This window comes from Serratia sp. X10 (genome assembly GCF_017811775.1).
Lineage (GTDB): Bacteria > Pseudomonadota > Gammaproteobacteria > Enterobacterales > Enterobacteriaceae > Serratia > Serratia ureilytica.
The window spans coordinates 113808-227029 of record NZ_JAEIOH010000001.1 but is presented as its reverse complement, the minus strand read 5'-3'; the positions used below and the strand labels follow the sequence as shown (position 1 = coordinate 227029).

Below are 113222 nucleotides of genomic sequence, written 5' to 3'. Positions count from 1 at the left end.
CATCATCAGCTTTTGCCTTATGTTCCCTTCTGAAACCTTCCATCTACGGGCTATCTCCGACTTTGATACCCCGTATCGGTAGTGAAGCATGATTACTCCGAGCTCTCTTTCGTCGCGCACCTTCTTCAATCTCCCCACCGCGCCGTCAACAATCAGGCCGTCATTATCGCAGCATGAAGGCTTACTCTTGCTCGTGTTTGGCAGAAGCCCCTTAAACCCAGCAGCGATCGGAGAGTAGTCCAAGCCGCTGTTGTCTTTCGCCCACTGTCCCCAACGCTCTAATACCAACTGGATATCTCTCATATAATTACTCCACACATATCAACTAAACCCGCACGTCAAGTTGATTCACACTTTAGGTATAATTGAATATATTGCATTTACTATATTCAAAGAAACAGCATGACTTCTCTTCAAAAAGTCCAAAACATCAACATTCTTACCGCCTATATCAAATCTAACCCATAAAAACTCTTTTACTATATCTATATCTATATTAAACCTCTTCCTTGCTTCAGCAGCAGTCATCTGCCCATTTATTTTCGCATGACCACCAATACCGATCATTTTCCCACCATACATGGAGTTGGTAAAAGTCACACTACCTCCATCACCTAGACTAACGAAATTACCTATAGCAATATTAGACTCAGGAGAATTAACCCTCACATATTTTGATAAATTATTATGTTTATTAGAGTTTGTAAGCATACACATATCAACTACGATAGAGTCACCTGTCTTATGCGTTTGAAAAGACTCAAGGGCATTATAGATATCAATATTACTATTCTGTAGCCCAGGAAACGACCTACCAATTGAAGATCTGAAGTCCGCATCATTATTACCATATGGGAAATACACCCTACCTCCCCTCCCCGATATTTTAGTATACTCTGATATATCAGAGGCAATAAAATCCAATGCGCTTCTTAAATTCTCAAGAGTATTCTTTACTTTTACATTATAATCAAAATTTTTCGTCTCATCAGTTCTAGCCTCTTCGTACAAGCTCTCAATCTGACCTATGCTGGAGTTTACTTCGACAAACAACTGTTGAACGGATGAATATCTACTCATTAAATCCTCTGCGAAGTTAAAGTAAATAAACATTATACAATTACTCCGATGGATAGAGAATAGTCGATAAACTTAAACCAAACTTCGACCTGAGTGCCGTGCTCTTCTTCCCACCGTGACATGTCACGATGCAATTCATCATGGTGTTTACGGCAAAGTGGAATGGTAAAAAAATCGTGCGCCTTGGTTCCCATGCCTCCTTGTCCGTGGCCAATAATATGATGGGGGTCGTCCGAGGGTGCTCCGCAGCATGCGCACGGCTGAGACTTGACCCAGCGAGTAAACTTCTCACTGGTCCAGCGCTCGCGCTTTGGAATCTTGAATAATGCCTTTGGCGGCGCCGGATCGATAACTAACGTTTTGGCCGCTTTTTTGGCTTTCTCGGCAACAATCTGGCGTGCCGCCGGCGTATGCTCGATATCTGATTCTTTCTTAACCCCAGCAGGTACGCTGTGCGGCGCCACACGCATTGATGCAGCAGCTACCTCTTCAGGGATCAGATCGATAACCTCTTTGACCCATGCCCACCAGCAGAGCTCCGGCAACGTCAGCTGGTGGGATTCGTCAAACATGAAGTGCGCGCGGGCGCGGTAAACGACAAAATCAGCCACGTTCTGTTCTGCCAGCTTATTCAGCATCGGGCTCGTCTGCTCACGGTATTTGTGCTGGTGGTACCAGCACATCCTGATACTGTGGTCGCCGTATTCCATCACGCTTACGTTCTTGTCGTGATACCCATCCGTGCTGGTGCACTGGCATTCAAAACCACGGCCCAACCATTCGCGCATAGCAGAAGATCCGCCAGCGGCGCTTAGCACTCGCTCATGCATGAAGAACGATCGGAAGCGTGGATCAGTTGCCAATTGCTGTTCTACTGTCGGCAGCGCGCCAGATGGCATCTTGCGGAATTCAGGCGGTACTCTTGTCACCATGACCCGATCACCGAACAACGACATCAGATCAGCACCTGGCTTTAATATTACCTGGCCGAGCTCGCTGATGATGATAGGTTTCAACAGGCAGCGCATGGCATCACCTCGACTTTCCCCGGCATCAATGCCACCGACTGTTCACACTGATTCCCCCACGTATGCCACCCACCACCTTGCTGGCGTGCGAAAAGTTCTATGCGTGGAACATCCCCCAGCAATTGCACAAGTTTCTCGCGAAAATCATCAGGCTTAGCGCTGTGCTCCATTCTTGGAGCAGTGACGTGTTGGCAGATCGAAGCATCAAGACGTGGTGGAAGCTTCCCCTTAACAGCAAATAGACAATCTTCACTATTGGCGCGTGTCATATGGCCCATACCGATAGCACTGTTTCCCTTCACGCGGTTTGTTTTATGCCAAGTAAAGCCTTTCATCGTCATCAGTCTGAATCCCCATGACCGCATTACCTGCAGTGCCTCTTCTGGTTGCGTCGGTACCCACCACATAGCCAAAAGACACGAGTCAGCGGCTAGCTCCCAGACAGGCAGACGACAGATATCAGCAACTGTCATCGTTGGGTACTTGAAACCTGCACCACGCTTCCCATCAGCGCACTTGTCGTTGTAGGTCCAAGGTGGATCTGCGTAAATCAGTGAATATTTCATGCAAAACTCCCCTCTGCCTTCCGAACCGGATAGCGCACTACGCAGTAATCAGTGCTGAACCGCTGGCGTTGCCATTCAATCAACCAGGCCTGATGCTGGGCATACTTTCGAAAATCACCGCGTTCTTGCCACGTGCGGTGGGCTTCTCTGAGCATCCACCAGCGCCACAGGCGATGAGCTATAACCAGCAGCGGCATAACCTCAATTCCAAATACGAACCTCATGATGGGTTCCCCTCTCGCTTGGAGCGGATGCGCGCCAGTAGCTCTTCACCTTTACGCTGAAATTTTCCGTCTTTGTCGATTAGCTCTGACGGCGCCGGGATGTGTTGCTTGTGGGCGATTTGTGGCGCAGGGGTTGGCACTCGTTCGCCCTTGGTCAGCCGTTTAGCCCATCGGTTGAGGTGCTGCTGAATTGACTTGCGGATCTCGCTTTCGGTGTAGTTGTGCTGAAGCATCAGATGGCGAACGTCGATCACAATCCAGTACATTACCGGAGCCGTCCAGTTGAAATCTTCAGGCCGCGCATGCTGACCGCGATTCGCGCTGTAGCGCTTGAACTCCGCTTCAACGTCATCAACAGATGGCAGGCCCGCATTCTCGGCAACGCCAGCCTTACACCAGCCAATAAACTTCCCACAGCTCGGCCAGAAGTCGCTTTCTTGCTGACGGGCCATGCGCATGCCGGCCTGCAGTTGCTCAACGGAGATGATCCCATTCTCCGCAAATGCCAGGATCCACTGACGTTTTGCGGCTGCTACTTCTGCAGGCGTGCTCAGCGCAGTTTGCTTAGCGGCGGGAAATACTTGCATGAGGTTGACGAACAGCAGATCAACCAATTTTTCAGCGTTTCCGTTGACTACTCGCGCTTGCGGTTCTGCGGGCATCATCCGCGCCAGCGCGTTACCATCGCGATTTTGGACAGCACTCATGAATTTATTCATAGGGTGTTCTCCCATGCTTCAGCAGTGTTCCAATGACCACCAGCAGCTGAGGCAGGGTTAACGCTAAGTTTCAGCGTCAAGTCGTCCCACTTCTCACGCAGCTTTGACGGGCTCAGGATGTTCTTGCACCAGAATGGATCCCGGTTTGCCTTCGCAAATAGCTCGCAGATCTGCTTGTGTGTGCGGCCGTCCTGCGAGCACATCAAGCGAATTTCGTTTGCCCAGTCCGCCCAGTTAGGCTCCTTAGGTCTTGCCACCTCTCCATCACTTTCTGCAGCTTGCTCGTACAGTTTCACAATGCGAGAGCGGATCCACTCCGCGCACTTCAGGTCTTCGGCACTACCCCAGATTTTTTTCTTGGCACTGAATACCGCCGCTGCAGGGTGCCGAGATAAAAACTTCTCATCGCAAGATTCGTCGGGTTGCGGAGCGACCGGACAAGAAGGTTTTTTGTCTTTAGGTTCTAATGACTGGTTCTGGTGCCACGAGCTGCCACAGGGGGGGCCACCAGATGACACAGGGGCTGTGTTTTCTGACGCCTCACCTGTGCTTTCTCCTGACCCACCTGTGTTTTTTGGCGGCATAGGGACTGTGCTTTTACGTGACATAGGGGCTGTGTTTTCTGGCGACACAGGGTTACCAAGTGTCAGTTGGTAAATGTTTGATGTGTTGCCCTTTCCGTTATTAACGCCCAAGCGGTTCTCTTTCGAGAGCAGCCCCATTTTTATCAGTGCAGTGATATGAGCCTTCACGGCGCTCTTGCTGCACTCGCAATGGTCAGCAATGTGCTGATAGGACGGCCAGCATTCGCCTTCATCATTGGCGTTATCAGCCATCTTAATCAGCACCAGCTTACGCAGGGGATTGCCAACCTTTATGCTCATTGCTTGAGCCATCAGGTTCATGCTCATGCAGCCGCTCCCGGCGCCGGCAGAGCCAAATACTTGAAACGATCCACAACTTCCCGCAAAGCGCTGTGGGTGACAGGCATCCAGCCGCCCGGTATTCTCATCACATAACGCAACGGCATGAGCGGCTTTGAACAGCTTGAAGCCACACACCGAAATTGCCCACGCAGCCGACTATCTGCTAATCTGTTCATGCGTTAATTACTCCACACGTTTAATTGATGCACTCGACGCCCGGGACCGCATATCCTGGGCGTCACCCTCTCCAAACATCATCACTGTCACCGCGTAAATCTCAGCCACCAGCGATTGGATCCGGTAACCCCTCGCTTTCAGTTTTTTGCTCTCGTTGCTGTCCAATACCCCATCAGCTGTAAATTCGTTATGTGCCTTGGCAAACAGTCCCAGCGCCGACATCAGTTCGTTGAACTTCACCAGCAACTCTTCGTTATCCACCTGTTCAATCTCCGGTAGCTTCACGAAAACGCCACCAGCACGTTTGCACATGGCTTCTGTTATATCGCTGCGGCCAGAAATTGACTCCATTTCAGCTGCCATGCCCAATGGCACGACCTGACCAGACACCTGGCGAACGCGGTTACGTAATGCGTTTTCAGTACCAGAAACTGGATCTAACTGCTGAGCCATCGCGCTGTACTTACCTGGGAACAACGTGATCAGCTTGTGTATCGCTTCGCTAATGTCGTCCTGGGTCGGAAAGTCTTTGTTGTCCACAAGGTTTCTCCGCTTCTGTGGTTTTGGTTAAACCGCTGGCGCGGTAGACTTTTTGTAAAACGACGGGTCATATACAAGAGCTCCACCAGTGATGCGGCTTAGCTTTAGAGCAACTCTCTCTGGAATGACTTCCCCCCATTGAGATACGGCCGAATCACTGACTCCAAGAGCAGCGGAAATTGCACGCTGAGAGCCGTAGTGCTTGACCACTTTTTCCTTAAGCATTTTTTCACCCCAATTATTTTAAGATATCTTCAATTATTTGACTAAAGGAATCTTAAGTCAACTAGATTTAAGATTGCTTAACTATGAAAAAAGAAACCGTGGGCGAGCGCATTCATGCGCGGAGAAAGGCAAAGAAGTTGAGCCAAGTAACACTGGCTAAAAAAGTCGGCGTTTCTAACGCTGCGATTTCACAATGGGAGCGATCTGAAACAGAGCCAAAGGGGGATAATCTGATGTCTCTCGCGGCAGCATTAGAATGCTCTCCATCGCATCTCTTGTATGGGGATGCGATCGACGAAAACATCACATATATAGGCAAGGTTCGACCTGGGCTTGTCCCTGTAGTTGGTGATGCCGTTTTAGGAGTTGATGGCATGATCGACATGGTCGAGTACCGTGGTGGATGGCTAAAGATTTATAGTGACGACCCGAATGCTTACGGGCTTCGTGTTCGGGGGGATAGCATGTGGCCACGCATTCAGTCTGGTGAGTTAGTTCTAATCGAACCAGGTACCTCAGTACATTCTGGTGATGAAGTTTTCGTTCGCACAGCTGACGGTCACAACATGATTAAGGTGCTCAACTACACTCGCGAAGGCGGCTACCAGTTTACCAGCATCAATCAAGACCATAGACCGATAACATTACCGCAAAGCGCAGTGCTGAAAGTGGAGTATGTGGCCGGCATCCTAAAGGCTTCTCGCCATGTTGAGGATGAAGAGGTTAATCACTCCATACGCTAGATGTTAGCAATCTCACACTTCATAAGTTCCAGAGTCGATAATAAAATGAAAATCGGATACATGTTTCCCGTTGCCATCATCGTGGCCGCTGTAGTGCTACTGGCTTGGTTCATCATCGGCGGGTATGCAATACCAGAAAACTGACGAGGCGCTTGGGTAGAAACAGAGATAGGACTGTATAGCTAGTGGTCTGATGAGGCGTGCGCAAGCATAAGATTAATCGGATTCATCAAAGTCCGCATAAAAAGTCAACCTATAAATTAACTTATACGCTATGTTGTATTACATAGGGTACGACGTAGAACGGCTGACTAATACTGTTTAAAAAACCATTATCAAAAGTAGTACCAAAGTTGCTTTTTTGTATGTAAAATGCGCGCCACAAAAAAAAGATTAAAACGATAGGTAAAACCTGTTGAAAAACTGCACTGCAGCGCATATATAAGGAGTATACTTAGTGTCCCAAGATCTAGATGCAAACGTTATAGACTTCCAAAAAGAGAGCATTGAAAGTTTGCACAAGAAGGCGGTTCAGCGATTTAATCGCCTTACATATGCGATTATTGGCGAAGTTAGCTCACTGCTAAAAAAAGCAAAAGTGATGCCACTTTCCGATTTGCAAAATCACAACCCGACTTTTGAAGAAGTGGTTAATCAGTTGCGGGTTTTCCGGGCTTTGTCTGAAGCCGCAGCTAAAGCTCTCGGCATTGATAAAGCTGAAGAGCTGAACGAAGTAGACATGTACATTGACTTGGCAGACGAGCTAGCTAAAGCCATAGCCTCGGATGATTTCGACTCGCTATGTGGGGCTATAGCTGCCTTGGACTCTAAGCCATACATATGATTACCAAAGGAGCAACCAATATGAACAAAACTAATGACTTCGCTAAAGCGCTTGACTTACTCAACCAGATGGAAGCTTGCTTGCATCGTGTGCAAGAGCTAAATGCGGCGATTGGAGTTGTTGACTCACAAAAGAAAGCCGCATAAATAACTCTGTTATGCAATAGAAACCCGGCCACCGCGCCGGGTTTTTTGTGCCCTCTTCCTGCCAATCCCCCTACTGCGATTGACCTGCTCCCCCTTGATTCCACCATTCCACCCACTGCCGCGCAACTCATTTAAGTTATCTTTACATTGATATTGACTTTAAATTTAAGATATCTTAATGTCATTCCATCAGCAGCGAACAGGCAGGACGCCCACGAAGTAGCCGCCCGAGGCATACGAATATCGGGATGATTCGCTAAACCAGGCTTGCAGTAGAGGGTTACACGATGGCCACCAAGATTTCTATGCAGCAACTGAAGTCGATTTATGAGCAGCACGGCGCTGATGTATCTGAACGCCAGCTGCAGGAATCGCTGGAACAATGCAATGAGCAAGCAGACGTTGTTTACAACGACTACAACGGAAACCCGTTGCCGCCACGGACTGCCACGGAATGGGCGCATTGGTTTGCACGCGGCGCGGCGGAGGAACAACTCTGCGACGGATTGGCGGCAGATGATTTCCAGCGCAACGCCTACGGCATCGACTAGCACTCACCGCGCCCTACGGGGCGCCACCGAGGCAATCATGAGCAAAAGAGGTTGGCGGTCTTTGGTTTATTGCGTTGTTGGTTGTGCTGTTTTCTGGTTTTTACTTTGGATTTTTGTTCACGTCGCCTGGTGAACGGCGCACATCGGGCTGATCACTCCCGACTCCTTAATTCTGGAAGCGGTGACGGATCCTAACCATGAGTGGTCGGCCCAATGTGAAGCGTCTTTTCTCCCCTGCTGCTATCAGCTTCGGCTATGACGGCTTCAGAGGGAACATGAGAACCGGGAGCCTGCCCCATGACGAGAACAGGCGCGCAGATGGAGGATTTCATCATGTGACAGGTCACAGCAATCGTAGAGCAGTAGCCAGAAATTTGAATCGGTCATTCGGAGTTATGCGGCGGCATCCGAAATGGCGAATCCGCCGAGTGGGTACGTTCAGCGGTTCGCTTGCTATCCCCACCGAGCTGGCTGGAAGGTCAGTACCACTATCAAAGAGCGCGGGCGTGCAAAACTGCATCTACCCCGGCGAACGTTAGTACCGAATCCCGGAGAGGGTTCGCCAATAGCGGGAGAGGATCGCTCTTTTTGATAGTGGTTCAAGGCTGGAAACTTCAGGGGCGTTGTTTACCAGCCACCACACCAAATGCGCCGGGCCGGCGGCACTGCAGCGAAAGCGAGCGCAGATATCCGGCAAAAATGCAATTGCTGTGTGTAGTCTTTGGCGGACACGCCGAACTTCAACCAACAAGGGGTGAAGATAATGTTCATAGGCTGGCCGCTATTTTTTCACATATCTGGTGGCGTACTGTGTCGGCCCCTAATTTATATCTACACAGTATAAATACCCGGTGCGGTGTGCCACCTGATGTGTGAGTAATTAACCGGGAGCCAGCGCTATGCGGGCGTCTGGCCCTCCCTTCTTAAAAACCGATTTTCTATCTGCGGAAAATTGCCAGTTTCTGGCAGGGATTCCCTTTGCCGAAAATCAGTGTGGAGTAATTAAATGGCCAAGAACTCTACTGAAGCCTACGGCGCCAGCGGAAAAACCAACGTGCTCAATTTTGAGCCCGAAAGGCTGCATCTGGTAACTGATAGATCGCACCCTCTCTACGATGAGCGCATTCACTTGCCACTGGATGAGTCGATGGTTTTAAACATCATGGACCAAGGCGTTCTGGAACCTATCATCGTTTGGAAAGATCCTGAAACAGGCCTGTCCTGTGTGGTTGATGGCCGTCAGCGCGTTCGACATACCGTAGAGGGCAACAAACGATTGGCAGCTGCAGGAAAGGATCTGTTATTCGTCCCTGCCGTAACAAAACGCGGGTCTGCTGTTCGCATGGCCCAAGCAATGATCAGCGCCAACGAAATTCGGCGTTCCGATACCCCGCTGGGCCGAGCCAAGAAGATGGCCGATGCGTTGGAACGCGGCCACGATGAAGAAGATTTGTCACTGATGTTTGGCGTCGGCGTGCAGACGATCCGCGCCACACTCGCCCTACTCGATGCCACTCAGGCAGTTAAAGATGCGGTTGAATCTGGCGAGATTACCGTTACCCAGGCGCGCCATCTGGCGTACCTCTCACCCGACGAACAGCGCGAAAAAGTGAAAGAGGTTGAAGCGGCAACTGCTGGCACCAAAGGCCACGAAAAGGCGCGCCGGCAGCGCCAGGTGATTGGCGATGCCAAACCCCGCATGAAGTCCCGAAAAGAAATCACGAAAGCCCTTGAGGGTGCGAGCGGTGATTACGCTCAGGCGCTCCGTTGGGTGCTGGGAGACGACGAATGACATCCATCAAACGGTTTACCCCTGATTACGCTATGCACGCGGCTCGCTTTGAGCCGTTCGCCAGAGAGGCGGAGCATGGTGAATACGTTCGGTTTGATGCCCACCAGCAAAAGGTGAGCGCGCTTGAGGCTGAGCGCGATGCGCTAGCAGATCGAGTTAATGCGCTTACTGTAGAGCGCGATGCCGCAAGAAATGCGCTGGCCTCAATATACAAAACCGTTACTGGAGAGCGTCCAGAGTGGAGCAACTGGCAAGCCTACCTTGACGACATTGTTGAAGAGATAGGCGCTGCTATTGCAGCTATCCAGGCGCAGGGAGTGGAGAAGTTTGCAGATGACCTTCACAAAACCGCCATGGCTATGTGCTCAGTCAAGCCGGACAACACCACTCCAGGCGCTTACGCGGGAATGGCTCGCTCATTCGCTAAGAAGCTGCGGGAGGCCAAATGAAAGGTATCGACTTATTTGCTGGCCTCGGTGGCTCATCTACTGGTGCGACAAAAGCAGGTGTTGAAATTGTCTGGGCGGCCAATCACTGGCAGGAAGCTGTTGATGCTCACACGCTAAATCACCCAAATACTGTTCATGCGTGCCAAGACTTACATCAGGCTAACTTTGCGTCTGTTTTGGCATTGGTTCCGAAATTAGATCTGCTACTGGCCTCACCATGTTGCCAGGGCCATAGCAAGGCGCGTGGTAAAGCAAATGGCAACCCGCAACATGATGCAAGCCGATCAACAGCCTGGTCCGTTCCTGCAGCAGCTGAGGTTCTGAAGCCAGATCACATCATCGTTGAGAATGTGCCGGAGTTCCTGCAGTGGGCGCTTTTCCCTGCGTGGGAGCATGCCATGCAGAGCCTAGGTTATTCTCTTGCGTCACACATCGTTGACTGTGCCGATCTTGGTGTGCCTCAGAACCGTGTTCGTATGTTCATCGTTTGCACCAAGAGCAAGAACCCACTGACGTTGAAATTGCCGAAACTGCCTCACGCATCTGCGGAATCGTTCATTGATTTCGAAGACGGTCGTTGGTCGCCGGTTAACAAGCCAGGACGTGCAGTGGCAACACTCGACAGGGTTAAAAACGGGCGCGATCAATTCGGTGACCGGTTCCTGATTTCGTACTACGGAAATACCAAAACAGGCCGCTCTCTGCAGCGTCCGATCGGCACTATCACTACTCGTGACCGATGGGCGATCGTTGACGGTGACCACATGCGCATTCTAACGAAAGAAGAGAATATGCTGGCCATGTCATTCCCTGCCGACTACATCAAGCCATCATCGCACAAGCTTACCGTTCACATGGCCGGTAACGCAGTGCCACCTGAGGCGATGTATCAGATGCTGAAAGCACTGAAGGAGCAAGCGTGATGGCCAAGACAGATGCTGAACGTAAAGCAGCGCAACGGGCTAGGCAACGGAAAGGCGGGATCGTTATTCGTGAGCTGCAGTTGGAGCCAGAAGAAGAACAGATGGCGCAGGAACTTTTAGCTGGCCTGCGCCCTGGCCGCATACCTTATGACTTCAACGAGGTTGTGGGCCTGCTTATCAGGCGATGCCATGCTGAGTATCAGCAGACATTGAACCACCAGCAGCAGCGATCTTGTAAAAAATGTGGCGATAAACTGCCGGTAAAAGAATGTCCGTGCGTAGGTGATGGAGCATGCTGGCTTACCCTGGGATGGCACGAAACGAAATTAACAGTGTGACATGTCACGATTAAGTTGATGCCCGTATGCGGCGGGCTTGCCGTGTGGAGGATTTATGCAGGATAACAACGAGAACGACATCATTTCTGATTCTGATATTGAACGGATTACGGGTTACAAAAGTGCATCGAAGCAGTGTGAAGCACTGAGAACTGCCGGCATTTTCTTTATCACTCGCAGAGATGGACGCCCCAGCACTACATGGGGCCACTTTAATTACCCAGTATCGCTGAGAAATCAACCTCAGGTTGACGCTGGTATTCAACCTAATTTTGGGGCTTTAGATTAATGGGACGAAAACGCAGTAATCCTGCTGACAACTGGATGCCACCACGCACATGCCGGGGGAGATCCGCATATGAATTCAAACCTAAACTTGGCGGAACCATTCGTTTATGTAGCTTCGACTCAACGCCGGCACAGGTATGGGCAGCGTATGAGGAACTGATCAACGATCAGCAGAAGAAAAATGATTTTTCATATCTTGTTCAACAATTCTTCCAATCAGCTGACTTCATGGAGTTGGCTTTGGAAACGCAGAAAGACTACCGAAAATACTCTATGAAGGTCTTAGCTGTGTTCGGTGCGCTTGCCCCTGATGCAATCAAGCCTGAGCACATTAGGAAATACATGGACAAACGAGGCTTGAAGAGTCGTACTCAAGCAAATAGAGAGAAGGCTTTTACTTCCAGGGTGTTCAGATGGGGATATGAGCGTGGGCTTGTGAAGGGGAACCCATGTAAGGGTGTTAAGCAATTTAAGGAAAAGACGCGAACCAGATATGTCACGGACACTGAATATAATGCCCTTTTCTCTGTGGCGCCGGCGGTAGTTCAGATTGCTATGGAAATCGCCTTCCTTTGTTGCTCTAGACAGGCTGATATTTTGACCATGAGGAAGAGCCAACTTGGTGAAGAAGGGATCCTCATTCAGCAAAGCAAGACTGGAGTTGCTCAGATTAAGGCTTGGGGAAAGCGCCTGGAGGCGGCTATCTCTGCGGCCAAAGCATTGCCATTAAAACCGGGTATGAGCAGCATCTATGTCATCCACCAACCATCAGGGGCAAAATACACCCGCGATGGATTTAACAGCCGATGGATGAAAGCAAAACAGGAGGCTAAAGAACGTTTCCCTGAACTGGAGTTCGATTTTACCTTCCATGACCTGAAGGCTAAAGGTGTTTCAGATCTTGAAGGCAATCTATATGACCGCCAGGCGATCACCGGCCACAAGAATGTTGAACAGACCGCAAAGTATGTGAGGAAGATTGCCATAGTCCCTACTGTTGGCGAGCAGTAGAAGGCCTGCAAATATTATGAAGTGATATTCTGAATCGTGGGGCGGAAACAAAAAAACCGCCTCTCGGCGGTCTACGACATTACTACTTATTGCTTTGATTATTCGGTATTTTCGTTCCCTGGTACCCGGGGCGGGACTTGAACCCGCACAGCCATAAGCCGAGGGATTTTAAATCCCTTGTGTCTACCGATTTCACCACCCGGGCTCGGGAAAGTTGGAGGCGCGTTCCGGAGTCGAACCGGACTGGACGGATTTGCAATCCGCTACATAACCGCTTTGTTAACGCGCCTTTATTCTGTTTTGCCTTTTCAGGCCAAAGCCGGTGAATCACCCACTTCGTTTTGTTCTTCGGGATTGCGATGATAAAATCGCTCATCCTAATTATCTGATTCTTAAGTAATTTATTTCGTTACTGCCGAATCGATGGACTGCATTATGGACTAAACCCCCCACCTTGGCAACCCCCCGAAATAGCAAAAAGTTCTCTAACGCTTTCAACTGCTTATTTTGTGGGCGCACTGTTCACAATGCCAACGAAAAGGCAAGCGGAATGTTGATATTATATGCATCGACTCAGGAATTCACGGGCAAAACGGTTCTTTTTCTCGACAGGAATAGCCCTCCCCGGCTTTTCGCTTGCTTATGGCGAAGGGCTATCGTGCAAAACCTCATCAGTCGGGGCATCACGCAATCTCCGGCGCCACCATAAAAACCCGGCGAACATTCCCGGTAAGAGAGCGATCGCGCCAAAAATACGCTGATCGGCATTCAGCAAACCGGGAGCAATGGCGGACAGCACCGCACATAACAGCAGAAACCACCGCAACCGGCGAATGCGGGAATGGACGATACCGGCGATAGCCCCCACCAGACATGCCGGCAAAAAACCGAGTGCATAAGAAAAAGTCCCAATTAGCACCAACACTCCCAACGCATCACCGACGTTGAAATATCTGGGATCCACATACCCACTGATGCCAAACGTCATCAGCAGCAACATCAACATCCCCCCCAACGGCGGGGCAACCAGGCCGAAGAACATCATACATCCTGCCCCTCTTCTTACCAGATGCCGTATAGCGCCAGACTTCATCCCTCCTCCTATACCTCCGTTCCTTATGATACCGGCAGTGGATATTTGACCTATGGATAGCAGTGCAAAGGTGCCCCCATCCGACGAGCAGCCATGACTCATGGGGTTCAAGTGGACTTCTTCGATGCTTTTTTCTTGGGCACAGGCAACTGAGCGTAAGTTATAGAGACTAATTGGGAAAGCCAGGCGCTATCTTCCCAACGCTCTGCCGGAATCACAAAACAGGGCTTTGCACCAGGATAAGGCGCAGCCTCCAAGCCTTCCTTCAGGAACGCTTTACCGCCCGGCGTCGGTTTGATAAACAATCGATCGTCGCAGACCAGCGCGACCAGTTTCTCACCGCAATAAATGCCATACTCACCGAACATCTTCTTTGCCGAAACCGTATCCGAAACAAAAATATTGCTGATGATAAATTCTACCGTACTCTGTTTTGAGGCCATCAGGTTCCCCTATTCCTTATTCCGGAGACAGGACAGCGAACAACTCCCGCCAATTCCCGGGCGCGCAGCGGAGCAGTTCTTTCAGTCGCGCTTGCACGTCTTGCGCAACCTTAGAAACGCTCTCGCCTTCTTTCAAAGGCCTATCGCCAGCAATGATGCGAATCTCTGTCTGGATATCGCCCATATCCGCCTCCCACCCACCAGCTGATTCAAGCAGATAAAGCAAGTGATACGAAATTGAAAAACCAGGCACCGTCGAATTATTCTGACAAGCGCGCTGCAAGTTCAGGCGCGTCAACCCAAGCGCCTGACTAGAAAAGGTCTGACTTTCAAGGCCAGGCGATAACTCCGACGCATCTACAGCCTCGTTAGCCAACGTTCGCCAATAGGCCACATCGTGCTTTCCGTCAGATTGCAGCATATTCAAGCTGGCGTAGAATGCCATCGCGTCGATATCATCGAACAACCGTGAAAGCACCAGATCGCTCCTGTAGTCGAATCCAAAAAAATAAGTTGTCCCGTCTAACACCAGCGACTCAATCCCCCCTACGGCAGGGAGCCGTTCACCGAACATGAGTATGCCCTTAGCATCGTTGTCGCTTTGTTCACCGGCGCGGCGTAACCATTCGACGGCTTCGGTGCTATCACCCCGCTGGAGAACATGCAAGGCATCCAGATTGAATTTGGCCAGCTCATTGCCCAGCTCTGCAGCTTGACACCACCAGGCAACGGCCTGTTCTTCATCTTGGGCAACGCCACGACCATCCATGTAGAGGGAGCCAAGGTTCGCTTGAGAAACAGCATGCCCTTGCTCCGCCGCCTTACGCCACCACGTTATCGCTTGGACGTCGTCCTGAGCCACCCCCTCACCCTGAGCGTAGCAAGCAGCAAGGCTTGCCTGGGCGATTACGTCGCCTTGCTCGGCCGCACGACACCACCAGAACACAGCTTGACCGCTATCCCATTCAACGCCCTCACCTGTCGCGTACATATTGGCGAGATTCCGTTGCGCTTCTGCACTGCCTTGTTCTGCCGCCTTGCGCCACCAATATATGGCTTGAGCATCGTCCTGCTTCACCCCCCTGCCAAGCCGGTACATTCCGGCAATATTGACTTGAGCTATAACGTGCCCTTGTTCTGCGGCTTTATACCACCAGTCGACCGCCTGTGTATCGTCCTGGGCGACGCCTCTCCCCGCTTCATACATACCGCCAAGCCAGTTCTGAGCAATCTTATACCCCTGATCCGCCGCTTTCTGCCACCACGCAGCGGCTTGGATATCGCTTTGTGCTACGCCTCGGCCTGTGGAGTACATAAACGCAAGATCAGATTGGGCGGCAGCATCCCCTTGCTCAGCAGCCTTATGCCACCATGCCACGGCAAGAGCATCGTCCTGATCTATGCCCAGACCGTGCATATACATTGAGCCCAGAGCATGCTGAGCCATAGCATGGCCGTTCATGGACGCCTTGCGATACCACATCACGGCCAGGGCGTAGTCCTGTGCCTCTCCATCCCCATCCTCATATCTCCGGCCCAGTTGATACTGCGCCTCAGCCTTGCTTTTTCTAAAAACTCTCAGAAGACGATGCATCATATTGACAAATTCCAAAGTATTTTTTTTAAGTTCGTCAACAAAGCGGGCTGTTTCAAATCCATATTGTGCTGAGCCAGCCTTGCGAGGCAGCCAGGCGGCAAGCCGGAATGACTCGGCACTCGCCTTTCAGCAAAAAGTCCCCTTCCCGATCCATTATGTTTGGATATAGCTGGCACAGGATGTCCCGTTAACAAAGCCGCAATTGCCTAACCAGAGCATTGCATCGAAGAAACGCAGACAACTTCCGCACTGCAATCTCATAAGGCCAAAACCTGACGTAAACGAATATTATGCCGACAAATCAAAGCAGAATAAGCGTTAACATATCTTTCCTCATGAAATACAATTAATTACAAAATGAAATGCTGTCCATCTCACTCAATCCTTTGGGAGTCGGTTTAAAACGCCCCCGCTTCTCGAGACCGGTGTAGGGAATAGACTTTCAACGCTTCGGAACCAATAAGCAGTGAAAAATTGAGAACCAGATTACGGCTTTCTGTAACACTCAATAGCCAAGGAAGAAAGGATAGCGATGGTTCAGCCAGTATGATACGCAGCGGAGTCTGCATATAAGCCCAGCGACGCGCGAAGCAATTTTCACTCAGGAATAACCTGGCGGAAATCGCAATCGATATGACCAATACCGTAGACAACATCCACCAAAAGCCAGAAAACCAGAGCGGTTGCTCCATTTCATCCAGCACGACAAAATCTGTGTAAAAGGGAATCTGCCGATGACTTAAATTGAGCCAAAGAAAATGGATAGTGAAAAATAAATCCATGCCACCCCAGAATAAGAAAACCTTTCGATTCACGCCCCCTCCCCGACATACTTTCCTATAGACACTTTAGAACCCGCTCTTTTCTTTATACCCAAAACCGTTCGGAACGGATAAGCGATAAACCGCAAGAGGAAGCGTCGCCACCTAAGCTTAATGAATATCATTAATTTCATTTCTCACCCCCATAAAGTTCAGCTCTCCTCTCTCTGGCTAAATAAATAAAAAATACGCATACCAAAAAACAAAAACATAATGAAAAAAAATAATTAACTTCGAAGCATAAAATCTCATCATGGTAAACTGACAATCAAATTTAAAATATCGCCAGTCGTCCACTTTCCCGTCATGAATAATCGCTCAACAGACTCAGCGAATGGTCGCCGTTTAACAACCGACGGCAGATGAATGTATCCAGCCAATAAGATACATAACTCTCATGTGTTAGCCCTCCGTATCAGGTTCAATCACAGTGCATTCCTTCAGATTGAAGTCTTCTTGATTATCGGAAAATCCCCGTGCATACATGACCGATATAGGCCCCCAATAGACCACCCTCAACGCCTCACAGCTGTAATCGCGAATAGAAACATTGTCCATTTCATCAAGCGTCGCTCCTCTGACTCTCGCAAACTCAAACTTCGTGCCTGAAAACGCACTGCTACCTGGACTTAACCCGTTGGGATAAATGTTGCGCCATTGCCAGCGCGTTATCGGCTCGTAGTCGATCCGATACGGCAATCCATACACAGAATCGGGGTTTTTCTCAAATAAGTGGACCTTCATTCTCGCAGGCCATAACGTCCAAAGCAGCAGTAATGAAATTACTATCGCACCGCGACAAAGCCACCTTTTCTGACGGAGCAACTGAGTCATCCATCCCACTACCGCAATTTGAATGCCAAACCAAATAAACCAAGGTGGCAACTCGTTATCAGACCATGGCCGATATTCTACGTTATAAAATGCCGCCAGACTGGCGACCATACTGATCACGCTCCCGACGAGGGGAACCCGAATGGCTGTTTTCACGATAGACTCTACCTTCAGGTTTATACAAACGTTCCTTATCTACTATTTTGGATGGAAAGGAAATAGACCAACCTGAAAAGAGAATATTCCATAGGAACAACGCTGAAATTAGCGAGCAATATGCTCACCTGCATAGCGAAAAATTACTTAGACGGTCGGCAAGACGCGCCTAGCCGAATTGCTGATCACCCAGGACATTCGACGCAAGGTCCATGGACAGCACGAGGTGGTGATCGTGTTCGATCCGAAAGGCGACGTCAACCTGCTCAAGCGGATGTACGTCGAAGCCAAGCGTGCCGGTCGCGAGAGTGAGTTCTATGTCTTCCATTTGGGCTGGCCAGACCTCAGCGCGCGCTACAACGCGGTGGGCCGTTTCGGCCGCATCTCAGAGGTGGCCACGCGCATCGCCGGCCAGCTCTCCAGCGAAGGCAACAGTGCCGCGTTCAGGGAATTCGCCTGGCGCTTCGTCAACATCATCGCCCGCGCATTGGTCGAGCTCGGCCAGCGGCCGGACTACCTGCTGATCCAGCGGCATGTGGTCAACATCGATGCGCTGTTCATCGAATACGCCGCGCAGTACTTTGCCAAGAGCGCCCCGAAGGCATGGGAAGTCATCGTCCAGCTCGAAGCCAGAATCAACGACAAGAACATCCCGCGGCACATGGTCGGGCGCGAGAAACACGTCGTCGCCCTCGAACAGTACCGGTCTCAGGTTCGGGTCTACGATCCGGTGCTGGACGGATTGCGCAGTGCCGTACGCTATGACCGCACCTATTTCGACAAGATCGTTGCGTCGCTTTTACCGCTCCTGGAAAAGCTCACCACAGGCAAGACCGCGCAACTTCTTGCGCCAAATTATTCGGACCTGGACGATCCCCGTCCCATCTTCGACTGGATGCAGATCATCCGAAAGCGGGCTGTCGTCTACGTCGGGCTGGATGCACTCTCTGACGCGGAAGTTGCCGCGGCGGTGGGGAACTCGATGTTCTCCGACCTGGTTTCGGTCGCCGGCCATATCTACAAATTCGGTATCGACGATGGCCTTCCCGGTGGCGAGGCAGGAACCAAGGTGGCGATCAACCTGCACGCTGAGCCGTTTCGCTTCTTCGGCGTGATGGTGGGTGCGCTGGTGCTGAGCATCGTGGTCGAGTGTGTATGCATGGCGCTGTTCCGGCCGGAACACGGATGGCGCCACGCTAGGGATATGCTGAATTTCGAGCTGGCACAGCTATCGAGCGAGTTCACCCGGAGTACTCTCGTGCAAGAGCAGGGACGCACCGCCCGGGCGCTGATCGAACAGGCGTACGAGTGGGTTTTCGTCAAGACTGGTCTGGCGACCGACATCCGGGATGCCTCGCAGCGAGCCAACGCCGCCGCCTCGCGAACAGCCCATGACTTCCGCTACTACCTGGGTCTGGTCTACGTCCATCTGGAGCAGTACCTGATCGCCGCGGCCTATATGGCGCTGGTATTCCTGCTGCGGCTGCTGGTGCTCTGCATGAGCTTGCCGCTGTTTCTGCTGGCCGCCTTTGTCGGCCCGGTGGACGGACTGGTGAGGCGGGATCTGCGCCGCTTCAGCGCCGGCAGGGAATCGGGATTCGTCTACCACCGCGCCCGCGCGAGCCTGATGCCGCTAGCCGTGCTGCCTTGGGTGATCTACCTGGCGTTGCCCATCAGCGTGCATCCATTGCTGGTACTCGTTCCCTGCGCGCTCTTGCTGGGACTGGCCATGAGCATTGCCGCAGGGAGCTTCAAGAAGTATCTCTAGGCGATATCGACGCATGACGTCGTTTCGAGTGCCAAGACGGCATCCGGAACCCAGGCTCGTTCGCCACTACTACTCTCGGAGAAGACAAAACCGCTTTCGCTGAAGAGAAGGAGCAAGCGATCGCCCTTTCGGACAGTCAGCTCAAGCGCTGAGAAGTCCCGTTTCAATCGCCATCCTTCGTCAGTGACGTCGCACCAACTGTCAGGCGTCCATCCCGCGCGCCCGTCGGATCCAATGCACCACGTCCATCCCATGAAGTCGGTACTCATAGAGCCGTCTACACACGGGCGAACGACATCCCCCTTTGCCACGGAGATCGGGTTTTCATAGGGGCGCGCATAGTCGTCAATCGCAACACCGAATGTATCCGCAGGAAAAACATAGAGCATAGAAACCTCGCAACCTGGCATCCCTCCAGTAAGGAAAGATGCCATGACATCGTCTCAATCCATACCCGGAACAATCAGCACGCCTAATCGCGCGGCCAGGTTCAACACTTCGTCATAGGCTCCGCCGTCGTCCACCAGACTGCGTGAGCTCCCCTGCTGCTGTAGCGCTCCCTGAGGAATCCTGTCTCCAAAGAGCACCACGGCACGCGCCGAGTCGTCCTGCCTGGATATCCAGGAGAGCCCTTGGGCCTGTGGGGCCTTCTCGTGGAGTTTCTGGGCCCATTGGCGGGTGGCCGGGTACTGGTCCTTTTCCGTGTCGATGAGCTGCTTGCGGGTAACGCCCAGCTTGCGCAATGGCACGCTGGCCAGGTCGATCAGTTGCAGATCATGGGTCACTTCGACCTTGGAATGTACCTGCCCGCTCAGTTTGCTCTTGTCGAGCGTCTTGAAACCTGGCGCGTACGGAACATCGTGGAATACCGTTTCCATGATGGCGCAGTCCATGGTCGAGCCGCCGTACAAGGTGGGAATGGCATCGCCTTGGGCGTTCTGGATAGGGCTGAAGCGCGCATTGCCCTGCGTGCCTGGATTGAACTGGTCGGCGTTGTACCGACCAGGGTGCACGCGGTGCAATACGGCTCCAGCCTCCACGGTCGTCATGGTGAAGTCCGGAGCGTCAGGAGGTACCGGTGTGACAGTACCGGCATCAGGAACCGCCGAGGCCGGCGCCGGGCCGGAAGATGGGCGCCGGCGATCAGCCATGCGCTATCTCCTGCACTTCATCCCTTGCGGCGTCGATCACTCTATCCGGTGCCGTCGCCAGCAGGTCCTGCGGCCGCTTGCCTCCCAGGAAGCTGTTGACCGAAAGAAACCAGTAGGCCATGCCCCAGGCATCCTTATGCTCGGCAAAAACCTCGATGACCCTGGCCATGGCCTTCAACGGCCGGAAGTTCGTACTCCGGTCCAGGCCATAGTCAGGGAAGTAGTCGACGCCATTGTGGTGAATGGCGAATATCTGCCCCTGTTTTTTCCACTTGTTGGGTTGGGTGCTGGGGTTCGTCGCACTCAGCCCGGCCAACTGGGCAATCTCGGCAGCCGTCAGCCAATCGCCACTGTCGAGCACGGCCTTGCGCGCCCTGGCAAGCATCATCGCTTCCTTGAGCAGCCGTGGCGAAGCTGGCTTTCGCGGAACGAGCGCGTCAGCCAAACGCTCCACGACTTCGCGATCCTGCCGTGTCAGCAGCGCTTCGAACATCGACGAGGCAACGTTTGACATGTTCTCAGTCAAGGTCTTCAGCACATGGGCATTCATGTGCTCGAAAGTGAGCACCATCACCTTATCGGCATGCGACTTCCGGAGCTTGTCCTGAATTTCTTTTGGGGTTCCAACAAGAGTAGAGACCCTTTGATGGTCGTGAACGACGTTCATAGATTGACTCCTTGTTGATTATCACGATTATTAGACAATATCATATCCTGGATAATCCTCAAGCGTCCTCCCTCATAGGTGTACTGATACAGGACTTCTCAAGCCCAAGCAGTCCCTCTCCTCTCGGGTGAGATCCTGGGCTACGCGCAGGATCGGTACGAGGCGCTGACGGGCTGGAAGGCTCCGGCCGCTAGCGGGCCTTCGGCACGGTCACTGACACTGCGCAGCGCGCCGTGGATGCACAGGCGCGGCAGGCGATCAGCCGCGAGCTTGGGCATGAGCGCACGCAGATTACGGCGGTGTATCTGGGACGATAATCACTGTTCTTTCAAACCGATCTCGCGTTTGAACTTGCGCAGTTCACTACGCTCTTCCTCATCTTTTGGCTGAGAAAGGGATAGAACGTCTGCGCCGAATTGAGCAATGAATCGGGAGTTTTTCTCACCCGAGGCCCACATCCGGCGGAAAGCGTCCAGTGCAACTTGGACGGAGTACTTTCGAGCGATCATATCCCCAACAGAGAAGCACAAATTCTCATCGCCATACCCTTTTGAGTTGTTAACCAAGGCTTCCAATAGGAAGCCTTTTTGATCGATGGTGAGCTTCTCAAAGTCGTTGTAAATTCCAGAAATGAAGCCCTCTATACCTTGCCTAGAGAAAATTAGAGGATCCGACAACACCTCCAGATATAGTGAAAATATATCCCTGGGCAAGGGAGAAACTGTTAGCGACAGGTACTCTAATGCGAACGCAATCTCTGCGACCTCTTTTCGTTTAGAGCTAGTTCGTAAAGCGTTAATACGAAACCGTAGTTCGTCAATAGTTGTCGTCGTGGCGTTATCGCGTTAGCGGGGATAGTCCACCATAGGATAGCCCGCCATAGAGGTGACGCCAAGCCTTCGGTACTGTCACCGATGCCTGCACAGCGCACTCTGCGCGCACAGGTGCGGCAGGCCTTCGGCTCGCTCGTCTTGCGCATCGCCTCGGCGGCAAAAATCGAGTATCTACGCAGGAACCCGAATTGTTAACAGGGGTACCGCCCCGCCTGTTGCGTGTAAACGTCAGTCAGACCGCCGCGTGACGGTCGGATTGACGCAACAACACCTGAGAAATGCGAGAAATGAGGCGCGTCCACAGGGCAAACCTCTCCGAATGGGTGGGGCTTCGCTTCGGTATCCGGCCATTCCGCGCCGGCAATCGCACGACAACCTCGTGCGATTGCCTATTAATCAGTGATTCTATAAATTTCATCGGCCCCCAAATTCAAAATCATCCATGATTCGCCGAAGGGCAACAGAGTCTTCGAGGACATCTGAGATGAATAGATTGCATTTGTTTTTCCCCTCACCAAACCCGTACCCAGATTCATAGCTATAGCGATTTTGATTATTTAGCCTATGCACGGCATCGAGAATTCGCTGTGCACATGGCTTTGGTTCAGGCTCAAGTCCGCGAGGATCGATTCGATTGTTTGGATTTAATGGGTAGATGTGAAAATTCCAACCACCAAATAGCCCGATCGGGTTCTTGGTGACGAACCGCCCCACCTCTGGATCGTAGTACCGATAGCGGTTGTCGTGCAGCCCCGTCTCGTGGTCATGGTACTGCCCCTGGAACCGGATCGGGTTGCGCAGCTCGACACGGCCATCCGATGCCTTGCGCAGTGCTTCTTTCACCACACCCCACGCGCGATACTCGGCGGCTCACGCAATCTCGCTCTGCTCGTCCGTCAGCTCCTGCGGCGTGCTCAGGTTGCCCGCGCATCGTACTGGTAGTGGGTGCCGGCATATTGCTTGAGCAGGTTGTCCAGCGATTTGGCGAGGCGACAGCGCAGCATGGCTGTGCCTGAGTGCTCGGATGGTGTCATACGCCGCGTTATTTTCTTCTTGCATGGCGAACCACCCGACGTATCAAATTATTGTTTCACCGTTTAACGGCTGCATCCAGCAAACGAGTGTTCCGGGAGTCCGCGGTCGCGTTTCTGCATCATCTGAACAGCTTAATCCTCAAAAAGAGAACGAAAGTCCAACGGCGCCTTGCTACTCGTTATGCCATAGGTAGCTGTTCTCTACCTCAGGCCGCCAGGTTGCACAGCTCTCTTCCGTTCCAAAATTAGCCGAAGTCCAGGGGCTTTCGATAAACGGCCATGGCCTATTTGCGTGTGATGCCTGCTGAACGAGGATCCTCATCGAAAGCACCCCTGAGTGGCTCCAGCTCAACGGGTTCGGTATCCCCGCACAATAATTCAGCGTCGGTCCAAATTCCCCCAGCGTTTTCGGCAGCGCGAGATTAACAGACACCGATGCCCCCATCTCCAAAGCGTGTCGGGTCTTTGCATACTCCGGTAAGGCAACCTCTGCACGCTGCAAAGCCTGTTGCACGCTGGGCTGGCGCCACACAGGTTTCAGAGGCAACATCAAAGTGACCCCGTCCAGCTGCGCACCACGGTGGCTAACGGGGAGGTTGAAAGTGAAGCGCGTCGGCGTGCCCGATATGATATGCGGCCGCACAGTCACCGTGTGGTCTATCAAATCATCTGCAAAATGCGGTGAGGGATAGCACGTCACGCCGGTCATGCAGCGAGTAAGCTTTAGCACTCTGCTCGATTTCCAATAGTGGCCGGTCACTTTTGCGCTCTTTAGCATCCCGGCCAAAGCGGCCTGATTATCTGTAGGGCTCGCATACGGGTAACGCAGCGCGTAATTTTCAACAGTGAACGCGACGGTATCGTCGACTGTCGATCTCGCAGGCCAAGGCCACAATATCGTTACCATGACGATCCACAAAATACAGTGCATACCCATAACCTACCTCCTTGTTATCAGATTCACGGAAATATCCTTTCCTGCAGTCGTTTGTTCACCATCGCCGGACGGTAATAACGGCTGAAAAACCACCTGGATGTTCAGACTATTTGCGACGGGAGAAAAAGTACATCATGCAAGAAAAAGAATGCGTGATTCTGTTGCTTCGAGGTATTGAATCGACGGCCAGAGACATAGCCACTGATTAAAGATTGATGGAGGACAGAGGAAGGAAATAGAAAACGAAGAAGGGGCCGAAGCCCCTTTTCCTTACCAGCCGAATCACGGGGATTCAACAGGCTAATGTTTGGAGCGGGAAACGAGGCTCGAACTCGCGACCTCAACCTTGGCAAGGTTGCGCTCTACCAACTGAGCTATTCCCGCATTACCAGAACTGACTGATTTCTTTGCTATCTTTCAGCAATTCATCGTTGTCGTCTGATGCGATGCATTCTACTTACCTGACGTGATGAGTCAATAAAATTGTTGGCCCATCACGGTCGTTTGCCGCTTTTTGCAGCGTATCGATCACGGTTCCAGCAAATCGTTACGCGCCGCGTTCAAATATTGGAACATCGACCAGAAAGTCAGCACCGCCGCAATATACAGCAAGCCGATCGCCACATATTCCACAGAGCGATCCGGGCGCCACAGCAAGCCCACCAGCGACATCATCTGCGCCATGGTTTTCACTTTACCGATCCAGGACACCGCCACGCTGCTGCGTTTGCCAATTTCCGCCATCCACTCGCGCAGCGACGAAATGATGATTTCGCGGGCGATCATGGTGGCCGCCGGCAGCGTGATCCACCAGCTGTGGTAGTGCTCCGCCACCAGCACCAGCGCTACCGCCACCATCACTTTGTCCGCGACCGGATCCAAAAACGCCCCGAAGCGCGTCGTTTGTTTCCAGCGGCGCGCCAGGAAACCGTCAAACCAGTCGGTGACAGCGGCAAACACAAAGATAACGGCGCAAACCATCGGAGCCCAGCTGAACGGCAGGTAAAACGCCAGCACAAAGAATGGGATCAGAACTACGCGAAACAGGGTAAGCCAAGTCGGTATATTCAATTGCATAATGCTACGGTAACTATCTGGCTAAAGTGGAAATTAAGAGTATGTTGCTACATTGCCCTCAGTGTTTCAATGCATTGTAGATCTTTTCTGCCAATGCTTGTGAAATACCCGGCACTTTTGCAATTTCCTCCACGCTGGCGTTCAACAAAGGTTGCAGTCCGCCCATATACTTCAACAGCACCTGGCGCCGTTTCGGCCCTACGCCCTCAATCAGTTCCAGTGCGCTGGTATTTCTGACTTTCGCCCTTCTTTGCCGGTGACCGGTAATCGCATGATTATGTGAATCATCGCGGATGTGTTGGATCACATGCAGCGCCGGCGAATCCGGCGGCAACGAAATCCCTTCGCCTTCCGGCACGAAGAACAACGTTTCTAACCCGGCCTTGCGATCGGCGCCTTTGGCGATGCCGATCAGCAACGGTTTATTCTTGTCCCAGGTGACGTTCAGCGAGTTGAACACGTCGATCGCCATGCCGAGCTGCCCTTTACCGCCGTCGATGAAAATGACATCCGGGATTTTTTTCTCTTCCAGCGCTTTGCCGTAACGGCGTTTCAGCACCTGCGTCATCGCCGCGTAGTCATCGCCGGGGGTGATGCCGCTAATATTGTAGCGCCGATACTCCGAACGCACCGGGCCGTTTCCGTCGAACACCACGCACGAAGCCACGGTCTGTTCGCCCATGGTATGGCTGATGTCGAAGCACTCCATACGGTTGATTTCCGCCAGATTCAGCACCTTGGCCAATTCCGCCAGCCGCTGATGGATCGTCGACTGTTGCGAAAGTTTGGTGGTCAACGCCGTTGCCGCGTTGGTGCGAGCCAGCTTCAGATAACGGGCGCGATCGCCGCGCGGCTTGCTCTGAATTTGGATCTTGCGCCCCGCCAACTCGGAGAGCGATTCTGCGAGCAGGTCCTTTTCCGGCAAGCTGAAATCCAACAGGATCTCGCCGGGCAGCGTGCGCGCCTGGCTGCCCTGCAGGTAAAACTGGCCGACGAAAGTCTGCACCACTTCGCTCATATCCGTACCGCCCGGCACCTTAGGGAAATAGCTGCGGCTGCCCAACACCTTGCCCTGACGGATGAACAGCACGTGCAGGCATGCCATACCGGCGTCGAACGCCACGCCGATGACGTCCAGATCGTCACTGTCGCCCGACACGAACTGCCGCTCGGTAACGCGGCGCACGGCCTGAATTTGATCGCGTATGCGCGCAGCCTCTTCGAAATTGAGCAGCTTGCTGGCTTCTTCCATGCGGGCAATCAGCTGGTGCAACACCTGTTGATCTTTACCCGAAAGAAACAGCCGCACGTAGTCCACCTGTTGCCGGTACTCTTCTTCACTCACCAGGCCGGCGACGCAGGGGCCCAGGCAGCGGCCGATCTGATACTGCAGACACGGGCGCGAGCGGTTGCGATACACGCTGTTTTCGCACTGGCGGATCGGGAACAGCTTCTGCAGCAGCGCCAGCGTTTCGCGCACGGCATAAGAGTTGGGAAAAGGACCGAAATATTCGCCCTTGGCGTGTTTGGCGCCGCGATGCACCGCTAAACGGGGATGGGTATCGGCGCTGAGAAAAATCAGCGGATAAGATTTATCGTCTCGCAAAAGAACATTATATCGCGGTTGGTACAATTTAATGTAGTTATGTTCCAACAACAGCGCTTCTGTTTCGGTATGGGTAACCGTTACGTCTATTTGCGCGATATTTTTAACCAGCGTTTCGGTTTTACGGCTGCTGACCTGCTGCCGAAAATAGCTGGCGAGACGTTTTTTCAGGTCTTTGGCTTTACCAACGTAGATCACCGTGCCAGTGGCGTCATACATACGATAGACGCCAGGTTGGCTGGTGACGGTACTCAGGAAAGCTTTGGCATCAAAACGGTCATTCACTGCTTAACAACGTCTCCGCATTGAACAATCCATGTCGGATGGCCAGGTGGGTCAGTTCGACGTCGCCGCTGATATTCAATTTGCTGAACATACGGTAACGGTAACTGTTCACCGTTTTCGGGCTGAGGCTCAGTTGCTCCGAGATCTCATTCACTTTTTTGCCTTTGGTGATCATCAACATGATCTGCAGCTCGCGCTCAGACAGGCAGCTGAACGGCGTTTCGGCCTGCGGCTCCAGCTGGCTCAGAGCCATTTGCTGGGCGATATCAGACGCGATATAGCGCTGCCCAGCATGCACGGAACGCAAGGCGTTAATCACTTCCTGCGGCGCGGCGCCCTTGCTCAGGTAGCCGGCGGCACCCGCCTGCATCACCTTCGCGGGCAAGGGATTTTCGGTATGGATAGTCAGCATGATGACTTTGACGTCGGGTGCATAACGCACAATCTTGCGCGTGGCTTCCAGCCCGCCAATGCCCGGCATATTCATGTCCATCAGCACGATATCGACAGCGTTGCCACGGCACCATTTTACGGCGTCTTCACCGCACTGGGCCTCACCGACAACTTTTATACCTTTGATATCTTCAAGAATGCGTCGTATCCCTGCGCGCACCAGTTCGTGGTCATCAACAAGAAGAACGCTAATCAAGGAAAATTCTCCAAAAAAAGGGAGTAACGCAATCAGCCTCTGTTTTCGCCAGAGATATTACTTGTTTTTCAGACAAGAATGAACACAGATTAATACATACTTCCGAATAACTTTGCGGAGCATAGCTGATTTTTCAATTTTAGCCGTCTATGCCGCCGATAAATCGTCCCGTCGGAAAAGATCGAGCGACGAAAATAATTTCGTCGCGCTGCGTCAGACACAGGATAGCGCGACAATCATGCCGCGAGGGAGAAATCTGTGTAAGCAATCACGACATGAATAATATTAACACGGCTGTTGGCTGTTTGTAATCATTTGATATTTAAAGACGTACCAAAAGCCGCAGCCAACGCGAGCCTGACCGCCGGCGTACAAAACTATTATTACCGACCAACACCGGCAAAATCAGTGCTACCGCCCCCAATAATTATAATAACCCCGATTGTTCAACAATAACGTGCCGGGCAAATACTTGTTAACCGCCTCGAAATAACTGGCCGACAATGGATGACCCGGGCGTGCAACGAGCAAACTTCACCCACCAGCGCCGCCAGAGCAAGCCCGGTGCAGATGGTTGACGCATGCTATGCTATACTCCGCGCCCAGTTAAATTCGCCGCCGTGCGTGGGCAACTTGCCTGTAGTCCGCGCGCGGTGCGCTAAAGCAGCTTGTATCAGGCTACGGCCTCAAAAATCAGGAGAGAAAATGAGCAACGTTGATTTCACTACGTCTGCAAACCCGGAGATCTTGGCGACCGAGGTTGCCTGCCTCAAAGCCACGCTGACGCTGATCCTGAAGTCGATCGGCCAGGCCGATGCCGGGAAAGTCATCATCAACATGGAACGTTTCATCGCCCAGATTGAAGATCCGACTCAGGCGGAAATCTTCAAGAACAGCATTCAGCAAATCAAGCACGCTTACCGCCAGTAAACGCTGCCGCTCAGACCCGCAATTCATGCGGGTCTGTTTTTCCCCGCACTACACAATACACCATTGATTCTGCTCAGGCTTTCGGGCAGTGTGTTGGCTTTCCCCCGACACCCGAGACCGTTATGGGCATCCTTGTCAAAGCGCTGATAGGCGCGCTGGTCGTGGTTCTGATCGGCCTGCTGGCCAAAACGCGCAACTATTATATCGCCGGTTTAGTCCCGCTCTTCCCCACTTTCGCTTTGATTGCGCATTATGTTGTCGGCAGCGAACGTTCAATAGCGGCGCTGAAAACGACGCTGATTTTCGGCATGTGGGCGGTGTTGCCCTATCTGGTGTATTTGATTTCGCTGTATTTCCTGATTAGCAGTCTGCGGCTGTCGTTAGCGCTGGGTGCGGCGGTACTGTGCTGGATTGCGGCGGCGTGGCTATTAATTACGCTGTGGGGATGGTGGCAAGGGCGTTAACGCCCTTGCCTGGGCGGTTACGGCCGCCCTGCCTGCAAAACGAAGCCTCGCTGCCGATCGCCGGCGATACGCAGATAGCGGCTTTCACCGGCGCGCAGCGTCATCGGCACGCTGCCGCTGGTATCACGCCAAATACACAGGGAGTTCTCTATCATATCTTGCCCGATGCTCACCGAAGTATTGCCCGGCGGCACGCGAAACTCCGCTTTTTCTTTCGCGCCCAGCGAAGCGGCGAACTCCCCATTCACATAAACGCCGGTGCGGCAGCTACCCGCCAGCATTCCACTGTCGCGCACCACCACCACCGTGGCGTATGGCGTATCCGGGATATTCTGATAAAGCATCAGACGGCTTGGGGGTGGTAATTCAGCCTGTTGCGGCGGTACGGCCTGGGTCGCACATCCCGTCAACAGTACAGAGGCGAACAACAACGCGGCGTAATGCTTCATCCTTGGCTCCTGAAAAAAATAATGCTTATCGTAACAAGAGAATAGCTGCTGTCAGTAGCCTTCATGTCGCAGAGACGAAAAAATCGGATAACTTCCCACTCATCGCCCAGCGCGTCTTTCCGGATAAGAAGATTCTGTATTAAACACCTTGAAATAAAGGCGATTTTTACAAATTTAAAACTTTACCATGCCGCGTTGGATATCTGCCGCAAACGCGTCACTGACGTAGCTGAAGCCATCCGGCGTGACGTAAACCCGGGTATGACCGGTCTCTGACAGCACTGCCACCATATATCCCAGACTGAGCATTTCATGCGAAGGAACATTCATCGGCGTTAGAAATCCGCGTCCGCGGCACCACTGATAAAAGCGAGTTCGCCCATATCCCAACACGGTGCCAACATCGGAAAGGTGCTTAAAATTATCATAATCCCCTGATGGTGAAGGCAAACCGTCATGGCTTTCAGGCGTTTTCTTTATCCCAGACAAAATAAACTCCTTTTTTGTACCTGTCGCTAACGGTTATCCCTCATCTGAGCTGAATTTAAAAAATCCAAATTTAAAATGCAAATGAATTCCCTGTAACTAAAAAGTATTTAATGGAAGAATTCTGAAAATACAGGCACAATAAAAAAACAGAAATAAAAAAATAGAGCATTAATACCGTACATTAAAACTTGGTCATGGGTAAATATCCTAATTCAAAATTCCATTTAAACAGGATAAGAAAATACTTAGCTTGCATACCGTTCTTCCCTCTCATAACGCTGAGATAATGACCAGTCCATGCAGCAAAAGGAGAATAGATATAAAATCGCTCTGCCCAAGCACTCTCATCGTCAGATCTGCCCCTTGTAAGCCTCTCCCCTATCGCCGACGGCGCATTTCAGGGTGCCGTTGCCTCAACCACCCATAAACAATAACCATTATCATTTCCAATTGTGCCGTCAGTTGATTACACTTTTTCGCATCGCTGGTTGGGAAGATTCCTAGTCAGTGATCACCAGGATAGAGGAAGAGTTAGGGACACCATGAAGAATTACCGTTGTTTGATTGTTTTGCCGTTATTGATGATGACTGCCTGTACCCAATGGGAAAGACCCGGCGCAGTTGAGAGCACCCGAAATGCCGAATATGCCGAATGCCGCAGTCGGGGCTACGATCGCTTCCCGCCAGACGTCGTGCGAGATGTAGAGTTCAGCTACGAAAACAAATACATCCCTTGCGAGAAGAATAAGAAAGATTGTCCATCGGGATATCGCTATGACAAAGAGCCGTCGATCAAAACGGTACAAACCGATCGCAATCAGTCAGCGCGAAACGCCACCATCGAGGCTTGCATGTACGGCAAGGGCTGGCGAGAGAAAACCTACTATTGGCCGCAGTGGTGATGCAGCGAAATCGATTTGGACTGAAACGCCACCGCCGCGATGCCCCATCAATTGTCGTCGTCGCTGCAATGCCTTCCCAGAGCAACCAGCGTTTCCGTCCGCACCGGCGTTAAAGGGACCCGTGGCGGCGGCAAAGGCCACCCCAACAGGTGCCGCGCCGCCGTCGCGCAAACCTTGCCCTGACAGGCTCCCATACCACAGCGGCTGCTCAGCTTGGCCGTGTTCCAGTCAGGTTGATGGCATACCTGTTCCAGCGTGACGTCTTCGCAGCGGCACAGCAGGGTCTGCGGTTTGGCCAGATAAGTCATGCGTTCATCAAGCGCAAAAGCGGCCGCTGTCGACGTGGCGAAACGCCGCCATCGCCGCCGCTGCGCCGTCAGGGATTCGGCTTTTGCCTTTTGCCCCGTGGCGGCATAACCGGCGATGGAGCCGGTGATAAGCGCCAATTCACTGCCGCCGATACCGGTACACTCCCCGGCGGCATAAATTTGCGCCTGGCTGGTTTGCTGCCAATGATCCACCGCGACGGCGTCGTGTGCGATACGGCATCCCAGCAGCATCGCCAGTTCAATATTCGCCACCAAACCGAAGCCGCAGGCCAGCCTGTCGCAGGCCACCGTACTTTCCCGCCCGCCGTTGCCGACGCGCACTGACGTCAAGTGCTCTTGCCCCAATGCCGCCAATACTCGGCTATCGGCACAGTAATGAGGCTGAATCAGAGAAAACGACTGACGCAGCTTGGACGGCCAACGCCACAGGCCGCCGGCGAATGCCGCCAATCGCCGCAGCGCCGCCTGTTCCGCTACCAGCACGACCTCGCCACCGGCCTGTTTCACACTTTTCGCCACCGCCAACAGCAACGGACCGCTGCCAGCTATCACCACCCGCTCGCCGCGGATCGCCAGCCCCTGCTTGATTTGCGCCTGTAGACCACCGGCGCCGCTCACTCCCGGCAACGTCCAGCCAGGAAACGGCAGCAGCAGTTCACGGGCGCCATTGCATAGAATCAGCTTTTGATAACGAATCACTCCGCAGCCTTCGGCGTCTTCATACGCCAATCGGTTAGCGCCACACTGCGCCACCAGCTTGCAGCCGGCGTGCAGCACAATATTTTTCCGCACTGCCATCGCCTGCCGATATCGTCTCGCCGCTTCAGGCAAAGCCACCTGCGGCCCATCACGCCAGATTTGCCCACCGGGGTGCGGATTATCATCGAGCACCCGTATCTGCCCCCCATTTTCCGCCGCCGCCAGCGCTGCCGCCATGCCGGCCGGCCCGGCGCCGATGATCAGCACCTCGCAATCGAAGTCACTCATCATCGCTCCTCTCAATCCGCATGTCGGATTGGCACAACGTCTGGCACGCCAGGCGGCGCAGACCGTTAATGGTTACCCGGCACTCCTGACAAACGCCCATGCCGCAAAATGGTGCGCGCGGCTGGCGTGAAATCGACAACCGGCAATGATCCCCGCCGCACAAACTGAGCGCCGCGGCAACGCTGATGCCAACCGGGACCTGGTAGGATTTGCCGTCGATGCTCAACGCGAGCGTGTTTTGCCTCTCTTTCATACGGGCTGCTCCTCGGCGGCAAACGCCCGCGCCGCCAAATACGGGGAATCGTCAATCTCCGGCACCAGCCGGCCGATCTGCGCAACAAGCAGCGCGGCGCTGCCGAGGGCGGTCGTGACGCCCAACCCCTCATGCCCCAACGCCAACCACAACCAGGTATGCCGCGGATGCGCGCCCAACAGCGGCAATCCATCGGCAGAGGCGGCGCGCAGCCCGGTCCAACAGCGAATGATGTTCAGCTGCGTCAGTGTGGGCAAGAAATGCTGCGCGCGCATGAGCATCGCCGCCAGTAGCGGCATATCCAATGACGAATCGACGGAATCGAACTGGCGGGAAGAACCGATCAGCCATTGCCCGGTGGGCCGAGCCTGCACATTGAACGCCACGGAGGCGCCGTCGCTGGCATGCGCGCTGGCGCCATACCCCAGCTCCACCAACTGATGCCGCATCCGCGGCGGATAACGATCGGTGATCGCCAGGTGGCCCTTCTTGGCACGCAGCAACGGTTGCGACAACAAATCATTGGCCCGCAGGCCGCAGGCCAAGACGACCACCGGCGCCGCCAGCTCTCTGCCGTCCGCCAACCGCACCGCCGCCTCGTCCAGCGCGATCGCTTCACCCTGCACCACATCGATCGCCGCGCCAGCGTCGGCCAACAGCCAACGCGCCGCGTGCGGCGCATACAAAATGCCGTCGCCCGGCACCCGCAGCCCACCGGCAAGCCCCTGCCGCAGCATCGGCTCCATGGCGGCAACCTGCTCCGCAGTCAGCAGTTCCGCCGCCACGCCCTGCTCCGCCAGCCGCGCCAGCTTTTGTTCGGCGATGGCCATTTCATTCGCTTGCTCCGCCAACCACAGCGTTCCGCAGCCGCGCCAGGCGCAGGCTTGCGGCATCCGGCCCGTCACTTCACGCCATAACCGCAGCGAATAAGCGCTCAACGCCAGCTCAGCCGAGTTGTCGTCCATGCATACCAGGTGCCCCATGCCGGCGGCGGTGGCGCCGGCGCGACAGTCGTCCACCACCGAGACGCGGTACCCCTCCCTCGCCAACCGCCAGGCGCAGGCGGCGCCGATGATGCCGGCACCCACCACGATGGCATCAACTCCTCGTCCGCCGACCATCAGCGTATGCCCCAGACAAAAGGATCGCGTTCGTCGAGCAGCAGTTGGCTATCGGCGCATACATAAGCCTGCCCACGAATAAAGGGGGTGATGCGCTCGCCGTTCCAGCGGTAATAAGCCTGGAATTCGCTGCCGATGACGCTGGCCTGGCGCCAGTGCATATCGGGCGCCAGTTTGCCGTCCGCCGCCAGACACGCCAGCTTGGCGCTGGTGCCAGTGCCGCACGGCGATCGATCGTAGGCTTTGCCGGGGCACAGCACGAAGCTGCGGCTGTCGGCCTGCGGATCGTCACCGAACAGCTCGATATGGTCGATCGTCCCGCCGTCTTCGCCACGAATGCCCGCCTGTTCAAGCGCCTGCCGGACCGCCCAGGTGAACGCGGTCAGCGCCTCCAGATTGTGTTTATCGATGGTCAACGGCGACTCGCCGATGAGGAAAAACCAGTTTCCCCCCCAGGCAATGTCCCCCGTCACCGGGCCATAACCGGCCACCTCAACTCGCACCTGGTGGCGATAACGATAAGCCGCCACGTTCTCTACGGTAACGCTGCCGTCATCATGCAGCGTGGCGTTCACCGGGCCGACCGGGGTCTCGATCAGATGACGCCCGGCGCGGATGCGCCCGAGATGCGCCAACGAAGCAATCAGCCCGATAGTGCCGTGGCCGCACATGCCCAGATAGCCGGTGTTGTTGAAAAAGATCACCCCGGCGGTAGCCTGCGGCGAACAAGGCCGACACAGCAACGCCCCCACCAACACGTCATTGCCGCGGGGTTCGAGCATCACCGCGCAGCGCCAATCGTCATAATGTTGCGCGAAATGCGCCCGCCGTTCCGCCATGCTGCCTTCGCCAAGGTCGGGGAAGCCTTCGACGATCAGCCGGGTCGGCTCCCCGCCGGTATGAGAATCGATCGCCCGCAAAGCGGTGATATGCGCAGAAAGTGCCATCGGCGTCTCCAGGGTTAATGAGATGTTACCAATGGCGTTAGCCTGAACGAATGCGCGCATGACGGCTTGATGCGTTTCGGCGTGGCGAATGAAGAAATCAGCACAATGACGACAGGCTAGTCTGGCCCATCACGGGCATACGTTTAACGCAACCATAACAATATCTTATTTATCATGACGTTATTTTCATGCTAAACCACCGCGTAGCGAGAAATACCGCAGTTTTCAAGCAACCGGCGCGCGCCGTCCGGCAAAAGTTTGCGGCGATCCGCATATTTGGTAGCCAGCCGGAAATAGCGCTTGATTCGTTACAAAAAAGTTAATATTGATGCGAAAGCGCCAACCTGGCCGCCTGTTTTTCCGGCTAACGACCGAAAAGGGACTGCTATGCGATCCATTTCAGACCATCAACATCAGATTTCTCCCTCACCGCCTGCCCTGGTGGAGCTGTCGGATCAGGAGGACGTTTTCGCCGTCGAACATTTGTCGCGCCTGTGCGACGGGCTGGCACAGCAGCGTCCGAACAACCTGCGCGATCTGCTCAATACGCTGGCGCTGATCGCGCCGTTGCTGAACGCGATTCCCAATGTGGTGTTCTTTATCAAAGACGCCCAGGCGCGCTACCTGTTGGCCAACCTGACGCTGGCCAGGCGCTGCGGTTTCAAGACCGTCGCGCCGCTGCTGGGCAAGACGTCCGCCGACGTTTTCCCCGCGCAGCTCGGATCCGGCTACACCGAGCAAGATCTGCGGGTATTGCGCCACGGCGTGCTGATCCAGGATCAGCTGGAAATGCACCTGTACAACGGCCGTGAAACTGGCTGGTGCCTGACGCAAAAGCTGGCGCTGTACGACGCGCAGGGAAAAATCATCGGCATGGCGGGCATTTCACACGATCTGCAAGAGGCCAAAGCCAATCATCCGGCTTACCAACGGCTGGCCGCGATCGACGTCTACATCCGCCGCCACTACGCCCGGCCGATCGCGCTCGAGGAGCTGACGGCGTTGACCGGGTTGTCGGTGGCGCAGATAGAACGCTACTGCAAACGTATCTTCCACCTCACTCCGCGCCAGATGATCCACAAAGTGCGGCTGGAAAAGGCCACGGAACTGCTGGCGGGTGAGCTGCCGATCACCGACATCGCGCTGCAGTGCGGCTATACCGATCACAGCGCCTTCAGCCGTCAGTTCAAAGCGATGACCGGTTCCACGCCGCGCGATTTCCGCCTGACGCTTTCCGCTTAATACGCTGATTTACCGCATTAAAGTCATTTTTTATGGCGCACCGGCGCCCGGTTTCTGCATGCCCGTTTTCCGGCGCCATTGTGCCAATTTCGTCGCAGCAATCGGCGAAAAGCGTCAAGCCTCCCTGTGCAATACCGGTCAATCTGTCGGTGAGCCTCACCAAAGATTCACTTTTTATTAACACTTTCGGACGACAGGACAAACACGATGAGCCATAAAACCCTAAGCTGGAGCGGCGTATTCCCGGCGGTGACGACCCAGTTCCGCAACGATTTTTCTCTGGACCTCGACGCCACGCATACGGTGATCAAAAACCTGGTGCGCGACGGCGTCTCCGGCCTGGTCGTCTGCGGCACCGTCGGTGAAAACACCTCGATGACGGTACAGGAAAAGCTGGCGGTGATCGAAGTGGCGAGGGACGCCGCCGACGGCCAAGTGCCGGTGATCGCCGGCATCGCCGAATTCACCACCGCCTTCGCGCAAAACATGGCGCGTGAAGCGCAAAAGGCCGGCGTCGACGGAATTATGGTGATGCCCGCGCTGGTCTACTCCGCCAAGCCGCACGAAACCGCCGCGCACTTTCGCAGCGTCGCCGGCGCTACCGATCTGCCGATCATGGTCTACAACAACCCTCCCATTTACAAAAATGACGTCACGCCCGACATCCTGACCTCACTGATCGACTGCGAGAACATCGTGTGTTTCAAAGACTCGTCGGGCGACACCCGCCGCTTTATCGATCTGCGCAACGAAGTCGGCGATCGCTTCGTGCTGTTCGCCGGGTTGGATGATGTGGTGCTGGAGAGCATCGCCGTCGGCGCGCAAGGCTGGATCTCCGGCATGTCCAACGCTTTCCCGCGCGAAGGGGAAACCCTGTTCCGTCTGGCGAAGGAAAAACGCTATGAGGAAGCGCTGGCGCTGTACAGCTGGTTCATGCCGCTGCTGCATCTCGATGCCCGCCCCGATCTGGTGCAATGCATCAAGCTGTGCGAACAGCGGGTCGGCCGCGGCAGCGCCGTCACTCGCCCGCCGCGTCTGGCGCTGCAGGGGGAAACGCTCTCCGAAATCAACGCCGTGATCGATAAAGCGCTGGCCACTCGTCCCGCACTGCCGAACGTCGGCCTGTAACGCCTTCACCGCCCGGCCACGCCGGGCGTCGCACTTTCTCTACCAGGGGGACCCATGCCCAACGCTCGCGATGCCGCCATCAGCGGCCAACAATTTATCGGCGGCCAGCGCCGTGCTACGGGAGAAGCGGCGCTGCTCAGCCTGCGCGCCGACGACGGTCAGCCGACCGGCTACCGCTTCCACCAGGCTACGGCGGCAGAAACCGCCGCCGCCGCCGAAGCCGCCGCGGCGGCCTTTGATCCCTATTCGCAATGCAGCGCCGAACAACGCGCAAGTTTTCTCGACGCCATCGCCGAGGAGCTGGACGCGTTGGATGAGACCTTCTTCGCCTTCGTCATGCAGGAAACCGCCCTGCCACCGGCGCGGTTAAGCGGCGAACGCGCCAGAACCAGCGGCCAAATGCGGCTGTTCGCCACGCTGCTGCGACGCGGCGACGTCGAGGGCGTGCGCATCGACTGCGCGTTACCGCAGCGCTCTCCTCTGCCGCGTCCCGATCTGCGTCAATATCGCACGGCGCTTGGTCCGGTGGCGGTGTTCGGTGCCAGCAACTTTCCGCTGGCGTTTTCCACCGCGGGCGGTGATACCGCCGCCGCGCTCGCCGCCGGCTGCCCGGTCGTATTCAAGGCACACAGCGGCCATATGATCACCGCCGAGCTGACCGCTCAGGCGATCGAGCGCGCAAGGGAACGTATGGGCATGCCCGCCGGCGTCTTCAACATGATCTTCGGCAACCGTGTCGGAGCCGAGCTGGTGCAGCATCCAGCGATTCAGGCCGTGGGGTTTACCGGCTCACTGCAAGGCGGTCGGGCGCTGTTCGATCTGGCCGCGCAGCGTCCCCAGCCGATCCCGGTCTTCGCCGAGATGTCGAGCATTAACCCGGTCGTGATCCTGCCGCAGGCGTTGGCTCGACGCGGGCAGCACATCGCGCAGGAACTGGTCTCCTCCTTCACGCTCGGCTGTGGCCAGTTTTGCACCAAGCCCGGCGTGATCGTCGCGCTGCGCGGCGTCGCCTTCGAACGGTTGACCGCGACGATGAGCGCATTGGTCGACGCCGCCGCCCCACAGCCGATGCTGAATGCCGGCACGCTGGAACACTACCGGCGCGGGCTGGCCGCGCTCGATGCCCATCCGCACATACGGCATCTGGCGGGGGGGCGCGAAATTCTGCCTCATCGGGCAGCGGCGCAGCTTTATCAGGCGGAGGAAACATTGCTGCTGCAGGCCGATCCGCTGCTGCAAGCTGAGGTCTTCGGTCCGGCCAGCGTGCTGGTGGCGGTAGATAACGAAGCGCAGCTGCATGCGGTGCTGGCGGCGTTGCAAGGCCAGCTGACCGTCACGCTGCTGGCGGAAGACGGCGATCTCGATATGGCCGCCGGGCTGACGGCATTGCTGACGCGCAAAGCCGGCCGGGTGCTGTTCAACGGGTATCCAACCGGAGTAGAGGTGTGCGACGCCATGGTGCACGGAGGTCCTTACCCGGCGACCAGCGACGCACGCGGCACCTCGGTAGGCACGCTGGCCATCGAGCGTTTCCTGCGGCCGGTCTGCCTGCAAAACACCCCAGCGGCGCTGCTGCCGCCGCCGCTGCAGGACGCCAACCCGCTCAACCTGCTGCGGCTGGTGAACGGCGTTTACACCCGAGCTCCCATAGTTTCACCTGCCCAACATTAGCCCGGCCGCATCTGCCTGCCACTCAATAACAAAAGGGTAATACCATGACAACCCAAGGCAAATTCAAGAAGCAGCTTACGCTCACCGATCTGACGTTCATCGGTCTTGGCGCCATATTCGGCTCAGGCTGGCTGTTCGCCGCCAGCCATGTCTCCTCCATCGCCGGCCCCGCCGGCATCTATTCCTGGCTCATCGGCGGCCTGGCGGTGCTGCTGCTGGGCATCGTCTACTGCGAGCTGGGCGCCGCCCTGCCTCGCGCCGGCGGCATCATTCGCTATCCGGTGTTCTCGCACGGCGAATTGATGGGCTATCTGCTGGGGTTTATCACGCTGATCGCCTTCTCCAGTCTGATCGCTATCGAGGTCGTCGCCGCCCGTCAGTACGCCGCCGCCTGGTTCCCGCTCCTCAGCCAGCCGGGTTCCGGCGATCCGACAGCGCTCGGCTGGCTGGTGCAGTTGGCGCTGCTGTGCTTTTTCTTCGCGCTCAACTACTACAGCGTCAAAACCTTCGCCAAATCCAATAATCTCATCAGCGTGCTGAAGTTTCTGGTGCCGCTGTTGGTGATCGTGGTGCTGTTCAGCTTTTTCAAACCGGAAAACCTGCACAGCCAGGGCTTTGCCCCCTTCGGCTCCGCCGGGGTCGAGGCAGCCATTTCCGCCGGCGGCATCATCTTCGCCTACCTCGGCCTGACGCCGATCATTTCGGTCGCCAGCGAGGTGCAAAAACCGCAGCGCACCATTCCCATCGCGCTGATCCTGTCAGTCGTGCTGTCCACCATCATCTATGTGCTGCTGCAGATAGCGTTTCTCGGCAGTATCCCCAGCGAGATGCTGAGCGGCGGTTGGGCCGGCATCAGCCAACATTTTTCCCTGCCGTTCCGCGATATCGCCATCACGCTCGGCATGGGATGGCTGGCGTTTCTGGTGGTCAGCGACGCGATCGTTTCGCCCAGCGGCACCGGCAACATCTACATGAACGCCACGCCTCGCGTGATCTACGGGTGGGCGCGCGCCGGCACCTTCTTCAAACTGTTCACCCGGGTGGATGGTGAATCCGGTATCCCGCGCCCGGCGTTGTGGCTGACCTTCGCCCTCTCGGTCTTCTGGACGCTGCCGTTCCCGTCGTGGGAAAAGCTGATCGGCGTGGTGTCCGCCGCGCTGGTGCTGAGTTACGCCATCGCCCCGGTCACCGCCGCCGGGCTGCGGCGCAATGCGCCCGATATGCCGCGTCCGTTCCGGGTGCGCGGTTTCTGCGTGCTCGGCCCGCTGTCGTTTATCATTTCGGCGCTGATCGTCTTCTGGTCCGGCTGGGACACCGTCTCCTGGCTGCTCGGCTTGCAGATACTGATGTTCTTCATTTACATCCTGTTCAAGAATCAGGTGCCGACCCACGCCGTTAGCCTCAGGCAGCAAATTGGGTCCTCGCTGTGGCTAATCGTCTTCTATGCGCTGACGATCGCGCTTTCCTACCTCAGCAGTTTCGGCGGCATCGGCGCTATTGCTCATCCGTGGGACACGCTGACCATGGCGGTGGTTGCGCTGGCGATTTACTACTGGGGCGCCTATACCTGTTTACCCCAGGCCAATTTTATCGGCGATGAAGAAGAATGACCCAGGGAGGACATCGAAATGACAACCATGCACGTTTTGTCGCTGGAACACGCTTATCAACTGGCGCTACGCGCACTGCGCTGCAACGGCTTCAATCAGGCGCATGCCGAGACAGTGGCGCAAAATGTCACCCAGGGCGAGCGCGACGGCTGTGCTTCGCACGGGTTGTACCGGCTATTGGGCTGCGTCCGCTCATTACGGGCGGGCAAAGTCTCTGCCGATGCGAAACCCAGGCTCTTCGACCAAGCGCCGGCCATCTTGCGCGCCGATGCCGGCGGCGCCTTTTCCCTGCTCGCCTACCGCACCGCTCTGCCGGCCTTTATCGATAAGGTGCGCGCCAACGGCATCGCCGCCCTGGCGATCAACCGCTGCGTGCATTTCTCCGCGCTGTGGGCCGACATCGAACCGCTGACCGAACAGGGTTTCGTGGCCTTAGCCTGCACGCCCAGCCACGCCTGGGTGACGCCGGCCGGCGGTTCACGCCCGCTATTCGGCACCAACCCCATCGCCTTCGGCTGGCCGCGCCCGGCTCGGCCGCCGTTTTTGTTCGATATGGCCACCAGCGCGGCGGCGCGCGGCGAAATCGAATTGCATCGCCGCGCCGGCACCCCGCTGCCGGAAGGCTGGGGCATTGATAAGGCAGGCAACCCCTCCACCGACGCCGCCAGCGTGTTGGAGGGCGCGATGCTGACTTTCGGCGGCCATAAAGGCTCGGCGCTGGCGGCCATGGTTGAATTGTTGGCTGGGCCGCTGATCGGCGACATGACCAGCAAAGAATCGCTGGCCTATGACGACGGCACCGGTTCATCGCCCTACGGCGGTGAACTGATCATCGCGTTGGATCCCGAGCGTTTTCTCGGCGCGGATAAGGAGCGGTATTTCGCCAGCGCGGAGGCGATGTTTGCCGACATGCAAGCGCAAGGCGCACGCATTCCCGGCGAGCGTCGCTATCGGCAACGACGCCACAGCGAACAATACGGCGTGGAAATCCCGAGGGCGCTGTACGACGAGATAGCGGCGCTGTGCGATTAGCGCCGAATTGATGCCCCCGCGCCGCCAATCCGGCGCGGGGCGAAGTTTAGCCTGCCTGAGCCAAGTCGCTGTGCAGGCGCTTGCGCCACACGGGTTTGCTGTCCCATTGGGCGAAATGTTTCGCCTGTTTACCTGGTTGCACTTTGTGCCACATGTCCTCTTGCCACCGGATCGGTTCCTTTCCGCGCAACGTTGGGCGGGTCTGTTTAATCGTTCGTTGCAAGACGCTCGCTTCTTCCGCAGTAATGTTCGGCGCCTGTCTGGCGGCGTCCAGCGCGCGGCTTCCCAGCGGTGCCATCACCTGATACAACACTTTGACCTGCTGCAGCGTCGCTTGCTGATTCGTGCTCATGCCTTTGCCGGACCAGTCGTCGAAATTTTCACCGGGATCGTCACCCTGCGCGCGATATTCGTTACCCGGCCCCTCGACGATATTCCAGCCTTGCCAGGTCACCAGGGTATGTAACCCATCGCGATCCTGCAGATTTTCATTCTTTATCTGTTTGAGCACCTCGGCGCGGTTAGGCACACCGATCAGATTCATAAACTCGTCGAGCGCGCTCCAGTGCTCGCCAGCCACCAGACCATTCCAGACATTACGTAAACAGTTCCAGGGGATGGTGTGATGCCAGGTCAGCGTGACAAGCGGTTTGGTTGGCGTATGTTGCCAATGGCTCGGTTCACTGCCTCGATCGCCTCTGATGATCCCATCGACTTCTAATGGCATGGCTGCCCCTCTTCTGGCTGAAATAAAGAATATGCGCAAGGCCGCTGGCCCGGTCGTCATAAAAAACGTCAGCTAAAATCGTAGCAGCTCAGGCTGAGATGGCAATAAAGCAGCCTGCGTTCTGCGGCCGACCGGCGACCGCAGAACGCGCATGAAAACGGCGGACTTAAAGGAGGATTATCGAACCACCATCACCGATATATTGGCATGGCGAACGATGGCGGCGGCATTGGAGCCCAACAGATAAGTTTTCACGCTCGGGCGACGCGAACCGATAATGATCAGATCGGCGTCGATCTCTTCCGCCAGTTCCAGCGCCTGATCGCGCGCAGAGCCAAAGCTGACGGTGTAATTGAGGCGATCTAACGGCAGATCGATTTCCGACATGATTTTCTTCAGCTTCTCCACCGCCTTCACTTCCGCCTGATTCTCAAACTCCTTGAGACCGAACGAATAGGCAGTAACAAAAGCCGAGGCATCCGGCAGCGCATGGAAAAAATGCACTTTAGCGCCGGACATCTTCGCCAAATATTCCACATGCTTCAGCGCATGCTCGGTCAACAGATCCTCTTCAATATCTATCGGCACTAAAATAGTCTTGTACATATCACATCCTTTCTATGTAAACCGGGTGCCTACAGAGTACTGCCGCGCACGGGCGCGGTGAACCGCTTTATCACGCTTTTGTGATCGGAGGTAAATACTGATAAAGACAATGCTTAATTTAACAAAATATAAACATCGCGCCGCTAACTGATAGGCGATTAATTATTTATTTATTTCTCGCCATTAAATCAGCTGTAAATAAACGGCTTTGGCGGTGGCTGCGGTCTTATTGGCGACCGAAAGTTTTTTAATCGAGTTACCGATATGGAAATTGATCGTACGTTCGCTCACCCCCATCAGCAGCGCGATCTCTTCCGCCGTTTTACCTTCGCTGCACCAGCGCAAGATATCTTTCTCGCGCAGCGTCAGCACATCTTTTATCGCTTCGTCGTTCACCGATATCAACGCTTCACGCAGCGTTTTGTGGGCGGTTTGCGCCAGCCAAAGGAAAAAGAGTTCATTCACCGCGCCGGCCTGCGGCGTTTGCTGCGGCAGCGTCTTGCCGGCAAAAGTCAGGATCCCCAGGCGGCCATAGCAATCCTTGACCGACTGCGACCACCCGGTGTGCAGACCAAACTGCGACATGCGCTGCCAAAGCGCCGGCCGCTCGTGATAAAAACTTTCGTCCCACTGGAATTGCAGCGTGGAATGGTGGGCTCGCTCGATGACAGGATCCTGCAAATACGCCCGCTGCCGCCGATAATCCTCGAGATAGCGCGTCGGAAACGTTCCTTCAACCCGCATTTTTGGCCGGCTCGCCGGATAACAGGAAAAAACGATGTAGGAGAAATAATCAAAACCCAGCGCCTCGACGCAGCGCCCCAGTTGAGTCAGAAAACGTTCGCGATCGGTCAAACTGCCAATCACCTCCGCCATGAGCCGTTGAGTGCGGGTATCCATAACGCAGGTTCTCCAAATAGCGATGTCGATTTATCGATAGGTCAGACTCACTATAGGATATCGCCGCCCGGCGCCAATAGCCGTTTCATATAATAAAAAATACGAACGCTATAACGAAAAAAGCTATTCCCCGGTTTATTTTCCTCAGAATAAGCCTTTTTATTGGGCTGAACCGCAAAACTACGCGAATAGCATAACCCCGCCTGCAGGTAAACCTGTCATTTCTACCGTTAGACAGCCAACACACCGCCAATTACTTTCCTCACTGGCACCCGGTGCCGCCGTAAATCCAAAGAGATAATAAGCATTTGCGAATTTCGCATGGCATACAGTGACGGGGATTTTCTATGGCAGAAAGTAATGCGGCAATTCAATCGGCTGCAATTATCGGCGCGGGAACGATGGGCAGAGGCATCGCTTATCTTTTCGCGCAAAAAGGCATTCGTACGGTGCTTTATAATCGCAACGGCAATACCCTCATTCAGGCTCGTGAATATATCGTGCAAGACCTGGACAAAAAGATCGAACAGGGCAGGGTCGCGCCGCAGGATAAAGACGCGGTGCTGGCTAATCTGACGTTCTCCGCGGAATTTGGGGCCATCGTCGACAGCGATCTGGTGATCGAAACCATTGCAGAGCATGAGCAAGCCAAACTCGAGGTGCTGGCGGCCATCGCCGCGACGGTCAAGCCCGACACGCTGATCGCCACCAATACCTCCTCACTGTCGCTGAATAAGCTGGCGACGGCGGTGACGCACAGCGAACGCTTTATCGGTTTGCACTTTTTCAACCCCGCGCCGCTGATGAAGCTGATTGAAATCATTCCGGCCTATTTTACCGCACAGGTCACCACCGAACGTTGCCGTCAACTGGTGGCGGCATTGGGGAAACGCGATGTCGTCTGTCAGGCCACGCCGGGGTTTATCGTCAACCGTATGGCTCGCCCCTACTATCTGGAAGGGTTCCGCCTGTTGGAAGAACACGTGGCACGTGCGCCGCAGATCGACCGCGCCCTCAAAGCCGGCGGACACTTTCGCATGGGGCCGCTCGAGCTGACCGATTTTATCGGTCAGGACATCAACTATCAGGTCAGCCGGCAAATTTGGCAGGACATGCAGTACGATCCGCGCTATACCCCGGGCCATCTGCAGCGCTCGCTGGTCGATGCCGGTCTGTTGGGCAAAAAGAACGGCCGCTCCTATTTTTCCGCCGAAGAATCTCCCCCGCCGCTTGCAGCCGCCGTCGATGCGGAGGTCGAGACGCTACGCATTTACGGTGAACATCCTCTCTTTACCCTGCTACAGCAGCGGGCCGCCCTGCAATGGCCGCGGCTGCGCGTGGAACACCGGCCGACATTACCGGGCCTGGGCGCCGCCATTCAGGTCAATGATGCTTTCACCGTCAGCGTTACCGATGGCCGCACGGCAAACCAGCTTGCCGAACAGACCGCGGCGGACGCCTTTGTCGTCGATGTCGCCCTGAACTACGGCGATACGGCGTACCTGGTGGCGGCGCATAGCCGCCACGCCTCTGCGGCCAATAAGGCGCTGTTTTTACGCCTGCTGCACACCGCGATCCCCCAGGTGGAATTTATCAAGGATTCCCCGGCCTTGATCGTCGCCCGCGTGCTCAGCAGCCTGATCAACGAGTCGGTGATCATGGTGGAAAGCGGCGTCTGCAGCCGGGAAGACATTGATGTCGCCGCCGTCGCCGGCGTGAACTACGCCGACGGTATTTTCGTCTGGCTCACTCGCCTCGGGGAGGAAAATGTCAGGACGACGCTGAGCAACCTGGCGCAATTGCTGCACGCGGCGCGCTATGCACCGCATTACACCCTTCTGCACGCCGCCCAACCGGCGCTGACCTCCACGCCTTAAGGAGCCATGATGAACATTAAAGATGACGGTGTTTATCTGATCGACGGCACGCGCACGGCGATCGGCGCCTATGGCGGCAGCCTGGCGCATACCCGCCCCGATGATATGGCGGCGACGATTATTCGCAGCCTGCTTCAGCGCCATCCGGCGGCGCAGCAGGATCTGGATGAAGTGGTGCTGGGCTGCGCCAACCAGTCCGGCGAAGACAACCGCAACGTCGCCCGCATGGCGACGCTGCTTTCCGGCTTGGATCAGTCGGTGCCGGCCATCACCCTCAACCGCCTTTGCGCCTCCGGGTTGGATGCGGTGATCTACGCCGCGGCGAAAATCCGCAGCGGCCTCAGCGAACTGATTCTGGCCGGCGGCGTGGAAAGCATGAGCCGCGCGCCCTATGTGCTGAGCAAGGGCGAAACGCCGTTCGATAAGGGGGTAAAGCTGTACGACACCACGCTGGGATGGCGCTTTGTCAACCCGCGCCTGGCGGAACGCTACGGCAGCGATCCGCTGGGCATCACGGCGGAAAACGTGGCCCAACAACAGCATATCTCACGCGAGGAACAGGATCTGTTCGCATTGGGCTCACAGCAAAAGGCCCGCCGGGCGATCGACAGTGGTCGATTGGCGCGGGAAATCACGCCGGTGGAGGTGCCGGCGGATCGTAAAACCACCCGCATATTCGCACAGGACGAATTCCCCCGGCTCAGCACGTTGCAGCAGTTGCAGACGCTGAAACCGGCCTTCGCCGCCGGTGGTTCGGTCACCGCCGGCAACGCTTCCGGCATCAATGACGGTGCCGCCGCGCTGCTGCTGGCCTCCGGCCGCTACGTGAAACGCCAGGGCTGGCAACCGCTGGTGGAGATCGGCGACAGCGCGGCCGCCGGCGTCGCGCCGGCGCTGATGGGGCTGGGGCCGATCGCCTCCACCGAGCGCTTACTGCAGCGCGGCGGATTCACGCTGAATGATTTTGACATCATCGAGATTAACGAAGCCTTCGCCGCGCAGGTTCTGGCGGCGCTGAAACACTGGCGCATCGACGCCGGCGACGCGCGCGTCAACCCAAACGGCGGCGCCATCGCGCTCGGCCATCCGCTGGGAATGTCCGGCGCGCGCCTGGTGCTGTCGGCGGCGCTGGAATTACGCGATCGGCAGGCCGGCAACGCATTGGTGACAATGTGCGTCGGCGTCGGTCAGGGTCTGTCATTAAGCCTTAAAGCCGTTTAACACAAGGAACATACGATGAGCGTACTGAACATTCTTGAAGAAAAGCTGGCGGAAACCAAAAAACAGGGGCGTTTTCGCGAGTTCCTCAACCTTGAACGCGGCGTGCAGGACAAACCCTGGGCCACCAGCCGCGGGCAGCAAGGCGAGCGCCGTCTCAACGTCTGGTGCTCAAACGACTATCTGGCCATGAGCCACCACCCCAAAGTGCTGCTGGCCACCACCGACGCGGTTAACCGAGTCGGGTTAGGCACCTGCGGCGCCCGCAGCATTTCCGGCACCTCGGTCTATCACACTGAACTGGAAACGCTGCTGGCCAGCGCCTACAGCAAAGAGTCGGCGCTGCTGTTCACCACCGGCTTCGGCGCCAACGACGCTACCTTATCCACCCTGTGCGACGCCATCCCCGATCTGATCGTGTTCTCTGACGAACTGAATCACGCCTCGATGATTTACGGGATTCGCTACAGCAAGGCGGAGAAAAAAATCTTCCGCCATAACGACGTGGCGCACCTCGCCGAGCTGCTGCAGGCCGCCGATCCGGCGCGGCCAAAGCTGATCGCCTTTGAGTCGCTGTATTCCATGGACGGTGACTTTGCTCCCCTGGCGCAGATCGTGGCGCTGGCGGAACAGTATCAGGCGCTGACCTATCTCGACGAAATTCATTCGGCTGGCGTGTATGGCGAACGGGGGCTGGGCTATGCCGAACAGCTGGGCCTGTTGGATAAAATCACCATTATCCAGGGCGGGTTCGGCAAGTCTTACGGTGCGGCGGGCGGCTATATCGCCGCGCCCCGTTCGGTGGTGGAAGCCGTGCGCAGCTGGGCGCCGGCATTCGTCTTCAGCACCTCGTCGCCAGCGCCGGTGGTGGCCGCCGCGTTGGCCAGCTTTAAATACAACCTCGAGCACGACACCCAACGCAAGCACCTGCTGGCGATCGTCGATCACCTGAAGACCGGTCTGCGCGCCGCCGGCATCCCGCTGGTGTCGGCAGACAGCCATATCCTGCCGCTGCTGGTCGGCGATCCGCACCGCAACAAACACATCAGTAAAGTGCTGCTCGATGAGCATGATATTTACGTGCAACCGGTCAATGCCCCGACGGTGCCCGCAGGCAGCGAGCGGCTGCGGGTAACGCCAACCTCGGCACATTCCCATGCCGACGTGGAGACCTTCCTGGCAGCTCTGGGCCGGGTCTGGGCAGCGAACGATCTGCGGAGGGCAGGATGAAGTTAGCGGATTATAACGGCCATCTGGTCACGCTGTGTCTGATGGCGACCGGCACCTTCGCCATCGGCACCGACGCCTTTATCGTCGCCGGCGTGCTCAGCGATATTTCCGCGACATTTGCCGTCAGCCCCGCGCAAGCGGGGCAGTTGATATCGGTATTCGCGCTGGCCTACATGCTGTTTGCGCCTCTGACCGCCTGGCTGCTGGGCAACGTCAACCGCAAGCACATCCTGCAGTTGGCGCTGGTGCTGTTCATCGCCGGCAACCTGGCCTGCGCCTGGGCCACCAGCTACCTGCAGATATCGTTAGGCCGAGTGCTGGCGGCATTGGGCGCGGCCTGTTACACCCCGCAGGCCGCAGCCGCCGCGGTGGGGCTGGTGGCGGAAAAACGCCGCGGCCTGGCTATTTCCATCGTCTATGGCGGCATGACGCTGGCCATCGCGCTCGGCATTCCGTTCGGCACCTTTCTGGCCAAACTGATCGGCTGGCGCGACATTTTTCTGTTCATCGCCCTGCTGGGGGCGGTGGCGCTGCTCGGCCTGTCGCTGGCGCTGCGCGCTATTGCGGCGCCGGGCAAACATTCGTTGAAAGAACGGCTCGCCCCGCTGCGGCAAAAGGCGGTGCTGACCACGCTGCTGATCACCTTTTTCGCCGTGTGCTCGGAGCACATTGTTTACAGCTACGTCAGCGTGCTGTTGAAAGACACCCAGTTCGGCCCGGAAGCCATTCTGCCTTTGGCGCTGCTGGTGTTCGGCATTGGCGCGGTGATCGGCAATTTTGCCTCCGGCGCGCTGACCGACGCCCTGGGCAGCAAATGCGTGCTGCTGTTTTCGGTGGCGATCCAGACGCTGTCCCTGTTCCTGCTGGCCTTTTACGTCACCTCGCCGTGGTGGGTATTGGCCATCTTTCTTATCTGGGGCATCACCGGCTGGATGTATCTGGTGCCGATCCAACATCACCTGTTGTCGCTGTCGAAGCGTTTTGGCGCGCTGACCGTGTCGCTCAACAGCTCGGTGCTGTACGCCGGCATCGCGGCGGGCGGCATGCTGGGCGGTCTGACGCTCTATGCGTTGCCGGCCCACTATTTGCCGCTGTTCTCGCTGCCGCTCGGCGCCATCGCCCTGCTGCTGACGCTGATCTTTTTCCGCGGGGAGGCCAGCGATGAGTGAATTACCGCCGGTGCTTTACGAACGTTATGGCGCGCAGATTGCAGTCATCACCCTCAATCGGCCGGAGAAAAAGAACGCCATCAACCTGCAGATGGCCGAGTTGATCCGCAGTTACCTGCGGCAGGCGGATAATGACGATACGATACGCGCAATCGTCCTGGCCGGTCAGCCGGCGGTATTTTCCGCCGGCATGGATGTCAACGCGTTCCGACAGGGCGAACTGCCCATCGTCACGCCGGAGGGATTCGGGGGGCTGATCCATGCGCAGATCGCCAAGGTGATCATCGCCGCCGTTGACGGCATCGCTTACGGGGGCGGCTTTGAGCTCGCCCTGGCTTGCGATCTGATCGTCGCCGGCCAGAACGCGCGTTTCAGCTTCCCCGAAACCGGGCTCGGATTGGTCGCCGCGCAAGGCGGATGCGCGCGCTTGCCGGCGCGAGTTTCTCCCTATGTCGCCCTCGACTGGCTGCTGACCGGCAGAACCGTCGGTGCGCGTGAGGCCCTGTCACACGGCGCCATTTCCCGCATCAGCGAGGGCTCGGCCCGGGAGGAAGCGCTGCGCATCGCCGAGCAGATCGCCGGGAAGGATCTCGCCGCCAGCCTGGCCGTGAAGGCCATCGTGCGCCAGGGGCTGACGCAGCGCGAGGCGCCATCGTTCGATTTTCAGCAGGCGCCGGTCGAACGCCTGCGTCAGGCGGCCGCTCGTCGTTAATCCCCTTATTGCTTGCCGGCTTGCCTGAGCCGGCATTTCCCGCTGCGCCTCCCCGCCACAGCTCATTTTACGCAGCCCGCCTCTCGGCGCTGGGCTACACTGCCGGTAGCCCTCACGCGCTGATAAGGAAAAATAATGCGCCACTTGCCTCTGCTGACCCCCAGACTGATCTTGCGCCCGTTCACCGCCGACGATCTGCCCCACTTTACCGCCTACCGCAACCATCCTGACGTGGCGCGCTACCAAAGCTGGAGCGACTACAGCGCCGCGCAGGCGCAGGCCTTTTTCGCACAGCAACAGCGGCTCGCGTTCAACCGTGATGACAGCTGGTTTCAACTTGCGGTCGAGCGCCGCGAGGACGGCGCGTTGCTGGGCGATGTCGCGGTGCATTTTTTCGATGAAGGGCGTCAGGCTGAACTGGGCGTGACCTTCGATCCGGTTCATCAGCGGCAAGGACAGGCGCGCGAGGCGCTAAGCGCCGTCATCGCCCTGCTGTTCGGGCCGCTGGCGAAACACCGCATTACCGCCGTGGTGGACGCGCGTAATCTTCGCGCCGCCGCGTTGTTCGGTAAGCTGGGCTTTCGCCGTGAGGCCTGTTGGCGGCAAAACGTGTTTTTCAAAGGCGCATGGGGCGATGAATTCGGTTTCGCCCTGCTGCAAAGCGAATGGCGGGAGCATGAACGACATGACGCTGTTGAATAAATACCTTGGGCAATACCAGTTCTCTGAGCAGCATGCGATCGTCATCACCGCGTCGCAATCGCGGGTGTTGGACGCCGTGGCCGCTTACGATCCCAAGCGCGATCGTTTTTTCCGCAGCATGATAGCGCTGCGCGAATTGCCCGCGCGCCTGATGCCACGCGATAAGCCTCGTCCTCCGCCGTTTGGCCTGCAAAACTTTTGCCTGCTTGAGCAGGATGAAACCGCGTTGGTCTATGGCCTGATCGGCCGGTTTTGGCAGGCTGAATACGGTTTGGTGACGGTCGCTGACGGGGCAGACTTTCAGGCCTTCGCTCAGCCCGGCGTCGCTAAACTGGCGCTGGGGTATGCCGCGAGCCCGCTGGAGGGCGGGCGCTGCCGCCTGGTAACGGAAACGCGCATCTTCTGCCCCGACAGCGCCAGCCGGCGGCGGTTTACCCCCTACTGGTATGCGATTCGCCTGGTGAGTGGATTGATAAGACGCCGCATGCTGCGCGCCATTAAAACCGCCAGCGAAAAGCAGACGGCGAATCATTCACCAGATTGATTAATTTAAGAGCATTCTTAGAGAATGAAAATCATTATCAGCCTATTTTTTAATCACAACAAGATAGTGTTGAGAAGCCATTAACCCCGCCCCCTGCGGGGATTTTTTCGCCTATTTATCGCCTGTTTCAGGGAACGCCTGCATAAACAGGAAGGCGCAAGGCTTGCGCTGATACTGATTGATCTGCGGCACCAGCCGGGTGAAATGCTCGGTCTGGCAATGCACTTCGAGAGCCGCGCGATCCGGCCAGCTTTCGATAAAAATAAAGTGCCCGGGATCCTGCTGGTCTATGCACAGTTCATAACTGATGCACAGCGGCTCCTGCCGGGTTTTCTCCACCAACTCGCGATACCAAGGCATAACGGTGTCAATGTGTTCCGGGTGAATGAAATCTTCAGCAATGACCTTCAGCATGTTGCGCTCCTGCGTTCTGTTGTGCCGCGCTTCACCTTATCGCCCTCCCTCCCGAGATGAAAGCGCCACTCTCCAGTGTCTGTCATCGGGTTCCCAATTCGGTGATAGCGCACACAGATCTCGATCAAAGCGCTTGAACGCCTCCTGGCCCTGTGTGAACTTTAAATTAACAAAAAAGCAACACACTATTCACCATGGTGATATCTGTACCGATATGCCGACGCACTGCGCGGCGTTTTTTTCGCCTCTAAAGGCCTGACCATTAGTCCTTTAGGCCTTTACGGCTCACGCATAAAAGCCATGTCATCGCCGCATGATGGGCCACGGCGCCAGGACGGTCCTTATGACCGACGCTTATCATTCTCAGAAGAGAGGTTACCGCCAGTGAATCACGCCACCTATGCCGCTCCAGCGCTCAACGCCGCCATCCGCAAAACCTGGCGCAGACTGGTGCCATTGATGTTCGCCATGTACTTCATCGCGTTTATCGACAGGGTCAACGTCGGCTTTGCCAAAGACGCGATGGCCATCGATATCGCGCTGTCGCAATCCGCCTTTGCGCTGGGCGCGGGGATATTCTTTGCCGCCTATGCGCTGTTCGGCATTCCTGCCAACCTGTTGATGAATCGCTGGGGCGCCAAACGCTGGCTCAGCGCCACCACCGCGCTGTGGGGGGCGTTATCGGCCTGCACCGGGCTGGTGACCAACGAACAGCAATTTATCGTCCTGCGTTTTCTGCTGGGGATCGCCGAAGCCGGCTTTTATCCCGGCATCCTGCTGCTGGCGTCGATCTATTTTCCCAATAAGGTGCGCGCCTCGGTCATTGGCATTTTCGTGCTCGGCGTGCCGGCGGCCCTGACGCTCGGCTCACCGCTGTCGGGGGCATTGCTGGAGATGCACGGCGTGTTGGGCAAGCCCGGCTGGTTCTGGATGTTCGTGCTGGAAGGGTTGCCGGCCGTCGTCCTCGGCGTCTTCGCCTTTTTCTATCTCGACGATAATCCAAGGCAAGCCCGCTTTCTCACCGAGGAAGAACGCAACGCGCTGGTCGCACAGCTGGCCGCTGAACAGCAGCGCACCGAAACCAGCAGCGTTAAAGCGGCGATGAGAAGCGGCAAAGTTTGGCATCTGGCGTTGATCTACGGCACCCTGCAAATCGGCGTATACGGCCTGATGTTTTTTCTGCCGTCGCAGATCGCTTCGCTGATGGGCACCCATCTCGGCTTCAAGGCCTCGTTGGTGGCTGCCATTCCCTGGGCATGCTCCGCGCTGGGCGTCTATTTCCTGCCGCGCTATGCCGACAGAAAAACCGCCAGAAGATTGCCGATCGCCGTTGGCTGCATGGTCGCGGCAGCGCTGGGGTTGGTTGTCTCTTCCTATGCCGGCCCATTGCTCGCTATCGTCGCCCTGAGCTGTTGCGCAGTCAGTTTTCTGGCGGTACAACCCATTTTCTGGACGTTTCCCGCTCAGCTGCTGACCGGCCCGGCGCTGGCGGCCGGCATCGGTTTTTGCACCACGCTCGGCGCCGCATTCAGCTTTTTAGCCCCGCTTATCCGCACCGAGGCGGAACAGCGCTTCAACAGCCCGCATGCCGGGCCGCTGGTGCTGGCCGCCTTTTCACTGCTGTGCGCCGCGCTGTTAGGGGCGCTCAGACATCGGCGTGCCGACGTGAGCAAACCAGACGCAGAGATTGCCGGATAGCGGCGCGTTATTTAGCCATTATTGAACCTGCAGATGGGACACTGACAGTCCCCCCTCTCGCCCGCAGGTGTTAAATGGATGAATTGACGCACATTATCGCCAAATACAGCCCGGAACCGGAGATGTTGCTGCTGCTGATTTTCCTGTTTGCGCTGGGTAAATCCGTGATCGTAGTGTCTTCCGTCTTGCCGCCCGCCTCGGTCACGCTGCTGATGGGCATCCTTGCAGGCAAGCATGCGCTGCCCATCGGCGCGGTTTGGGCAGCCATCGCCCTCGGCGCGGCGTTGGGCTCAATCCTGTCGTTCCACTGCGGCGCACTGTTCTGCCGTCGCGATCTTGGCCGCCGGCTGCCGGCACGCTTTCACGCCCCGCTGCGCAAAGCGCAACGTTCCTTGCAAAAGCGCGGGCTGCCGCTACTGTTCGCCTCGCGTTTTTTGGCTGTGATGCGTTACACCGTGCCGCTGATGGCCGGCATGCTGCAACTGCCGGCGCGGCGCGTCTATGCCACCGCCGCGCTCTCGGCCGCCGTCTGGGCGCTGCTTTTGATGTCGGCTGCGCATTTATTCCCCGTTTCCTGACCTGAAAGATTCTTGGGCAAATGGCCCATCCCTGCGCCGACGTTGCGCCAGCGCACAGCCCTCCTTGCCGTATAAAGTCCGGTGCAACATTGCAGTTTGCGCCAGATCACCTTTCTGAACATCAGTCGAAAAATGCGAATTTTTTTGCAGAATGCGCGCTTAAAACGGCGCAATGCGGGAAGAAACGAAGAAAAGTCTGAGCGTAACACGCTGATTTGGTTGGTGGGTCGTACAGGGTTCGAACCTGTGACCAATTGATTAAGAGTCAACTGCTCTACCGACTGAGCTAACGACCCAACGAGGTAAATTGTCCTCCTCGTCGGAGGCGCTGTCAAACGCTTACACCCATTACTTTTTCTCATGCGAAATTTACAACCCTTTGTTTAATCAACGAGATAAGCCGCATAAGGTCTGTTAATCCCACCGTTTGAAGAGTAATCTTCCGCTCCCTGAACGTCCGATTTGCCTCCTCTCGTGTAAAGCTTGGTCGACTTTTATCCCACGTATAAATGTTGTAAACATGTTGCACAAAGGTGGCGTTATTGCACTACCTTACTAAAGCCGGACCAACCGGATAAATGTATAAAAAAGAGCCACTTCAGAGCTCACGACTTCACTAATGACAGGTAAAACAGGACATCATCAGATGGTAGATCACTCTAAAATAGCGACTGATGCGACGCCCGCTTCAGAAGATCATCTACGGCGAAACCTCACTAACCGACATATTCAACTGATCGCCATCGGCGGCGCCATCGGCACCGGTCTGTTTATGGGCTCCGGTAAAACCATCAGCCTAGCAGGCCCTTCGATCATCTTCGTGTACATGATCATCGGCTTTATGCTGTTCTTCGTGATGCGCGCCATGGGCGAGCTGCTGCTGTCCAACCTGGAATACAAATCGTTCAGCGATTTCGCCGCGGATCTGCTCGGCCCGTGGGCCGGCTTCTTCACCGGCTGGACCTACTGGTTCTGCTGGGTGGTCACCGGCATCGCCGACGTCGTGGCGATCACCGCCTACGCCCAGTTCTGGTTCCCTGAACTGTCGCAGTGGATCGCTTCGCTGCTGTGCGTGCTGTTGCTGCTCGGCCTTAATCTGGCGACGGTGAAGATGTTCGGCGAAATGGAGTTTTGGTTTGCGATGATCAAAATCGTCGCCATCGTCGGGCTGATCGTCGCCGGGTTGGTGATGATCGCCATGCAGTTCCAGTCGCCGACCGGTACCGTGGCCTCATTCACCCATCTGTGGAATGACGGCGGCATGTTCCCGAAAGGCATCAGCGGTTTCTTCGCCGGCTTCCAGATCGCGGTATTCGCCTTCGTCGGCATTGAACTGGTGGGCACCACCGCCGCGGAAACCAAGGATCCGGAGAAGTCACTGCCGCGCGCCATCAACTCGATTCCGATCCGCATCATCATGTTCTACGTGTTCGCCCTGATCGTCATCATGTCGGTGACGCCGTGGAGCTCCGTGGTGCCGGACAAGAGCCCGTTCGTTGAATTGTTCGTGCTGATTGGCCTGCCGGCCGCGGCCAGCGTGATCAACTTCGTGGTGCTGACCTCCGCCGCCTCCTCCGCCAACAGTGGGGTGTTCTCCACCAGCCGCATGCTGTTCGGGCTGGCGCAGGAAGGCGACGCGCCGAAATCGTTCGCCAACCTGTCCAAGCGCGCGGTGCCGGCCAACGGCCTCACCTTCTCCTGCATCTGCCTGCTGGGCGGCGTGGTGCTGATTTACCTGATCCCGAACGTGATGACGGTCTTCACCCTGGTAACCACCGTGTCGGCGATTCTGTTCATGTTCGTCTGGACCATCATCCTGTGTTCGTATCTGGTCTACCGCAAACGGCGCCCGGCGCTGCACCAGAAATCGATCTACAAAATGCCGGCCGGCAAACTGATGTGCTGGGTGTGCATGGCGTTCTTCGTGTTCGTGTTGGTGCTGTTGTCGCTGCGCGAAGACACCCGCCAGGCGCTGATCGTCACCCCGCTGTGGTTCATCCTGCTCGGCCTGTCTTACGTGTTCCTGCGCAAGAAGAAAACCGCGTGATGCAAAAAGGGGCGGATATCTCCGCCCCTTTGTTCTCTCTTGCCTTTGCGCTAATCCGCTTCCGTCGCCACCGCCGCTTTCTCCTTGCGCCGTACGCGCAACTCGCTGACCACCACCCCGATCACAATCAACGCGCCCCCCAACAACGCCACGCCCGGCAAACGCTCACCGGCAAGCCGCCCGACGATGCCCGCCCAGACCGGTTCGCCGGCGTAAATCACCGTCGCGCGCGTGGGTGAAACGCTGCGCTGCGCCCAGTTCATGGTCAGCTGAATCAACGCGCTGGCCAGCCCCAGCCCTATGGCGCTGTACAGCAGGTAATCCGAATACGGCGGCGGCGACTCGCCGGTCGGCGCCATCATCAAAAATGAGGCCAGTGAGGCGGTCGCCAGCTGCACAATGGTCACCCGGCGAATATTCACCTTGCCGGCGAAGGCGCCGATCAGAATGATCTCTGCCGCCATACCCAGCGTGCCGGCCAGCGTCAGAATTTCGCCGAGGCTCAGCGACATGTCCGTACTGCTCGGCGCCGCCAGCAGCATCAGGCCGGTAAAGGCCAGCAGAATACCGATCCACGACATGATGCCGGGGAACCGCCCCAGCACCAGCCATTGCAACAGCGGCACGATCGGCACGTACATGGCGGTGATGAACGCCGATTGGCTGCTAGTGATGGTCTGCAGGCCAACGGTTTGCATGCTGTAGCCGAACATGATCGCCAGCCCGATCAGCACGCCCGCCTTCAGTTCATACAGGGTCAGGCCGCGCAGCACGCGCAGCGAAAACAGCGTCAACGCCAGCGTGGCGGTGGCGAAACGCAGACCGACGAAAAAGAACGGCCCGCTGACTTGCATCGCGTGATGCACAGCCAAAAAGGTGCCGCCCCAGATCATGGTGATGAAAATCAACACCGCTTCCGGCAACCTGATTTGCGGAACCACGGCGGAAATAAAGGATTTTTTTTGCTGCTGACACCGGCTTGCCCTTCCTGCTGAGTGCAATATAATGCACAGATCCTGCCAGTATGAGATAAAGTCCGGCGATGAGCAATACGGCGCATAACGCGAAAACCGATCCCCCCAAAGTGCTGCAGTACCTGAGCAGCAATCTGCGCGGCTACCGCCAACAGGCGGGCCTGAGCCAGATGGCGCTGGCCGAACTTTCCGGCGTCAGCCGCCGCATGCTGGCGGGCATCGAGGCCGGCGATCGCAACGTCAGTCTGGCGGTACTCGACAAGATCGCCGCCGCCCTGACGATTTCGTTCACCGATCTGATCCAGGCGCCGGAAGCGCGCGGCAGCCACCTGGTGGGGGAACTGGCCTGGCAAGGCGCGCAACCGGGCAGCCAGGCGCTGTTCGCCGCCAGCGTGCCGGCGCGCCAACGGGCCGAGCTGTGGGAATGGACGCTGATGCCGGGCGAGCGCTATGACTCCGCGCCGGACGCCGAAGGCTGGAGCGAAATCATCTACGTGATTGCCGGCACTCTGACGCTGGAACTGGAACAAGGCACGCTGACGCTCAGCGCCGGCGCCACGCAAACCTTCAACAGCGATCAGCGCTACGCTTACGCCAACCACGGCGATCTCCCGCTGTGCTTTATCCGCAACGTCGCCTTCTGACTGCCCGCCGGCCCGCGCCGACGGCGGATGTCGTGTCGCTGTCGTGCCGCTGTCGTGGCGCCGCTACCCCGCGCCTCCTACACTGGATGACAGTGACAGCGAACTCGGGAGTGCACCATGCAAAAGTACCGTATCAGACCATTACGCCTGGAAAAAGGCTGGTCGCAGGAACAGTTGGCGACCATCGCCGGCCTCAGCACCCGCACCGTACAGCGGATTGAAAACGGCGAACAGGCCAGCCTGGAAACCTTGACCGCGATCGCCGCCGCGCTGGGCGTGCAGGTCAGCGATCTCAACGCGCCGCCGCAAACACCGCAGGAGGAGACGCCTGAGGCGCAGCGCCTTCGTCGCCAGGTTGCGGCAGAGGGCAAGCTGCTGAGCATGGCGGTGCGTTTCGCCTTCATCGGCGCGATATTGCTCGCTGTCAACGTCTTTACCCACCCGCACTATCTCTGGGCGCTATGGGCGATCGGCGGCATGAGCCTCGCGCTGATCATGCGGGCGGTGCGCACCCTGCTGCTGCGCAACGTCTTCAGCCGCTGGCAGGAACAGCGGCTGGCGCAAAAACTCAGGCGCCTGCCGTGAGCGTTAGCCACTCGGCCAGCCGGGCCAACGCGCTGCCCGGCACGATAGGCTGCGGCGACAACAGGTAATAGCCGCTGCCGTCGGGCGTAAAACCGAACGGTGCGCTCAACAAGCCGGCGGCCAGATCGTCTCGCACCTGCAGCCATGGGCCGATTGCGATGCCAAGGCCAGCGACCGCGGCCTGCAGGCTGAAATAGAAATGGTCAAAGCGCTGTTCCGGATGCCCCGCCAATGTCACCCCCTGCTGATGCGCCCAGTGCCGCCAGGCATCCAGCCGGGTAGCAGCATGCAGCAGTTTGGCGCCCGGCCGCAAAAGCCGCCGCCCGTCCACAGAGGCCGTCAGCCTCGTCAGCGCCTCGGGTTGGCACACCGGCCCGACCTTTTCATTGAACAGCGCCAGGCTATGCGTCTGCTTTCCCCAATCGAAGTCATTGCGCCGGATCGCCGCCGTGATGCCGTCATGGAATGAAAACGGACCGCCGCCCGCCACCAGCTGTAAGTTGATGTCCGGGTGCGCCCGCTGAAAAGCCGGCAAACGCGGGATCAACCAACGCATCAATAAGGTCGGTTCACAGGACAAGACCAGCGGCGCATTGAGCGCCTGCTGGCGCAGCTCCAGCGCAGTATGGTCCAGAATGCCGAAGGCCTGCTGTGTCGCCTGAAACAGCTTGCGCCCCGCCGCCGTGAGCAGTACCCGCCGATGGCGGCGCTCAAACAACGCCACGCCCAGTTCCTCTTCCAGCGCCCGCACCGCCCGGCTGACGGCGCCGTGCGTCAAATTCAGCCCCTGCGCCGCCTGTGTAAAACTTTCCAGCCGCGCGGCGGCCTCGAAGCAGCGCAGCCCGCCCAATGGCAACGGCCTGCCGGTTTTGCGTGAGTTTTTCTCACCGATACTGTCACTATTCATCGTTTGTCACCGAGAAAAATTACTCTTATAAATCAGCCACTCTATTGATAAACACCGCAAGGATAACTATGACTGAACTCATCGCTGTCGTCACCATTACTTTACTCGCTGTAATCAGCCCCGGGCCGGATTTCGCCATGGTCTCGCGCAACAGCCTGCTGCTCTCCCGCCGCGCCGGCATCTTCACCGCCTGCGGCATCGGCGCGGGCGTGCTGATCCATGTCAGCTATACGCTGATTGGCGTCGGCGTGTTGATCCAACAGTCGCCCTGGTTGTTTAACCTGCTCAAAGGCATCGGCGCCGCCTACCTGATCTACCTCGGCTTTACGCTGCTGCGCAACGCAACCCATCACGACGCCGTGCCCACTATGACGCCGGCCGCCATCAGCGATCTCGCCGCCCTGAAAACCGGCTTTCTCACCAACGCGTTAAACCCGAAAACCACCATCTTCATCGTCAGCCTGTTCATGCAGGTGGTCTCTCCCCACACGGCGCTCAGCGTACAGATCGGCTATGGCCTCTTTATCGCCGCCGTCCATGTATTCTGGTTCGCCGCCGTCGCGCTGCTGTTTTCCGCGCCGGGCGTCAATGCGCGCTTTTTGCGTTTGCGCCGCGGCATCGATCGCACCTTTGGCGGGCTGCTGATTGTCTTTGGCGCCCTGTTGGCGATCGCCGGCATCAGGTAACGCCGCGACGCCAAGTTCGTCATTCGCTTCTATGCTTATCAGGGGTTTTTGTTAATCATCTGAGCGGGAGTACGAAACATGACGAAACTGTTGGTGCTTTATTACTCAATGTACGGCCACATCGAACGCCTGGCGCAGGCGGTGGCCGAAGGGGCGAATCGGGTCAATAACGTGGACGTGACGGTCAAACGCGTGCCGGAAACCATGACGCCGGAAGCCTTCGCCAAGGCCGGAGGCAAGCAACACCAGCAGGCGCCGGTCGCCACCCCGCAAGAGCTGGCGGACTATGACGGCATTATTTTCGGCACGCCGACCCGCTTCGGCAACATGGCCGGACAAATGCGCACCTTCCTCGATCAGACCGGCGGCCTGTGGGCCTCCGGCGCGCTGTACGGCAAGGTGGGCAGCGTCTTCTCCTCCACCGGCACCGGCGGCGGCCAGGAACAAACCATCAGTTCGACCTGGACCACGCTGGCGCACCACGGTTTCATCATCGTGCCGATCGGCTATGCGACGCAGGAGCTGTTTGACGTTTCACAGGTACGCGGCGGCACCCCGTACGGCGCCACCACCATCGCCGGCGCCGACGGCTCGCGGCAGCCGAGCAACGAAGAGCTGACCATCGCCCGCTATCAGGGCGAGCACGTGGCGAAAATCACCGCCAAGCTGAAAAGTTAAGCGCCCTCCCATCCCCGTGATTCAAAGGGCCGCGCATTCGCACGGCCCCATCTTGTTGCCGACCCGCCGCAAGGTTAGAATGCCCTTCCCCCGGCCATTCAGCGTCTGAAGGCCAGGCCCGAATTCGTTCTGCCCGTCGCTCATCGGCTTTCAGCCCGAGGACGGGCGTTCTGTTTTTTGCGCACAGCGAAGGGAATAAGTCAGTGTCTAAAGATTTTGATGAACTAATAAGAGACATGGATCTTATTATTGAAAATGTAGACAGCTTCAAAGCTCTGGCTCCGCGCGCGCCCGAGCCGGCCCCGGCCCCGCCGCCGCCGGTTCATCACTACGACTCGTTCTGCGAAAACATCGCGTTGAAAGTGGTATTGAAGGTGCTGCTGTCTTCGGTGGACAAGATAGTCAAAGTGCAGATCGCCAACAAGGTCGAGCAAGAGATCGCCCAGATTGAGCAGCAGGTGGTGCGCGCCGGCGGCGGGCCGGTGTCACCGGACGATCTGGCGCAGATGACGCACTACGTTCGCCGCACGGTCAACGACCTGCTGGAATAGCGTTCTCCCCCTCCACGCCATGCGTATTCGGCGATATGAATTTTTACGTTATTTTTATATCGCCTGCTTTATGCTTGATACACTTCAATAAATTGACGCATCGTCGGCGGGTACTCCGAGCAACAGCATGGTCAAAACCAAACAAATCCTGGTCGTTATTCATCTTTGCAGCTTTTTAGTCCTTCTTTACAGCCTTTCAATGATCCCGCCTCTGTTGATGGGCCTGCTGTATAAAGAAAAAAGCGCCTTCTCGTTTTTCTATACCCTGGTGCTCGCCGCCACACTCGGCGGATTGGGCTGGTTCAGCACCCGGCAGTCGAAAGTGCAGTTGCGCACCCAGGACGGTTTCCTGATCATCGTCATGTTCTGGCTGTTGTTTTCCGCCATCAGCGCCCTGCCGCTGTGGTTGGATGACACGCTGAACGTCCGTCTGGTGGACGCGATGTTTGAGGGCGTCTCCGGCATCACCACGACCGGCGCCTCGGTGCTGAACGACGTCTCCAACGTGCCCAAATCATTCCTCTACTATCGCTCGCAGCTCAATTTTATCGGCGGTCTGGGGGTTATCGTGTTGGCGGTGGCCGTGTTGCCGCTGCTGGGCATCGGCGGCGCCAAACTTTATCAATCGGAAATGCCCGGCCCATTCAAAGAGGAACGCCTGACACCGCGGCTGGCCGACACCTCGAAAAATCTGTGGCTGATATATCTTGGACTGGGGCTGGCCTGCACCGTCGCCTTCCGCCTGGCGGGCATGCCGTGGTTCGATGCGTTGTGCCACGGCATCTCTACCGTCTCGCTCGGTGGATTCTCCACCCGCAATGAAAGCCTGGGATACTACGACAGCTCGGCGGTGGAAATGGTCGGCGGCATTTTCTCTGTTCTGGCGGCGGTGAACTTCACGCTCTATTTCGTCGCCGTCGGCCGCCGCAGCCTGAAACCGCTGTATCGGAACCCCGAGTTGCGCTTTTTCCTGTTGGTGCTGGCCATCGTCGTGGCGATCGTGTGCGTTGAGCTGTATCGCTCGGGCATGTACGGCGTCAAGGACGCCTTCGTGCACGGTTTTTTCCTCACCAGTTCGATGATGACTGACAACGGTCTGGCCATCGCCGATTACACCCAAATTCCGTCCCATACCATCATGCTGCTGCTGGCGGCGAGTTTCTTCGGCGGCTGCGTCGGCTCTACCTGCGGCGGCATTAAAGCGCTGCGTTTTCTGATCATGTACAAGCAAAGCCGGCTCGAGATCAACCAGCTGGTGCATCCTAACGCCATGTACACCATCAAGGTCGGTAATGCGCCGATCCAGGATCGGATGCTGCGCTCCGTTTGGAGCTTTTTCTTCCTCTACGTGCTGTTCACCTGCCTGTTTATCTGGCTGCTGAATCTAATGGGCTATGATCTGGTCACCGCCTTCGCCACCGTCGCCGCCTGCATCAATAATATGGGGCTAGGATACGGAGAAACCGCCGCTGGCTTCGGCACGTTGAACGACGCGGCGAAATGGCTGATGTGCGCCGCCATGCTGCTCGGGCGCCTCGAGATCTACCCGATGCTGATCCTTTGTTCACGCGCGTTTTGGCGTTTTTAAGCGGACAAGCCCGGCATGAAGCCACCGTTTCGCTCGGTTATCGCTGACACATTCACAACATAAATGTGTTGCATTGTTGTATTCGTTTCACTGCGATAAGTTTAATTTACTGTAAATAAATACAGTACTTTTTAACTTATTGAGGATATGAATATGCGCTTTAACAACAAGATGTTGGCCCTGGCCGCCCTGCTGTTCGCCGCACAGGCATCAGCCGAGACGCTCGAATCCATCGACAACTGCGCGGTTGGCTGCCCGACCGGCGGCAGCAGCAATGTCTCGATCGTGCGTCATGCTTATACGTTGAACAATAACAGCACCACCAAATTCGCCAACTGGGTGGCCTATCACATCACCAAAGACACGCCGGCCAGCGGCAAGACGCGCAACTGGAAAACCGACCCGGCGCTCAATCCGGCAGATACCCTGGCCCCTGCCGATTACACCGGCGCCAACGCGGCGCTGAAGGTCGATCGCGGTCATCAGGCGCCGCTGGCCTCGTTGGCCGGCGTTTCCGACTGGGAATCGCTGAACTACCTGTCCAACATCACGCCGCAAAAGTCCGACCTGAACCAGGGCGCCTGGGCGCGGCTGGAAGATCAGGAGCGCAAGCTTATCGATCGCGCGGACATCTCTTCGGTCTATACCGTGACCGGGCCGCTGTATGAACGCGATATGGGCAAACTGCCGGGCACCCAGAAAGCGCACACCATCCCCAGCGCCTACTGGAAGGTGATTTTCATCAACAACAGCCCGGCGGTGAACCACTATGCCGCTTTCCTGTTCGACCAAAACACGCCGAAGGGCGCCGATTTTTGCCAATTCCGCGTGACGGTGGACGAGATCGAGAAACGCACCGGCCTGATCATCTGGGCTGGTCTGCCGGACGACGTACAGGCTTCACTGAAGAACAAGCCCGGCGTTCTGCCGGAGTTGATGGGCTGCAAAAACTGACGCAAAAACCCGCTTCGGCGGGTTTATTTTTACTCGGGCATCAAACGGCGCTCACTCCGCCAACGCCATCACGATTACACTCGCTCATCCGCCGCTACAATAAATTGGTGAAAACGTTCGATTTCCAATTTACGCATGGCGTTCATTTTATGCTGGCTGACGGTTTTCTCGGAAATGCCCAACGCCTTAGCGACGCCGGTATTCGGTTTTCCCGCCAGCAGCATGGCCAACACCGAAAGCTCGCGCGGCGACAGGCTCTGCCCTTTGCAGCTCGCGGTGAACATTTTTATCGCCTCAACAAACGTCGTAAGACCGATGTTTTTTTTCAGACAGTTAAAATTCGCCAGTCGCGGCGTTTCCACGCCGGTTAAGACGATCGTATTGTCAGGCCTGTCGATAATATGCGATAAGAAATTCATAACCCGACAGATAGACGAGAAAGAGACGATAACCACTTCTGCATGACAATACATGGCATGTAATCCACGGCGTGCAGATGAATGCAGCCCCATAACTTCAACGCCTTCCAACGACATTAAGATCTGCGATATGCCATAGAATAAATAGTAATCATCAGAAAATATAGCCACTCGCACAGGCTCACCCCATTGCTATTTGTCATGGGCGCGTTTTTAACAACGCCCCCATGGCAGTCATGTCAATTAACTTTATTGGTTCGACTTATTTAAGTGAAGAACATAATGAGATCAGTAATGCGGACAGCGATGAAAGATATTTTTCATCCAAATTCATAATACCATCTTCACTGTATTTCACGTTATTATCTAGAATTTCATGAATACTCTCGACGGCGCATACGGCATCCTTCCAAACTACGCGCCGACCGAAAGGCGAAGCGCCGAGATATTGCGCGCTTTGGCGAAAACCAACGATAAAGTCGCGCAATATATCGAGCACAATCAATACTTCCTCCCTGCTGACACACCGCTTCATTTGCACTTTATCCAGGAAAACGCTGAGCGTGCTTTGTAAGGAAAACAGGTTCTTGAACAACCCGCCGGCGATATCCTTCGGTGTTTTCACGCTGGTTGATATGACAAAAGGGAGCTCTCCATGCTGCGAGATATATTGATAAAGCCCATTTATCGCCGTCGTCGGCTTAATATCCAAACCGCGAAGAATGACGTCAACCTCATCTTTTAGCGATTTTTCCACTTTGACACCGATCTGGATTTGTTCCGTCATACAATTCATCCTCAACATAGAGATCCGGATTAAACACCAATATTATTCAAGCAAATAATATTCGCCACCAATTACCATGTTAAGATTTTTCTTATATGTGGCAACCTGTTTTTTATTATTAAAAATAACAAAAGAATTATTTATATATAATGTTAAGCGTAGCCGATGTGTTAATTCCCCCGCTGCTCATTGCGGTGGGGTTGTAAGGATAATAATAGGCCGCCATGCCGATGGAAAATTGCGCATCCAAGGCATTGCCGGTTCCCACGTGAAATAATGAAGTCGCCGCGCCTGGCGTCACGCTGGAAAGCGACAGCGTGATGGGATTATTCGGCGAAGCCATCTTGACCAGCCGGATACCAATGCCTTTTGCCGCCTCAGCGCTTTTATCAATCAAAACCGTATTATCCGAAGACAACAGATTATTGCTGGATAAAAACATATTGATATCCCGATCGGCCGTACCGCCGCTTTGCCGATTCTGGCAGCTGAAATTCAGCGTAAAGGGCGTCAGGCCATTTTGCGCCCCCTGAGTAATCTGTGATATCCCCAGCGTCGGCAACTTCACCGCCAGGCCGGCATTGTCGAAAGTGCAAGTCGTCATCTTGGGCGCATACTTGATGGTCATCGGCTGTCCGTACATGTCTCGCTGATCGTAAGGCCAATTGAAGCCGTTGAGCAGCCAGGTCAAGATCTTCACCAACTGCTTGGCGGGCCACAAAATGATCTCCAGCAAAGACATCCCGCTCAGATCGGTCACGAACATCACGTCCTTAAGGCTAATCGTGTCGCCGGGTATCGATGTGCCCGTCTTGCTGACCAGACTGAAACGAATATTCATCGACTGATTCAATTCCGAAGCGGAATGCGATCCCCAACCGCTAAGTTTTTTGTTGGCGATGTCGTTGGTTATTTCCGCGCGTACCCAATATTTACCGTTGTTGAATCCCAGAATGGTCGCCTTTGTGCTGTCGGTTGACAGGATGCGCGTATAGCCGAATTCGCTGCTCGAGGTTGAACAACTGAATGAACCGCTGTATTGCGTATAAAAACTGCCTTCCCAAACCGGTGTCTTATCGCTGAGCTTATCCGACAAATCGACGTAGATAGGCGGCGCATATTGGATGCCGTTGCCGTAGCATGAAGCGTAGCTGTAACCGCTGAACAATAGGGACAGGGTCAGTGCGAGTATCCTGAGCATGGTGTAATTATCCTTTTATCGACATGTGTTGGCTGCGCTGTCCATCGAGATTTTCGGGCGTTCAATCTTGCAGACACCGTCATTCAGCCTGACTTCCAGCGACGTTGGCTGCTGCTCCACCCGCAGATACAGGACGCTGGCCTGCCCGACGAAGCCAATGGCATGCCCGCTTTGATCCGCCACCTCCGCACCAAATGGCAAGGGCTTATTGCCGCGCTTAAAGGCGCGCAGCGTATAGGGCCGACGCTGGTCGGTTTCGAATCTCAAATAGTTGACGGCGCCGGCGTAGGGCACGCTGTTGGCGATATTGCCGACGATCTCGGCGCCGGAGCTGTTGCCGGTATCCGACAATGTCACGGAGTTTTGTCGGTAAGGCGTGGCGTAAGGCACCAAAGCCAGCCCTTCGTCGTTAGTGACGATGCTCTCGTCGCCGTTCACCATCAGCCCTTTGGCCTTGGGCGCGTCCACCACCATCATGGTGTTGCTCATTTCGTTGGACGCCAGCAAATGCCAAGGGATCGCCACCAGGCTGCCGCGGGCGCTCATGCCCAACTGTCGATAGTCTGATGATTCACTGTAGGAGCCGCCGACGGTCGTCGCGTTGGCGCGATAGGCGGCATTCACGCTCGCCATGCTGTTGCCGCCGCTTTGATTGCTGCCGGCCAGCGCATAACTCAGACGGTTTGATTCCAGCGCATTGCCGCTCAGGCTCAGCGAGCTTTGCTGATAGTGCGAATCGGTGGCGGATAAGCTGGTGCTGAGATAGGCATTGTTGTCGAACATCGACAACGGCACGCTCAAAGAGAGATAAAACCGCGTCTCTTCTTTGCGATCGGAATTTCTCACGCGACTCGCGGAAATGTTGTAACTGACGCGCGCGAAGGCGTTTGAATACCCGAGCTGGTATTCCCGGCTTTTATTCGTATCCGACCAATAGTCGCGCTGGGTGCCGGAGAAATAGAGCGTGCCCCACCCGTCTGCAAGCCTCTGATTCAGGTTCAAATTGAAGGTATTGCGCGGACGAGCGGAGCGAACGGCGTCCCAGGTATTCAAATCCAGCGGGGCAAGCTCATCGTCATCCCGATCGTTCCAATAATCGTGAAAGCGCTTGTCACGCTCGCGGTAGCCTTGATGGGTGTAGATGGCATCGTTGAAACTGTAATAACCTTTGGTCGAATAACGGTATGCCGCCAGCGTGAAGTTGGTTGCGGTAGCGTCCAAAAACTTGCTGTAGGCGATCCGAAAACTTTGCCCATTCTCATTGCGATCCTGCAAATGCGTCGAGGCTTGAGTTACATCGATGGATACCGCGCCGAACGGCAGATTCCAGCCACTGCCCAGCAGCCAGGCGCGATAATCGTCGCTGAGGATCGTACCGGCGTAACCGGTGACCAGATTATTGAAGCCGTACTGCAGCGTGCCCTGCACGAAAGCGGGCGCATAGTCGGTATCCGCCTGATTGACCTTACCGGCCACCAGGCCGTATTTGCTGACGCCCTGCTTCAACATGTTGGGAACGGCGGAAAACGGCACGGTAAAGGATTGTTCCCGCCCGTCGGCTTCCCTGACCACGACCAACAGATCCCCCGCGGAACCGGTCGGCAATAGGTTGTCCAGCGTAAAGGCGCCCGGCGGCACGTTCTCCTGATAGATGAGGTTACCGTTTTGCAATACTTTCACCAGGGCATTGCTCTGCGCCACGCCCCGCACTATCGGCGAAAAGCCCTGCTGCGAATTGGGCCGCATGTTGATATCCGAGGCTAAAGCGCCGCCCCGCACCCGAATCGAGTCGAACAGATCACCCGGCGAATAGAAATCGCCCATCGTCAGGTTCGATTTGATGGCGGCGAAGCCACGCTGCACATAGCGAGTATTATTTTGCCAATCGCTGCCTTGCCGCGAACTGCTGCGGAAATTGCTGCTGTCTCTGAATTGCCAACCCGCCAGATTGACCCCCGATTCCAAACCGGTATAGAAATCGTCGTTTGACGCCTTATCGCCCTGCAACGACTGCACGTGGTAATAGGTGGCGTTATAGGCCAGCAGCAGCGCAGGCACGCCGCGATCCCAAAATTTGGCGTCAACATAGCCGGCCTCTGCGCGAATCACTCGCGACTGAGGCACCGTCAGCTTAAGGCTCAACGTCCCCACATCGAAGTCCGCCCTTCCTCCTTGCACCAACGTTTGGACGGGGATCGGCCCCTTGTCCACCCCGGTGGACAAACGACTCATATCGATGCCCAACAGGGCGGCGTCACGATAGGCGATGCGAATATCGCCTTTATGTTCACCGAACTGCAACGAGAACCGCCCTTTCCAACTTTGGTTGACATACACGTCGACCGTTTGCGTGCCTGCCGGCATGTCATTATTGAGGTAAAAACGCGACAGATCGGATTCGCTGGACGCGCCGGCCAATAGAGAAGTGTCGAATTTCATCGCCGATGCTTTATTTAACGGTATGAATACAGATGCGGTCAGTATCGAAAGCAATTTTAGTTTAAGCTTCATGGCCGTTCTTCACGTTAGCGGGCTGTAATGGCTTTAGATTTATAAGCCCCCAGGTCGTCGATATAGAGCAGGGTGTAGAGAATATTCCGGCTCACGCCAACTTTGGTGGGGGCAAAGAGGCTGGAATATGGCCCGACCATCACTGAATCGACCAACAAATTCTTTTTGCCTTTCTGATCAACATTGGCCAACGTAAAATAGTAAGGGCCTTTGTTGATAACCTTAAATCCCTTTCCCGCCGCCTGGAGTTCAATGAAGTCGGTGATGTTATTGGCACTGCCGGTTAACCCTGCCGGGCGATAAAATAGCTTGATGCGCGACTTGATGGCTAATTGCAGCGTATTGACGCCCTGCAAATTCTCCGGCGTAGGCGGGATATCCAGCACATTCAAATAAAATACCGATTCACGGTCGCCGGGAAGCGTCGCGCTCATTTTTTGTATGCGTAATTGCTGGCCATTATTTCCGGCAACTTTCACAACCGGCGGGGATAACAAGAACGGCACGTTTGCCGTTTCAGGCGTCGAGTTTATATCACCGTCATCAATCCATGCCTGCACCAGTGCCGGATCGTCACCATTGTTGACTAACTGAACGATAACATCCTTGTTTTTTTCCGGATAAATAACGCGCGTTCCATTAATTACAATATTGGCATCGGCGCAAAAGCTGCTGAGAAACAATCCAGCAAAGATTAAGCACTGTTTCATAGTCACCCCAGAAGCCAGGCCTTTGCCTTGGGCGCAGGCCTGGCTTAATTGCAATTACAGGTAAGAAATGGTGTAAGTCACGTTGGAACTCAATTCCCCCACTTTTGCCGCCAACGCATTGGTCTTGTAGTAATAGGCGTCCAGCGTCAGCGTTTCGGCATCCGGCGCCGTTTTATCGCCTTTGATCTTGGTGACATAAGGCACGTTCAACGGAATCGGCGTGGATGAACCCGGCTCAGCCAGAGAAAAACCGACGTTTTTCGCTACGGCGGCGTCGCTTTCATTCACGGAGCTGTTCAACAGATATTTCCCGTCGGTAGAAATATTATTCGCCGAAGAGAAGTAGATCTTCAGCGGCGTACCGGCCGTTCCCGCCGCCGGCGTGCAGCCGGAGAACGTCAGCGAGAAAGATTTCTTGTTTTTGGTGATGGGGCCGACAACGGTACCCGCATCAGTCACGGAAATCGGGCTGAGCGCAACGGTAAAATCGGCGCTTTTCCCGCCATTGATGGTACAAGTGGTATCCGTAACGGCACCGCTAAACGAAATAACGCCACCGGCGGAATTATCTGCCGCCGTTGCGCCCACAGATGTTAACGCGGTAGCCAATACCGCCAAAGAGATGCCTTGCTTAATCATAATAAACCCCATTACTTTCTTCGCTGAGAGAGCATATATAAAATGACCTACACCATTAAACCGTTTAGAGGCTAACGAAGCTTAGGCAATAGCAGAGTATTGACAGCATCCTGCCATCTAAAAGTTTATATGCGACGGTATATATTTATATATATCCAAGTGTATTCTAAAAGATATCCGGCATGGGAAAAATCTCATTCACCGCCAGATGCAGGACATATTAATTCCAAAGACAAAAAAATTGCAACATCGAATCAAATAATTTTCATGACAATAAAAAAAATGAATCGAGCAATGGCCGGAAGGATGCGCGCCTTAAAAGAGTGAGTACGGCTGGCTGCTTACTGCGCGGGTTAAATGAGCGTCGCCATTTCCTCATAAAAGCGCTTACGGCATAAAAAACAAAAAGCCATTGATATAAAAAGAAAAAACACACAAAGAAAAATCTTAGATTCCTTAACTCCTCCGCCTTCTCCCACGTAAGGTTTACTTTGCCCCTGCCTTAAAAATTATCCAACCTACCGCTATAGGAGTAGCCCGGAAATGCGATACTCTCTGCACATGAATATTCAGACACACAAAAAACAGAGTCAGAATTTTTCTTCGCCCAGTCGATAAGGACGAATTTTTAGAGAAAAATATATCTTTCCCTATCAATATAAAACCCACCTTTAAAGTATATTAAAAAATATACTGAAAGATAATTCATTTAAATAAGTCGCTACAGGGGTCAAACAAGATAGGGGAAAAGGGATGCATCGCGAGTAACGGCGGGAATAAAAAACCCGAGCACCACAGGCTCGGGTTGATAGCAACACAGACATTCGACGATCAGAGCGGCTTTTCAGTCCGTACGATGCCGTGATTCTTCATCACCTCTTCCATCGTAAGGCTATCGTCATACGGCGTCTCGTCGACCACAACGTCTTTCGGACGCTCATAGGGTTTGGTCGCACGTTTGAACATCCACCACCATACGAACACCAGGAAAGCGCCGGACTTGAGAAAAATCATGGTCCATAGGGCGACTTGATACCAGTTCATCTCTGTCTCCTAAGAGTATTAAGCAAAATCGATAAGGCGGCGTTAATTATCGTGCCGGTCACGCCTGACAGCAGCAGGCATCCAAGCGGCCTGCCTTGATGACCGCATAATCTCACCGATACGTAGCCCTTATCAATAGCCGTTCACGTTTCCTGCGGGCGACCGTCAAATTCTCAGCACGCAAAAGCAAAAAACCCCGCGCTCTAAGAGCGCGGGGTCAAAATGTATGGCGGAGGAGCAGAGATTCGAACTCTGGAACGGTTTCCCGTCGACGGTTTTCAAGACCGTTGCCTTCAGCCACTCGGCCACCCCTCCGCAACGACGCGCACTATAAACAGAGCTTATTCGCTTGTAAAGCCCAGGCGCGTTCAACCGCGCGAAAAATCGACGGAACGATGCAAGTCGGCGAACAAACGCGCGGCCGCTCCTCCCGCTGTTGCAACAATGATAACTAAGGGTAAAGATTGGTAAACAAACTTTAATCAAGCGCTTGCGCTGCCTATCATCGGGATTATTTTGTGATGGCCTGATAAGAGAGATCATTATGGACCGCATTGTCGTCTCGTCTTCCTCGCGCGACTCCCTGCTCAGCACGCATAAAGTCCTGCGCAACACCTATTTTCTGTTATCCCTGACGCTGGCTTTCTCGGCGCTGACCGCAACCGCCAGTACCCTGCTGGGCCTGCCTGCGCCGGGCTTGCTGCTGATGCTGGTTGGCTTCTACGGGCTGATGTTCCTGACGCATAAACTGGCCAACAGCCCGGCAGGCATTCTGGCGGCGTTCGCGCTGACCGGTTTCATGGGGTATGCCCTCGGCCCGATCCTCAGCTCGTTCCTGAACGCCGGCGCGGGCGATCTGATCATGCTGGCGCTGGGCGGCACCGCCGCGGTGTTCTTCTGCTGCTCGGCCTACGTGCTGACCACGCGTAAAGACATGTCGTTCCTGTCCGGCATGATGATGGCCGGTTTCGTGGTATTGCTGGTAGCGGTGATCGCCAACCTGTTCCTGCAGATCCCTGCCCTGCACCTGGCGATCAGCGCGCTGTTCATTCTGTTCTCCGCCGGCGCGATCCTGTGGGAAACCAGCAACATCATTCACGGCGGCGAGACCAACTACATTCGCGCCACCGTCAGCCTGTACGTATCGCTGTACAACATGTTCATCAGCCTGTTGAGCATTCTGGGCTTCGCCCGCAGCAACTGATTGCGTGTTACCCCGCCTTCCAGGCCCCGCTCCGGCGGGGCTTTATTTTTTGCGGCTGAAAAAATTTGCTAAACTGGCGGCCGTTCCGAATTATCCGTTATCGAGGCAGTATGTTGGAGTTTGAAGGTCGGGTTATCGACACTGACGCGCAGGGCTATCTGAAAAACAGCGCCGACTGGCATGAAGGCCTGGCGCCGCTGCTGGCGGCGCAGGAAGAGATCGTGCTCACCGAAGCACACTGGGAAGTGGTGCGCTTTGTACGCGACTTCTATCAGGAATTCAATACCTCACCGGCTATTCGCATGCTGGTCAAAGCGATGGCGCAGAAATACGGCGAAGAAAAAGGCAACAGTCGCTATCTGTACCGCCTGTTTCCGAAAGGGCCGGCCAAACAGGCCACCAAGATCGCCGGGTTGCCCAAACCGGTAAAATGCATCTGACCGCTCCGCCCGCAGCGCCGCTGCAGGCGAGCGTTTAATAGCGAATGCCGAACCCGTCGTAGTCGGCCACGCCCTGCGGCTCCACCAGCACGCGTTCGACGCGCGCGCTGCGCGGGCCGCCCTGCTTCAGCCATGCGACCAGCGAGTCCACCTGCGCCTGTGTGCCGCAGGCCACCACCTGAACGCTGCCGTCATCAAGGTTGCGCGCATAGCCCGTCACCCCCAGCGCCTCGGCCTGCCGCTGAGTGGAATAGCGAAACCCTACCCCCTGCACTACGCCATACACATACGCAGCAATGCAAACTTGTGTCATAATCGCCCCCTTATTCAGTTTTCGTTATGGCATTGCCGTGCCTTTGCACCGCCGTGTCACTCTTTCTATCCTAGCTGGCAGCATTATTAATTATGACCGTACGCCTGTTTCTCGCCAAAGGACGTGAAAAGTCCTTACTCCGTCGCCACCCTTGGGTGTTCTCCGGCGCCGTTCAACGCGTTGAGGGTAAAGCCCTCTCCGGTGAAACCATCGATATTCTCGACAGCCAGGGCAAATGGCTGGCTCGTGGTGCCTATTCGCCCGAGTCGCAGATCCGCGCACGCGTCTGGACTTTCCAGCAGGATGAAGAGATTAACATCGATTTCTTCATTCGCCGCCTGCAGCAAGCGCAAAGCTGGCGTGATTGGGTCGCGCAGCGCGACGGCCTGGACGGATACCGCCTGATCGCCGGCGAATCCGACGGCCTGCCGGGCATCACTATCGATCGCTTCCAGAATTTCCTGGTGCTGCAGCTGCTGTCCGCCGGCGCCGAATATCAGCGCCCGGCCCTGCTTTCCGCCCTGCAGCATTGCTACCCGGAATGTTCGATTTACGATCGCTCCGACGTGGCGGTACGTAAAAAAGAAGGCCTGCCGCTGGCGCAGGGCCCGGTGCTGGGCGATCTGCCGCCGGAGCTGCTGCCGATCACCGAACACGGCATGAAACTGCTGGTGGACATTCAGCAAGGGCACAAGACCGGTTTCTATCTCGATCAGCGCGACAGCCGCCTGGCGGCGCGTAACTACTCTGCCGGCCGCCGGGTGCTGAACTGCTTCTCCTACACCGGCGCCTTCGCCGTTTCCGCTCTGATGGGCGGCTGCGCGCAGGTGATCAGTGTGGATACCTCGCAGGCGGCGCTGGATATCGCCAGACAGAACGTCGAGCTCAACAAGTTGGATCTGAACAAGGCAGAGTTCGTTCGCGATGACGTGTTCCAACTGCTGCGCAACTACCGCGCCCAGGGCGAGAAATTCGATCTGATCATCATGGATCCGCCGAAGTTCGTCGAGAACAAAAACCAGCTGGCCAGCGCCTGCCGTGGCTACAAAGACATCAACATGCTGGCGCTGCAGCTGCTGAACCCGGGCGGCATTTTGCTCAGCTTCTCCTGCTCCGGGCTGATGCCGACCGATCTGTTCCAGAAAATTTTGGCCGACGCCGCTGTAGATGCCGGACGTGATGTACAATTTATAGAACAGTTCCGCCAGGCTGCCGATCACCCGGTGATCGCCACGTACCCAGAGGGGCTGTATCTGAAAGGCTTCGCTTGTCGGGTGATGTAACTTGAAATGCGCTGCCTTGCCCCCATATATGAGCAAGGCATTGTTTCTCAGGAGGTCATCATGATTGCCAGCAAATTCGGTATCGGACAACAGGTTAGGCATAAACTGCTGGGGTATTTGGGCGTCGTTATCGATATCGACCCTGAATACTCTTTGGAACAACCCAAAGCTGACGAGATAGCGGCGAACGATGAACTGCGTTCCGCTCCTTGGTACCACGTGGTGATGGAAGACGAGGAAGGCCAACCGGTGCATACCTATCTGGCGGAAGCGCAGCTGGATGGCGAGCCCCAGGAAGCGCATCCCGAGCAACCATCGCTGGATGAACTGGCGGAATCCATCCGTCACCAGTTACAGGCACCACGCTTGCGCAATTGACCGCGCCAAGACCTGAGAAACCCTGAAAGGGCTCGGCATCGGCCGGGCCCTTTTTATTTAGCTTATTTAGCGCTCCAGCCCCAAACGCGGGATTTCGATTTTCGGACAGCGATCCATCACCACCTGCAGCCCGGCCTGTTGCGCCAGCACTGCCGCCTGGTCATTAATCACGCCGATCTGCAACCACAGCGCCTTGGCGCCGATCGCTATCGCCTCTTGCGCCACGCCGTAGGCTGCCTCCGAATTGCGAAAAACGTCGACCATATCGACCGGCTGCGGGATGGCGGCCAGCGTGGCATAAACCGGCTGCCCCAACAGCGTCTGCCCCGCCAGTTTTGGGCTCACCGGGATCACCTGATATCCCTGCGACAACAGATAAGCCATCACCCCATAGCTGGGCCGCGACGGGTTATCGCTGGCGCCCACCAGCGCGATGGTTTTCACCTGCTGCAATAACTCAACAATCTCTTGATCTTGCATCTTCAACTCCCGTTTATCACTGCGTCACTCTTCCGTTTCGAGTGTAACCGATCGGCATTCGCACGGCTAAACGCTACGCGCAGGAAACTTCAGCGTAATCTTATGGTCTGAGGCTGTCGCGGTTCAGCCACGCACGGACGTGTCTAATTACAAATAAATATGTAAAAATGTAAACAAAATACCCGATTGAAAAATTTTGACACAACCTATGCCATGTTCAACACTTAGAGCTACGTCACTTTATAAGGAGATAATGATGAAATTTGGTCTGGTGGTTGCGGCGTTGCTCAGCATCAGCATGCCTGCCGCGGCTACGACCCTGAAACTCTCCCCGGACATCGATCTGCTGGTGGTCGACGGCAAGAAAATGACAGGTTCGTTGTTAAAAGGCGCCGACAGCCTTGAACTGGATGGCGGACAGCACCAGCTGCTGTTTAAAGTGACTAAAACTGTACGTTCCGGCCAGCATACGCAGGCCTATGCGTCCCTGCCGCTGGTTGCCACCTTCAATACGCAAAAGATCAGTCAGGTGGCGATCGAACTGCCGCGCATCGAGAACGATCGTGACACGCAACGCTTTGATAAAACGCTGAACTATCGGGTGGTGGATAAAGAGGGTAATGCCCTGCCGTTCCAGCATGATGTGCTGCATCCCGACAGCGTTACCTTCAATGCCGATTTGGAAAAGGTGATGACGGATTACAACCGCCAAAACCGCCCGGCTTCCGTCCCGCTTTTCGTCCAGCCGAACGCAGGCAACACAACAGCCTCCCTGCCGGCCGGCGCACCGGTGAATGCCCCGACGGTGACACTGAAAGGTGAAAACGTGTCGGAACAGATGCTGCAATACTGGTTCCAACAGGCGGACAAGGAAACCCAGAAGCGCTTCCTGCACTGGGCCAACAAACAACCGGCTCGCTGATCCCTCCCGGCGCCTTAGCCGCAAAGGCGCCTTTTCTTCGCATTTTCAGGTGCAAACGCTAGGCAGTGAAAAACAGTTTCAGTAATCTGTCGCACATCACCGATTAGCGAAGGACACTGAGATGGAATTGACCACCCGCACTATCGCCGAGCGCAAGCACATTGCGCTGGTGGCGCATGATCACCGCAAACAGGCCCTGCTGGAATGGGTTGAAAGCCACAAGACCATTCTGGCGCAGCACCAGTTGTACGCCACCGGAACCACCGGTAACCTGATCCAGCGTGCCAGCGGCATTCCCGTCACCAGCATGCTGAGCGGCCCAATGGGTGGCGATCAGCAAGTCGGCGCACTGATTGCGGAAGGCAAGATAGACATGCTGATCTTCTTCTGGGATCCGCTGAACGCGGTTCCGCACGATCCGGACGTGAAGGCGCTGCTGCGGCTGGCGACCGTCTGGAATATTCCGGTGGCGACCAACCGTTCGACCGCTGATTTCCTGATTGACTCTCCGCTGTTCAAAAGCGAGGTGGAGATAGCCATCCCCGACTATCAGCGTTACCTGCAAGACCGCCTGAAATAGTCCTTTCGGCCTGGCTGCCGCCAGGCCTGCTGCTTACGGTTTTTTCTGCACCGGAACGCCAAGCTCACGCAGGTGGTCGACGAACACCGAAGGACGTTCACGATCCTGCAACAGCCATACCTGATGTTTGGCGCGAGTCAACGCGACATACAGCAGACGGCGCTCTTCAGCATCCGGAAAGTCCTCCGGCTGCGGTAGCAACACCTCTTCCAAGACCGACTCGCGCGCCACGGCGGGGAAGCCGTCGCGCCCCTCATGCAAACCGGCGATGATGACGTATTCCGCCTGCTGCCCCTTGCTGGCGTGGATGGTCATAAACTCCAGATCCAGCTTTGGCCAGCGGGTGGCCGCTTTCGCCAGCGCTTCCGGTTTCAGGTGGTGGTAACGCGCCAGCACCAGGATGCGCTCATCCGGCTTGGCGTAGCCGCTCAGCTTGTCCAGTAGCGGCTCCAATTGCTCGTGCGGCAGGATCGTCACCGACTTTTTATTGCCCTTGCTCAGGCTATTGAGCGGTTTTTTCAGCTGATGCGGGTTCTGCTGCACGAACCGGTTGGCCACCTCGCCGATGCGTTCATTGAAACGATAGGTGGTATCCAGCGCGCACTGTGCGCCTTCGCCGAAGTTCGTGGCGAAGGCCGTGGTTAACGTCAGTTCTGCGCCGCTGAAGCGATAAATCGCCTGCCAGTCATCCCCTACAGCAAACAGGCAGGTCTGCTTGTTCTGTCGGCGCAATGCCGCCAGCAATAGCGCACGCTGCGGTGAGATATCCTGAAACTCGTCGACCAGAATATGTTTCCACGGGCTGACGAAGCGCCCCTTGTCGAGAATGTTGACCGCCTGATGGATAAGGCCGGAGAAGTCCACCGCCCCTTCCTCTTTCAAGGCGCTTTTCCAGGCTTTCAGCAGCGGCGCCATCAGCCTGATGCGTTTTGAAAACAGATCGCGGATTTCTTCATCCGCCTGCTCGATCATTTCCGCCTGGCTGCCACCGTGCATGCGCATCAGCCCTAACCAGCGTTCCAACCGGCTTGCCAGGCGATCCGCCAGGCGCTTATCCTGCCAGAAGTCGCCTTCCGGCACTTCCCATTCCAGCTCTTCGGTCAACCATTGACGCCACCCCTTGGCCTGCGCTTTCTTCTCCGCGCACTGTTGGCGCCAATGGGTAATCAGCAGCTCTTTGCGCGCTTTGGCATCGGTTTCCAACCGGCTGATGGCCGGCGCTTTGCGGCTGCCTTGTTGAATGATTTGCAGCGCCAAGGCATGGAAAGTCTTGGCCTGAATACCGACATCACCCAAACGTTCTTTGATGCGGTCGTTCATCTCGCCGGCGGCCTGACGGCCGAATGCCAACAGCAAGATTTGACCCGGCTCAGCCTCCTGACGGCGCAGCAGCCAGCCGGCGCGCGCCACCAGCACCGACGTTTTGCCACTGCCGGCGCCGGCTAACACCAGCACGGAATCCTCGCCATTGACCACCGCCCGGCTCTGGGCGTCGTTGAGCGGCGAACTCTCGACGGTCTGGAAGAAATCATGGTGTTGCTCCAGCATGCGCTCGGTCCACTGCCGGTTGCGTTGCTCGATGCTGCGCTCCCCCTGCTGCAACCATTGCAAACACAGATGGTAATCAGCCCGGCAGTTATCGAATTCCTCCAGGCGCGCCACCGGCATCGGCAGCGCGGAGAAAGCCTCGCGAATTTGCTGCTGCAACTTGCCCAGCTCAGACTTTTTGAACCATTTATCTTGTTGCTCAATGCGCTTAATCTGCGCCACCTGCTGTTGCAACACGCCGGCGCTGACGTCGCTCATTTCGGCGCTCCACTGCTGCCACGCCTGCTGCAGAAAGTGATAAAAACGCTGCGTTTCCTGCCATTCGGTGCCGTGCAGCCGCACCACTTTTTCGTCCGGTAATTCAAATTCCAGCTCGCCCCAGACGATGCCACGCTTGCACCTGACCTGAATCAGTTGATTGAAGGGGATCAGGTATTCATGTTTTTCCCCGCTCACCTCAACGCCGGCGTGCAGCAACCGCACGCGGTTATAAGGGTGCTGAGCCAGGTGTTTCCCCAGCGATGTCGCTTTAAGTTCCATATCGTCGCGCCATGACTATGTTGAGATTAAATAAGGATATCTGCCAGTTTACCTGCGATAAGCAGTGGCACTCTAGCGCTAAAAAAAGGGTAGAATAGATTTTGCGTTTTTATCGTGAATACGCCCGCATCGCGGTTTGGCTATCATTAGAGCAGAATGACGTCTATGCGTACTGTACTGAATATTCTTAATTTTGTGTTGGGCGGTTTCTTCACCACGCTAGGCTGGCTTATTGCTACCGTGTTCAGCGTGCTGCTTGTCATCACACTGCCGCTTACCCGCTCCTGTTGGGAAATCACCAAGCTGTCGCTGGTGCCGTTCGGCAACGAAGCGATACACGTCGATGAACTGTATCCGGAAAAAAGCAATGCGCTGCTCTCCGCCGGCGGCTCGCTGCTCAACATTATCTGGCTGGTGCTGTTCGGCTGGTGGCTGTGTCTGTCACACATCGCCGCCGGTATCGTGCAATGCGTTTCAATCATCGGCATTCCGGTCGGCATCGCCAATTTCAAAATAGCCGCCATCGCGCTGTGGCCGGTGGGACGCCGCGTCGTCTCGGTAGAAATGGCTCAGCAAGCCCGTATTGAGAATGCTCGCCGCCACTATCAACAGCGTTAATTTTTTCTCCGTTTGAGGAGTTTTTCGTGCTCTCTTTTGCACCCGCAGTTCGTCGCTATACTTACAACAGCAACCTGCTGTATCACTTGCGCATCCTCATTGCGCTGATCGGCACCACCGCCGTTCCCTGGTGGCTCGGCATTCCCAAGCTGACTATCCCGTTAACGCTGGGCGTGGTGGCAGCCGCCCTGACTGATTTGGACGACCGCCTGGCCGGCAGATTACGCAATCTGCTGATCACGTTAGTATGCTTCTTTATTGCTTCCGCCTCGATTGAGCTGCTGTTTCCCTACCCTTGGTTGTTCGCGCTTGGCTTAACCACCTCGACCTGCGGTTTTATCCTGCTGGGCGCCTTGGGGCAACGTTACGCCACCATCGCCTTCGGTGCACTGCTGATCGCGGTTTACACCATGCTCGGCACTTCCATGTACGATGCCTGGTATCAGCAACCGCTGCTGCTGGTGATCGGTGCATTGTGGTACAACCTGCTGACGCTGGCGGGCCACCTGCTGTTCCCGATCCGACCGCTGCAAGAAAACCTGGCGCGCTGTTACGATCAACTGGCCAATTATCTGGACGCCAAAGCCAACCTGTTCGATCCCGACGCCGAACGCGACGCCGACCTGCCATGGATGGACGTCGCAATGGCCAACAGCGCGTTGGTCGCGTTACTCAACCAGACCAAAGCCTCGTTATTGACACGCCTGAAAGGCGATCGCGGCCAGCGCGGCACCCGTCGCACCTTGCACTACTATTTTGTCGCGCAGGATATCCACGAACGCGCCAGTTCTTCTCACGTTCAATACCCTGCGCTCAGCCGGCAATTCCGTCACAGCGACATTTTGTTCCGCTTCCAGCGTTTGCTGAGTATGCAGGCGCGCGCCTGCCGCCAGCTGGCGCAATCTATCCTGCTGCGGCAAAAGTACCAGCACAACCCGCGTTTTGAGCCGGCTTTCAGCCGCATTCAGGAGGCGTTGGCGCGCATCGCCGAAACCCAGGGTAATAGCGAACAGACCAAGGCGCTGGCGCATCTGCTGAAAAACCTGCATGCGATAGATGCGCAGTTGGCCAATATCGAGTCCGAGCAAACGCTGGCGAGCGGACAAACGGAAGAGAACAGCCTGGCCGACGATCGCTTAACCGGTTGGAGCGACATCCGGCTGCGCATCAGCCGCCATTTAACGCCGCAGTCGGCCCTGTTCCGCCATGCGATCCGCATGTCGGCGGTGCTGTGCGTCGGTTACGCCTTTATCCAGTTCACCGGTATGCAGCACGGTTACTGGATCCTGCTGACCAGCCTGTTCGTCTGCCAACCGAACTACAACGCCACCCGCCGGCGCCTGGCACTGCGCATCATCGGCACTCTGGCAGGTATCCTGATCGGCTTGCCAATCCTCTATTTCGTGCCTTCCGTAGAAGGGCAACTGGTGTTGATCGTCATCACCGGCGTCCTGTTCTTCGCTTTCCGCACCGTACAGTATGCCCACGCGACGATGTTCATCACGCTGCTGGTGTTGCTGTGCTTCAACCTGTTGGGTGAAGGATTCGAAGTGGCCGCTCCGCGCGTTTACGATACTTTGCTGGGCTGCGCCATCGCCTGGGCGGCCGTCAGCTTCATCTGGCCAGACTGGAAGTTCCGCCAACTGCCGGCGGTGGTGGATAAAACGCTGAATGCCAACTGCCGCTATCTGGACGCCATTTTGGTGCAATATCATCAAGGTAAGGATAACGGCCTCGCTTACCGCATTGCACGACGAGATGCCCATAACAGCGATGCGGAACTGGCTTCGGTCATCTCCAACATGTCAGCCGATCCCAAGGCCGACAAAGCGCTGCAGGAAGCCGCCTTCCGCTTGCTCTGTCTGAACCACACGCTCCTGAGCTATATCTCCGCATTGGGGGCGCACCGCGAGCGGCTTAACACCCCGGCCACGCTCGATCTGCTCAATGACGCCGTGTGTTACGTGGACGGCGCCCTGCATCAGGAAGAACGGAACAGCCAGCGCATTGCGCAGGCGTTGGAACAGCTGGCGGAGCGCATCAGCAAAGCCGTTCCGGAACCTGAAAGCAAAGAACAATTGGTCTTGCAGCAGGTGGGATTGGTGCTCGAACTGCTGCCGGAGCTCACCGCGCTGCATGCCCAAATCAATAAGGCAGCCTAACTATTCAGGGCCCGTTCGATGGGCCCTGAATAACCGGCTCATGCCCATGGCGGCGCATCGCCATCGTATGATCGAACCAACGCACTAGCTCGCTGCGTAATTCGGCCGGCAACGCCGCCTGATGATAACCGGCTATCGCCCCGCCCAGCGACAGCAGCACTCGTAGCCCCAAATTAGTCTGCTGTTTCAATAAACGGAGATAGCTGCGTTTGGCGCCATGCAGCCGCAGGTCATAAGCGTTGCGAATGCCCGCTCGCCACAGCAGACGTTCCATATTGACGTCAATATTCGGCAATGCCTTCAGTCGGCCGTGATCGCCAGCCTTAAGCCGCTGCTCCCGGCGCGCCTCCCTGACAGCCTGCCAAGCCAGCCCCACCAGCTCGTTGCGTTCCCGCCACAGCGACTCGTCAACCCAGTAATAGCGCAAGGTAATGGGCACACCGCGTTTGGAATAGACCATATTGACCATTCCGCGGGCGCGAAAGGCGGGTTCCATGCTTGCCGTAGCCCGCAAATACAGCTCACCCTCCGCTATCACCGCAAACATGACTCCCTCAGCCAGCAGACCGTAACCGCCGAACTGCGACCGAGTCGTGATGGCCCCCAATGCCGCAAAGCAATTTTTAGCCTGCGCGATTCTTCTCGTCGACATCCTTTTCATAGCGTTCCTCCTTTTTAGGTTCTGGCCTTTAGGTTCTGGCCGTATTATTTCTCTCATCAATGAAAAAAGTAACGTGAACAACTAATTAGAAAAATACGCACTATCCGCCCGCCTGCCAATCACAAAAACCATCGGTACAAAAAATGATCGCAATTATGCGAGCCGCTACGAAAATTTGGGTTGATCTTATCCTAAATCAGGGATACTGTATAAACATACAGTAACACGACGGGCGGGAACTTTATGCGTACTCAATCACTCTACCAACCTCATTTCGGCCATGGCTCTTATACAACGCGCAATGTTGCGAAGAACACGGATGTCGGCAAAGAGAATGGCTTGATCAGTGAACTTGTTTACAACGAGCGCCAGCCCGCAGTGGCTCAATTGCTGTTGCCCCTGCTGCAGCAACTGGGCAAGCAGTCTCGCTGGCTTCTGTGGCTCACGCCGCAGCAAAAATTAAGCAAACAGTGGCTGCAGCAATCCGGCCTGCCGGTGGATAAAGTGGTGCAATTGAGCCAGATCAGCCCGGTGAATACGGTTGAGGCAATGGAAAAAGCGCTGCAAACGGGGAATTACAGCGTGGTTCTCGGCTGGTTGCCCGAGCTAACGGAGGAGGATCGTCTAAAATTAAGACGTGCGGCAGAATTGGGTAACGCATACGGGTTTATCATGCGTCCACAACGTGACATTAGCCCGACTCACGGACAGTGTTCTACCCTAAAAATTCACTCTTCTTTGTATCATTAAGTAAATTTAGGATTTTTCCCATCATTTTCGCACCCCGTAAAGGGAACCTTTGCGGGATAAGGCAAAAAGCTAGTCCAGCCGCGGTTTGGCAAGGGAAAACGCCCTGCTGATCGCCGTTTTTTTGAGCTGAGAATGTTAGCAAATATGTACGATTCTGCGTTTTTTTTTAGAGCCTTATCACATCACACTTGTAACTTTCGCGCCACGTTGTAGACTTTACATCGCCAAGGTTGCTCTATAACGTCAGAAAAACTGGCGAGTAACAAACGAGGGCTTAAACCTTGGCGAAGGAATTTAACCAAGGGCTTAAAACAGCTTTAAAGCTCATTGCCTATTTGGATGATAACGAGGCGCAAAATGAAAAAGACAGCTATCGCATTAGCAGTGGCACTGGCAGGTTTCGCTACCGTAGCGCAAGCCGCTCCAAAAGATAACACCTGGTACACCGGTGCTAAACTGGGCTGGTCCCAGTACCATGACGTTGGCTTCTACGGCAACGGTTACCAGAACGGTATCGGCAACGGCCCAACCCACAAAGATCAGCTGGGTGCAGGCGCGTTCCTGGGCTACCAGGCAAACCAATACCTGGGCTTCGAACTGGGCTATGACTGGCTTGGCCGTATGCCTTACAAAGGCAGCGTGAACAACGGTGCTTTCAAAGCGCAAGGCGTTCAACTGGCCGCTAAACTGAGCTACCCAATTGCTGACGATCTGGACATCTACACTCGTCTGGGTGGTATGGTATGGCGCGCAGACTCCAAAGCTAACTACGGCAATGGCACTCGCCTGAGCGACCACGACACCGGCGTTTCTCCGCTGGCTGCTGTTGGTGTTGAATACGCACTGACCAAAAACTGGGCTACCCGCCTGGACTACCAGTTCGTAAGCAACATCGGTGACGCTGGTACCGTTGGCGCGCGTCCAGACAACACCATGCTGAGCCTGGGCGTTTCTTACCGCTTCGGTCAGGATGACGTAGTTGCTCCAGTTGCTCCAGCTCCAGCTCCGGCTCCAGTTGTTGAAACCAAGCGTTTCACTCTGAAGTCTGACGTGCTGTTCAACTTCAACAAAGCAACTCTGAAGCCACAAGGTCAGCAGGCTCTGGATCAGCTGTACACCCAGCTGAGCTCCATGGATCCTAAAGACGGTTCCGTAGTTGTTCTGGGTTACACCGATGCAGTAGGTTCCGCTCAGTACAACCAGAAACTGTCTGAAAAACGCGCACAAAGCGTTGTTGACTACCTGGTCTCCAAAGGCATCCCGTCAGACAAAATCTCTGCACGTGGCATGGGCAAAGCTGATCCAGTTACTGGCAACACCTGTGGCTACAAAGCTGGTCGCGCTACCAAAGCTCAGATCGAATGCCTGGCACCAGATCGTCGCGTAGAGATCGAAGTTAAAGGTATCAAAGACGTTGTAACTCAGCCTCAGGGCTAAGTTTACTCGCCTAATAAAAAACCCCGCAATGCGGGGTTTTTTTTCGTCCTGTTTTTGTCAGAGCATTCAAGGACAGGCTCAACGAGGCACACTGCCCCGTTTACTTAGGTTCTTTGCCGAGAATCGCCTTCAGGTCTTCTTTCAACGACGACATCTGATTCGCATACTTCTCTTTGCGCTCAGCATCTTCGATAAGCTGCACGACGGTTTCCGACAGCGTCACACCGCGACGACGCGCCAGGGCAGCCAAGCGTTGCCAAACCAAAAACTCCAGATCGATAGATTTTTTACGCGTATGCTGGTGTTCTGCGTTAAAATGACGTTTGCGGCGGGCGCGGATCGTTTGTTTCATCCGGTTATCCAGATCCGGATTCATATGAGCGGCAATCCATGCAAGTACCTTTACCGGCTCATTTTCCAGCTTCAGCAGCTCGTTAACCGCTTCCTGAGCAGCGCTGTTTTCAATGTAGCGGGTAATGAGTTCCCCTTCCCGGTGCTTCTTCACCAGGTACTTCCATTTCCAACCGCTCTCCAGATTTTCCAGTTGCTGATATTTCATCTTGAGCTCTTCAGTGACCGCGTAACTTCAAATAAGCATAACAGCTTTACGCCGAATTTCCCCGGCAATTAAGCCGTCTTTTAGACTGTTTTTTGCACAGTCATCGCACGATGTCAAACTCCCTGATGCCAACTGGCACTCCACATGTATCAAGCTGCCGTTATTCTTGTATAATCGCCCTTTCCCTTTTTAACGATTGCATCTAACACTTTGACCAATAACCGACTTGAATGGCAATCTTTATTGCCGGACGTAACGCCTTATCAGGCGATATTTGATACCGCCGCTCAGTTGGCACCCGTGCCCTTTTCCGCCATTCAGCCTCGGCTGGAAAATGCCCTGACGCTATTTTGTCACCCCCAATCGCCACCGCGATTCATGCTGTTGAAAGCGCAAGAAACGCGAGAATACCTGGAACTGATCGCTAACGCCGTCAAACCACTGCTGCCGCAAAACACGGCATGCCGCGGCAGCCACTATGTCATTCAGGATGGCAAGGTCAGCGTAGAGCCTGCCAGCCATGGCGATGAACCTTTCGCTGCCGGCGGTGCTTGCGTGTTCCAAGAGTGGATTGAACCAGAGCAGCTGTTTGGTTGCGTGCGGATCCACAATGGCGACATCACTCTGCAGCCCGGCCTGGTGCACCAGGCCAACGGCGGTATTCTGATCCTGTCAGCCCGGGCGCTGCTGGCCCAGCCGTTGCTATGGCTGCGGTTGAAGCAAATGATCGGCCAGCGTCTGTTCCATTGGGTTTCGCCTGACGAAACCCGCCCGCTGCCGGTCGCCATTCCGCCGATGCCGCTGGATCTGCGGCTGATTGTGGTCGGCGACCGCCACGGCCTGGCCGATTTCCACGATATCGAGCCAGAACTGAGCGAACAAGCGGTCTATGGCGAATATGAAGACGATCTGCAACTGACTGAAGTTGATGATATGGCGCAGTGGTGCGGCTACGTCAACGGTGTGATCGCCGAGCGACAGTTACCGATGTTAGCGGCCGATGCCTGGCTACCGCTGATCGTTCAGGCGGTGCGTTATAGTGGCGATCAGGGCATCCTGCCACTCTCGCCGGTTTGGCTTGGGCAGCAGTTGTCCGAAGCTGCACTGTACGCCGAAGAAGACCGCATTACGGCCAAAGCGTTTGAAGCGGCATTGAATGCCCGCGAATGGCGTGAAAGCTATCTCGCCGAGCGTATGCAGGATGAGATCGAACTGGGTCAGATCCTGATCGAGACCGAGGGTGAAGTGGTTGGGCAAATCAACGGCCTGTCAGTCCTGGATTATCCCGGCCACCCACGCAGCTTCGGTGAACCGTCGCGCATCAGTTGCGTTGTGCATCTCGGCGACGGCGAATTTACCGACGTCGAACGCAAGGCCGAACTGGGCGGCAACCTGCACGCTAAAGGCATGATGATCATGCAAGCGTTCGTGATCGCCGAACTGGACCTGGATCAGCAGCTGCCCTTCTCCGCCTCGATCGTTTTTGAACAATCTTACGGTGAAGTGGACGGCGACAGTGCCTCGCTGGCTGAACTGTGCGCCCTGATCAGCGCCCTGTCACAGCAGCCGATTACACAACAGATCGCCGTCACCGGCTCCGTTGACCAATTCGGCAACGTACAGCCGATAGGGGGCGTTAACGAAAAGGTCGAAGGTTTCTTCGAGGTTTGTTTACGCCGCGGCCTGACGGGCAAACAGGGCGTCATACTGCCCGTGACCAACGTGCGCCACCTGTGCCTGCGTCAGGATGTCGTTGACGCGGTGCGCGAGGGGCAATTCCACCTGTGGGCGGTAGAGAGCGCGGCGGAAGCCTTGCCTTTGCTCACCGGTTGCCTCTACTCTGACGAACAACAGCCGAATTTGTTGGCGGCCATTCAGGAACGGATTGCGCAGGTGAGCCTGCAGGAACGCCGTCGCCCATGGCCGCTACGCTGGCTCAACTGGTTCAACCACGGCTGATCGGACTTGTTCAGCGTACACGTGTTAGCTAACCTGCGTCCTTCATTAAAATAAGGCTTACTGAGAACATGGTAGATAAACGCGATTCCTATACGAAAGAAGACCTCGAAGCATCCGGCCGCGGCGAGCTGTTCGGCGCCGGTGGCCCACCGTTGCCGGCGGGTAACATGTTGATGATGGACCGCGTGGTCAAAATGACCGAAGACGGCGGGACTCACAACAAAGGTTATGTGGAAGCGGAGCTGGATATTAATCCGGACCTATGGTTCTTCGGTTGCCACTTTATCGGCGATCCGGTCATGCCGGGCTGCCTGGGCCTGGATGCAATGTGGCAGCTGGTCGGTTTCTACCTCGGTTGGCTGGGTGGCGAAGGCAAAGGCCGCGCGCTGGGCGTCGGTGAAGTCAAGTTCACCGGCCAGGTGCTGCCGACCGCGAAAAAGGTAACCTATCGTATTAACTTCAAACGCGTCATCACCCGCAAGCTGATCATGGGCGTCGCCGATGGCGAAGTGCTGGTTGACGGTGAAGTGATCTATACCGCCACCGATCTGAAAGTGGGCCTGTTCAAAGATACCACCGCGTTCTAATCACGCTTACGAGAAGGCGGCCACTGCCTTCTCTCTAACGTTTTTCGCATGCCATCACGTTCGACGTGATGGCATTTCTTTCTTTTATCCTTTCCCGGCCTTCCAAAGATTCCCGCCTCTTTTTAGCCGCCATTAGCATCATCTTATTATTCAGTTCTCATCAAAGAGGATTAAGGCCGATAGCAAAGATGCGCTATCGGGCGATATGAAATATCTCATCACGCTGGCATTGACGCTGGGTGCACCTTATTTCATCGCCCGACACCGAAATGCCTTCCCCCACCGGTCTCTGCCCTATGCTTATCCGAAGCGGCCAAAGCAACAGGCAGCCTGAAAGGCGGCCTCCCTTAATACCCACATCAGTGCGATAGCAGTTTTTTTGCATCCGGTTATTCTCTTGCCCCTCAAGATCCTCTAACATGACTCGCATAGTAACTACAATTATTGTACTTAGTGAGGAAGGTATGCAAAAAACCCGCTTTAGCGACGCGCCTTGCCCCGTAGCGCGTGCATTGGATCGCGTGGGGGAATGGTGGAGCATCCTGATCCTTCGCGATGCTTTTCAGGGGCTGTCCCGGTTCGACGAATTCCAACAAAGTCTGGGGATGTCACCCACGCTACTGGCGCGTCGCCTGAAGGATTTGGTGGCCCACGGCATTCTGTATAAAGAACGTTATCAAACGCGGCCGGTGCGCTATCACTACCTGCTTACTGAGCGCGGCAACGATTTTCTCCCGGTGTTGGCGGCGCTCTCACAATGGGGCAACAATCATCTGACCGACGGGGACGTCAGCGCCCTGTTGGTCGACGGACGCAACGATCGGCCGATCCAAGTCCAGTTGGTCAATCGTGATACCCAACAGCCGGTGCCGCCGCAGTTCATTACGCTAGCGCCAGGGCCGGCGGCAAGCGACGGCATACATCAACGCGCCGAACTGATGCGGCAGCGGCGCCTCGCCGATTTACCCGAATTTACCAAGGAGCCATCATGAGCAATCGTCGTATCGTCATTACCGGCATGGGCGCCGTTTCACCGCTAGGGTGCGGTGTTGAAGCCATCTGGCAACGTTTGTTAAAAGGAGAATCCGGCATTCGAGCGTTGCCTGACGAGATCGTTGCAGATTTACCGGTCAAGGTCGGAGGACAAGTCCCGGCGCTGGCGCAAGATGCTGAAGCGGGCTTCAACCCCGACGCCTCCGTCGCCCCCAAGGACCAAAAGAAAATGGACCGCTTTATCCTGTTTGCTATGGCGGCGGCGGACGAAGCCATTCGTCAGGCCGGCTGGATAGCCGATACGGACGAAAAACAAGAGCGCACAGCCACCGTCATTGCCTCGGGTATTGGCGGTTTCCCGGCGATTGCCCAGGCGGTGCGCACAACCGACAGCCGCGGCGCCAAGCGGCTGTCGCCGTTCACCATCCCCTCATTCCTGGTCAATCTGGCGGCCGGCCACGTTTCAATCAAACACCACTTCAAGGGGCCGATTGGCGCGCCGGTCACCGCCTGTGCCGCCGGCGTGCAAGCCATTGGCGACGCAGTGCGTATGATCCGCAATGATGAAGCCGATATCGCCGTGTGCGGCGGTACCGAAGCCGCTATAGATACCGTCAGCCTGGGCGGGTTCGCCGCCGCGCGCGCCATGTCCACCGCTCCGGCCGAATTGGCGCAACAGGCCTCACGGCCCTTCGACAGCGCCCGGGACGGATTTGTCATGGGGGAAGGCGCCGGCATGCTGGTCATTGAAACGCTGGAGCACGCGCTGGCGCGCGGCGCCACCCCGCTCGCGGAAATCGTCGGCTATGGCACCAGCGCCGACGCCTACCATATGACATCGGGCGCTGAAGACGGCAACGGCGCCTATCGGGCGATGAAAATCGCGTTGAAGCAGGCCAACGTCGTTCCCGAAGAGGTACAGCATTTAAATGCGCACGCGACGTCGACACCCGTAGGGGATTTGGGCGAAATCAACGCCATCAAGCACCTGTTTGGCACGGCCGGGACTGTCGCCGTGACCTCGACAAAATCAGCGACCGGGCACCTGCTGGGCGCCGCTGGCGGGCTGGAAACCATCTTTACCGCCTTGGCTCTGCGCGATCAGATAGCCCCTGCCACGCTAAATCTGGATAACCCTGACCCGGTGGCGGCAGGTTTGCATCTGGTCGCGAAACAGGCGGAATCGATGAACATGACCTACGCCTTATCAAACGGCTTCGGCTTTGGCGGCGTGAATGCGAGTATTTTGTTGAAACGCTGGCGGGATGAATAAGCACCTGAAACAAAAACCTCCGCCAAGGGGCGGAGGTTATTCCTTTTATTTGACAGGGAGCCGCTTAAGCGGTCACAGCCCTGTCTTCCATGGCTTCTCGCCAACCTCCCAGCCATTGAGACCGGGCGTCCACTGATGATTGGTAGGGACAATGTTCCCTGGAACGCCCTAAAATACCTGCCTGATACCCTCTCGAATGCGCCCTTTCCAGACGATCGCGTTTCTGTCTCTTCATGCCTCGTTTCCCTCATTTTGGTCTGGTGGAAAGAAAACAATGGCTGCTTTTTGCGCAGCCACGAGTAATCAATAGCGCTAAAAGAAGAGAAGATCAATGCGCAAAATTCACGCCAATGTCATATTTGTGAGCTACGCCCGAGGAAAATGCTAAGTGGCTGATCTGCAGGGGAAGGAGTTAACCAATTGAAATGAAATAGAAATCCCTGCCAGCGAGAAAAAACGACTTTTCACGCCGACAGGGATTAGACGATTTTAGACCAAATTATGACTAAATGCCGCCCATCTGTGCTGCGATAGCCTGGGCTTCCTGCTGCCACCCCTGCGCCAGAGTGCGCACCAGGGCATCATAGCCGTCTTCACCCTGTTTCAGCTCCAGGTTGAAAGGCCTTTTGATTAAACGCCCTTGGCGGTTCAGCACCCACTCGCCGCGAATGATCGCTTTCCCGTCAAAGCGGCCGTGGAAGCCGCTGATGGTCACGTTCAGCACATCCTGATCGCTGCTCATCGGCTGCGAAGAGACCACCCACCCCGGCAGCGCGCTGCTCAGGTTGGTGACCAGCGTTTGCTGCAGCTGCTGATCGAGCGGGCTGGCCCACAGGTTGTTCTGGGCTATCACATACTGCACGTCGTTGGTCTGATACACCACGCCGCTCTGCGCCAGATAATCCGCCACGCTCACGTGCTCCAGCCACAGCTGGCGCGTGGAGGCGCCGCTGCTGCCGGCCGCGGCCGGCGCGCCCAGCGCCGGCAACTGATAGTAAGTCTTCTGTGGCGAACTGCTGCAGGCGCTGAGCAACAGCGCCAGGGCTACCGGGATCCATTTCATCATTTCGTGGCCTTCTTCGGCTGAGGGTCATTGCTGCCGGCGGCTTCAAACACCAGCGCGTTGCTCTTCTCATTCAGGGTGCGCAACACCGGTTGCAGCTCACGCAAGACCTGATCGAGGCGCTGCATGTCGCCCACCATCTTGTTGTAAGCCGGTGAACCAGGCTGGAACCCTTTCATGCTGCGGTTCAGCTCCAGCAGCGTTTTCTGCATGTCCTGCGGCAGCGCCTGCATCTCTTTGCTGGCGATGATGTCGTTCAACGACTTCATGGTCTGCTGCGTCGACTTCATGGTTTTCTGGCTTTCCGCCAGCGTCTTGGTCGCTTCGCTGATCATCGGATTGATCGGCATCGAATTAATCTTATCCAACGTCTGCATCAGTTTCTGCTGGATCTGCGCCAGACCACCGCTAGTGGTCGGCATCAGCGGATAACCGAACAGCTCGCGCGGCCCTTTCCACGGTTTTTCCTGCGGATAGAAGTCGAGATCGATGTACAGCGAACCGGTCAGCAGGTTGGCGGACTTCATCGAGGCGCGCATGCCGCGGGATTCCGCATCTTTCAAGTGCCCTTCAATATCGAAGTTGCCGCCCAGCTGTTTCTGGAAGCGATCCGGCTCGATGCGGATCAACACCGGAATGCGGTAATCGTTATCCAGACGCTGCGCCATGCCGTCTTTATAGAACGGCACCTGCGCCACCGTTCCCAGACGGATGCCGCGGAACTCGACCGGCGCGCCCGGCTGCAGGCCGCGTACCGAGTCGGAGAAGAACAGCAGGTAGTCTTTATGCACGGTATACAGCGAATCCTGTGTGCTGCGCTGGTTGTCGAACAGCCGGTACTCCGCTTTCTCTTTCGCCTGTTCGCCGCGATCCCAGCCGTCCGGCACATCGAAGCTGACGCCGCCGCTAAACAGCGTGGTCAACGAGCCCATCTCCACCCGCATGCCCTGTGCCGACATATCGAACGCCACGCCGCTGTCTTTCCAGAAGCGCACGTTGGTGGTAACCAACTGATCGTAAGGCGCAGTGATGAACAGCTGATAGCGCATGGCGCGCTCTTTAGGATCGAAGTAGCTGGTTTCCACCGACCCGACGCGATAGCCGCGGAACAGCACCGGATCGCCGGCGTTGAGCTGGCCTGATTTCTCGCTGTCCAGCACGATGCGCAACCCTTTAGCGTCCGGGGAAGCCAGCGGCGGCGCATCGAGCAGCTGATAGTTGTCTTTGCCGTCTTTGCCTTTGTTGCCCGGCTGCAGTTCGATATAGGCGCCGGAGAGCAGCGTGCCCAGTCCGGAGACCCCTTCACGGCCGATCTGCGGCTTCACCACCCAGAAGGCGGAATCCTGGCGCAGCAATTTCTCCATGCCGGAATTGAGACGCGCCTGCACCATCACCTTGCTCAGGTCATCGCTCAACGTGACGGTTTCCACCACGCCGACGTCAACGCTGCGGCTTTTGATTTTGGTTTTACCCGCTTCCAGCCCTTCCGCCGTCGTGGTCACCAACGTCACCACCGGCCCCTGATGGCTGAAGTGGTAAAACAGGATCCAGGCGCCGATCAGCGCGGTCACGATGGGAATGATCCACACCGGCGACCAGCGTTTGATCTTCTCGACGTCCGCGACGCTATGATTATTTTCCGTCACCTTGCGGCTCCTTGTTTATTGTTTCACTTGCGCGATCCCAGGTCAGCCGGGGATCAAATGTCATGGCGGCGAACATGGTGAGGATCACCACCAGCGCGAACAGCACGGCGCCCGTCGCGGGATAAATGCTCATCAACTGCCCCATTCGCACCAACGCCGACAACACGGCGATCACAAACACGTCGATCATTGACCAACGACCCACGAATTCGACCACTTCATAAATCAGATGCATACGCTCGCTGTCGGCGCGCGGTTTCTTCCTACCGTTCGCATCCCAGCACAGCCAACCGATCGCCAACATTTTCAGCGACGGCACCATGATACTGGCGATGAAAATCACCATCGCTACCGGATAAGAGCCGTCCCCCCACAGCAGGATCACCCCCGCCATGATGGTGGAATTCATCTTGTTGCCCAGCGCCTCGGTCACCATGATGGGCATCAGGTTGGCCGGAATATACAGCATGACAGAGGTCACCAGCAGCGCCAGCGTCCACTGCAGGCTGTGGCGGCGACGCACGTAGCCCTTGGTGTGGCAGCGCGGGCAGCGCACCTGATCGGCCGGCAGGATCGCCGTGCAGCACGCGCAGGAGCGCACGCCCTGGCGCATGCCGGTGCGCCCCACCGTCAGCGGGCGATTAAGTCGCGGCGCCGGTTCGATATCCTGCCACAGCCAGCGCCGATCCACGCACTGGAAAGCGCGCACCTGCAGCAGGCAAAACAGGCAGTAAGGCACGAAGCTGCTGCCGATGCCGATGTCGCCGTAGGCCATCAGCTTGACGAAGCTGACCAGCACCCCGGCGAGGAAAATTTCCACCATGCACCAGGTCTTGAACTGGAACAGCACCCGGGCCATCCACTCTTTGAGGCCCAGCGGCAAGCGCACCCTGGCGCACAGCAGGATGATCGCCACCATGCAAAACGCCGGGATCAGCTGCACGAACACCATAAACAAGGTGGCCATGCTGGCGTAGTCTTCCGCCACCATGACTTCCGGGATTTGGATCAGCCGGATTTCGTTGCCGAGGCCGGCGACGCGCATGTTGATAAACGGGAAAATGTTGGCCAGCACCAGCATGAACAAGGCGCTGAGCGCGTAACCGATCGGCCGCTTGCGCGGCTCGTCCCAGCGGGCGCTGAGCGTGGTTTTGCAGCGTGGGCATACCGCTTTGCTGCCATAGGCCAGCGGCGGCAGCGCCACCAGCATGTCGCACTGCGGGCACAGCATCAGGTTATCCTGCTGCGCCGCCGAAGGTGCGGAATGACTATGCTGCTGATGATTGTTGTGGGAACACACCATATTCCTCCTAAATAACGTTGTTCACCGGCACGTCGATACCGCCCGCAGCAGCGCGCGGGCGGTATCGCAACGGTCAGCCGTTTTTCATCGCTTCCAGCTCTTCCCAGCGGGCGAAGGCCTGCTCGAGCGCCTGCTCGGCGTTAGCCAACGCCGTCAGCACTTCTTGCGTTTCGCTGTGCGGCCGCGTGAAGAAGTCGGCGTCGCTCATCTGCGCCTGCAGCGCTTCGATTTCCGCTTCCAGCTGTTCGAGCCGCTGCGGCAGCTGTTCCAGTTCGCGCAGCAGGTTGTAACTCAGCTTGGCCGCCGCTTTCTTCGGCTGTTCGACCTTTTTCTCCGCCGCCGGTTTGCTCGCGCTCGGCGCCGCCTGACGAATCGGTTTCGCTGTCGCGCGCTGGTGATGCGCATCGTAGTAACCGCCGACGAAGGCGTTGATCACGCCATTGCCTTCGAAGATCCAGCACTCGGTCACCGAGTTGTCGACGAACTGACGATCGTGGCTGACCAGCAACACGGTGCCCTGATAGCCGTCGATCAGCTCTTCCAGCAGCTCCAGCGTTTCGACGTCGAGATCGTTGGTTGGTTCATCGAGGATCAACAGATTGCTCGGTTTCAGAAACAGCTTAGCCAACAGCAAGCGGTTACGCTCACCGCCCGACAGCGCCTTCACCGGCGTCATTGCGCGTTTCGGGTGGAACAGGAAGTCCTGCAGGTAGCCCAGCACGTGGCGAGGACGGCCATTGACCATCACTTCCTGCTTGCCTTCCGCCAGGTTGTCCATCACCGTGCGCTCAGGATCGAGATCGGCGCGGTGCTGGTCGAAATAGGCCACTTCCAGCTTGGTGCCGCAGTGCACGCGGCCGCTGTCGGCTTTCAGCTGACCGAGCATCAGTTTCAGCAGCGTGGTTTTGCCGCAGCCGTTCGGCCCCACCAGCGCAATCTTGTCGCCGCGCTGCACCTGGGCGGAGAAACCGCGCACCAGCACCTTTTCGCCAACCTGATAATTGACGTCTTCCAGCTCGAATACGATTTTGCCGGAGCGGGTCGCCTCTTCCACCTGCATCTTGGCGGTGCCCATCACTTCACGGCGCTGCGAGCGCTCGACGCGCAGCGCCTTCAGCGCGCGCACGCGGCCCTCGTTGCGAGTGCGGCGCGCCTTGATGCCCTGACGGATCCAGACCTCTTCCTGCGCCAGCTTGCGGTCGAACTCGGCGTTTTGCAGCTCTTCCACCCGCAGCGCTTCTTCTTTGCTCTGCAGGTACAGATCGTAGTTACCCGGCCAGGAAACCAGCTTGCCGCGATCCAGATCGACGATGCGCGTCGCCATGTTGCGGATAAACGAACGGTCGTGCGAGATGAAGACGATGCTGCCGTCGAACTCTTTCAGGAAACCTTCCAGCCAGTCGATGGTTTCGATATCCAGGTGGTTGGTCGGTTCGTCGAGCAACAACACGCGCGGCGAGCTCACCAGCGCGCGGCCCAGCGCCGCTTTGCGCAGCCAGCCGCCGGACAGCGAGGAAAGCTCGGCGTCGCCGTTCAGCCCCAGCTGCAGCAGCACTTCGCTGATGCGGCTGTCGAGCTGCCACAGCCCCTGGTGATCGAGGATCTCCATGATTTGCGCCATGCGCGCCAGGTTTTTCTCGCTCGGATCGCTTTCCACCAGGTGAGAGATCGCGTGATACGCCTTCAGGTGTTCCGCCTGCTCCGCGACGCCTTCCGCCACGAAATCGAACACGCTGCCGCCGATATTGCGCGGCGGATCCTGTTGCAGACGCGCCACGATCAGATCCTGTTCGTAGATCACCCGGCCGTCATCCAGCGGGATCTCTTTGCCGAGGATCTTCAGCAGCGTGGATTTGCCGGCGCCGTTGCGCCCGACCAGACACACGCGCTCGTTGTCTTCGATATGAATTTCGGTGTTGTCTAACAATGGCGCATCGCTGAAAGAGAGCCAGGCGCCGGACATGCTGATTAACGACATAGTAATTATTTTCCTTCGCCGGCGTGAGTCACCAGCCAGCAGTTGTGGATCTGACGGTTACGGGCAAAATCCTGCGACAGCGTCTTGGCGGTGATCTCTTTCGCCTCCAGACCCAACGCGCTCAGCCCTGCCATATCCATTTGGAAACCGCGCTTGTTGTTCGAGAACATAATGGTCCCGTTGCGGCGCAGCAACCGTTTCAAATCTTTCATCAGCGCCAGGTGATCGCGCTGCACGTCAAAGGTGTTCTCCATCCGCTTGGAGTTGGAGAACGTCGGCGGATCGATGAAGATCACGTCGAACTGTTCATTGGCATTGCTCAGCCACGACAAGCAGTCGGCCTGGATCAGCCGATGCTGGCGGCCGGTCAGGCCGTTGGCGCGCAGGTTCTTCTCCGCCCATTCCAGATAAGTGCGCGACATGTCCACCGTGGTGGTGCTGCGCGCGCCGCCCAGCCCGGCATGCACGCTGGCGGTGCCGGTATAGGCGAACAGGTTGAGGAAGTCCTTGCCGCCGCTCATCTCGCCCAGCATACGGCGCGCGATGCGGTGATCGAGGAATAGGCCGGTATCGAGATAGTCGGTCAGGTTGACCCACAGCTTGGCGTTATACTCTTCCACCAGCAGGAACTCGCCCTTCTGCGCCAGTTTCTCGTACTGATTTTTGCCCTTCTGCCGCTCGCGGGTTTTCAGGATCAGCTGATTCGACGGCAATTCCAGCACCGCCAGCGTCGCGTTGATCACATCGAACAGGCGCTGACGCGCCTTCTGCGCATCGACGGTTTTCGGCGGCGCATACTCCTGCACCACCACCTTGCTGCCGTAACGATCCACCGCGACGTTGTATTCTGGCAGATCGGCATCGTACAGGCGGTAGCATTCGATGCCTTGTTGCTTCGCCCACTTGTCGAGCTTCTTCAAATTCTTGCGCAGACGGTTGGCGAAATCTTCCGCCACCTGCACGCCGCCGGCAGCGGCGCCGGCCGGGCTTGCCGCCAGCTGATAATTTTTCTGCACGCACTCCAGCGGGCCGTTCTTCGCCTTGAACTGGCGCTCGGCGCGCAGCTGCAGGCAGCTCAACAGCTCCGGCGAGGCGCTGAACAGCGAAAGCTGCCAACCGCCGAAGGCGCTTTTCATCACGCGCCCCAGCATGTTGTGCAGCGCGATCAGCGCCGGTTCGCTTTCCAGACGCTCGCCGTACGGCGGGTTGCTGATCACCGTGCCGTGCGGGCCTTCCGGCAGCGGATTGGTCAAGCGCGCGACGTCGCCGACGTTGAAGGTGATCAGCTCGGCGACGCCGGCGCGGCGGGCGTTGCCGCGCGCCATCTCAATCACCCGGCGATCGATATCGGAACCGAAGAAGCGAGAGGCGGTTTCCTGCAGGCCGCGACGCGCGCGCACCTGCGCTTCGGTGGTGACTTCACGCCACAGTTCGGCGTTGTGGCCATTCCAGGCGCTGAAGCCCCAGTGTTGACGGTGCAGGCCCGGCGCGCGATCGGCGGCGATCATCGCCGCTTCGATCAACAACGTACCGGAGCCGCACATCGGATCGAGCATCGGCGTGCCCGGCTGCCAGCCGGAACGCAACACGATGGCGGCCGCCAAGTTTTCCTTCAACGGCGCCTGACCGGTGAGATCGCGGTAGCCGCGCTGGTGCAGGCCTTCGCCGCTCAGATCGAGCGCCACGCTGGCCATATCGCGTTGCAGGAAGACGTTAACGCGAATGTCCGGCTGCTGTTTGGCAACCGTCGGGCGTTGGTCGAGCTTACGGGTGAAGCTGTCAACGATGGCGTCTTTCACCTTCAGCGCGCCATACTGGCTGTTGCGGATCTCTTCGTTCACGCCGCTGAAATGCACGGCGAAGGTTTTATCCACGCCAAAAATGCTCGGCCAGTCAATCGCCTGCACGCCGAGGTACAGATCCAGGTCGCTGTGCACGCGGAATTCGTTCAGCGGCAACAAAATGCGCGAAGCCAGGCGGCTCCACAGCAGGCTTTGGTACAGAAGACGATCGTCACCCTGAAAATGTACTCCGCCCTGCACCACTTTGCAGTCGTGAGCGCCAAGCGTTTCCAGCTCGCTTTTTAACAGTTCTTCCAATCCACGCGCCGTGCTGGCAAACAGAGAGTTCATATCGTACTTATCACCAAAAAGAAAATTGTTGCGCATTATAGCTAATCCGCACCGCTTGTCATAAAGTTGCTCCCTTCTATTTAATCATCGCACGGAGATAAGGGTGATCACGCTTTCCAGACTCTACGTCCATCCGGTTAAATCACTGCGCGGCTTGCAGCTTTCCTACGCCCAGGTCGGCAGCAGCGGTCTGGCCTTCGACCGCAACTTTATGATCACCGAACCGGACGGCACCTTTATTACCGCGCGCCAATATCCGCAGATGGTGTTGTTCACGCCGGCGCTGTTGCCGGATGGGCTGTTTCTGACCGCGCCGGACGGTGAAAGCGCCGCCATTCGCTTCAGCGACTTCGCGGCCGCGCCGCAGCCGACCGAGGTGTGGGGCAACCATTTCACCGCGCTGATCGCGCCGGATGAGATCAACCGCTGGCTGAGCGGCTATTTCCAGCGCGACGTGCAGCTGCGCTGGCTGGGGCCGGAGCTGACCCGCCGGGTCAAGAAACACCCTGAAATCCCGCTGACGTTTGCCGACGGCTACCCTTATCTGCTGATTAACCAAGCCTCGTTCAACGACCTGCAGCAGCGTTGTCCCGGCAGCATCAAGCTGGAACAGTTCCGCCCAAATCTGGTGGTGAGCGGCGCTACCGCCTGGGCTGAAGACGGCTGGCAGGTGATCCGCGTCGGCGACGTGATGTTCGATCTGGTGAAACCCTGCAGCCGCTGCGTGCTCACCACCGTCAGCACCGAGCGTGGCCGCAAGCACCCGAGCGGCGAACCGCTCAGCACGCTGCAAAAATTCCGCTCCGCCGACAACGGCGACATCGATTTCGGCCAGAATATGATCGCGCGCAACAGCGGCATCATTCGCGTGGGCGATACGGTGGAAGTCTTGTCAACCAAGCCGCCGCGCCCTTATGGCGCAGGTAAAGTGGTGGAGAGCGTGCAGGCGCCGCAGGACAGCGCGCACAGCGTCACGATCGAATATGAAGGAAAGGTATTTACCGGCAATAACCAGCAGATCCTGCTCGAACAACTGGAACAGCAAGGCATTCGCGTGCCTTACTCGTGCCGCGCCGGGATTTGCGGCAGCTGCCGCATTACATTGCTGAGCGGTGAAGTCGCGCCCCTGAAGAAAAGCGCGCTGGGCGACAACGGCACCATCCTGTGCTGCAGCTGCATCCCGAAAACTGATTTGACGTTGGCGTAATCCGCCTTATACCGCCCTGTCGTAAGCCGGGGCGGCGCTTTCATCCTGCGCGCAAGGTTTCAGCCGATCGTGCATCACCTTGATGGCGTCGCCCAAGACCATGGTGCGGCCGGCGACCGTCAGCTGATTTTGCGCCAGCAGGCACAGGCTGGCGTTATCCCCGGCCTCCACCACCAGCAGGCGCGCTTCCGCGCCGCTTTCCATCACTTTCACCGCCGCCAGCTCGCCGTTTTTCGGCTGCAACGGGTAGTGCTGCTGCGAGAAATGCCAGCTCTTCGGCATCAGCGGTTTCAGGAAGCGGTAGGCGACCAGCGCATTCAACACCAGCTCGGCGCGCTGTTCATGGCTCAGCTTGACCTGCTTGCACTGTTCTTCATAGGTGAAATAAAGGGCGGCGTCATCCACGCAAAAAGCGCATTCATCGAAGGCGTCCGGCGTTAACATTTTAGCCGGGAAACGTGAACGAAAGATCATACCATTAGCTAAATCCAGCATTAGCCGATCGTGTTCGGCATCAAAATACCAACGCCAATTATCGTCAGGTTTTATCTTCATTTCGTATCCTTCTCGCTGCCCACGCCAACGCCGCACTCACCCTAAAAGGCGATTTTATCACCGATGAAATAGCTTAAACATCGGATAATTCCGCGAACGATATTTAAGCTAACGAACAAAATATAGACGAGCCGGGGGCAGAAATAAACCCCCGGAATAAAATGAGAGGAAAAATATTAGATATGGGTAACGATATCTTTAATCAAACGCGGGCCGTGATAGATAAATCCGGAATAAATTTGCAGCAGGCTCGCACCGGCCTCCATTTTTTCGCGCGCCGCCGTCAGCGAATCGATGCCGCCTACGCCGATAATCGGCAGACGCCCTTGCAGTTCGGTGGAGAGGCGACGGATCACTTCGGTGCTGCGTGATTGCAACGGACGCCCGCTTAACCCGCCCGCTTGTTCGCAGTAATTCAGCCCTTGGATCAATTTTCGATCCAACGTGGTATTGGTGGCGATCACGCCATCGATATTATGCCGCACCAGGCTATCGGCAATTTGGATCAATTCTTCTTCAGAAAGATCCGGCGCGATCTTTACCGCCACCGGCACATATTTGTGATGCCGCGCATGTAATTCCTGCTGCTTATTTTTAATCGCAGCCAAAAGATCGTCCAACGCTTCGCCATACTGTAAGGATCGTAACCCCGGCGTATTCGGTGAAGAGATGTTAATCGCGATATATCCGGCATACGGATAAACTTTATCCATGCAGATCAAATAATCGTCTTTGCCCTGCTCGACCGGCGTGTCTTTATTCTTGCCGATATTGATCCCAAGAATGCCGCCGAAATGGGATTTCTTAACGTTTTCAACCAGATTGTCCACGCCATGGTTATTGAACCCCATGCGGTTAATCAGGCCTTCCGCCTCAACCACGCGGAACAAGCGCGGCTTGTCGTTGCCCGGTTGCGGACGCGGCGTCACGGTGCCGACTTCCACATGGCCGAAGCCCATCGCGCCGAACGCATCGATGCATTCGCCGTTTTTATCCAGACCGGCGGCCAATCCCAGCGGGTTTTTAAACGACAGCCCCATGCAGCTGACCGGTTTGGTCGGCACGGACTGACGGACAAGAAACGCTAATGGGGTGCCGGTAATACGGCTGAGCTGACGAAAGGTCACTTCGTGCGCGCGCTCCGGATCGAGCTGGAACAACGCTTTCCTGATGAGGGGGTAGTACATGGACTCTCCTGATTTCCCGGTTGCAAACCGGGGGCGTATTATCCGGTATCCCCCGCCTAATTGGAATTGATTAAAGGCAAAAAAAGCCGTTTTTACGCAATCGTTTTCCCTCTTCACCGCCAAATCGGCGCCAATCCGCTTTTACGCATATCCAAATCAAAAAATGAGATTTAAGAAACGCGCCCGGTTGCTGGTAGTTTTAAAACACTTCCTATTAATTTTCTAATTAAACCTAACTTTTAGTTATAAGGAGTGGCAATGCGCGTTATATCACTGGCCGGTAGCCCACGCATCCCATCACGTTCCGCCGCGCTGCTCTCGCTAAGTCAGAACTGGCTGCGGCAACAAGGGGTGGAGGTGACGGCCTATACCCTGCACGACTTCGATGCCGAAGATCTGCTGTACGCCAACTTCAACAGTCCGGCGATCAAGGCGTTTGCCGAGCAGCTGGCGCAGGCCGACGGCCTGCTGATTTCCACGCCGGTTTATAAAGCGTCGTTCTCCGGCGCGCTGAAAACCCTGCTGGATCTGCTGCCGGAACGCGCGCTGGACCATAAAGTGGTGCTGCCGCTGGCGACCGGCGGTTCTGTCGGTCACATGCTGGCGGTGGACTATGCGCTGAAACCGGTGCTGGCGGCGCTGAAAGCGCAAGAGGTGCTGCACGGCGTGTTCGCCGACGACAGTCAGATCCAGCTGACCGGCGAAAGTGCCACACTCACCGACGCCGTGGCCGCCCGGTTGGAAGAAGCGCTCGCCAGTTTCTATTTGGCGCTTGGGCGCCGCAAACCGCCCGCGCTACGCGTCGCCTCGCCGCTGACGGCGCGTCAAACCGCCTGAAATGCCTGGAAAAGGAGAGCCTGAATGAAACAACGCAACGCTTTGCGACGTTGGCTGAACGCAGCGGCCTTCACCGGCCTGCTGTCGCTGGTCTGGGCCAACGCCGCCGTCGCGCAGGACCCGGCGCAATTTCGCATCGGTTACCAGAAAGGATCGGTGAGTCTGGTGCTGGCGAAAAGCCACCGGCTGCTGGAAGAACGCTTCCCCGCCACCCGCATCAGTTGGATTGAATTTCCCGCCGGCCCGCAGATGCTGGAAGCCTTGAACGTCGGCAGCATCGATCTGGGCAGCACCGGTGATATTCCGCCGATCTTCGCGCAGGCCGCCGGGGCGGATCTGCTGTATGTCGGCGTTGAGCCTCCCAAACCGAAGGCGGAAGTGATCCTGGTGCCGGAAAACAGCCCGATCAAAACCGTCGCCGATCTGAAAGGCCATAAGGTCGCATTTCAGAAAGGATCCAGCTCACACAACCTGCTGCTGCGATCGCTGCAAAAGGCCGGCCTGAAATTTACGGATATCCAACCCGCCTACCTGACCCCCGCCGATGCGCGCGCCGCATTCCAGCAAGGCAACGTCGATGCCTGGGCTATCTGGGATCCTTATTATTCCGCCGCGCTGCTGCAGGGCGGTGTTCGGGTGCTCGGCGACGGCACCGATCTGAACCAGACCGGTTCCTTCTATCTGGCGGCGCGCCCTTATGTCGAAGCCAATGGCGCCTTTATCAGCCAGGTCCTGACGGTGCTGACCCAGGCCGATGCGCTCACCCGCAGCGACCGGGCGCAAAGCGTGACCTTGCTGGCCAACGCCATGGGGCTGCCGGAACCGGTGATCGCCAGCTATCTGGATCACCGTCCCCCGACCGCCATCACACCGCTCGATGCGCATACGATCGCCGCGCAGCAGCAAACCGCCGACCTGTTTTACGCCAACCGGCTGGTGCCGGTGAAGGTCGACATCTCGCAACGCATCTGGCGCCCAAGCGCGCCATAAATACGGGAGAGCATTGACGATGAGCCTGAACGTTTTCTGGTTTTTACCCACCCACGGCGACGGCCACTATCTTGGCAGCGCACAGGGCGCTCGCAGCGTCGATCACGGTTACTTGCAACAAATCGCCCAAGCGGCGGACCGGCTGGGATTCGGCGGCGTGCTGATCCCCACCGGTCGCTCTTGCGAAGACTCCTGGCTGGTGGCCGCCTCACTGATCCCGGTCACCCAGCGGCTGAAATTTTTGGTCGCGCTGCGGCCGGGTATCATCTCCCCTACGCTGGCGGCGCGTCAGGCGGCGACGCTGGATCGCCTGTCCAACGGGCGCGCCCTGTTCAATCTGGTCACCGGCGGCGATCCGGAAGAGCTGGCGGCGGAGGGGTTGCATCTCAGTCATGAAGAGCGTTACGAAGCCTCGACCGAGTTCACTCATATCTGGCGCCGGGTGCTGGAAGGTGAAACCGTCGATTTCCACGGCAAGCATATTCAGGTGAAAGGCGCCAAACTGCTGTTCCCGCCGGTGCAGCAACCGCGCCCGCCGCTCTATTTCGGCGGATCCTCCGCCGCCGCGCAGGATCTGGCCGCCGAGCAGGTAGAAATGTACCTCACCTGGGGAGAGCCGCCGGCGCAGGTCAAAGAAAAGATCGAAGAGGTGCGCGCCAAAGCGGCGGCGAAGGGCCGGCAGGTACGCTTCGGCATCCGTCTGCACGTCATCGTGCGGGAAACGACCGAAGAGGCCTGGCGCGCCGCCGATCGGCTGATCGCCCACCTCGATGAGGAAACCATCGCCAACGCGCAGCAGGCCTTTGCGCGCTTCGACTCCGTCGGCCAACGGCGCATGGCGGCGCTGCACGGCGGCAAGAAGGATAATCTGGAGATCAGCCCGAACCTGTGGGCCGGCATCGGCCTGGTGCGCGGCGGCGCCGGCACCGCGCTGGTGGGCGATGGCCCGACGGTCGCGGCGCGCATGCAGGAATACGCCGATCTGGGCATCGACACCTTTATTCTCTCCGGCTATCCGCATCTGGAAGAGGCCTACCGCGTCGGCGAACTGCTGTTTCCGCACCTCGATCTGGCGCAGGAGGAAACGCCCGCGCGCCTTCAACCGGTGCGCCCGCAGGGCGAAGTGGAGGCCAACATTTATGTTCCGCAAAAAGTGTCGCAGAGCTGAGGAGCGCCCCGATGGCAAAGAACGCGCAACGCATCCTGTACCGGCTGGCCCCTTGGGCGCTGCCGCTGGCGCTGGTGATCATCTGGCAAGTCGCCGTCGAAACCGGCTGGCTGTCCAACCGCATTTTGCCGGCGCCGAGTGCGGTGCTGGCCGCCTTCTGGCGCCTGAGCCAAAGCGGCGAACTGTGGCAGCACCTGAGCATCAGCAGCCAGCGCGCGTTGTTAGGCTTTGCCATCGGCGGCGGCATCGGGCTTACCCTCGGTTTTATTACCGGCCTGTCGCGCTGGGGTGAACGCCTGCTGGACAGCTCGGTGCAAATGATCCGCAACGTGCCGCATCTGGCGCTGATCCCGCTGGTGATCCTGTGGTTCGGCATCGATGAATCCGCCAAGATCTTTCTGGTGGCGCTCGGCACGTTGTTCCCGATTTATCTCAATACCTATCACGGCATCAAAAACATCGATCGCGGCCTGCTGGAGATGGCGCGCAGCTATGGCCTGAGCGGTTTTCGCCTGTTCACGCAGGTGGTGCTGCCGGGCGCGTTGCCGTCGATTATGGTCGGCGTGCGTTTCGCCCTCGGGTTCATGTGGTTGACGCTGATCGTCGCCGAAACCATTTCGGCCAACTCCGGCATCGGTTATCTGGCGATGAACGCGCGTGAATTTCTGCAAACCGACGTGGTGGTGGTGGCGATCGTGCTGTACGCCCTGCTCGGCAAGCTGGCGGACGTGGGCGCGCAACTGCTGGAACGCGTCTGGCTACGCTGGCACCCGGCCTATCAACTGAAACAGGGAGAAGCGCTATGACCCTTCCCGCTCGCCTTGCGCAAGGCACGCCGGTGACGCTGGAGTCCATCGGCAAACGTTACGGCAACCGCACCGTGCTGGATAACATTCAGCTGCGCATCTCCGCCGGGCAGTTCGTGGCGGTGGTCGGCCGCAGCGGCTGCGGCAAGAGCACCCTGCTGCGCCTGTTGGCCGGCCTGGAACAGGCCAGCAGCGGCGCGCTGCTCAGCGGCAATGCGCCGCTTGCCGCCGCCAAAGAAGATACCCGGCTGATGTTTCAGGATGCGCGCCTGCTGCCGTGGAAAACGGTGATCGACAACGTGGGGTTGGGGCTGCGCGGCCAGTGGCGCGACGCGGCGCTGCAGGCGCTGGCCGCGGTCGGTTTGGCGGATCGCGCCCGCGACTGGCCGGCGGCGCTGTCCGGCGGACAAAAGCAGCGGGTCGCCCTGGCGCGCGCGTTGATCCACCGCCCCCGCCTGCTGCTGCTGGACGAACCGCTCGGGGCGCTGGATGCCCTGACGCGCATCGAGATGCAGGGGCTGATAGAATCGCTGTGGCAACAGCACGGTTTTACCGTACTGCTGGTGACGCACGACGTCAGCGAAGCCATCGCGCTGGCGGATCGGGTGATCCTGATTGAAGAGGGCCAAATCGGACTGGATCTGAGCATCGATCTGCCGCGGCCACGCCGCAAGGGTTCTGCCAGGCTGGCGGAACTGGAGGCTGAAGTGCTGGAGCGGGTGTTATCGCCGCCGGTCACCGCGGCCAGCCCACGCCAGGCGGCGAATTGAACGAAAAAGGGACGGCGCAGGCCGTCCCTTTGGGTATTCACGGTGAAAAGATTAGGCGTCGAGCGCCTTGCTGATCTTCTCGTACAGATCGCCGGACAGGTTTTCCAACCCTTTCAGCTGTTCCAACGCTTTGCGCATCAGCGCCTGGCGACCGGCGTCGTAACGCTTCAGGCGAATCAGCGGTTCGATCAGGCGCGCGGCGATCTGCGGGTTGCGCTGGTTGAGATCGCTGAGGATCTCCACCAGGAATTGATAACCGCTGCCATCCGCCGCATGGAACGCCGCCGGGTTGCCGGAAGCGAAGCCGCCGATCAGCGAGCGGGTGCGGTTCGGGTTGCTCAGGCTGAACGAGCGGTGTTGCAGCAGCGCACGCACCTTGCTCAACACATCCGCCGCCGGGCTGCTGCCCTGCAGCACGAACCATTTGTCCATCACCAGGCCATCCTGATGCCAGCGCTCGTCGAACGCCGCCAACAACGCATCGCGACACGGCAACTGGGCCGCGACCGCGGCGGACAGCGCCGCCAGCGAGTCGGTCATGTTATCCGCCAGGCGATACTGTTCGCTCACCAGTTGGTCCGCCAGCGCCGCATCTTCGCCGAACGCCAGATAACCCAGGCACACATTGCGCAAGGCGCGCTTGGCGATGTCGGCGTGCTCCACGCGGTAGCCGTCGGTCTTGTTGGCGTGATACACCGCCAGCCACTCATCGGCCAACTCCCGCGCCAGGCAGCGAACGATCGCTTCGTGCACCGCGGCGATCGCTTCCGGATCGATGGTGGCGAACAGTTCAGCGATTTCGTTCTCCGACGGCAGCGTCAGGATCTGCGCCGCCAGCGCCGGATCCAGCGTCTCGTTCAGCAACACCGCACGGAACGCGTCGGCCACGTGCAGCGGCAGCGACAACGGCTGCTTCTGCTGGTGCCGCGCCACGTTCAGTTTGATGTAGGTCGCGAGCAGGCTCTGCGCCGCATCCCAACGCGCAAACTCATTGCGCGCGTGCTGCATCAGGAAGGTCAGTTGCTGATCGCTGTACGGATAATCCAGTTTCACCGGCGCAGAGAATTCACGCAGCAGCGACGGCACCGGCTTGTGCGCCACGCCGTCGAACACGAAGGTCTGCTCCGCTTCGGTGACGTTCAGCACGTTGTTGACCGGCAGGCCACCCTTCTGCAGCGCGATGACGTTGCCTTCGCTGTCGTACAGCTCGATATCCAGCGGGATATGCAGCGGCAACTTCTCAGGCTGATCGGCGGTCGGCGCGGTTTTCTGGCTGACATGCAGGCGATATTGCTGGGTTTGCGCATCATACTCGTCGCGCACCGTCAACAGCGGCGTGCCGGACTGGCTATACCAACGGCGGAAGCGCGACAGATCCACGTTGGACGCGTCCTCCATCGCCTGTACGAAGTCATCGCAGGTGGCGGCGCTGCCGTCGTGGCGTTCGAAATAGAGCTGCATCCCTTTCTGGAAGTTCTCTTCCCCCAGCAGGGTGTGCATCATGCGGATCACTTCAGAACCTTTCTCATACACAGTCAGGGTGTAAAAGTTGTTCATCTCGATGACTTTATCCGGACGAATGGCGTGCGCCATCGGGCTGGCGTCTTCGGCGAACTGCGCGCCGCGCATCACGCGCACGTTATCGATGCGGTTGACCGAACGCGATCCCAGATCGGAACTGAACTCTTGATCGCGGAACACCGTCAGCCCCTCTTTCAGGCTGAGCTGGAACCAGTCGCGGCAGGTGACGCGGTTGCCGGTCCAGTTGTGGAAGTATTCGTGGCCAATCACCGCTTCGATGTTCAGGTAATCTTTGTCGGTGGCGGTTTCCGCCTTCGCCAACACGTATTTGGAGTTAAAGATATTTAACCCTTTGTTCTCCATCGCGCCCATATTGAAGAAATCGACCGCCACGATCATATAAATGTCGAGATCGTATTCCAGACCGAAGCGGGTCTCGTCCCACTTCATCGAGTTTTTCAACGAGGTCATCGCCCAGTCTGCGCGATCCAGGTTGCCGCGATCGACAAACAGCTCCAGCGCGACCTTACGGCCGGAACGGGTGGTGAAGCTGTCGCGCAGCACGTCGAAGTCCCCCGCCACCAATGCGAACAGGTAGCAAGGTTTCGGGAACGGATCCTGCCATTGCACCCAGTGGCGACCATCGGCCAATTCACCCTGGCCAATACGGTTGCCGTTCGACAGCAGGAACGGATAGCGCGCCTTGTCGGCCACGATGCGGGTGGTAAAGCGCGCCAGCACGTCCGGGCGATCCTGGTAATAGGTAATATGATGGAAGCCTTCGGCTTCGCATTGCGTGCACAGCGCATCGCCGGACAGATACAGCCCTTCCAGCGCGGTGTTTTTCGCCGGGTGAATATCGTTGACGATGGTCAGAGTGAATTGTGCTGGCAACTCTTCGACGATCAGCTGGTTATCCTGCTGACGATAGGCGCTCCACGGTTGACCGTCGACCTGAATGCTCACCAGCGTCAGATCCTCGCCATCCAGCACCAGCGGTGCACCGGCCGCGCCCTGACGTTTGATTTTACTGACGGCGGTCACGCGCGTGGTTTCCGCGTCCAGACTGAAGTCCAAATCGATGTCTGTCGTGGTGTAATCGGGCGCGCGATAATCGTGGCGATATTTTGCCTGTGGCTGTTGTGTCATAAAAACCCTTAAACGTCTCAGTGAGTTATAGGTGCCAGGCCGCTCTTCTCCTCCGCGCCGTCGCTGGAGATTTCCCCTGCGGCGCTCGGCGAACCTGATTGTGAATAAACTGTATCACAGCTGGCTGAAAAGCCCAGATCCGCCGGGCAAGCGCGATAAAGAAATCAGAGGCAAATCATAGTTCACCCACCAGATGGCAGCGCGGGTGACCAATGGCTAAATAAAAATCAGCATTTAATGCTAAAAAACCGCCTTCGCGGCGCTCCGGCATTGTTGAGGCGGCACCGGCGGCATGATGGTATAATTGCCGAATCAGGCTCAGGGATGACTCGCACTATGAAAATCAAATACGCAATCTATTTTTTCACCCTGTGCCTGATGACCTCCTTCTCGCTGTTCATCGTCGAGGAACTGCTCGAAGCCCATACCGAGTACCGCGATAACCAGCTCAACCTGTATAAGATCGATCGCGCCAAAGAAATCTCCGAGGCCTTTCAGGCTTCGCTGCAGGCTCACCGCCTCAAACGCTTGAGCCTGATCGATCCGCAAATCACTCGCGCGCAGTGTCTGGCCGCCGATCGGGTGGCGCGCGAGAAAATCGCCCGGATCCGCGAGCATCTGAACGACACGATCGCCAGGGAGCTGGGCGTGCGGCAAAAAATCGCCGCGCTGTCGATGATCGGCCTGATGGAACAGTTGCTGGATAACGACAACCTGCAGCTTTCGCAGGTCAACAACGCCAACGCCAACCTGTTCAACATCAACAGCGCCTATTACATCTCGCAAACCAGCAAGAGCTATTACCGCTACACCTACGATACCCGAATGGTGGATACCGACTCCTTTATGTTTCTCGAGGCCATTCGCCTCAACAACCGGCTGAATATGTCGCTGACGGAGTTAAGCGATCAGATTATCGACGTCAACGTCAGCCCGCTCGATCGCAAAGACGCCTATCTGAAGTCCATTCAGTTGACCGGCGTCCTGAACGCGCTGAGCACCCGGTTGATCTTCATGAAGCTCAACTACGACGACGTGCAAACCACCAGCATCGTCAATCAGTTGCTCACCCAGGTGTCTACCGAACGCCTCAAGCAGATTACCGATGGGCTATACACCGCCATCAATACCCAAAAGCCCTATCCTGCCGCGCTGATCTCGCGCTATGTCGACGAGTTGAGCAGGCTTTCACAGGCGCTGTATCAACGCAGCTTTGAGCTGGAAACCGTCGCTTCGCGTCACAAGATTTATGACAGCCAGACCACCATTTACGGCATGATCGCGCTCGCCGGTCTGGGGGTGCTGCTGTTCATTTTGCCGGCGCTGGTGTTCTGCACCAACATCAACCGCTGGTTGACCAAAACCCACAACAATATCGTGCGGCTGTCGCGCGGCGAGATGAATATCGATCGCAACGACGCCTTCTACAGCCGGGAACTGATCGCCATCAGCGACGCCATTCAACAGCTCAGACAATATCAGTTGGACAAGGTCTCGCTGGAAAGCGAGAAACAGCTGCTGATTAAAGAGCTTGAGGCCTCTTCCTTCCTCGATCCGCTCACCAACATTTATAACCGCCGTAAATTCTTCCTCGAATGCCAGCTATTGGGCGACGGTAGCTACCCGCAGGCCTTTTGCCTGATCGATATCGACAACTTCAAACAGCTCAACGACAGCTACGGCCACGATGTCGGTGACCGGGCGCTGGTGGAATTCGGCCATCTGTTGCAACGCGCGTTTCGCGCCAGCGACATCTTCTGCCGCTACGGTGGCGAAGAGTTCGCGGTGCTGCTGGGCAACTGTTCGTTGGACAACGCGCGGGACATCATGGAGCAATTGCGCGCCCGCACCCATCGCCTGACGCTGAATCTGGCCGACGGGCGGCAAGTGCGTTTCACCACCAGCTGCGGCATTGCGCCGGTCAACGCGTTTAGTGCGCTGCAGGCGGCGATCAAACAGGCGGACGAAGCGCTCTATTTTTGCAAAAAGAACGGCAAAGATCGGGTCAGCGTGCACACCCAGACCGGGTTTATCTGATTTGTTGTTTAAAATAATTAACATTATAATTTTTATGACTAATTAGGCTAAGTCATTCACCTTACAGGCATATCTGGCTTTTTTCCTCCGCCGCCGTCGCCAGCCCGCCATAAAGGCACGTTTAATCCTCGACCCGCTTCGGTGATTTATGGTGTGATGCAGCTTCAATAACAGGATAATCCGGGTATACTCCACCCCCACTTTTATGATTATCCGGATTTGGACACGCGCCTGACGAGGATGCTGTAACGCGCTATGACTCAATACGCTTCCCCGATTTTGACATCACTGCTTGATACCGATGCTTACAAGCTTCATATGCAGCAAGCAGTGTTCCATCGCTATCCCGCTATCAGCGTGGCGGCGGAATTCCGCTGCCGCGGCGACGAACTGCTGGGCGAATATGCCGACGAGATCCGCGCGCAGGTCGCCCTGATGAGCCAGCTGGCGCTGACCGACGCCGAATTCGCTTACCTTTCGGGTCTGCCCTTCTTCCGTCAAGATTACCTGAGCTGGTTGCGCACGTTCCGATACGATCCGCAGCAGGTGACCATCGACAACCGCGACGGCAAGCTGCAAATCCGCATCGCCGGGCCGTGGCGTGAAGTGATCATGTGGGAAGTGCCGCTGCTGGCGGTGATCAGCGAAGTGGTGCACCGCCGGCGCTCTCCGCTGGCGACGCCGGAACAGGCGGTAGCCCACCTGCAAACCAAGTTGGTGCAGTTCAAGACGCTGGCGGGCGATTTGGATCTTTCACGCTTCAAGCTGATGGACTTCGGCACCCGTCGCCGCTTCTCCCAGGGCGTACAACAGGCCATCGTCAGCACCTTGCAGGCCGAATTCCCGTACCTGTCGGGCACCAGCAATTACGATCTGGCGCATCAGCTCGGCCTGGCGCCGGTCGGCACCCAGGCGCATGAATGGTTCCAGGCGCATCAGCAGATAAGCCCGGTGCTGGCCAACAGCCAGCGCGCCGCATTGCAGGCCTGGCTGGATGAATACCCGGATCAGCTTGGCATCGCGCTTACCGACTGCATTACCATGGATGCTTTCCTGCGCGACTTCGGCCCGCAGTTCGCCGAGCGTTATCAGGGGCTGCGCCACGATTCGGGCGATCCCGTCGAGTGGGGTGAGAAAGCCATTGCCCACTATCAGAAACTGGGCATCGACCCCATGAGCAAAACGCTGGTGTTCTCGGACAACCTGGATCTGGAAAAAGCGCTGGCGCTCTATCGCCACTTCTATCAGCGCATCAATCTCAGCTTCGGTATCGGCACGCGCCTGACCTGCGATATTCCGGGCGTCAAGCCGTTGAATATCGTGATCAAGCTGGTCGAATGCAAAGGCAAACCGGTGGCCAAGCTCTCCGACAGCCCCGGCAAGACCATCTGCCAGGACCAGGCATTCGTGCGGGCCTTGCGCAAGGCCTTCGATCTGCCGCTGGTGAAGAAAGCCAGCTGAACCTTCTCTATATAGAGAGAAAGAAAGCCGGCCCGGTTTACGCGCCGGCTTTTTTGTTTTTATCCCGAACGCCCTGTTTTCAGTCAGCCGCGATAAATGTTGCGCCAATCCGATGATTTCTGCTTGTGCTCTGCACCGCGGCAAGTAACATAGCCATTACCCCCATATTCTTGGGTTGTAAGCTATTTCTAAACCAAATTATTAAAGAGAGAAATCTATGAGCGTAGTGCCTGTAGTCGACGTACTGCAAGGTCGTGCTGCGGTTGACAGTGAAGTCACCGTACGCGGCTGGGTACGTACCCGGAGAGATTCAAAAGCTGGTATCTCCTTCCTGGCCGTCTATGACGGTTCCTGCTTTGATCCGTTACAGGCCGTCGTTAATAATTCTCTGCCGAATTATCAGGATGAAGTGCTGCATCTGACCACCGGTTGTTCGGTTGAAGTCACCGGCAAAGTCGTCGCTTCACCGGGCGAAGGCCAGAGCTTCGAACTGCAGGCTACCGCGATCAAAGTGGTCGGCTGGGTCGACGATCCGGACACTTACCCGATGGCGGCCAAGCGCCACAGCATCGAATACCTGCGCGAAGTGGCTCACCTGCGCCCGCGCACCAACCTGATTGGCGCCGTGGCGCGCGTACGTCATACTCTGGCGCAGGCGATCCACCGCTTCTTCCATGAAAATGGCTATTTCTGGGTCTCTACTCCGCTGATCACCGCCTCCGATACCGAAGGCGCCGGCGAGATGTTCCGCGTGTCCACGCTGGATCTGGAAAACCTGCCGCGCACCGACAAAGGCACCGTCGATTTCAGCGAAGACTTCTTCGGTAAGGAAGCCTTCCTCACCGTTTCCGGCCAGCTGAACGGCGAAACCTACGCTTGCGCGCTGTCGAAGGTTTACACCTTCGGCCCAACCTTCCGCGCCGAAAACTCCAACACCAGCCGCCACCTGGCGGAGTTCTGGATGATCGAACCGGAAGTGGCCTTCGCTACGCTGGACGACGTCGCCGGCCTGGCCGAAAGCATGCTGAAGTATGTGTTCCAGGCGGTGCTGGATGAACGTGCCGACGATCTGAAATTCTTCGCCGAGCGCGTGGATAAAGACGCTATCGCTCGTCTGGAGCGCTTCGTGTCTTCCGATTTCGCCCAGGTGGACTACACCGACGCCATTGAGATCCTGCTGGCCTCGGGCCAAACCTTCGAAAACCCGGTTTCCTGGGGCATCGATCTCTCTTCCGAGCATGAACGTTACCTGGCGGAGAAACACTTCCAGGCGCCGGTGGTGGTGAAAAACTACCCGAAAGACATCAAAGCGTTCTACATGCGCATGAACGAAGACGGCAAGACCGTCGCGGCCATGGACGTGCTGGCGCCGGGCATCGGCGAAATCATCGGCGGCTCGCAGCGTGAAGAACGCCTCGACGTGCTCGATCAGCGCCTGGAAGAGATGGGGCTGAATAAAGAAGACTACTGGTGGTATCGCGATCTGCGCCGCTACGGCACCGTGCCGCATTCCGGCTTCGGCCTGGGCTTTGAACGTTTAATCGCCTATGTCACCGGCGTGCAAAACGTGCGCGATGTGATCCCATTCCCGCGCACGCCGCGTAACGCAAGCTTCTAATTTATACGATCACACGTTTTTTAAACGATTTCGTTACAAAACAAAGGCCAGCATCGCTGGCCTTTCGCATTTTTTAATATTGACGCACGTCACAAAGTTCCCGAAAAATTACATTTGGTTACACATACTTTCCTTTTGCAACCCGATTGGGACATTGGTATCATTTTCGTCCTAGATTAACCCGCCTGTGAATGGAACACTGCGTTCAGACACAGGACGACACCAATCTATCAACAATAGTTCCCAAAGAATTATTGGCGGCAGTGGCAAAGGTGTCCGAATAACACCAATGAGGGTAATAATGATGAAGCGCAACATTCTTGCAGTGGTAATCCCGGCTCTGTTGGCTGCTGGTGCAGCAAACGCAGCTGAAATCTACAACAAAGACGGCAACAAGCTGGATCTGTACGGCAAAGTTGACGGTCTGCACTACTTCTCCAAAGACAAAGGTAATGACGGCGATCAGACCTATGTTCGTTTCGGCTTCAAAGGTGAAACCCAAATTACTGACCAACTGACCGGTTACGGCCAGTGGGAATACAACGTCCAAGCTAACCACTCCGAATCTCAGGGCACCGAAGGCACCAAAACCCGTCTGGGCTTCGCCGGTCTGAAATTCGCTGACTACGGCTCCTTCGACTACGGCCGTAACTACGGCGTACTGTACGACGTGGAAGGCTGGACCGATATGCTGCCAGAGTTCGGTGGCGATACTTACACCAACTCCGACAA

At 56.6% G+C, this 113222-nt stretch carries 115 protein-coding genes, 5 tRNA genes and 2 pseudogenes (2 of these 122 cut by a window edge); 61 read left to right on the top strand and 61 right to left on the bottom strand.

What is annotated here, in order from left to right:
- The 9 genes from J9788_RS01105 to J9788_RS01065 all read right to left on the bottom strand — a co-directional run.
- On the bottom strand, window positions 1-303 hold the 5' portion of the coding sequence (locus tag J9788_RS01105) for an antiterminator Q family protein (RefSeq protein ID WP_182264741.1). It extends 96 nt beyond the left edge of the window; only the first 303 of its 399 coding nucleotides appear in the window; the start codon lies at window positions 301-303; its stop codon lies beyond the left edge, outside the window.
- A 45-nt stretch (window positions 304-348) separates the two neighbouring features.
- Entirely contained in the window at window positions 349-1113 is a 765-nt protein-coding gene (locus J9788_RS01100; RefSeq protein ID WP_182264742.1) for a hypothetical protein, read from the bottom strand.
- Window positions 1113-2108 carry a DUF968 domain-containing protein gene (locus J9788_RS01095; protein ID WP_182264743.1) on the bottom strand — a complete coding sequence of 332 codons (996 nt, stop codon included), beginning with the start codon at window positions 2106-2108 and terminating at the stop codon, window positions 1113-1115. The genes J9788_RS01100 and J9788_RS01095 overlap by 1 nt, the downstream gene beginning before the upstream one ends.
- Complete coding sequence (locus J9788_RS01090) at window positions 2093-2674, bottom strand: MT-A70 family methyltransferase (protein ID WP_182264744.1); 582 nt, start codon at window positions 2672-2674, stop codon at window positions 2093-2095. The genes J9788_RS01095 and J9788_RS01090 overlap by 16 nt, the downstream gene beginning before the upstream one ends.
- Window positions 2671-2898 (bottom strand): hypothetical protein, encoded by a 228-nt coding sequence (locus J9788_RS01085; protein ID WP_182264745.1) that lies wholly within the window; start codon window positions 2896-2898, stop codon window positions 2671-2673. Before J9788_RS01085 ends, J9788_RS01090 begins: the two co-directional genes overlap by 4 nt.
- The gene (locus tag J9788_RS01080) at window positions 2895-3617 is read right to left on the bottom strand and encodes a replication protein P (RefSeq protein ID WP_182264746.1); all 723 of its coding nucleotides are present in this window, start codon (window positions 3615-3617) and stop codon (window positions 2895-2897) included. The genes J9788_RS01085 and J9788_RS01080 overlap by 4 nt, the downstream gene beginning before the upstream one ends.
- Window positions 3614-4528: a helix-turn-helix domain-containing protein gene (locus tag J9788_RS01075; RefSeq protein WP_182264747.1), complete on the bottom strand. Its 915-nt coding sequence runs from the start codon at window positions 4526-4528 to the stop codon at window positions 3614-3616. The genes J9788_RS01080 and J9788_RS01075 overlap by 4 nt, the downstream gene beginning before the upstream one ends.
- 198 nt (window positions 4529-4726) lie before the next feature.
- Entirely contained in the window at window positions 4727-5260 is a 534-nt protein-coding gene (locus tag J9788_RS01070; protein ID WP_182264748.1) for a YmfL family putative regulatory protein, read from the bottom strand.
- A 27-nt stretch (window positions 5261-5287) separates the two neighbouring features.
- Complete coding sequence (locus J9788_RS01065) at window positions 5288-5485, bottom strand: Cro/CI family transcriptional regulator (RefSeq protein WP_182264749.1); 198 nt, start codon at window positions 5483-5485, stop codon at window positions 5288-5290.
- 83 nt (window positions 5486-5568) lie between these two features.
- Here J9788_RS01065 and J9788_RS01060 point away from each other — a divergent pair, with 83 nt between their 5' ends.
- The 11 genes from J9788_RS01060 to J9788_RS01015 all read left to right on the top strand — a co-directional run bounded on the left by J9788_RS01060 (window position 5569) and on the right by J9788_RS01015 (window position 12570).
- Window positions 5569-6228 carry a S24 family peptidase gene (locus J9788_RS01060; RefSeq protein WP_182264750.1) on the top strand — a complete coding sequence of 220 codons (660 nt, stop codon included), beginning with the start codon at window positions 5569-5571 and terminating at the stop codon, window positions 6226-6228.
- A complete protein-coding gene (locus J9788_RS01055) occupies window positions 6229-6372 on the top strand; it encodes a YoaK family small membrane protein (RefSeq protein ID WP_370576302.1) in 144 nt (47 codons plus the stop codon). It abuts the gene before it with no gap.
- Between the two features lie 313 nt (window positions 6373-6685).
- The gene (locus J9788_RS01050) at window positions 6686-7072 is read left to right on the top strand and encodes a hypothetical protein (RefSeq protein ID WP_370576301.1); all 387 of its coding nucleotides are present in this window, start codon (window positions 6686-6688) and stop codon (window positions 7070-7072) included.
- 20 nt (window positions 7073-7092) lie between these two features.
- Complete coding sequence (locus J9788_RS25145) at window positions 7093-7218, top strand: hypothetical protein (RefSeq protein ID WP_255552137.1); 126 nt, start codon at window positions 7093-7095, stop codon at window positions 7216-7218.
- 287 nt (window positions 7219-7505) lie between these two features.
- Window positions 7506-7769 (top strand): hypothetical protein, encoded by a 264-nt coding sequence (locus tag J9788_RS01045; protein ID WP_182264752.1) that lies wholly within the window; start codon window positions 7506-7508, stop codon window positions 7767-7769.
- Between the two features lie 1006 nt (window positions 7770-8775).
- Window positions 8776-9561 carry a hypothetical protein gene (locus J9788_RS01040; protein WP_182264753.1) on the top strand — a complete coding sequence of 262 codons (786 nt, stop codon included), beginning with the start codon at window positions 8776-8778 and terminating at the stop codon, window positions 9559-9561.
- Window positions 9558-10010 (top strand): hypothetical protein, encoded by a 453-nt coding sequence (locus J9788_RS01035; RefSeq protein WP_182264754.1) that lies wholly within the window; start codon window positions 9558-9560, stop codon window positions 10008-10010. The genes J9788_RS01040 and J9788_RS01035 overlap by 4 nt, the downstream gene beginning before the upstream one ends.
- Complete coding sequence (locus J9788_RS01030; RefSeq protein WP_182264755.1) at window positions 10007-10933, top strand: DNA cytosine methyltransferase; 927 nt, start codon at window positions 10007-10009, stop codon at window positions 10931-10933. Before J9788_RS01035 ends, J9788_RS01030 begins: the two co-directional genes overlap by 4 nt.
- The gene (locus tag J9788_RS01025) at window positions 10933-11271 is read left to right on the top strand and encodes a hypothetical protein (protein ID WP_182264756.1); all 339 of its coding nucleotides are present in this window, start codon (window positions 10933-10935) and stop codon (window positions 11269-11271) included. The genes J9788_RS01030 and J9788_RS01025 overlap by 1 nt, the downstream gene beginning before the upstream one ends.
- 55 nt (window positions 11272-11326) lie before the next feature.
- The gene (locus J9788_RS01020) at window positions 11327-11560 is read left to right on the top strand and encodes a DUF4224 domain-containing protein (protein ID WP_182264757.1); all 234 of its coding nucleotides are present in this window, start codon (window positions 11327-11329) and stop codon (window positions 11558-11560) included.
- Window positions 11560-12570 carry a tyrosine-type recombinase/integrase gene (locus tag J9788_RS01015; RefSeq protein ID WP_182264758.1) on the top strand — a complete coding sequence of 337 codons (1011 nt, stop codon included), beginning with the start codon at window positions 11560-11562 and terminating at the stop codon, window positions 12568-12570. The genes J9788_RS01020 and J9788_RS01015 overlap by 1 nt, the downstream gene beginning before the upstream one ends.
- Window positions 12571-12689: 119 nt before the next feature.
- On the opposite strand, the gene J9788_RS01010 is transcribed toward J9788_RS01015, so the two are convergent.
- The 7 genes from J9788_RS01010 to J9788_RS00980 all read right to left on the bottom strand — a co-directional run bounded on the left by J9788_RS01010 (window position 12690) and on the right by J9788_RS00980 (window position 17469).
- Window positions 12690-12775 (bottom strand) — tRNA-Leu (locus J9788_RS01010).
- Window positions 12776-12785: 10 nt separating this feature from the next.
- A tRNA-Cys gene (locus J9788_RS01005) sits at window positions 12786-12859 on the bottom strand.
- A 351-nt stretch (window positions 12860-13210) separates the two neighbouring features.
- On the bottom strand, window positions 13211-13615 hold the full coding sequence (locus J9788_RS01000) for a DUF5413 family protein (protein ID WP_182264759.1): 405 nt from the start codon (window positions 13613-13615) through the stop codon (window positions 13211-13213).
- A 155-nt stretch (window positions 13616-13770) separates the two neighbouring features.
- The gene (locus J9788_RS00995; protein ID WP_182264760.1) at window positions 13771-14106 is read right to left on the bottom strand and encodes a TfoX/Sxy family protein; all 336 of its coding nucleotides are present in this window, start codon (window positions 14104-14106) and stop codon (window positions 13771-13773) included.
- A 16-nt stretch (window positions 14107-14122) separates the two neighbouring features.
- On the bottom strand, window positions 14123-15703 hold the full coding sequence (locus J9788_RS00990) for an SEL1-like repeat protein (protein WP_182264761.1): 1581 nt from the start codon (window positions 15701-15703) through the stop codon (window positions 14123-14125).
- Window positions 15704-16101: 398 nt separating this feature from the next.
- On the bottom strand, window positions 16102-16518 hold the full coding sequence (locus tag J9788_RS00985; RefSeq protein ID WP_182264762.1) for a hypothetical protein: 417 nt from the start codon (window positions 16516-16518) through the stop codon (window positions 16102-16104).
- Between the two features lie 408 nt (window positions 16519-16926).
- Window positions 16927-17469 (bottom strand): hypothetical protein, encoded by a 543-nt coding sequence (locus tag J9788_RS00980; RefSeq protein ID WP_182264763.1) that lies wholly within the window; start codon window positions 17467-17469, stop codon window positions 16927-16929.
- Between the two features lie 199 nt (window positions 17470-17668).
- On the opposite strand from J9788_RS00980, the pseudogene J9788_RS25220 reads away from it, so the two are divergent.
- Window positions 17669-19282 (top strand): annotated as a pseudogene (locus J9788_RS25220) (TIGR03747 family integrating conjugative element membrane protein); the annotation flags it as partial.
- Here J9788_RS25220 and J9788_RS25215 read toward each other — a convergent pair.
- The 10 genes and pseudogenes from J9788_RS25215 to uvrY form a co-directional block, all read right to left on the bottom strand.
- The gene (locus tag J9788_RS25215; RefSeq protein ID WP_182264765.1) at window positions 19279-19671 is read right to left on the bottom strand and encodes an SH3 domain-containing protein; all 393 of its coding nucleotides are present in this window, start codon (window positions 19669-19671) and stop codon (window positions 19279-19281) included. The pseudogene J9788_RS25220 and the gene J9788_RS25215 sit on opposite strands and share 4 nt — an antisense overlap.
- A gap of 54 nt (window positions 19672-19725) precedes the next feature.
- Window positions 19726-20433, bottom strand: a complete 708-nt coding sequence (locus J9788_RS00965) for an RES family NAD+ phosphorylase (protein ID WP_182264766.1) — start codon at window positions 20431-20433, stop codon at window positions 19726-19728.
- A complete protein-coding gene (locus J9788_RS00960) occupies window positions 20426-21100 on the bottom strand; it encodes a hypothetical protein (RefSeq protein WP_182264767.1) in 675 nt (224 codons plus the stop codon). Before J9788_RS00960 ends, J9788_RS00965 begins: the two co-directional genes overlap by 8 nt.
- 317 nt (window positions 21101-21417) lie before the next feature.
- A complete protein-coding gene (locus J9788_RS00955; RefSeq protein WP_182264768.1) occupies window positions 21418-21777 on the bottom strand; it encodes a hypothetical protein in 360 nt (119 codons plus the stop codon).
- Window positions 21778-22347: 570 nt separating this feature from the next.
- Window positions 22348-22782, bottom strand: a pseudogene (locus J9788_RS25195) (RHS repeat-associated core domain-containing protein); the annotation flags it as partial.
- 357 nt (window positions 22783-23139) lie between these two features.
- Window positions 23140-23904 carry a hypothetical protein gene (locus J9788_RS00945; RefSeq protein WP_182264770.1) on the bottom strand — a complete coding sequence of 255 codons (765 nt, stop codon included), beginning with the start codon at window positions 23902-23904 and terminating at the stop codon, window positions 23140-23142.
- Window positions 23905-24212: 308 nt separating this feature from the next.
- A tRNA-Gly gene (locus J9788_RS00940) sits at window positions 24213-24288 on the bottom strand.
- A gap of 144 nt (window positions 24289-24432) precedes the next feature.
- Window positions 24433-24981: a CDP-diacylglycerol--glycerol-3-phosphate 3-phosphatidyltransferase gene (gene pgsA, locus J9788_RS00935; protein ID WP_033642639.1), complete on the bottom strand. Its 549-nt coding sequence runs from the start codon at window positions 24979-24981 to the stop codon at window positions 24433-24435.
- Window positions 24982-25039: 58 nt separating this feature from the next.
- Window positions 25040-26872: an excinuclease ABC subunit UvrC gene (uvrC, locus tag J9788_RS00930; RefSeq protein ID WP_071845073.1), complete on the bottom strand. Its 1833-nt coding sequence runs from the start codon at window positions 26870-26872 to the stop codon at window positions 25040-25042.
- Complete coding sequence (uvrY, locus tag J9788_RS00925; protein ID WP_004927947.1) at window positions 26865-27521, bottom strand: UvrY/SirA/GacA family response regulator transcription factor; 657 nt, start codon at window positions 27519-27521, stop codon at window positions 26865-26867. Before uvrY ends, uvrC begins: the two co-directional genes overlap by 8 nt.
- Before the next feature lie 705 nt (window positions 27522-28226).
- Between uvrY and J9788_RS00920 the strand changes: the two genes are divergently transcribed.
- Window positions 28227-28451: a DUF2594 family protein gene (locus J9788_RS00920; protein WP_004927950.1), complete on the top strand. Its 225-nt coding sequence runs from the start codon at window positions 28227-28229 to the stop codon at window positions 28449-28451.
- 122 nt (window positions 28452-28573) lie between these two features.
- Window positions 28574-28915, top strand: a complete 342-nt coding sequence (locus J9788_RS00915; protein ID WP_046899236.1) for a GlpM family protein — start codon at window positions 28574-28576, stop codon at window positions 28913-28915.
- A gap of 17 nt (window positions 28916-28932) precedes the next feature.
- Here the strand turns inward: J9788_RS00915 and J9788_RS00910 are convergent, their stop codons facing one another.
- Both J9788_RS00910 and J9788_RS00905 read right to left on the bottom strand, forming a co-directional pair.
- The gene (locus tag J9788_RS00910; RefSeq protein ID WP_046899235.1) at window positions 28933-29364 is read right to left on the bottom strand and encodes a hypothetical protein; all 432 of its coding nucleotides are present in this window, start codon (window positions 29362-29364) and stop codon (window positions 28933-28935) included.
- A gap of 174 nt (window positions 29365-29538) precedes the next feature.
- Window positions 29539-29853, bottom strand: a complete 315-nt coding sequence (locus J9788_RS00905) for a hypothetical protein (RefSeq protein WP_046899234.1) — start codon at window positions 29851-29853, stop codon at window positions 29539-29541.
- A gap of 542 nt (window positions 29854-30395) precedes the next feature.
- Here J9788_RS00905 and J9788_RS00900 point away from each other — a divergent pair.
- Entirely contained in the window at window positions 30396-30755 is a 360-nt protein-coding gene (locus tag J9788_RS00900) for a hypothetical protein (protein ID WP_033642634.1), read from the top strand.
- A 47-nt stretch (window positions 30756-30802) separates the two neighbouring features.
- Here J9788_RS00900 and J9788_RS00895 read toward each other — a convergent pair whose 3' ends face one another.
- The 4 genes from J9788_RS00895 to J9788_RS00880 are packed head-to-tail and all read right to left on the bottom strand — an operon-like array spanning window position 30803 to window position 34392.
- The gene (locus J9788_RS00895; protein ID WP_182264771.1) at window positions 30803-32071 is read right to left on the bottom strand and encodes an FAD/NAD(P)-binding oxidoreductase; all 1269 of its coding nucleotides are present in this window, start codon (window positions 32069-32071) and stop codon (window positions 30803-30805) included.
- Window positions 32064-32324: a (2Fe-2S)-binding protein gene (locus tag J9788_RS00890; RefSeq protein ID WP_046899232.1), complete on the bottom strand. Its 261-nt coding sequence runs from the start codon at window positions 32322-32324 to the stop codon at window positions 32064-32066. Before J9788_RS00890 ends, J9788_RS00895 begins: the two co-directional genes overlap by 8 nt.
- A complete protein-coding gene (locus J9788_RS00885) occupies window positions 32321-33445 on the bottom strand; it encodes an FAD-binding oxidoreductase (protein WP_182264772.1) in 1125 nt (374 codons plus the stop codon). The genes J9788_RS00890 and J9788_RS00885 overlap by 4 nt, the downstream gene beginning before the upstream one ends.
- Window positions 33445-34392, bottom strand: coding sequence for a 4-hydroxyproline epimerase (locus J9788_RS00880; RefSeq protein ID WP_046899230.1), 948 nt, complete (start codon window positions 34390-34392; stop codon window positions 33445-33447). The genes J9788_RS00885 and J9788_RS00880 overlap by 1 nt, the downstream gene beginning before the upstream one ends.
- A gap of 387 nt (window positions 34393-34779) precedes the next feature.
- On the opposite strand from J9788_RS00880, the gene J9788_RS00875 reads away from it, so the two are divergent.
- The 5 genes from J9788_RS00875 (at window position 34780) to J9788_RS00855 (ending at window position 41075) form a co-directional block, all read left to right on the top strand.
- Window positions 34780-35634: an AraC family transcriptional regulator gene (locus J9788_RS00875; protein WP_182264773.1), complete on the top strand. Its 855-nt coding sequence runs from the start codon at window positions 34780-34782 to the stop codon at window positions 35632-35634.
- Window positions 35635-35841: 207 nt separating this feature from the next.
- Window positions 35842-36762, top strand: a complete 921-nt coding sequence (locus tag J9788_RS00870; protein WP_182264774.1) for a dihydrodipicolinate synthase family protein — start codon at window positions 35842-35844, stop codon at window positions 36760-36762.
- A gap of 54 nt (window positions 36763-36816) precedes the next feature.
- Window positions 36817-38433 (top strand): aldehyde dehydrogenase (NADP(+)), encoded by a 1617-nt coding sequence (locus tag J9788_RS00865; protein WP_182264775.1) that lies wholly within the window; start codon window positions 36817-36819, stop codon window positions 38431-38433.
- A gap of 44 nt (window positions 38434-38477) precedes the next feature.
- Window positions 38478-40043: an APC family permease gene (locus J9788_RS00860; RefSeq protein WP_046899226.1), complete on the top strand. Its 1566-nt coding sequence runs from the start codon at window positions 38478-38480 to the stop codon at window positions 40041-40043.
- An 18-nt stretch (window positions 40044-40061) separates the two neighbouring features.
- On the top strand, window positions 40062-41075 hold the full coding sequence (locus tag J9788_RS00855; RefSeq protein ID WP_046899225.1) for an Ldh family oxidoreductase: 1014 nt from the start codon (window positions 40062-40064) through the stop codon (window positions 41073-41075).
- Between the two features lie 46 nt (window positions 41076-41121).
- Here J9788_RS00855 and J9788_RS00850 read toward each other — a convergent pair whose 3' ends face one another.
- The 3 genes from J9788_RS00850 to J9788_RS00840 all read right to left on the bottom strand — a co-directional run bounded on the left by J9788_RS00850 (window position 41122) and on the right by J9788_RS00840 (window position 43308).
- Window positions 41122-41802, bottom strand: a complete 681-nt coding sequence (locus J9788_RS00850) for a hypothetical protein (RefSeq protein ID WP_046899224.1) — start codon at window positions 41800-41802, stop codon at window positions 41122-41124.
- 177 nt (window positions 41803-41979) lie between these two features.
- The gene (locus J9788_RS00845; RefSeq protein WP_033642623.1) at window positions 41980-42408 is read right to left on the bottom strand and encodes a universal stress protein; all 429 of its coding nucleotides are present in this window, start codon (window positions 42406-42408) and stop codon (window positions 41980-41982) included.
- 183 nt (window positions 42409-42591) lie between these two features.
- Entirely contained in the window at window positions 42592-43308 is a 717-nt protein-coding gene (locus J9788_RS00840; protein ID WP_182264776.1) for an autoinducer binding domain-containing protein, read from the bottom strand.
- Between the two features lie 347 nt (window positions 43309-43655).
- Between J9788_RS00840 and J9788_RS00835 the strand changes: the two genes are divergently transcribed.
- The 7 genes from J9788_RS00835 (at window position 43656) to J9788_RS00805 (ending at window position 50760) form a co-directional block, all read left to right on the top strand.
- Window positions 43656-45185 (top strand): 3-hydroxyacyl-CoA dehydrogenase NAD-binding domain-containing protein, encoded by a 1530-nt coding sequence (locus tag J9788_RS00835; protein ID WP_182264777.1) that lies wholly within the window; start codon window positions 43656-43658, stop codon window positions 45183-45185.
- A 9-nt stretch (window positions 45186-45194) separates the two neighbouring features.
- Entirely contained in the window at window positions 45195-46406 is a 1212-nt protein-coding gene (locus J9788_RS00830; protein WP_182264778.1) for an acetyl-CoA C-acyltransferase, read from the top strand.
- Window positions 46407-46421: 15 nt separating this feature from the next.
- Window positions 46422-47633, top strand: coding sequence for a 5-aminolevulinate synthase (gene hemA, locus J9788_RS00825; protein ID WP_182264779.1), 1212 nt, complete (start codon window positions 46422-46424; stop codon window positions 47631-47633).
- On the top strand, window positions 47630-48802 hold the full coding sequence (locus tag J9788_RS00820; RefSeq protein ID WP_046899220.1) for an MFS transporter: 1173 nt from the start codon (window positions 47630-47632) through the stop codon (window positions 48800-48802). Before hemA ends, J9788_RS00820 begins: the two co-directional genes overlap by 4 nt.
- Window positions 48795-49514, top strand: coding sequence for an enoyl-CoA hydratase-related protein (locus tag J9788_RS00815; protein WP_182264780.1), 720 nt, complete (start codon window positions 48795-48797; stop codon window positions 49512-49514). The genes J9788_RS00820 and J9788_RS00815 overlap by 8 nt, the downstream gene beginning before the upstream one ends.
- A gap of 135 nt (window positions 49515-49649) precedes the next feature.
- Window positions 49650-50216, top strand: a complete 567-nt coding sequence (locus J9788_RS00810; RefSeq protein WP_046899218.1) for a GNAT family N-acetyltransferase — start codon at window positions 49650-49652, stop codon at window positions 50214-50216.
- Window positions 50191-50760: a hypothetical protein gene (locus J9788_RS00805; RefSeq protein ID WP_227414483.1), complete on the top strand. Its 570-nt coding sequence runs from the start codon at window positions 50191-50193 to the stop codon at window positions 50758-50760. Before J9788_RS00810 ends, J9788_RS00805 begins: the two co-directional genes overlap by 26 nt.
- Before the next feature lie 111 nt (window positions 50761-50871).
- Here J9788_RS00805 and J9788_RS00800 read toward each other — a convergent pair whose 3' ends face one another.
- The gene (locus tag J9788_RS00800; RefSeq protein WP_046899217.1) at window positions 50872-51174 is read right to left on the bottom strand and encodes a putative quinol monooxygenase; all 303 of its coding nucleotides are present in this window, start codon (window positions 51172-51174) and stop codon (window positions 50872-50874) included.
- Between the two features lie 384 nt (window positions 51175-51558).
- On the opposite strand from J9788_RS00800, the gene J9788_RS00795 reads away from it, so the two are divergent.
- The gene (locus J9788_RS00795) at window positions 51559-52872 is read left to right on the top strand and encodes an MFS transporter (RefSeq protein WP_182264781.1); all 1314 of its coding nucleotides are present in this window, start codon (window positions 51559-51561) and stop codon (window positions 52870-52872) included.
- 74 nt (window positions 52873-52946) lie between these two features.
- Window positions 52947-53450 carry a DedA family protein gene (locus J9788_RS00790; RefSeq protein WP_182264782.1) on the top strand — a complete coding sequence of 168 codons (504 nt, stop codon included), beginning with the start codon at window positions 52947-52949 and terminating at the stop codon, window positions 53448-53450.
- A gap of 220 nt (window positions 53451-53670) precedes the next feature.
- Here J9788_RS00790 and J9788_RS00785 read toward each other — a convergent pair.
- Window positions 53671-53746 (bottom strand) — tRNA-Lys (locus J9788_RS00785).
- A gap of 350 nt (window positions 53747-54096) precedes the next feature.
- Here J9788_RS00785 and cycA point away from each other — a divergent pair.
- Window positions 54097-55497 (top strand): D-serine/D-alanine/glycine transporter, encoded by a 1401-nt coding sequence (gene cycA / locus J9788_RS00780; protein ID WP_033642613.1) that lies wholly within the window; start codon window positions 54097-54099, stop codon window positions 55495-55497.
- Between the two features lie 50 nt (window positions 55498-55547).
- Here cycA and J9788_RS00775 read toward each other — a convergent pair whose 3' ends face one another.
- Complete coding sequence (locus J9788_RS00775; protein ID WP_241427818.1) at window positions 55548-56390, bottom strand: DMT family transporter; 843 nt, start codon at window positions 56388-56390, stop codon at window positions 55548-55550.
- A gap of 149 nt (window positions 56391-56539) precedes the next feature.
- Here J9788_RS00775 and J9788_RS00770 point away from each other — a divergent pair, with 149 nt between their 5' ends.
- Together J9788_RS00770 and J9788_RS00765 are read left to right on the top strand one after the other, a co-directional pair.
- Window positions 56540-57115, top strand: coding sequence for a helix-turn-helix domain-containing protein (locus J9788_RS00770; RefSeq protein ID WP_094141850.1), 576 nt, complete (start codon window positions 56540-56542; stop codon window positions 57113-57115).
- Window positions 57116-57232: 117 nt separating this feature from the next.
- Entirely contained in the window at window positions 57233-57700 is a 468-nt protein-coding gene (locus J9788_RS00765) for a helix-turn-helix domain-containing protein (RefSeq protein WP_046899212.1), read from the top strand.
- Here J9788_RS00765 and J9788_RS00760 read toward each other — a convergent pair.
- Window positions 57684-58607: a LysR family transcriptional regulator gene (locus J9788_RS00760; RefSeq protein WP_182264783.1), complete on the bottom strand. Its 924-nt coding sequence runs from the start codon at window positions 58605-58607 to the stop codon at window positions 57684-57686. The two genes, J9788_RS00765 and J9788_RS00760, sit on opposite strands and share 17 nt — an antisense overlap.
- A gap of 68 nt (window positions 58608-58675) precedes the next feature.
- Between J9788_RS00760 and J9788_RS00755 the strand changes: the two genes are divergently transcribed.
- The 5 genes from J9788_RS00755 (at window position 58676) to J9788_RS00735 (ending at window position 63064) form a co-directional block, all read left to right on the top strand.
- Window positions 58676-59293: a LysE family translocator gene (locus J9788_RS00755; RefSeq protein ID WP_182264784.1), complete on the top strand. Its 618-nt coding sequence runs from the start codon at window positions 58676-58678 to the stop codon at window positions 59291-59293.
- Window positions 59294-59371: 78 nt separating this feature from the next.
- Window positions 59372-59971 carry an NAD(P)H:quinone oxidoreductase gene (gene wrbA, locus J9788_RS00750; RefSeq protein WP_046899209.1) on the top strand — a complete coding sequence of 200 codons (600 nt, stop codon included), beginning with the start codon at window positions 59372-59374 and terminating at the stop codon, window positions 59969-59971.
- A gap of 236 nt (window positions 59972-60207) precedes the next feature.
- Complete coding sequence (locus tag J9788_RS00745) at window positions 60208-60522, top strand: hypothetical protein (protein ID WP_016928271.1); 315 nt, start codon at window positions 60208-60210, stop codon at window positions 60520-60522.
- A 127-nt stretch (window positions 60523-60649) separates the two neighbouring features.
- Window positions 60650-62110: a TrkH family potassium uptake protein gene (locus J9788_RS00740; protein WP_046899208.1), complete on the top strand. Its 1461-nt coding sequence runs from the start codon at window positions 60650-60652 to the stop codon at window positions 62108-62110.
- Window positions 62111-62263: 153 nt separating this feature from the next.
- The gene (locus J9788_RS00735; RefSeq protein WP_033650698.1) at window positions 62264-63064 is read left to right on the top strand and encodes a DNA/RNA non-specific endonuclease; all 801 of its coding nucleotides are present in this window, start codon (window positions 62264-62266) and stop codon (window positions 63062-63064) included.
- 74 nt (window positions 63065-63138) lie between these two features.
- On the opposite strand, the gene J9788_RS25210 is transcribed toward J9788_RS00735, so the two are convergent.
- The 8 genes from J9788_RS25210 to J9788_RS00695 all read right to left on the bottom strand — a co-directional run bounded on the left by J9788_RS25210 (window position 63139) and on the right by J9788_RS00695 (window position 70690).
- Entirely contained in the window at window positions 63139-63654 is a 516-nt protein-coding gene (locus J9788_RS25210; protein WP_080280843.1) for a LuxR family transcriptional regulator, read from the bottom strand.
- Window positions 63655-63745: 91 nt separating this feature from the next.
- A complete protein-coding gene (locus tag J9788_RS00725; RefSeq protein ID WP_049866670.1) occupies window positions 63746-64270 on the bottom strand; it encodes a hypothetical protein in 525 nt (174 codons plus the stop codon).
- 136 nt (window positions 64271-64406) lie between these two features.
- Window positions 64407-65471, bottom strand: a complete 1065-nt coding sequence (locus J9788_RS00720) for a fimbrial protein (protein ID WP_046899207.1) — start codon at window positions 65469-65471, stop codon at window positions 64407-64409.
- A gap of 15 nt (window positions 65472-65486) precedes the next feature.
- Window positions 65487-67982 (bottom strand): fimbria/pilus outer membrane usher protein, encoded by a 2496-nt coding sequence (locus J9788_RS00715; RefSeq protein ID WP_182264785.1) that lies wholly within the window; start codon window positions 67980-67982, stop codon window positions 65487-65489.
- Window positions 67983-67996: 14 nt separating this feature from the next.
- The gene (locus J9788_RS00710) at window positions 67997-68692 is read right to left on the bottom strand and encodes a molecular chaperone (RefSeq protein WP_046899348.1); all 696 of its coding nucleotides are present in this window, start codon (window positions 68690-68692) and stop codon (window positions 67997-67999) included.
- A gap of 54 nt (window positions 68693-68746) precedes the next feature.
- A complete protein-coding gene (locus tag J9788_RS00705) occupies window positions 68747-69331 on the bottom strand; it encodes a fimbrial protein (protein ID WP_182264786.1) in 585 nt (194 codons plus the stop codon).
- A gap of 831 nt (window positions 69332-70162) precedes the next feature.
- Window positions 70163-70375 (bottom strand): hypothetical protein, encoded by a 213-nt coding sequence (locus J9788_RS00700; RefSeq protein ID WP_004928089.1) that lies wholly within the window; start codon window positions 70373-70375, stop codon window positions 70163-70165.
- A 227-nt stretch (window positions 70376-70602) separates the two neighbouring features.
- A tRNA-Ser gene (locus J9788_RS00695) sits at window positions 70603-70690 on the bottom strand.
- Window positions 70691-70919: 229 nt separating this feature from the next.
- Here J9788_RS00695 and yccA point away from each other — a divergent pair.
- Together yccA and tusE are read left to right on the top strand one after the other, a co-directional pair.
- Window positions 70920-71579 carry an FtsH protease modulator YccA gene (gene yccA, locus J9788_RS00690; protein ID WP_033642602.1) on the top strand — a complete coding sequence of 220 codons (660 nt, stop codon included), beginning with the start codon at window positions 70920-70922 and terminating at the stop codon, window positions 71577-71579.
- A 110-nt stretch (window positions 71580-71689) separates the two neighbouring features.
- The gene (gene tusE, locus J9788_RS00685) at window positions 71690-72019 is read left to right on the top strand and encodes a sulfurtransferase TusE (RefSeq protein ID WP_033642601.1); all 330 of its coding nucleotides are present in this window, start codon (window positions 71690-71692) and stop codon (window positions 72017-72019) included.
- Between the two features lie 34 nt (window positions 72020-72053).
- Here tusE and yccX read toward each other — a convergent pair whose 3' ends face one another.
- Complete coding sequence (yccX, locus tag J9788_RS00680; RefSeq protein ID WP_033650696.1) at window positions 72054-72332, bottom strand: acylphosphatase; 279 nt, start codon at window positions 72330-72332, stop codon at window positions 72054-72056.
- 92 nt (window positions 72333-72424) lie between these two features.
- Between yccX and rlmI the strand changes: the two genes are divergently transcribed.
- Both rlmI and hspQ read left to right on the top strand, forming a co-directional pair.
- Window positions 72425-73615 (top strand): 23S rRNA (cytosine(1962)-C(5))-methyltransferase RlmI, encoded by a 1191-nt coding sequence (gene rlmI / locus J9788_RS00675; RefSeq protein ID WP_042784137.1) that lies wholly within the window; start codon window positions 72425-72427, stop codon window positions 73613-73615.
- A 60-nt stretch (window positions 73616-73675) separates the two neighbouring features.
- Window positions 73676-73993, top strand: coding sequence for a heat shock protein HspQ (hspQ, locus tag J9788_RS00670; protein ID WP_004928104.1), 318 nt, complete (start codon window positions 73676-73678; stop codon window positions 73991-73993).
- 66 nt (window positions 73994-74059) lie between these two features.
- On the opposite strand, the gene J9788_RS00665 is transcribed toward hspQ, so the two are convergent.
- Window positions 74060-74473: a CoA-binding protein gene (locus tag J9788_RS00665; protein WP_033642598.1), complete on the bottom strand. Its 414-nt coding sequence runs from the start codon at window positions 74471-74473 to the stop codon at window positions 74060-74062.
- Between the two features lie 256 nt (window positions 74474-74729).
- Between J9788_RS00665 and J9788_RS00660 the strand changes: the two genes are divergently transcribed.
- On the top strand, window positions 74730-75395 hold the full coding sequence (locus J9788_RS00660) for a DUF2057 family protein (RefSeq protein WP_094141859.1): 666 nt from the start codon (window positions 74730-74732) through the stop codon (window positions 75393-75395).
- 121 nt (window positions 75396-75516) lie between these two features.
- Complete coding sequence (locus J9788_RS00655; RefSeq protein WP_042784134.1) at window positions 75517-75975, top strand: methylglyoxal synthase; 459 nt, start codon at window positions 75517-75519, stop codon at window positions 75973-75975.
- A 33-nt stretch (window positions 75976-76008) separates the two neighbouring features.
- On the opposite strand, the gene helD is transcribed toward J9788_RS00655, so the two are convergent.
- Window positions 76009-78063, bottom strand: a complete 2055-nt coding sequence (gene helD / locus J9788_RS00650; protein ID WP_069100866.1) for a DNA helicase IV — start codon at window positions 78061-78063, stop codon at window positions 76009-76011.
- A gap of 165 nt (window positions 78064-78228) precedes the next feature.
- On the opposite strand from helD, the gene J9788_RS00645 reads away from it, so the two are divergent.
- Both J9788_RS00645 and yccS read left to right on the top strand, forming a co-directional pair.
- Window positions 78229-78681 carry a YccF domain-containing protein gene (locus J9788_RS00645; RefSeq protein WP_025302313.1) on the top strand — a complete coding sequence of 151 codons (453 nt, stop codon included), beginning with the start codon at window positions 78229-78231 and terminating at the stop codon, window positions 78679-78681.
- A gap of 26 nt (window positions 78682-78707) precedes the next feature.
- Window positions 78708-80843 carry a YccS family putative transporter gene (gene yccS, locus J9788_RS00640; RefSeq protein ID WP_182264787.1) on the top strand — a complete coding sequence of 712 codons (2136 nt, stop codon included), beginning with the start codon at window positions 78708-78710 and terminating at the stop codon, window positions 80841-80843.
- Window positions 80844-80847: 4 nt separating this feature from the next.
- On the opposite strand, the gene J9788_RS00635 is transcribed toward yccS, so the two are convergent.
- Window positions 80848-81504, bottom strand: coding sequence for a TfoX/Sxy family DNA transformation protein (locus J9788_RS00635; RefSeq protein WP_033650692.1), 657 nt, complete (start codon window positions 81502-81504; stop codon window positions 80848-80850).
- Between the two features lie 243 nt (window positions 81505-81747).
- Here J9788_RS00635 and sulA point away from each other — a divergent pair, with 243 nt between their 5' ends.
- Window positions 81748-82254, top strand: a complete 507-nt coding sequence (sulA, locus tag J9788_RS00630; protein WP_033642592.1) for an SOS-induced cell division inhibitor SulA — start codon at window positions 81748-81750, stop codon at window positions 82252-82254.
- A gap of 357 nt (window positions 82255-82611) precedes the next feature.
- The gene (gene ompA / locus J9788_RS00625) at window positions 82612-83691 is read left to right on the top strand and encodes a porin OmpA (RefSeq protein WP_046899347.1); all 1080 of its coding nucleotides are present in this window, start codon (window positions 82612-82614) and stop codon (window positions 83689-83691) included.
- A 100-nt stretch (window positions 83692-83791) separates the two neighbouring features.
- On the opposite strand, the gene matP is transcribed toward ompA, so the two are convergent.
- On the bottom strand, window positions 83792-84250 hold the full coding sequence (gene matP, locus J9788_RS00620) for a macrodomain Ter protein MatP (protein ID WP_033642591.1): 459 nt from the start codon (window positions 84248-84250) through the stop codon (window positions 83792-83794).
- A gap of 210 nt (window positions 84251-84460) precedes the next feature.
- Here matP and J9788_RS00615 point away from each other — a divergent pair, with 210 nt between their 5' ends.
- The 4 genes from J9788_RS00615 to fabF all read left to right on the top strand — a co-directional run bounded on the left by J9788_RS00615 (window position 84461) and on the right by fabF (window position 89062).
- A complete protein-coding gene (locus tag J9788_RS00615) occupies window positions 84461-86209 on the top strand; it encodes a Lon protease family protein (protein ID WP_072056112.1) in 1749 nt (582 codons plus the stop codon).
- Between the two features lie 68 nt (window positions 86210-86277).
- Entirely contained in the window at window positions 86278-86796 is a 519-nt protein-coding gene (gene fabA, locus J9788_RS00610; protein WP_004928144.1) for a bifunctional 3-hydroxydecanoyl-ACP dehydratase/trans-2-decenoyl-ACP isomerase, read from the top strand.
- 464 nt (window positions 86797-87260) lie between these two features.
- Window positions 87261-87788 carry a helix-turn-helix domain-containing protein gene (locus tag J9788_RS00605; RefSeq protein ID WP_033642590.1) on the top strand — a complete coding sequence of 176 codons (528 nt, stop codon included), beginning with the start codon at window positions 87261-87263 and terminating at the stop codon, window positions 87786-87788.
- Entirely contained in the window at window positions 87785-89062 is a 1278-nt protein-coding gene (gene fabF, locus J9788_RS00600) for a beta-ketoacyl-ACP synthase II (protein WP_182264788.1), read from the top strand. The genes J9788_RS00605 and fabF overlap by 4 nt, the downstream gene beginning before the upstream one ends.
- 64 nt (window positions 89063-89126) lie before the next feature.
- Here fabF and rmf read toward each other — a convergent pair whose 3' ends face one another.
- From rmf to rlmKL, 6 genes are all read right to left on the bottom strand, one after another.
- Entirely contained in the window at window positions 89127-89297 is a 171-nt protein-coding gene (gene rmf, locus J9788_RS00595) for a ribosome modulation factor (RefSeq protein WP_004928150.1), read from the bottom strand.
- Window positions 89298-89567: 270 nt separating this feature from the next.
- The gene (gene pqiC / locus J9788_RS00590) at window positions 89568-90128 is read right to left on the bottom strand and encodes a membrane integrity-associated transporter subunit PqiC (RefSeq protein ID WP_182264789.1); all 561 of its coding nucleotides are present in this window, start codon (window positions 90126-90128) and stop codon (window positions 89568-89570) included.
- A complete protein-coding gene (gene pqiB / locus J9788_RS00585) occupies window positions 90125-91771 on the bottom strand; it encodes an intermembrane transport protein PqiB (protein ID WP_033642587.1) in 1647 nt (548 codons plus the stop codon). Before pqiB ends, pqiC begins: the two co-directional genes overlap by 4 nt.
- Window positions 91758-93071, bottom strand: a complete 1314-nt coding sequence (pqiA, locus tag J9788_RS00580; protein WP_369825817.1) for a paraquat-inducible protein A — start codon at window positions 93069-93071, stop codon at window positions 91758-91760. Before pqiA ends, pqiB begins: the two co-directional genes overlap by 14 nt.
- 76 nt (window positions 93072-93147) lie before the next feature.
- A complete protein-coding gene (locus J9788_RS00575) occupies window positions 93148-95052 on the bottom strand; it encodes an ABC transporter ATP-binding protein (RefSeq protein WP_046897094.1) in 1905 nt (634 codons plus the stop codon).
- 5 nt (window positions 95053-95057) lie between these two features.
- Window positions 95058-97184 (bottom strand): bifunctional 23S rRNA (guanine(2069)-N(7))-methyltransferase RlmK/23S rRNA (guanine(2445)-N(2))-methyltransferase RlmL, encoded by a 2127-nt coding sequence (gene rlmKL, locus J9788_RS00570; RefSeq protein ID WP_152665189.1) that lies wholly within the window; start codon window positions 97182-97184, stop codon window positions 95058-95060.
- A 103-nt stretch (window positions 97185-97287) separates the two neighbouring features.
- On the opposite strand from rlmKL, the gene J9788_RS00565 reads away from it, so the two are divergent.
- Window positions 97288-98391 (top strand): YcbX family protein, encoded by a 1104-nt coding sequence (locus J9788_RS00565; RefSeq protein WP_046897092.1) that lies wholly within the window; start codon window positions 97288-97290, stop codon window positions 98389-98391.
- A gap of 6 nt (window positions 98392-98397) precedes the next feature.
- On the opposite strand, the gene J9788_RS00560 is transcribed toward J9788_RS00565, so the two are convergent.
- Complete coding sequence (locus tag J9788_RS00560; protein WP_004928171.1) at window positions 98398-98946, bottom strand: cell division protein ZapC; 549 nt, start codon at window positions 98944-98946, stop codon at window positions 98398-98400.
- A gap of 176 nt (window positions 98947-99122) precedes the next feature.
- Window positions 99123-100133 (bottom strand): quinone-dependent dihydroorotate dehydrogenase, encoded by a 1011-nt coding sequence (gene pyrD / locus J9788_RS00555; RefSeq protein WP_019454516.1) that lies wholly within the window; start codon window positions 100131-100133, stop codon window positions 99123-99125.
- Between the two features lie 258 nt (window positions 100134-100391).
- Here pyrD and ssuE point away from each other — a divergent pair, with 258 nt between their 5' ends.
- Genes ssuE through ssuB form a run of 5 tightly spaced genes read left to right on the top strand, consistent with a single transcriptional unit; the run spans window position 100392 to window position 104704 of the window.
- The gene (gene ssuE / locus J9788_RS00550) at window positions 100392-100970 is read left to right on the top strand and encodes an NADPH-dependent FMN reductase (RefSeq protein ID WP_043137622.1); all 579 of its coding nucleotides are present in this window, start codon (window positions 100392-100394) and stop codon (window positions 100968-100970) included.
- A gap of 24 nt (window positions 100971-100994) precedes the next feature.
- Entirely contained in the window at window positions 100995-101960 is a 966-nt protein-coding gene (locus J9788_RS00545; RefSeq protein WP_182264790.1) for a sulfonate ABC transporter substrate-binding protein, read from the top strand.
- A gap of 19 nt (window positions 101961-101979) precedes the next feature.
- Window positions 101980-103128, top strand: a complete 1149-nt coding sequence (gene ssuD, locus J9788_RS00540; protein ID WP_182264791.1) for an FMNH2-dependent alkanesulfonate monooxygenase — start codon at window positions 101980-101982, stop codon at window positions 103126-103128.
- 11 nt (window positions 103129-103139) lie between these two features.
- A complete protein-coding gene (ssuC, locus tag J9788_RS00535; RefSeq protein WP_046897090.1) occupies window positions 103140-103934 on the top strand; it encodes an aliphatic sulfonate ABC transporter permease SsuC in 795 nt (264 codons plus the stop codon).
- Window positions 103931-104704 (top strand): aliphatic sulfonates ABC transporter ATP-binding protein, encoded by a 774-nt coding sequence (gene ssuB, locus J9788_RS00530; protein ID WP_046897089.1) that lies wholly within the window; start codon window positions 103931-103933, stop codon window positions 104702-104704. Before ssuC ends, ssuB begins: the two co-directional genes overlap by 4 nt.
- 51 nt (window positions 104705-104755) lie before the next feature.
- On the opposite strand, the gene pepN is transcribed toward ssuB, so the two are convergent.
- Entirely contained in the window at window positions 104756-107374 is a 2619-nt protein-coding gene (pepN, locus tag J9788_RS00525; RefSeq protein ID WP_046897088.1) for an aminopeptidase N, read from the bottom strand.
- A gap of 336 nt (window positions 107375-107710) precedes the next feature.
- On the opposite strand from pepN, the gene J9788_RS00520 reads away from it, so the two are divergent.
- The 4 genes from J9788_RS00520 to ompC all read left to right on the top strand — a co-directional run.
- A complete protein-coding gene (locus tag J9788_RS00520; RefSeq protein ID WP_046897087.1) occupies window positions 107711-109411 on the top strand; it encodes a GGDEF domain-containing protein in 1701 nt (566 codons plus the stop codon).
- Window positions 109412-109666: 255 nt separating this feature from the next.
- On the top strand, window positions 109667-110872 hold the full coding sequence (gene pncB / locus J9788_RS00515; RefSeq protein WP_046897086.1) for a nicotinate phosphoribosyltransferase: 1206 nt from the start codon (window positions 109667-109669) through the stop codon (window positions 110870-110872).
- A gap of 217 nt (window positions 110873-111089) precedes the next feature.
- Window positions 111090-112490 (top strand): asparagine--tRNA ligase, encoded by a 1401-nt coding sequence (gene asnS / locus J9788_RS00510; RefSeq protein ID WP_033642576.1) that lies wholly within the window; start codon window positions 111090-111092, stop codon window positions 112488-112490.
- Window positions 112491-112791: 301 nt separating this feature from the next.
- On the top strand, window positions 112792-113222 hold the beginning of the coding sequence (ompC, locus tag J9788_RS00505; RefSeq protein WP_046897085.1) for a porin OmpC. The gene runs 712 nt beyond the window's last position; the window shows 431 of its 1143 coding nt (coding positions 1-431); its start codon is at window positions 112792-112794; its stop codon lies off the right edge, out of view.

Excerpts from the sequence above, each read along its gene's own strand:
- wrbA (WP_046899209.1), top strand. The coding sequence starts at position 59,372 with ATGACGAAACTGTTGGTGCTTTATTACTCAATGTACGGCCACATCGAA.
- J9788_RS01040 (WP_182264753.1), top strand. The coding sequence starts at position 8,776 with ATGGCCAAGAACTCTACTGAAGCCTACGGCGCCAGCGGAAAAACCAAC.
- J9788_RS01020 (WP_182264757.1), top strand. The coding sequence starts at position 11,327 with ATGCAGGATAACAACGAGAACGACATCATTTCTGATTCTGATATTGAA.
- J9788_RS00850 (WP_046899224.1), bottom strand. The coding sequence starts at position 41,802 with ATGCCATTAGAAGTCGATGGGATCATCAGAGGCGATCGAGGCAGTGAA.
- J9788_RS00920 (WP_004927950.1), top strand. The coding sequence starts at position 28,227 with ATGAGCAACGTTGATTTCACTACGTCTGCAAACCCGGAGATCTTGGCG.
- J9788_RS25215 (WP_182264765.1), bottom strand. The coding sequence starts at position 19,671 with ATGCTCTATGTTTTTCCTGCGGATACATTCGGTGTTGCGATTGACGAC.
- J9788_RS00915 (WP_046899236.1), top strand. The coding sequence starts at position 28,574 with ATGGGCATCCTTGTCAAAGCGCTGATAGGCGCGCTGGTCGTGGTTCTG.
- J9788_RS01045 (WP_182264752.1), top strand. The coding sequence starts at position 7,506 with ATGGCCACCAAGATTTCTATGCAGCAACTGAAGTCGATTTATGAGCAG.
- yccX (WP_033650696.1), bottom strand. The coding sequence starts at position 72,332 with ATGACACAAGTTTGCATTGCTGCGTATGTGTATGGCGTAGTGCAGGGG.
- J9788_RS00885 (WP_182264772.1), bottom strand. The coding sequence starts at position 33,445 with ATGGTCGGCGGACGAGGAGTTGATGCCATCGTGGTGGGTGCCGGCATC.
- pyrD (WP_019454516.1), bottom strand. The coding sequence starts at position 100,133 with ATGTACTACCCCCTCATCAGGAAAGCGTTGTTCCAGCTCGATCCGGAG.
- J9788_RS01090 (WP_182264744.1), bottom strand. The coding sequence starts at position 2,674 with ATGAAATATTCACTGATTTACGCAGATCCACCTTGGACCTACAACGAC.
- J9788_RS00545 (WP_182264790.1), top strand. The coding sequence starts at position 100,995 with ATGAAACAACGCAACGCTTTGCGACGTTGGCTGAACGCAGCGGCCTTC.
- J9788_RS00800 (WP_046899217.1), bottom strand. The coding sequence starts at position 51,174 with ATGCTGAAGGTCATTGCTGAAGATTTCATTCACCCGGAACACATTGAC.
- J9788_RS00910 (WP_046899235.1), bottom strand. The coding sequence starts at position 29,364 with ATGAAGCATTACGCCGCGTTGTTGTTCGCCTCTGTACTGTTGACGGGA.
- J9788_RS00890 (WP_046899232.1), bottom strand. The coding sequence starts at position 32,324 with ATGAAAGAGAGGCAAAACACGCTCGCGTTGAGCATCGACGGCAAATCC.
- J9788_RS00870 (WP_182264774.1), top strand. The coding sequence starts at position 35,842 with ATGAGCCATAAAACCCTAAGCTGGAGCGGCGTATTCCCGGCGGTGACG.
- J9788_RS00710 (WP_046899348.1), bottom strand. The coding sequence starts at position 68,692 with ATGAAACAGTGCTTAATCTTTGCTGGATTGTTTCTCAGCAGCTTTTGC.
- J9788_RS00830 (WP_182264778.1), top strand. The coding sequence starts at position 45,195 with ATGAACATTAAAGATGACGGTGTTTATCTGATCGACGGCACGCGCACG.
- ssuC (WP_046897090.1), top strand. The coding sequence starts at position 103,140 with ATGGCAAAGAACGCGCAACGCATCCTGTACCGGCTGGCCCCTTGGGCG.
- J9788_RS01100 (WP_182264742.1), bottom strand. The coding sequence starts at position 1,113 with ATGTTTATTTACTTTAACTTCGCAGAGGATTTAATGAGTAGATATTCA.
- J9788_RS00895 (WP_182264771.1), bottom strand. The coding sequence starts at position 32,071 with ATGAGTGACTTCGATTGCGAGGTGCTGATCATCGGCGCCGGGCCGGCC.
- J9788_RS01060 (WP_182264750.1), top strand. The coding sequence starts at position 5,569 with ATGAAAAAAGAAACCGTGGGCGAGCGCATTCATGCGCGGAGAAAGGCA.
- matP (WP_033642591.1), bottom strand. The coding sequence starts at position 84,250 with ATGAAATATCAGCAACTGGAAAATCTGGAGAGCGGTTGGAAATGGAAG.
- J9788_RS00860 (WP_046899226.1), top strand. The coding sequence starts at position 38,478 with ATGACAACCCAAGGCAAATTCAAGAAGCAGCTTACGCTCACCGATCTG.
- rlmI (WP_042784137.1), top strand. The coding sequence starts at position 72,425 with ATGACCGTACGCCTGTTTCTCGCCAAAGGACGTGAAAAGTCCTTACTC.
- J9788_RS00645 (WP_025302313.1), top strand. The coding sequence starts at position 78,229 with ATGCGTACTGTACTGAATATTCTTAATTTTGTGTTGGGCGGTTTCTTC.
- J9788_RS00995 (WP_182264760.1), bottom strand. The coding sequence starts at position 14,106 with ATGGCCTCAAAACAGAGTACGGTAGAATTTATCATCAGCAATATTTTT.
- J9788_RS00835 (WP_182264777.1), top strand. The coding sequence starts at position 43,656 with ATGGCAGAAAGTAATGCGGCAATTCAATCGGCTGCAATTATCGGCGCG.
- J9788_RS01095 (WP_182264743.1), bottom strand. The coding sequence starts at position 2,108 with ATGCGCTGCCTGTTGAAACCTATCATCATCAGCGAGCTCGGCCAGGTA.
- J9788_RS00605 (WP_033642590.1), top strand. The coding sequence starts at position 87,261 with ATGCAAAAAACCCGCTTTAGCGACGCGCCTTGCCCCGTAGCGCGTGCA.
- J9788_RS00855 (WP_046899225.1), top strand. The coding sequence starts at position 40,062 with ATGACAACCATGCACGTTTTGTCGCTGGAACACGCTTATCAACTGGCG.
- J9788_RS00655 (WP_042784134.1), top strand. The coding sequence starts at position 75,517 with ATGGAATTGACCACCCGCACTATCGCCGAGCGCAAGCACATTGCGCTG.
- J9788_RS00745 (WP_016928271.1), top strand. The coding sequence starts at position 60,208 with ATGGATCTTATTATTGAAAATGTAGACAGCTTCAAAGCTCTGGCTCCG.
- J9788_RS00720 (WP_046899207.1), bottom strand. The coding sequence starts at position 65,471 with ATGCTCAGGATACTCGCACTGACCCTGTCCCTATTGTTCAGCGGTTAC.
- J9788_RS00790 (WP_182264782.1), top strand. The coding sequence starts at position 52,947 with ATGGATGAATTGACGCACATTATCGCCAAATACAGCCCGGAACCGGAG.
- J9788_RS00660 (WP_094141859.1), top strand. The coding sequence starts at position 74,730 with ATGAAATTTGGTCTGGTGGTTGCGGCGTTGCTCAGCATCAGCATGCCT.
- J9788_RS00715 (WP_182264785.1), bottom strand. The coding sequence starts at position 67,982 with ATGAAGCTTAAACTAAAATTGCTTTCGATACTGACCGCATCTGTATTC.
- J9788_RS00965 (WP_182264766.1), bottom strand. The coding sequence starts at position 20,433 with ATGGCTGATCGCCGGCGCCCATCTTCCGGCCCGGCGCCGGCCTCGGCG.
- rlmKL (WP_152665189.1), bottom strand. The coding sequence starts at position 97,184 with ATGAACTCTCTGTTTGCCAGCACGGCGCGTGGATTGGAAGAACTGTTA.
- fabF (WP_182264788.1), top strand. The coding sequence starts at position 87,785 with ATGAGCAATCGTCGTATCGTCATTACCGGCATGGGCGCCGTTTCACCG.
- hspQ (WP_004928104.1), top strand. The coding sequence starts at position 73,676 with ATGATTGCCAGCAAATTCGGTATCGGACAACAGGTTAGGCATAAACTG.
- J9788_RS00960 (WP_182264767.1), bottom strand. The coding sequence starts at position 21,100 with ATGAACGTCGTTCACGACCATCAAAGGGTCTCTACTCTTGTTGGAACC.
- J9788_RS00665 (WP_033642598.1), bottom strand. The coding sequence starts at position 74,473 with ATGCAAGATCAAGAGATTGTTGAGTTATTGCAGCAGGTGAAAACCATC.
- J9788_RS00760 (WP_182264783.1), bottom strand. The coding sequence starts at position 58,607 with ATGAATAGTGACAGTATCGGTGAGAAAAACTCACGCAAAACCGGCAGG.
- J9788_RS00635 (WP_033650692.1), bottom strand. The coding sequence starts at position 81,504 with ATGAAAAGGATGTCGACGAGAAGAATCGCGCAGGCTAAAAATTGCTTT.
- J9788_RS01075 (WP_182264747.1), bottom strand. The coding sequence starts at position 4,528 with ATGAGCATGAACCTGATGGCTCAAGCAATGAGCATAAAGGTTGGCAAT.
- J9788_RS00700 (WP_004928089.1), bottom strand. The coding sequence starts at position 70,375 with ATGAACTGGTATCAAGTCGCCCTATGGACCATGATTTTTCTCAAGTCC.
- J9788_RS00560 (WP_004928171.1), bottom strand. The coding sequence starts at position 98,946 with ATGAAGATAAAACCTGACGATAATTGGCGTTGGTATTTTGATGCCGAA.
- J9788_RS00810 (WP_046899218.1), top strand. The coding sequence starts at position 49,650 with ATGCGCCACTTGCCTCTGCTGACCCCCAGACTGATCTTGCGCCCGTTC.
- J9788_RS00980 (WP_182264763.1), bottom strand. The coding sequence starts at position 17,469 with ATGGTCGCCAGTCTGGCGGCATTTTATAACGTAGAATATCGGCCATGG.
- asnS (WP_033642576.1), top strand. The coding sequence starts at position 111,090 with ATGAGCGTAGTGCCTGTAGTCGACGTACTGCAAGGTCGTGCTGCGGTT.
- J9788_RS01025 (WP_182264756.1), top strand. The coding sequence starts at position 10,933 with ATGGCCAAGACAGATGCTGAACGTAAAGCAGCGCAACGGGCTAGGCAA.
- J9788_RS01015 (WP_182264758.1), top strand. The coding sequence starts at position 11,560 with ATGGGACGAAAACGCAGTAATCCTGCTGACAACTGGATGCCACCACGC.
- yccA (WP_033642602.1), top strand. The coding sequence starts at position 70,920 with ATGGACCGCATTGTCGTCTCGTCTTCCTCGCGCGACTCCCTGCTCAGC.
- J9788_RS00725 (WP_049866670.1), bottom strand. The coding sequence starts at position 64,270 with ATGACGGAACAAATCCAGATCGGTGTCAAAGTGGAAAAATCGCTAAAA.
- J9788_RS01000 (WP_182264759.1), bottom strand. The coding sequence starts at position 13,615 with ATGATGTTCTTCGGCCTGGTTGCCCCGCCGTTGGGGGGGATGTTGATG.
- J9788_RS00705 (WP_182264786.1), bottom strand. The coding sequence starts at position 69,331 with ATGATTAAGCAAGGCATCTCTTTGGCGGTATTGGCTACCGCGTTAACA.
- helD (WP_069100866.1), bottom strand. The coding sequence starts at position 78,063 with ATGGAACTTAAAGCGACATCGCTGGGGAAACACCTGGCTCAGCACCCT.
- J9788_RS00840 (WP_182264776.1), bottom strand. The coding sequence starts at position 43,308 with ATGGATACCCGCACTCAACGGCTCATGGCGGAGGTGATTGGCAGTTTG.
- ompA (WP_046899347.1), top strand. The coding sequence starts at position 82,612 with ATGAAAAAGACAGCTATCGCATTAGCAGTGGCACTGGCAGGTTTCGCT.
- pncB (WP_046897086.1), top strand. The coding sequence starts at position 109,667 with ATGACTCAATACGCTTCCCCGATTTTGACATCACTGCTTGATACCGAT.
- J9788_RS00820 (WP_046899220.1), top strand. The coding sequence starts at position 47,630 with ATGAAGTTAGCGGATTATAACGGCCATCTGGTCACGCTGTGTCTGATG.
- J9788_RS00770 (WP_094141850.1), top strand. The coding sequence starts at position 56,540 with ATGAGCAATACGGCGCATAACGCGAAAACCGATCCCCCCAAAGTGCTG.
- J9788_RS00815 (WP_182264780.1), top strand. The coding sequence starts at position 48,795 with ATGAGTGAATTACCGCCGGTGCTTTACGAACGTTATGGCGCGCAGATT.
- J9788_RS00865 (WP_182264775.1), top strand. The coding sequence starts at position 36,817 with ATGCCCAACGCTCGCGATGCCGCCATCAGCGGCCAACAATTTATCGGC.
- J9788_RS00875 (WP_182264773.1), top strand. The coding sequence starts at position 34,780 with ATGCGATCCATTTCAGACCATCAACATCAGATTTCTCCCTCACCGCCT.
- J9788_RS00765 (WP_046899212.1), top strand. The coding sequence starts at position 57,233 with ATGCAAAAGTACCGTATCAGACCATTACGCCTGGAAAAAGGCTGGTCG.
- J9788_RS25145 (WP_255552137.1), top strand. The coding sequence starts at position 7,093 with ATGAACAAAACTAATGACTTCGCTAAAGCGCTTGACTTACTCAACCAG.
- J9788_RS00805 (WP_227414483.1), top strand. The coding sequence starts at position 50,191 with ATGAACGACATGACGCTGTTGAATAAATACCTTGGGCAATACCAGTTC.
- J9788_RS00945 (WP_182264770.1), bottom strand. The coding sequence starts at position 23,904 with ATGGGTATGCACTGTATTTTGTGGATCGTCATGGTAACGATATTGTGG.
- ssuE (WP_043137622.1), top strand. The coding sequence starts at position 100,392 with ATGCGCGTTATATCACTGGCCGGTAGCCCACGCATCCCATCACGTTCC.
- hemA (WP_182264779.1), top strand. The coding sequence starts at position 46,422 with ATGAGCGTACTGAACATTCTTGAAGAAAAGCTGGCGGAAACCAAAAAA.
- pgsA (WP_033642639.1), bottom strand. The coding sequence starts at position 24,981 with ATGCAATTGAATATACCGACTTGGCTTACCCTGTTTCGCGTAGTTCTG.
- J9788_RS01065 (WP_182264749.1), bottom strand. The coding sequence starts at position 5,485 with ATGCTTAAGGAAAAAGTGGTCAAGCACTACGGCTCTCAGCGTGCAATT.
- J9788_RS00575 (WP_046897094.1), bottom strand. The coding sequence starts at position 95,052 with ATGTCGTTAATCAGCATGTCCGGCGCCTGGCTCTCTTTCAGCGATGCG.
- J9788_RS00880 (WP_046899230.1), bottom strand. The coding sequence starts at position 34,392 with ATGGCACTTTCTGCGCATATCACCGCTTTGCGGGCGATCGATTCTCAT.
- J9788_RS01030 (WP_182264755.1), top strand. The coding sequence starts at position 10,007 with ATGAAAGGTATCGACTTATTTGCTGGCCTCGGTGGCTCATCTACTGGT.
- J9788_RS00845 (WP_033642623.1), bottom strand. The coding sequence starts at position 42,408 with ATGTACAAGACTATTTTAGTGCCGATAGATATTGAAGAGGATCTGTTG.
- J9788_RS01055 (WP_370576302.1), top strand. The coding sequence starts at position 6,229 with ATGTTAGCAATCTCACACTTCATAAGTTCCAGAGTCGATAATAAAATG.
- J9788_RS01035 (WP_182264754.1), top strand. The coding sequence starts at position 9,558 with ATGACATCCATCAAACGGTTTACCCCTGATTACGCTATGCACGCGGCT.
- ssuD (WP_182264791.1), top strand. The coding sequence starts at position 101,980 with ATGAGCCTGAACGTTTTCTGGTTTTTACCCACCCACGGCGACGGCCAC.
- J9788_RS01080 (WP_182264746.1), bottom strand. The coding sequence starts at position 3,617 with ATGAATAAATTCATGAGTGCTGTCCAAAATCGCGATGGTAACGCGCTG.
- pqiC (WP_182264789.1), bottom strand. The coding sequence starts at position 90,128 with ATGATGAAATGGATCCCGGTAGCCCTGGCGCTGTTGCTCAGCGCCTGC.
- J9788_RS00775 (WP_241427818.1), bottom strand. The coding sequence starts at position 56,390 with ATGATCTGGGGCGGCACCTTTTTGGCTGTGCATCACGCGATGCAAGTC.
- J9788_RS00520 (WP_046897087.1), top strand. The coding sequence starts at position 107,711 with ATGAAAATCAAATACGCAATCTATTTTTTCACCCTGTGCCTGATGACC.
- J9788_RS00735 (WP_033650698.1), top strand. The coding sequence starts at position 62,264 with ATGCGCTTTAACAACAAGATGTTGGCCCTGGCCGCCCTGCTGTTCGCC.
- J9788_RS00755 (WP_182264784.1), top strand. The coding sequence starts at position 58,676 with ATGACTGAACTCATCGCTGTCGTCACCATTACTTTACTCGCTGTAATC.
- J9788_RS00990 (WP_182264761.1), bottom strand. The coding sequence starts at position 15,703 with ATGATGCATCGTCTTCTGAGAGTTTTTAGAAAAAGCAAGGCTGAGGCG.
- rmf (WP_004928150.1), bottom strand. The coding sequence starts at position 89,297 with ATGAAGAGACAGAAACGCGATCGTCTGGAAAGGGCGCATTCGAGAGGG.
- J9788_RS00900 (WP_033642634.1), top strand. The coding sequence starts at position 30,396 with ATGAAGAATTACCGTTGTTTGATTGTTTTGCCGTTATTGATGATGACT.
- pepN (WP_046897088.1), bottom strand. The coding sequence starts at position 107,374 with ATGACACAACAGCCACAGGCAAAATATCGCCACGATTATCGCGCGCCC.
- fabA (WP_004928144.1), top strand. The coding sequence starts at position 86,278 with ATGGTAGATAAACGCGATTCCTATACGAAAGAAGACCTCGAAGCATCC.
- J9788_RS01085 (WP_182264745.1), bottom strand. The coding sequence starts at position 2,898 with ATGAGGTTCGTATTTGGAATTGAGGTTATGCCGCTGCTGGTTATAGCT.
- tusE (WP_033642601.1), top strand. The coding sequence starts at position 71,690 with ATGTTGGAGTTTGAAGGTCGGGTTATCGACACTGACGCGCAGGGCTAT.
- ssuB (WP_046897089.1), top strand. The coding sequence starts at position 103,931 with ATGACCCTTCCCGCTCGCCTTGCGCAAGGCACGCCGGTGACGCTGGAG.
- sulA (WP_033642592.1), top strand. The coding sequence starts at position 81,748 with ATGCGTACTCAATCACTCTACCAACCTCATTTCGGCCATGGCTCTTAT.
- cycA (WP_033642613.1), top strand. The coding sequence starts at position 54,097 with ATGGTAGATCACTCTAAAATAGCGACTGATGCGACGCCCGCTTCAGAA.
- J9788_RS00740 (WP_046899208.1), top strand. The coding sequence starts at position 60,650 with ATGGTCAAAACCAAACAAATCCTGGTCGTTATTCATCTTTGCAGCTTT.